Below are 110412 nucleotides of genomic sequence, written 5' to 3' on the forward strand. Positions count from 1 at the left end.
TCCAGGGCGGCGGAGCGGTGGGCGAGGTGGTCGGGGTCGAGGGGGTCGACGCGGGTACCGAGACGGGTCACGGCGCGGGCTCCTCCGGGGACGGGACGAGGTCGGTCGGGATGTCGAGGTGGCGGGAGCGGAGCCACTCGCCGAGGGCCTTGGCCTGCGGGTCGAAGCGGTGGCCGGACGCGGCGCCGGCGCCGAGGAGGCCCTCGATGGTGAAGTTGAGGGCGCGCAGGGCGGGGAGGGGGTGGCGGGTGACGCGGAGCGGCCCGGTCTCGGGGAGGAGCGACTTGAGGCGGGTCACGGTGAGGGTGGCCGCCAGCCAGGCGTACGCGGCGTCGGTCTCCACCCAGACGCCGAGGTTGGCGTCCCCGCCCTTGTCGCCGCTGCGGGCGCCGGCGATCAGGCCGAGGGGGGCGCGGGTGTGGCTCCCCGCGGGGCCGCTGCCTGTGGGGTTGCTGCCTGCGGGGTTGCTGCCGTCCGGGCCGTTCCCCGCCGGGCCGTTCCCGGCCGCACCGTTCCCTGCCGGGCCGTTCCCGGCCGCGCCGTTCCCTGCCGGGCCGTTCCCTGCGGGGCTCTCCCCCACCCCGCCCCTTCCCGAAACCGGGGCCCCGGCACCGGACCCCGGCCCGGCCGGACCGGGCAACGAGGCTCCGCCCACGGCTTCGCCCGAGCTCCCGGGGCTCCGCCCCGGACCCCGCTCCTCAAACGCCGGAGGGGCTGAAGACGGCCCCGGACCCGGGGACGCCGCGGGAGCTGAGATGGGCCCCGGACCCGCGGACGCCGGAGGGGCTGAGAATGGCCCCGGGGCGGGGAGTTCGACTCGGGTGCCGGTGGGGAGGACGGCTGTCGGGGTGAGGGAGGTGGCCGGGACGGTGTCCGCGGTGAACGTGCCGTACGGGCTCGCCGGGGTCGGCGGCGACGTGACGTGGAAGCCCGGATAGCTCGCCAGGGCCAGCTCGATCGCCGTGGAGGTGAGCGCCCTCCCCACCCGGTCCGGGGACGGGTCCCGCACCACCAGCCGCAGCAGCGCCGACGCCGCCTCCTGCGTGTCCGCGTCCGGATGGTCCGTACGGGCCAGCGTCCACGACACGGACTCCACGCCCGCCAGGACGTCCGCCAGCTGCGCCCGGACCAGCTCGGCCTTGGCCTCGACGTCCAGGCCGGTCAGGACGAACACCACCTCGTTGCGCCAGCCGCCGATGCGGGTGACACCGACCTTGAGGGTGGACGGTGGCGGCTCGCCCGCGACCGGGCCCACACGGACCCGGTCCGGGCCCTCCTGCGTCAGGCGGACCGTGTCCAGGCGGGCGGTGACGTCCGGGCCCAGGTACCGGACCCCCTGCGTCTCGTACAGGAGCTGGGCGGTGACCGTGCCGGGCGTGACCAGCCCGCCCGTACCCGGGTGTTTGGTGATCACCGACGAGCCGTCCGCGGCGATCTCCGCGAGCGGGAACCCGGGCCGGCGGACGTCCACGCCCGGCCGGGCGAAGAACGCGTAGTTGCCGCCCGTCGCCTGGGTGCCGCACTCCAGCACGTGACCCGCCACCACCGCCCCGGCCAGCCGGTCCCAGTCGTCCGGGGCCCAGTCGAACCACCAGGCCGCCGGTCCGGTCACCAGGGCCGCGTCCGTGACCCGGCCGGTCACCACCACGTCCGCCCCGGCCCGCAGACAGGCGGTGATGCCCGCCCCGCCCAGGTAGGCGTTGGCGGTCAGCGCCCCGTCCCGGTACGGCATTAGGTCGTCGCCCTCGACGTGGGCGACCTTCAGCGGCACCCCGGCGCGCTCCACCGCCGCGCGTACGGCGTCGGCCAGCCCGGCCGGGTTGAGCCCGCCCGCGTTGGTCACCAGCCGGACCCGTTTCTCGTGCAGCAGACCGAGGCAGTCGTCGAGTTGCCGGAGGAACGTCTTGGCGTAACCGAGGCCGGGGTCCTTCAGCCGGTCACGGCCGAGGACGAGCATGGTCAGCTCGGCGAGGTAGTCGCCGGTGAGCACGTCCAGCGGGCCACCGGTCAGCATCTCGCGCATCGCCGAGAGCCGGTCGCCGTAGAACCCGGACGCGTTGCCGATGCGCAGCGGCCGCCGCTCCGCCGCCGTCACCGCCGCTCCCCCGGTCCACGGCCGGCGCCCGCCGGCCCGGCGAACGCCTGGGCGATGTCCAGCCAGCGGTCCGCGTCCGCGCCCTCGGCGGTGACCGCGAGGTCACAGCGGTGCGCCCGCTGGGTCACCAGCAGACAGAAGTCCAGCGCGGGCCCGGTGACCCGCTGTCCGGCCTCCGGCGGCCCGTACGCCCAGACCTCCGGCCCGTCGGGCGCCGTCAGCTCCACCCGGAACTCCTCCGCCGGCACGGGGAGCCCGCGGACCGCGAAGGCGTAGTCGCGGGCGCGTACGCCGATCCTGGCGACGTGCCGCAGCCGTGCCGTCGGGGCACGGCGCACGCCGAGCGCGTCGGCGACGTCCTGACCGTGCGCCCAGGTCTCCATCAGGCGGGCGCTCGCCATCGACGCGGTCTTCATCGGCGGCCCGTACCAGGGGAAGCGGACGTCCGGCGCGGCGGTGGCGAGCGCGGCGTCCAGCGCGGTGCGCCCCTTCCGCCAGCGGGCCAGGAGCTCGGCGGGCGGATCGGCGGCGCCCTGCTCGGCGCCCTCGTCGACGAAGCGGTCGGGGGCCGCGAGGGCCGCCCCGACCAGGGTGCCGAAGGCGGCGGCATCGGTGAGGGAGAGCAGGGCGGAGTGGTCGGTCCAGGCGAGGTGGGCGATCTGGTGGGCGATGGTCCAGCCGGGTGCCGGGGTGGGCAGGGCCCACTGCCCCTCGGTCAACTCGGCTACCAGCAGGTCGAGTTCGCGGCCCTCCTCGCGGAGATCGGACCGGACGGCGACGGACGGGTCGAGCACGTGCGCTCCCCTCGGCGATGGCGTGGGGGCAGCGTGGCAGCGGGAACCGAAACAATCAAGCACGCTTGCATGATTTGTTGGGGCGGGCGTACGGCAGTTGGCCGGAAAGCGGTGTACGGGCCGTCAGGCGTCCATCGGTGGTGCCTGGTCCACCGGCCCGGGCTCGAAGCCCGCCAGCATCCGTTCGAGGGCGGCCTGGTCCGGGCCGACGAACGGGCTGGTCCCGGGCGCCCGCGACAGGGTGTCCAGCAGCCTGCCGGTCATGCCGGTGGCGGGCGGCAGGTGGGTGCAGAGCACGGTCTCCGGGTCCATGGCCCGCAGCGGTTCGAGGCCGGCCCGGTACTTGTCCGGATCCACCATGTGCACCCAGGGGCTGTCCACCGTGGCCCACAGCAGCTGGGCCGCCTCCAGCTCGGGGCCGGCGACCGGGCCCACGTCGGGCGCGGTCGCCAGTTCGGCCGTCGGCATGGGCCCGCCGAAGCAGTCGGAGCTGAAGCAGGTGCGGGTGCGGTCGTCGTAGAAGCCGACGGTGGCGGGGTTGTCGAACAGCGGCGGGCGGAACGCGTGCAGCCGCCGGTCGCCCACGTCCAGGCTCTGGCCGGGGTTGAGGAAGTACACGCGGTCCATGGGCAGCGGCCGCTCGGTGGACATGATCCCGGCGCCCATGAAGGTGGTGACCACCCGCGCGCCGGGCGCCGCGTCGATCAGGTCGAACAGCCCGCCGGTGTGGTCCCGGTCGGGGTGCGTCAGCCAGATCCAGCGCACGTCGGCGGGGTCGACGACGTCGCCGAGCGCGTCGAGGAAGTTCCGGTCCGGGAGGCTGAGCCCGGTGTCGACCACCACCGGCTCCCGGGCGCGCAGGACGAACGCGTTGACCGGGATGAAACCGATGCCCGGCACCTCCAGGCAGTCCGCCAGTACGTCGGTGTCCGTTCCGACCTTGTGCGTGCCCATGGTCATCACCTCTCCACCTGCCATGCTCCGCCGCCCGGGTTGCGCGCGCACCCGGGCGGCGGTAGCGGAGGGCGCGTCACCGGCGGCGGGTGAAGTCCATCGTCCAGTTGACCAGCCAGGTCTCCCCGCCGTCGGTGGAGAACGCCTGCTCCCAGCGCACCGAGTCGGCGGTGACGTCCGAGTACACGAACCGCACCCGCACCGGCTCGCCGTCGTGGGTGTCCTCGCCGTGGAACACCCCGCGGCCGTCCTCGAACCGCCCGGTCACCGGCGGGAACAGCACGCCGGCCCGGCGGCTCGCCCAGTACAGGGACCACTGCCGCCGCTCCCGGTCGTAGAGGCGCAGGGTCAGCCCGGCGGAGCCCTTGGTCGGGAACTCGATCTCGTCGAAGCAGGCCACTCCGTCGAGGTGGCGGGTGGCGGTCGATACGGCCGGGAACTCCTCCCAGTCGCTCTCCGCGTCCAGGAAGTCGGTGCGCCAGCGGTTCGCCACGTCCCAGGTGCCGGCGAGGAAGTCGAAGTCGTTCACATCGTTCATGGACGGCACGCTAGGAGCCCTCCACTGACACCATGTGTCAGCGGAACACGGCACAGAGAGCACGGGAGCGGGGTGGCGGGCGTGAAGGCCGGCAGGCTGGTGTCGATGCTGCTCCTGTTGCAGACCCGGGGGCGGATGACCGCCGCCGAGCTGGCCACGGAGCTGGAGGTGTCCGTCCGCACGGTGTACCGGGACGCGGAGGCCCTCGGCGCGGCCGGCGTACCGCTCTACGCCGACCCCGGCCACCACGGCGGCTACCGGCTGCTGGGCGGCTACCGGACCCGGCTCACCGGCCTGAGCAGCGGCGAGGCCGAGGCCCTGTTCCTCTCCGGTGTCCCCGGACCCGCCGCCGAACTGGGCCTCGGCCCCGCCCTGGCCGCCGCGCAGCTGAAACTGCGGGCGGCCCTCCCGCCGGAACTGCGGGCACAGGCCGACCGGATGCGGACACGGTTCCACCTGGACGCACCCGGCTGGTACGCGGACGAGACCGAGGTGCCGTTCCTGCCGCGCGTCGCGGACGCGGTCTGGCGGAGCCGGGTGGTCGAGATCCGCTACCGGCGCTGGCGGGAACCCCGCGAGGTCGACCGCCGGCTCCGGCCGTACGGCCTGGTCCTCAAGGCCGGCCGGTGGTACCTCGTCGCCGCGCCGGACACCCCCGCGGAAGACCGGCCGCCCCGCACCTACCGGGCCGACCAGATCCTCGGCCTCACCGAGACCGGCACCGCCTTCGAACTCCCCGCCGGCTTCGACCTCGCCGCCCACTGGCAGGCCGCCCAGCGCTCCTTCCACGACCGCCTGCACCGGGGCACCGCCCTGGTACGCCTCTCCCCGCGCGGCGCCGGGCTGCTCACCGGCGCCCAGGCCCGGGCGCTCGCCGACACCGGGGAGCCCGACCCGGACGGCCCGGACGGCTGGCTCCGCGCCACGCTGCCGGTCGAGGCGCCCGAGCAGGCCGTCGCGCAGTTCCTCGGGCTGGGAGCGGACGCGGAGGTGCTGGGCCCGCCCGAGCTGCGGCTGCGGATCGCCGGGGCGGCCCGCGCCGTGGCGGAGCGGTACGCCGCGCCGGTGGAGCCGCAGGGGCCGGTCGGGACGCCGGCCGTGCCGCCGAGGGGGCCGGCCGTGCCGCCGAGGACGCCGGCCGTGCCGCCCGGGTCGCCCGTCAGGCCGCCCGGGCCGCCCGTCAGACCGCCGGTTCCGGAAGGGGCCGCGCCGTCGACCTGACCGCGCCCATGCTGGCCGCGATCACCAGGGCGATCGCCAGGGCGTCGGTCGCGGAGAGCGCCTGGTTCAGGACCAGGAAGCCCGCGGCCGCCGCGATGGCCGGCTCCAGGCTCATCAGGATCGCGAAGGTGGGCGCGGGCAGCCGCCGCAGGGCCAGCAGCTCCAGGGTGTAAGGCAGCACCGAGGACAGCACGGCCACCCCCACGCCCAGCGCCAGCGTGCCGGGCACCAGCAGCGCCGGGCCGGCGTCGGCGACACCGATCGGCAGCGAGAGCACCGCCGCCACCGTCATCGCCAGCGCCAGGCCGTCGGCCTGCGGGAAACGGCGGCCCGTACGGGCGCTGAACACGATGTACGCCGCCCACATGGCACCCGCACCGAGGGCGAACGCGGCGCCCGCCGGGTCGAGGGCGCCGAAGCCGAAGCCGCCGTCGCCGTCGCCGCCGTGACCGGACAGCAGGACCACCCCGCCCAGCGCGAGGACCGCCCACAGGAGGTTGACCAGCCGCCGGGAGACCACCACCGACAGCGCCAGCGGCCCGAGCACCTCCAGGGTGACGGCCGGGCCGAGCGGGATGCGCTCCACCGCCTGGTAGAAGAGCCCGTTCATCGCACCCATGGCCACGCCGAAGGCGAACACGGTGACCCAGTCGGAGCGGGAGTAGCCGCGCACCTTCGGCCGGCAGATCAGCAGCAGCACGAGCGCGGCGGCGGCCAGCCGCAGCGCGACCACCCCCGCAGCCCCCGCCCGCGGCATCAGCATCACCGCGAGCGCCGCACCGAACTGCACCGAGACACCGGCCGCCAGCACCAGCCCGACCGGTCCGAGCCGCGAGGGCCCGCGGCCGCGCCCGCGCAGGACGGCGGCGCCGCCGGCGGGAGCGGGGCCGGGGGCGGCGGTCTCGGAGGCGGGTGCGGTGGAAGCCGGGACGGAATGCGACATTCCACCAGGGTAAGCCCGCCGTAAGGACCATGGCGCAGTGTTTTGCCTTACGTCCGTGGTCCGGCGGGCTCGCCGTCGCCGATCGCCTCCGCCAGGACCTCGGCGAGGTGCCGGGCACGGTGGCCGGGCAGCAGCTGGGCGATCTGGGTCCGGCAGGAGAACCCGTCGGCCAGCACCGCCGCCCCCGGGGGTGCCGCCCGCAGGGCGGGCAGCAGCTGCTCCTCGGCGCAGGCGGTGGACACCTCGTGGTGCCCCGGCTCGAAACCGAAGTTGCCGGCCAGGCCGCAGCACCCGCCGGACAGCGCGCCGACCAGACCGGCCCGCTCGCGCAGCCGCCGGTCCGCCGCGTCACCGAGCACGGCGTGCTGGTGGCAGTGGGTCTGCCCGGCCACGGGCCGGTCCAGGCGGGGCGGCCGCCAGTCCGGTGCGAGCTCCTCCAGCGCCTCCGCGAACGTCCGTACGGAGGCGGCCAGCCGGGCCGCCCGCGGGTCCCCGGGGAGCAGGGCCGGCAGGTCCCCGCGGAGCGCGGCCGCACAGCTGGGCTCCAGCACGACGACGGGGTCCCGTACCTCGCCCAGGGCGTCCAGCGTCCGGCGCAGCACCCGGCGGGCCCGGTCCGGCCGGCCGGTGGACACGTACGTCAGCCCGCAGCACACCCGCCCCGCCGGCGCCGACACCCCGATCCCGGCCGCCTCGAACACCCGCACGGCGGCACGCCCGGCCTCCGGCGCCAGGTACTCGGTGAAGGTGTCCGGCCACAGCGTGACCCGGGCACGCCACGCCCCGTCCCCGGACGCCGGCTCGGACGCCTCCCCGCCCCCGGACGCCGGCCCCCGCCGGAGCCGCCACCAGCGGGTGAACGGCGTCCCCGCCAGCGGCGGCAGCGGACGGGACGGCGTGAGGCCCGCCAGCGCGCCGATGCCCCGGACCCGCGCCAGCAGGTTCAGCGGCCGGGCCAGGCGCAGCACCGCCGCGGCGCGCAGCAGCGACGGCAGCCCGCCCAGCGTGTAGTGGGACAGCGGCCGGAGCCGGCCGGCCCAGTGGCGGTGCAGGAACTCCGACTTGTACGCGGCCATGTCCACACCCACCGGGCAGTCGCTCAGACAGCCCTTGCAGCCCAGGCAGAGGTCCAGCGCCTCCCGGACCTCCACCGAACGCCACCCGTCCCGCACCGGCCCGCCGGGCGCCCCCGGCCCGCCCGGCCCGCCCAGCAGCATCTCGTGCAGCAGCCGGGCCCGGCCCCGGGTCGAGTGCCGCTCCTCCCCCGTGACCCGGTACGAGGGACACATCACCCCCGCGCCCGCCGCCACCGGCGCACGGCACTTGGCGACGCCCACGCAGCGCGCCACCTCCCGCGCCAGCGGGAGTTCCGGAAGCCCGGCGAAGCGGAGGTTCTCGTCCAGCCGGGCCGGACGGACCAGGATCCCCGGGTTCATGCCGCCCGCCGGGTCCCACACGTCCTTGTACGCGGCGAAGAGCTCCACCACCTCCGGCCCGTACATCCGCGGCAGGAGCTCGGCACGGGCCTGCCCGTCGCCGTGCTCCCCCGACAGCGAGCCGCCGTGCGCGACGACCAGGTCCGCGAGGTCCGAGGAGAACTCCCGGTAGCGGGCCACGCCTTCCCCGCTCACCAGGTCGAAGTCCAGCCGCACGTGCACGCACCCCTCGCCGAAGTGCCCGTACGGCACCCCGCGCAGCCCGTAACGGGCCGCCAGGGCACGGAACTCCCGCAGGTACGCCCCCAGCCGTGCCGGCGGCACCGCGCAGTCCTCCCAGCCGGGCCAGGCCTCCCCACCCGCCCCGCCCGCCCCGCCCGCCCCGCCCGCCGGACGCGTCGCCGTCCCCGCCGCGTCCTCCCGGATCCGCCACAGCGCCCGCTGCCCCGCCCGGTCCGCGACCACCACGGTGTCCAGCGCGTCCGCCGCCCGGGCCAGCGCCAGCGCCGCCACCGCGTCCGGCATCTCCACGAACAGCCAGGCCCCGCCCCTCGGCAGGCCCACCGGTGCGGCACCGCCCAGCAGGTCGGCCGCCATCCCCTCGACGGTGAGCGGCCCGTACCGCAGCAGGCCGGCCGCCGCGTCCGCCGCCGCACCCTCGTCGGGATAGCCGAGGACCGCCAGGGCCGGCTCGGGCGGCGCCTCCACCAGCCGGACCACCGCCTCGGTGACCACCCCGAGGGTGCCCTCGCTCCCGCAGAAGGCACGCGCCGCCCCCACCCCGTTCTCCGGCAGCAGCGCGTCCAGCGCGTACCCGGAGATCCGCCGGCCGAAGTCCCGCGGCATGCCCGTGCGCAGCAGCGCCAGGTTCCGGGTCACCAGCGGCTCCAGCCCCGCCGGGGTGCCCGCCCAGCCCCTGCCGATCCGCCGCACCCCGCCGTCCCGGTCCCCGTACGCCAGGACGGACAGCTCCAGCACGTTGTCGGCCGTGGTGCCCCAGGCCACCGAGTGCGGCCCGCACGCGTTGTTGCCGATCATCCCGCCGAGGGTGCAGCGGGACCGGGTGGACGGGTCCGGCCCGAACGTCAGCCCGTGCGGCGCGGCCGCGGCCCGCAGCCGGTCCAGGACCAGCCCCGGCTGGACCACGGCCGTCCGCGCACCCGGGTCGAGGGAGAGCAGGCCGGCCATGTGCCGGGTGAGATCGATCACCACGCCGACGCCCGTCGCCTGACCGCCGATCGACGTCCCGCCGCCGCGCGGCACCACCGGAACCCCCTGCGCGGCGCAGACCGACAGCACCGCCGCCACGTCCTCGGCGTCCCTCGGCGCCACCACCCCGAGCGGTACCCGCCGGTAGTTCGACGCGTCCATCGTGGTCAGCGCCCGGGCCGACACGCCGAAGTCCACCTCGCCGCGCACCGCCGCCCGCAACGCCCGCTCGACCGGCCGACCGGCCCGCTCCAGATCCGTCACGCGTCCATCGTTGCCCGCGCGCCACCGTCTCATCGGGTGGACGCGCTCCCTGCGCCCGCCCGGCGAACCGATACGCTCCGCTCGTGGCTGAGATCCAGATTCCCGCTGACATCAAGCCCGCCGACGGACGCTTCGGCGCGGGCCCCTCCAAGGTGCGGACGGAAGCGCTGGACGCGCTGGCCGCCACCGGAACCTCCCTGCTCGGTACCTCCCACCGCCAAGCCCCGGTCAAGAACCTGGTCGGCTCCATGCGGCAGGGCATCCGGGACCTCTTCTCCCTCCCCGAGGGCTACGAGGTGATCCTGGGCAACGGCGGCTCCACCGCCTTCTGGGACATCGCGACGCACGGGCTGATCGAGAACAAGTCCCAGCACCTCACCTTCGGCGAGTTCTCCTCCAAGTTCGCCAAGGCGGCCAAGCTGGCGCCGTGGCTGGCCGAGCCGACCGTCGTCTCCTCCGACCCGGGCACCCACCCCGAGCCGGTCGCCGAGGCGGGCGTGGACGTGTACGCGTTCACCCACAACGAGACCTCCACCGGTGTCGCCGCCCCGCTGAAGCGGGTCGCGGGCGCCGACGAGGGCGCCCTCGTCCTGGTGGACGCCACCTCCGGGGCCGGCGGCCTCCCCGTCGACATCACCGAGACCGACGTCTACTACTTCGCCCCGCAGAAGTCCTTCGCCTCGGACGGCGGCCTGTGGCTGGCCGCGTTCTCCCCGGCCGCCCTGGAGCGCGCCGCGCGCGTCCACGCCTCCGGCCGGCACGTCCCCGAGTTCTTCTCGCTGCCGACGGCCATCGACAACTCGCTGAAGAACCAGACGTACAACACCCCGGCGCTCTCCACCCTGTTCCTGCTGGACCAGCAGCTGAAGTGGATCAACGGCCAGGGCGGCCTGGACTGGGCGACCTCCCGTACGGCGGCCTCCGCGGCCAACCTGTACGGCTGGGCCGAGGCGTCCAAGTACGCAGAGCCGTTCGTCACCGACCCGGCGAAGCGTTCCGCGGTCATCGGCACCATCGACTTCTCCGACGACATCGACGCGGCGGCCGTCGCCAAGGTGCTGCGCGCCAACGGCATCGTGGACACCGAGCCCTACCGCAAGCTCGGCCGCAACCAGCTGCGCATCGCGATGTTCCCGGCCATCGACCCGGCCGACGTGCAGGCCCTCACCGCCTGCATCGACCACGTCATCGAGAAGCTCTGACGCTCTGACGCGCTGACGAGGGGCCCGGCCCCGCGCGGCGAAGCCCCCGGTGACCCGACGGTCGCCGGGGGCTTCGCCGTGTCCGCCGGGACTCCGGCGCGGTGGACTTCACACCCCCAACGGCAAGGCTCACCGGCCGCTCCCCCGCGAACCCTCCGCGCCCGCGCACGATAACTTCGGGGTCCGACACACAACAGGAGGCGGCGACGTGAGCGTGCGAGTGACGGCGGCCCACAGTGGTCTGGACCCCTTCGGAACGGCCCGCCTGCGACGCGGCGTCCTCGACGCCTGGGGCGCCGGCCCGGCCCGGTTCCGCGAGGACGCCAACGCCGAGGAGGACCTGGCGCTCGGCGGATACCGGGACCGGCTCGTCGTCGAACTCGCGCAGAACGCCGCCGACGCCGCCGCCCGCGCCGGCGTAGCCGGCCGGCTCCGGCTCACCCTGCACGACGGCGACGGCGACGACCGGCACGGCGCCCTGGCCGTAGCCAACACCGGCGCCCCCCTGGACGCGGCCGGCGTGGAGTCGCTGAGCACGCTGCGGGCCTCCGCCAAACGCGAGTCGGCCGGGGAGAGCGTCGGCCGGTTCGGCGTCGGCTTCGCCGCCGTACTGGCCGTCTCGGACGAGCCCGCCGTCATCGGCCGGCACGGCGGCGTCCGCTGGTCGCTGGCCGAAGCCCGCGAACTCGCCGCCGAGTCCGCCCGGCACAGCCCCGGCCTCGGCGACGAACTCCGCCGCCGCGACGGGCACGTACCGCTGCTGCGACTGCCACTGCCCGCCGAGGGCGCCGCACCCGAGGGCTACGACACGGTCGTCGTCCTGCCGCTGCGGGACGCCGCCGCCCGCGACCTGACCGAACGGCTGCTGGCCGGCATCGACGACGCGCTCCTGCTGACCCTGCCCGGCCTGGACGAGGTCGTCGTGGAGACCGCCGACGGCGTACGCACCCTGACCCGGCGCACCGACGGCCCGTTCACCGTCGTCGACGACAGCGCCGGCGAGGTCCTGCACTGGCGCACCGTCCGCCACAGCGGCACCATCGAACCCGCCCTGCTCGCCGACCGGCCGGTCGAGGAACGGCTCCGGCCGACGTGGACGGTCACCTGGGCCGTACCGGTCGACGCCCAGGGCGCACCCGTCCGCCCCGACACCGCGGCCGTGGTGCACGCCCCCACCCCCACCGACGAACCCCTCGGCCTCCCCGCCCTGCTCATCGCGACGCTGCCGCTGGACACCGCCCGCCGCCACCCCGCCCCCGGCCCCCTCACCGACTTCCTCGTGGAGCGGGCCGCCGACGCGTACGCCGAACTCCTCGGCGACTGGCAGCCGGTGACCACCGCCCTGATCGACCTGGTGCCCGGCCCGCTCGGCAAGGGCGAACTCGACGGCGCGCTCCGCGCGGCGATCCTGCGGCGCCTCCCCCGGACCGCGTTCCTGGCCCCGGCCGCCCCCTCCGAGGAGCTGACCGCGCTCCGCCCGTTCGAGGCCGAGGTCGTCGAGGGCGCGGGAGCCGACACCGTACGGGTGCTCGCCGAGGTACTGCCGACCCTGCTGCCGGCCGGACTGGAGCGCCGCCCCGAGCTGCGCGCCCTGGGGGTGGGCCGGCTCCCGCTCGGCGACGCCATCGAGCGGATCGCGGGCGCGGAGCGGCCGCCGGCGTGGTGGCACCGCCTGTACGACACGCTGGCCGGGGTGGACCCGGACCGGCTGAGCGGGCTGCCCGTACCGCTCGCCGCCCCGGAGGGGGGCGAGTTCACCGGGCCGCGCACGGCGATCGGGCCCCGGCACGTCCTGCTGCCCGGCCCGGACACCCCGGCCGCCCTGACCCGGATCGGGCTGAAGATCGCCCACCCGGAGGCGGCGCACCCTCTGCTGGAGAAGCTCGGGGCGATCCCGGCGAACCCGCGGGCCGTGCTGACAACCCCGCAGGTGCGGGCGGCGGTGGCCGCCTCGCTGGACGCCGGGGACATCTGGGACGAGGACGCCCTGGACCCGGACGAGCTCGCGGAGATCGTGCTCGGCCTGGTGCGCGACGCCGCCCTGGACCCCGGCGACGAGCCGTGGCTGGGCGCGCTGGCACTGCCCGACGAGGACGGCGAGCCCACCCCGGCCGGTGAACTGCTGCTGCCGGGTTCACCGTTCGCCTCCGTCATCCGCGAGGGTGAACTTCCCTACGTGGACCGCGAGCTGGCCGACCGCTGGGGCGAGCAGCCGCTGACCGCGGTGGGCGTGCTCGCCGGCTTCCAGCTGGTCCGGGCCACCGACGTGGTACTCGACCCGGACGAACTGGAGCCGCGCGAGGGCGACTTCGCCGAGCCGGACGACGCCGGGCTGCTGGACGCGGTCGACGTGTGGTGCGAGGACGTACTGGACCAGCTGCCCGACACGCCGGTGCCGCCGGTGGCGACCGAACTGGTGGCCGTACGGGACCTGGACCTGGTGGACGACGACCACTGGCCGCAGGCACTGGCCCTGCTGGCCCGGCCGCCGCTGCGGGACGCGCTGACCCAGCCGGTGCGGGTGCTGCTGCCGGACGGCACCACCCGGACGGTCCGCCCGTACACCGCGTGGTGGCTGCGCGACCACCCGGTGCTCGACGGCCGCCGCCCGGCCGGCCTGCGCGCGGCCGGCGGCGACCCGCTCCTGGAGGGCCTCTACACCTCGGCCGACGCCACCGGCTTCGAGGACGAGCAGGTGCTGCGGGCCCTGGGCGTACGCACCTCCGTGGCGGCCCTGCTGGACGAGCCGGGCGGCGCCGCCGAACTGCTGGGCCGGCTGGCCGACCCGGACCGGCGGGTGACCGGCCGCCAGCTGCACGCCCTGTACGGGGCGCTGTCGGAGCTGGACCCGGAGCAGGTCACGCTCCCGGACGAGCTGCGGGCGGTGGTGGACGGCGAGGTCGTGGTCGTCGACGCCGCCGAGGCGGTGGTGGCCGACGCCCCGGACCTGCTGCCGCTGACGGCGGGCCTGCCGCTGTTGCCCGTGGCCCCGTCCCGCGCCGCCGACCTGGCCGACCTGCTGCAGGTGCGGCGGCTGTCGGAGACGGTGCCGGCGGAGGTCACCACCCCGGGCGAGGAGCACGAGGTCCCGGAGTCGGTGCACGTCCTGCTGGGCCCGGCGACCCCGGCCACGTACCTGGAGCACGAGGAGCTGGTGGCGGGCGGCGTCGAGCTGGACTGGCGCCTCACCGGCGACGGGGTGCTGCACGCGGCGACCCTGGAGGGGGTCGCCGCGGGTCTGGCCTGGGCGGCCGGCCAGTGGCCCCGCCGCTTCGAGGTGGCGGCGCTGCTGGAGGACCCGTCGCGCACGGCGGAGCTCGCACGGGACCGGTGGTTCGACTGACGGGAAGCTAGAACGCCTTCTCCCAGTCGATCGCGGCCATGCTCCGGAAGGCGGGGACGGCGGCCGGCTCGGCGGCCGGGGCCTGCCCGTTGTGGGAGCCGACGGTGACGTCGCGGCCGGCGTTGAAGACGTCGTCCTGGGCGATCTGCACGACCGTGCTGCCGACGACGAAGACGTACGTCGGGCCGTCGTCGGCGGCGGCGGGCGCGGCACTGCCGAGCACTCCGAGGGCGGCGGCGGCTGCGAGGGTGAGGGCGGTTCGCTTCATGGTGGTACCTCCCGGCTGGGGGCTGGCTGTCGGCACCTGTGGAAGGTAGGAGCCCGGCCTCCGCACCCCGCGCCCCGACACGCGTCCGGACGGGTACCACCCGGATGCCCGCCCCGCCGGCCTACCCCGGGAAGCGGCGGTCGACCCAGCGGAAGGTGAACTCGATCAGGGCTGCGGCGGCCGCGGCGATGGCGACGGCCGTCCACGGCATGGTCGTGCCGACCAGCTTGAGCTGGAAGAAGTCCTGGAGCCAGGGGATGACGAGGACCAGCAGGAAGCCCAGGCCCATCGCCCCGACCAGGGCGACCCGCCACCACGTGTAGGGGCGCGCGATGATCGCCAGGACCCACATCGAGGTGAGGAACAGCGTGAGGGTGGCGGCGCTGGTCTCGGCCTCCAGCGCGCCGGGGCCGCTGTAGTGGGACCGGGCCACCAGGTAGGTGACGAAGGTGGCGACGGCGGCGACGGCGCCGCCGGGGACGGCGTACCGCATCACCCGTTTGACGAAGTGCGGCTTGGCGCGCTCCTTGTTCGGCGCGAGGGCCAGGAAGAACGCCGGGACGCCGATGGTGAGGGTGGACAGCAGGGTCAGGTGGCGGGGCAGGAAGGGGTACTCCACCTGCGAGCAGACCACCAGGATGGCCAGCAGGACGGAGTAGACCGTCTTGGTGAGGAACAGGGTCGCGACGCGCGTGATGTTGCCGATGACCCGACGACCCTCGGCCACCACCGACGGCAGGGTCGCGAAGGAGTTGTCGAGCAGGACGATCTGGGCGACGGCGCGGGTGGCCTCGGAGCCCGAGCCCATGGAGACGCCGATGTCGGCGTCCTTGAGGGCGAGGACGTCGTTGACACCGTCGCCGGTCATGGCGACGGTGTGCCCGCGGGACTGGAGGGCGCCGACCATGTCCCGCTTCTGCTGGGGGGTGACCCGGCCGAAGACGGCGTTCTTGTCCAGTTCCTCGGCCATGGCGTCCTGCTCGGTGGGCAGGCGGCGGGCGTCGACGGTGTTCTCGGCGCCGGGCAGGCCCAGCTTCCCGGCGACCGCGGAGACGGACACCGCGTTGTCGCCGGAGATGACCTTCGCCTGGACGTCCTGCTCGTCGAAGTAGCGCAGGGTGTCGGCGGCGTCGGGTCGCAGCCGCTGCTCCAGCACCACCAGGGCCGTGGGCCGGACGCCGGCGGTGACGTGTTCGTCGTCGAGTTCCCGGGCCGTGCGGACGAGCAGCAGGACGCGCAGGCCCTGCTCGTTGAGGTGGTCGATCTCCTCCAGGGTGGGGTCGCCGGGGGGCAGCAGCACGTCGGGGGCGCCGAGCAGCCAGGTGCTGTTCTCGCCGTCGCCCTCGCTGAAGCTGGCGCCGCTGTACTTGCGGGCGGAGGAGAACGGGAGAGACTCGGTGCAGCGCCAGTCCTCGCTGTCGGGGTAGGCGTCGATGACGGCCTGGAGGCTGGCGTTGGGGCGGGGGTCGGACTCGCCGAGGGCGCCGAGGACCTTCTTCACGTGTTCGGGGTCGGCGCCGCCGAGGGTGCGCAGCTCGGTGACGTCCATTCCGCCCTCGGTGAGGGTGCCGGTCTTGTCGAGGCAGACGACGTCGACCCGGGCGAGGCCCTCGATGGCGGGGAGTTCCTGGACCAGGCACTGCTTGCGGCCGAGCCGGATGACGCCGATGGCGAAGGCCACGGAGGTGAGGAGGACCAGGCCCTCGGGGATCATCGGGACGATGCCGCCGACGGTGCGGGCGATGGAGTCCTTGAGGTTGCTGTCCTTGACGATCAGCTGGCTGACGATCAGGCCGATGGACGTCGGGACCATCATCCAGGTGACGTACTTGAGGATGGTGGAGATGCCGGAGCGCAGCTCGGAGTGGACCAGGGTGAAGCGGGAGGCCTCTTCGGCGAGCTGGGCGGCGTAGGCCTCGCGGCCCACCTTGGTGGCGGTGAAGGCGCCCGTGCCGGCGACCACGAAGGAGCCGGACATCACGTGGTCGCCCGGCTTCTTCAGGACCGGGTCGGCCTCGCCGGTGAGCAGGGACTCGTCGATCTCCAGGCCGTCGGCCTCGCCGACGACGCCGTCGACGACGACCTTGTCCCCGGGGCCGAGTTCGACGACGTCGTCGAGGACGATCTCGGAGGTGGAGATCCCGGCGGCGCGGCCGTCGCGGCGGACGCTGGGTCTGGCCTCGCCGATGACGGCCAGGCTGTCGAGGGTCTTCTTCGCCCGGAGTTCCTGGATGATGCCGATACCGGTGTTCGCGATGATCACGAAGCCGAAGAGGCTGTCCTGGATCGGCGCGACGACGAGCATGATCACCCAGAGCACGCCGATGATGGCGTTGAACCGGGTGAAGACGTTGCCGCGGACGATGTCGGCGGTGGAGCGGGAGGACCGGACGGGCACGTCGTTGACGGCTCCGCGGGCGACGCGTTCGGCGACCTCCGCGGTGGTGAGTCCGCCGGGCTTGAACACGGGGTCGGGCAGCGGCACCGGGTGCACCGGATCGAGCTCGGCCCCCGCGTCGATGGCGGCGCCGGCGGGGTCGCCCCGCTCCGGACCGTCGTGTTCGATTCCTGCCCGCTGCGTCATGCTTCCGACGTTAAGGGCCCGCCGAACGCTTCACCCGCCGAGCGGCCGGAAGATCCGACTTCAGGATGAGCGGAATCATTCGCTGGTCGGGGCGGTCCCCCCGGCGCCGCCGTCGGCGGCGGTGCGGGCCGCGGCGTGCCGCTTGAGGGCGGCGTCGCGGGCGCGCACGTACCAGATGCCGATCAGGCCGAGTCCGCCGCCGGCCGCGCAGGTCCACACCCACCACAGCAGGTCGCGGTCGGCGAACCAGCCGTAGAAGGGGAGCTGGAGCAGGAACATCGCGAACCAGAGGACGGTGCCACCGGTGACGGTCGCCACCACCGGCCCCTCCAGGGGCTCGGGTGCCTCGCGGGTCGGCGCCTTCAGGAATCCAGCCATGCCAGCAGTCTAGGTGCGGTTCGCAGACGTCTACGCGCGGAGATGGACGTCACTTCGTTCATGTGTTCATACTGAAACGGTTTGCTTCTGTCGGGATTCGCTCGTGCGAACCTCCCAAACGAACCACTTTGAGGACCGAATGAGCACCTCGGCCCCCGTCGCCACGGCGACCTCCCCCGAGCCCTCCCCGGGAACCGGCACCCTGGACCGCTACTTCAAGATCTCCGAGCGCGGCTCCACGCTCGCCCGCGAGATCCGCGGCGGCTTCGCGACCTTCTTCGCGATGGCCTACATCATCGTGCTGAACCCGATCATCCTCGGCAGCGCGAAGGACATGTACGGCCACCAGCTCGACGGGGGCCAGCTGGTCACCGCCACCGTGCTGACCGCGGCCTTCACCACCCTCCTCATGGGTGTCATCGGCAACGTCCCGATCGCCCTGGCCGCCGGCCTCGGCGTGAACACGGTCGTCGCCCTCCAGCTGGCGCCGCGGATGAGCTGGCCCGACGCGATGGGCATGGTCGTCCTGGCCGGCTTCGTCGTCATGCTGCTGGTGGCCACCGGCCTGCGGGAGCGGGTCATGAACGCCGTCCCGCTGGGCCTGCGCAAGGGCATCGCCATCGGCATCGGCCTGTTCATCATGCTGATCGGCCTGGTCGACTCCGGCTTCGTCTCCCGCATCCCGGACGCCGCGCACACCACCGTCCCGCTCCAGCTCGGCGGCAACGGCCACCTGCACGGCTGGCCGGTCCTGGTCTTCGTCCTGGGCACGCTGCTCACCCTGGCGCTGCTGATCCGCAAGACCCCCGGCGCGATCCTGATCTCGATCGTGGTCATGACGGTCGTCGCGGTGGCCGTGCAGCTGGTGGCGGACCTGCCGGGTCAGGCCTGGGGCCTGACCGTCCCGGAGTGGCCGGGCAACCCGGTGGCCATGCCCGACTTCGGGCTGGTCGGCGAGGTCAGCCTGTTCGGCGGCTTCGGCAAGGTCGGCCTGCTCACCGGCCTGCTGTTCGTCTTCACCGTGCTGCTGTCCTGCTTCTTCGACGCGATGGGGACGATCCTCGGCGTCGGCGACGAGGCCAAGCTGATCGACAAGGACGGCAACTTCCCCGGCATCAACAAGGTCCTGCTGGTGGACGGCCTGGCCGTCGCCTCCGGCGGCGCCACCTCGTCGTCGGCGACCACCTGCTTCGTGGAGTCCACGGCCGGCGTCGGCGAGGGCGCCCGCACCGGTCTGGCCAACGTGGTGACCGGCGGCCTCTTCGCCGTGGCGCTCTTCCTCACCCCGCTGGCCACCATGGTCCCGTCCCAGGCCGCCACGCCGGCGCTGGTCGCGGTCGGCTTCCTGATCCTGGCGGGATCGGTGAAGGACATCGACTGGAGCGACTTCACCATCGCCGTCCCGGCCTTCCTGGCGATGCTGATGATGCCCTTCACCTACTCGATCACCAACGGCATCGGCATCGGCTTCATCAGCTTCTGCGTCCTGCGCCTGGCGACCGGACGCGGCCGCGAGGTCCCGGCGGCCATGTACGCGGTCTCGGCGGTCTTCGTCTTCTACTACGCGATGCCCGCGCTGGGGCTCACGTGAGGCCGTAGAACTTCTCCGTCTCGTCGACGGCCGCCTTGAAGCGCTCGTCGAAGTCATCGCGAACGAGCGTCCGGACCACGTAGTCCTGGACGCTCATTCCGCGTTTGGCGGCATGAGTCCGGAGGCGGTCGAGGAGCTCCCCGTCTATGCGCATGCTCAGCACATGTGTCCCCATGCCGAAAGGGTCGGGGCAGCGGGTGCCGACGTGAGTCGCTTTCCGCAAGCAGCTCACTCGTACGAGTGACGAAACCCGCCCGCGGGCGGAGCGCGGCCCGAGGTGACGAAAAGCATTGGTCTTTAGCGAGAGTAATGAGTTAAGCTAAGGACATGCTTGACCTTTCCCATGGCGACGACGCCGGCGCCGTGAACGACCTCCGCTCGGCCATCATGCGGCTGGGCCGGCGCCTGAAACACCAGCGCGTCGACGAATCGCTGAGCCCGACGGAGATGTCCGTCCTCGGCACCCTCGCCCGCTGCGGCCAGGCCACCCCCGGTGAGCTGGCCCGCCGCGAGCACGTCCAGCCGCCGTCGATGACCCGCATCGTCGCCCTGCTGGAGGCCAAGGGACTGGTCAGGCTGCAGCCGCACCCGGACGACCGCCGCCAGAAGGTGGTCACCCAGACCGAGGAAGCCGAGGCGATGCTCGAGGAGAGCCGCCGCAAACGCAACGCCTTCCTGGCCGGACTCGCGGCCGAGCTGACCGAGGAGGAATGGGCCAAGCTGCGCGAAGCGGCACCCGTCCTCGAGAAGCTCGCGCACCTGTAGGACGCACGACGCGAGGAGGCGAAAGCCCTTGAGTACGGGAAACGGAGCAGACTCCGCACCCGGCCACACATCCACCCCTGCAACCCCCGGCACCGCCGCCGGGAGATCCATGTTCGCCTCGTTGAGGATCCGGAACTACCGGCTCTTCGCGACCGGCCAGGTGGTCTCCAACACCGGCACCTGGATGCAGCGCATCGCCCAGGACTGGCTGGTGCTGTCCCTGACGGGCTCCGCGTCCGCCGTGGGCATCACCATCGCCCTGCAGTTCCTCCCCATGCTGCTGTTCGGCCTCTACGGCGGCGTCCTCGCGGACCGGCTGCCCAAGCGGCCCCTGCTGGTGGCCACCCAGAGCGCGATGGGCCTCACCGGCGTCGCGCTGGCCGTGCTCACCCTCACCGGCCACGTCGAGGTCTGGCACGTCTACCTGACCGCCCTCCTGCTCGGCCTGGTCACGGTCGTCGACAACCCCGCCCGCCAGTCCTTCGTCTCCGAGATGGTCGGACCGGCCCAGCTGGCCAACGCCGTCAGCCTGAACTCGGCGAACTTCCAGTCCGCGCGCCTGGTCGGCCCGGCCGTGGCCGGTGTGCTGATCACCGCCGTCGGCTCGGGCTGGGCCTTCCTGCTGAACGGGCTGTCCTTCGCCGCCCCCGTCGCCGGCCTGCTCCTGATGCGCACCTCCGAGCTGCACCGGACCGCCGTACAGCCCCGCTCCAAGGGCCAGCTGCGCGAAGGCCTGAGGTACGTCTCCCGGCACCCGGAGCTGGTCTGGCCGATCGTGCTGGTCGGCTTCATCGGCACCTTCGGGTTCAACTTCCCGATCTGGCTGACCGCCTTCGCCGACGACGTCTTCCACGGCGACGCCGGCACGTACGGCCTGTTCAACACCCTCATCGCGGCCGGATCCCTGGCCGGCGCCCTGCTCGCCGCACGCCGCGGCCGGCACCGGCTCCGGCTCCTCGTCGCGGCGGCCGCACTGTTCGGCGTACTGGAGCTCGCCACCGCCTTCGCCCCCGGCTTCTGGCTGTTCGCCGCGCTGCTGGTGCCGATCGGAATGTTCGGCCTCACCGTCAACGTGGTCGCGAACTCCAGCGTCCAGATGGCCACCGACCCCGAGATGCGGGGCCGCGTCATGGCCCTCTACATGATGGTGTTCACCGGCGGCACCCCCGTCGGCGCGCCCCTGGTGGGCTGGGTCACCGACCACTTCGGCGCACGCGTCGGCATGGCCTCCGGCGGACTGGTCTCCCTGGCCGCCGCCCTCGCCATCGGCCTCGTGCTGTCCCGCGTCGGCAACCTCAAGGTCCGCGTCTCCCGGCACGGCGTCGCCTTCGTCCCCGCCACCGGAAGGCGCGAACTGGTCCGGGTGGCATAGAGCACTCCCGCGGAGCGGGTCCTACGCTCGGGCCATGAGACTCTTCGCCGCAGTCCTGCCGCCCGAGCAGGCCATCGACGAACTCCGCACCGCGGTCCGGGCGTTGCCGCACGACAGCCGGCTGCGCTGGACCGCGGAGGCGGGATGGCACTTCACCCTCGCGTTCATGGGCGAAGTCGAGGAACACCTCCTGCCCGAGCTGTACGCACGGATGGAACGCGCCGCCGCCCGCACCGAGCCCTTCCGGCTCCGCCTGCACGGCTCCGGCCACTTCGGCAACCGCGCCCTGTGGACCGGCGCCGCAGGCTCCCTCGACACCCTGCGCCTGCTCGCCGAACGGGCCGACGCCGCCGCCCGCCGGGCCGGCGTGCCGATGGAACAACACCGCCGCTACACCCCCCACCTCACCGTCGCCCGCAGCGCCCACGGCGACGTCGACCTGCGTCCCCTCGTCGACGCCCTCGCCCCGTTCGAGGGCGCCCCCTGGCAGGTCGGCGAACTCCACCTGGTCCGCAGCAACCTCCCGGCCGGCGGCGTCCCCGGCGAGCGGCCCCGCTACGAGGTCCAGGGCTCCTGGCCGCTGACCGGCTGAAGGGTGACCCAGGTCATTCGTTACGCTCGATACGTGGATCCGAAGACCAGAAACCGTGTGATGGCCGGTGTGCTCGTGCTGATGTTCGTCGTCGTGGCAGCGGCCTCCGCGCTGAAGTGACCCGCCGCCCGGCGACGCCCGGGCACACCGCACGGCCCCTCGTCCCGTCCTGCAGCCCCGCTCAGGCGCCCTTCTAGATCGCGGAACAACGATCGACTCGTGTAACGGCCACACCAGCCGCGCACTCCGTACCCGTACTTCCGTGATCCGACCCGGCCCCCCGCCCGAACGGGGCGTCGGGCCAGGCTGAACCCGAGGACCGTCCCATGAAGCTGAACCTCCGCACCCGGCCGGCGATCGCCGCCTTAGGCGCCGCACTCGCCCTCACCGCCCTGACGGGCACCCCGGCCACCGCCGCGCCGGCCACCGCCACCGGCGTCCCCAGCGGCTGCGGCTCCTTCTCCACCCAGGTCGCCATGACCGCCGGCACCCCCGCCGACCAGCGGATCTCCGGCCTGCTGTGCGAACCCAGGGCTCCCCGCGGAGGAACGGTCCAGCTCCTGCTGCACGGCGGCACCTACGACCACACGTACTGGACGATGCGCGGCGACTCCGGCAAGCCGTCCTACGTCGAGGCCGCCGTCAAGGCGGGCAACGCCGTGCTGGCCGTCGACCGGCTGGGCACCGGCCGGAGCAGCGCCCCGCACAGCTCCACGTACGCCACCGACACCAACGAGGTCGTCACCCACCAGATCGTCAAGCTGCTGCGCGACCGCGGCTACGCCAAGGTGATCCTCGTCGGCAACTCCTTCGGCGCCACCAGCGCCCGCATGACCGCCGTCCAGTACCCCGGGGACGTCGACGGCCTCATCCTCACCGGCGAGGGCGGCTACCCCAACTACGCCACCTTCGGCGCCATGGCCGACCTGTGGACCACGGCCGACCAGCACCCGCTACTCGCCCACCGCGGCCTCGACAGCGGATACACCGCGCTCAGGACCGGCTCCAAGGCCCCCTGGTTCTACGACCCGCGCACCACCGACCCCAAGGTGACCGAGTACGACGAGGCGACCACCGAGCCGGGCGTCTACCCCGCGGACCCCATGCACGGCGACGTCTCGTACAGCAAGCAGATCCGCGTCCCCGTCCTCGTCGTCCTCGGCGAGAACGACAAGCTGCTGTGCGGCGAGGGTGCCAGCGACTGCTCGGACTCCGCGGCCCTGAAGGCCAGCATCGGCCCGCTGTACGCGCCCGAGGCCCGCCTCGAGACCAAGGTCGTCCCCGACACCGGCCACGTCCTCAACCTGCACCGCACCACCGACCAGTGGTACGGCCTCGCCCAGGACTGGGCCCGCAGGCTCTGAAGCCGCCCCGCGCACCCACCGGCACCCGCCCCCGGGCGGGAGCCGCCGGGCGAACGCCTCCGGCCTACCCCGTGCGCTCGACCCACGCGAAGGACGTGCACCACCGGCGGAAGCCCTGGTGCCCCGTCCGGCCCGTGTGGCTCATGCACTCGACGTCCACCGCCGCCCCGTCGTCCGAGGCCGCCGCCTGCCACTCACAGCGCAGGCACTCGGCCTCGAAGGTCACGTCCGTCCCCGGATGCCGGGTGATGCGGTGCTCCACGTACCGCAGGACCGAACGTGTCATCGCAACCTCCGGGCGGGGTGCGGATGGTTGCGGAGCTCCACATTCGCATCGGTCACCGCGGACAGGTCCCCCCGGCGCCGGGCTTCCCACCGCTGTGCGACCAGGGCACGGCAGACGCCGCAGCCGTCCGCCGGTTTCGGCGGCGGATCGGGCAGCGAGAGGTGGACCGGCCCCGACATGGTCGTCTGTGCTCTGCTCACGACGTACGCCCTTCCAGGATCACTTCGCCTCGACACACGTCATCGTTGCCCGCAGAACCGACCGCTCCACAGCCTCATTCACGTGGTGGACTAAAGATCACTACGGCAGGTCGCGGCCCATGCGGTGAGGCGCTCCCGGGCGCGGTCCCCGAAGAGGGCCAGGTCCTCGTAGGCGGCGAACTCCTGAAGGTGGGCGCGCACGTCTCTCGGGTCGCGCAGGATCAGGACGCCCGTGGACACTTCGACCGTCGCCATGCGGTCGTCGTACACGGTGAAGGTGTTCAGCGGGGCAGGAGCCGTCACCGGGCCGAGAGGGATGACGCCCAGGCGCAGGTGGGGCAGGTGCGTCAGCGAGATCAGCCGGTCGATCTGCACGGCCAACACGTCCGGCGGCACCAGCGGCCAGCGCACGGCCTGCTCGGTGAGGACGAACGTGAACCGCTTGGAGCGGTCGTAGAGGGCCTCCTGCCGCTCCAGCTTCCTCGCCACGGCCTTCGAATGGTCACCGGGGAGGTGCGCCAGGCTGGCGCGGATGTACTCGGGGGTCGACAGCAAACCGGTGATCATCGACAGCAGGAAGTACCGAAGCTCGGTGCTGGCCGCCTCCAGGCCGGCGAGCTCGGACTGCTTCTTGTCCAGGCCCCTGCGCCGCAGCGACCGGGCGTCCTGCCAGTCCGTGTTCGCCATGCGCGCCAGGACGGAGACTTCCGCGATGAGGTCGGGGGGTGCGTCGAGCGCGCGCAGGATCTGCTCCACGTCCACCAGCGACGGCCGGACCTTGCCGTTCTCGATCCGGCTGACCTTGGACTGGGACATATTGCAGCGCGCCGCGACCCGGGCTCCGGAGAGCCCGGACCGCTTGCGGAGCTCGCGGAGCTTGTCGGCCAGCTCCCGGCTGGACCGGCCCATCCGCTCGGGCTCGAACGTCACGCGTGTACGTACTCCAGGAACGGGACGGACGCTTCCTCCGCGATCCCGTTCCCGTTGCCGGTGAGTCGTGTCAGTTCTGCACGAGCCATGTGAACCCCCTGGTTCGCGGCCATGGTCAGGGCCAGCCCCAAGACGGTACGGCGGCCTGCGGTCAGCCGTCCATGCACGGACGGGACTATGCGCGTGGTGGCATAAACAGGCGGCTGAGGGGGCCGCTCTTGCCTGGAGCGCACTCGAAGCAGTTGGCTTGGGGCCCATGGAGTACACGCAGCTCGGACGCACCGGACTCAAGGTCAGCCGACTCGTCCTCGGCACGATGAACTTCGGTCCCCAGACGGACGAACCAACCAGCCACGCCATCCTGGACGCCGCCCTCGGCGCGGGAGTCAACTTCGTCGACACCGCCAACGTGTACGGGTGGGGCGAGAACAAGGGCCGCACCGAGGAGATCATCGGCTCCTGGTTCGCGCAGGGAGGCGGGCGGCGTGAGAAGACCGTCCTGGCCACCAAGGTCTACGGGTCCATGTCCCGTTCGTCGGAGACCTGGCCGAACGAGGACCGCCTGTCGGCGCTGAACATCCGCCGCGCCGTCGAGGCCAGCCTCACCCGCCTCCGCACCGACCACATCGACCTCTACCAGTTCCACCACGTCGACCGCCGGACCCCGTTCGAGGAGATCTGGCAGGCGGTCGACGTGCTGATCCAGCAGGGCAAGATCCTCTACGCGGGTTCGTCGAACTTCCCCGGCTACAAGATCGCCCAGGCCAACGAGATCGCCGCCCGGCGCGGCATGGTGGGCCTGGTCAGCGAACAGTGCCTCTACAACCTCGCCGAACGCCGGGCCGAGATGGAGGTCCTCCCCGCCGCGCAGGAGTACGGGCTCGGGGTGATCCCCTGGTCCCCGCTGCACGGCGGCCTGCTCGGCGGGGTCATCAAGAAGGAGGTGGAGGGCGGCCGACGGGCCTCCGGCCGCTCCGCCGACGCCCTCGCGGTGACCTCCGTACGCACCCAGGTGCAGGCGTACGAGGACCTGCTCGACAAGCACGGCCTGGAGCCCGGCGAGGTCGCCCTGGCCTGGCTGCTGACGCGGCCGGGCGTCACCGGCCCGATCGTCGGCCCGCGCACCGCGGAGCAGTTGGAGAGCGCCCTGCGCGCGATGGAGCTGGAACTGAGCGAAGAGGTGCTCGCCGGCCTGGACGAGATCTTCCCCGGCCCCGGACCCTCCCCGGAGGCCTTCGCCTGGTGACCGGGCAGGGGCAGGCACGTGCCGCCGTGGCCACGACAGGCCACGGCGGCACGTCCGGCTGCGGCGAGACCCCCGGACGGCCGCTCAGTCCGCCCGGCGGGTGTACGGGCCGCCGATGCCCCACGCCTGGTGCATGACCGCGGCGAACTCGCCGGCCAGCCGGTGCTCCCCCGACGCGTTGGGGTGCGTGCCGTCGTAGGTGTCGTAGTGGATGTCGTAACCCTCCGGGCGGGCCGCCAGCAGGATCGGGGACGCCGGCGTCGACAGGTCGGCCACCGCCTTCGCGAGCAGCTCGTTGAACCGGTCGACCTCCGCGGCGAAGTCCGGATCCGCCTCCGCCCGGCTGTTCGGGATCACCGGCATGAACACCATGCGCACACCAGGCCGGGCCTCGCGGGCACCGGCGACGAAAGCACGCACGTTGACGGCGGTCTGCTCGGCGTCCGTGTAGAAGCCGAGGTCGATCAGGCCCAGCGAGACCAGCAGGACGTCCGGCTTGTGCGCGGCGACGGTCCGCGCGGCGACCGGCGCCATGTGCTGCCAGCCCTCGCCCCAGCCGGCCAGGTGCCGGCGGGCGTGCGCCGGGAAGCCGGGGTCGGCGTAGTCGTGGGAGACGGGCGCGTCGGCGAAGGTGTCGTACAGCTCGGTACGCGGGCCGACGATCCGGTAGGGGCCGCCGAACGTCGCGTTGAGGTGCTGCCACATGCGGTAACGCCAGGTCCAGTCGCCGGCGCGCCCGATGGTCATGGAATCGCCGACGAACAGGAAACGCATCCCGACATCATCGTGGACGCGCGGTCGGCGGGCCGAGCCCGCCGCGCTGTGATGCCGGACACGCCCGGCGCCCTGGCAGGCTTGGGACATGCGCCGTCTTCCGTCCGTCCTGGCCCTGGCCCTGGCCGCCGCCGGCTCCGCCCTCCTCCCCGGTCCCGCCGCCGTCGCCTCCGGGCTCCCCGGCACGTCCACGTTCGTCATCGAGGACCCCCGGATCACCGAGTCCAGCGGCCTCGCCGCCAGCCGGGCACACCCCGGCGTGTACTGGACGCACAACGACAGCGACGACGGCCCGTACGTGTACGGCGTGGACTCGGCGACCGGCCGGACGGTCGCCCGGGTGACGATGACCGGCGTCGGCCGGCCCCGCGACGTGGAGGCCATCTCCCTCGGCCCCGACGGGCAGTTGTACGTCGGCGACATCGGCGACAACCGGGACGGCACGTGGAAGCACGTGTGGATCTACCGCTTCCCCGAGCCCGAACGGCTCGGCGACGTGACCGTGGAGGCGACCCAGTTCACCGTCCGCTACGCCGACGGCCCACGGGACGCCGAGGCCCTGATGGTCCATCCGAAGACCGGCCGGGTCTACATCGCCAGCAAGCACAAGGAGACGGGCGGGCTGTACGAGGGGCCCGAGCGGCTGTCGGCGGCCGGCCCGAACACGTTCCGGCGGATCGCCGGCGTGCCCTGGGTCACCGACGGCGCGTTCTCCCCGGACGGCACCGCGCTCACGCTGCGCGGCTACCTGTGGGCCCGTACGTTCCCGTGGCGCGACGGCCGGCCCCAGGGCGAGGGGGAGCGGCTGGACGCGCCGTTCCAGGGGCAGGCGGAGTCAGCGGCGTACTCGGCGGACGGGTCGGTGCTGATGTTCGGGGCGGAGGGGCCGCGCAGCGAGGTCCTGGCGCTGCCGGTGAAGCCCGGCGGGACCGCGTCCGCCGCGCCGCCGCGGCCGGGCGCCACGCCCGGCGCGGCCTCGCCGGAACCTGCTCCGCCGTCCGGCGACTTCGCGGTGGGCGCGGTGGCGCTGGCCGCGGCCACCGCCGTCTGGCTGGGCCTCCGCGCGCTCTTCCGCCGCCGCGCCTGACGCCGCCCCCGGGGCCGGGTGGGCAGACGCCCGGCCCCGTCGGGGGCGCGGGGAGCTGCCCGGGCAGTCGCGGCCGGGTTGCGGCCGCTGCGCGGGGCGTTCCGCCGGACCGCTCCTAGCTGTGGCCCAGGTCCGCTTCGGACTGGTCCGCCGGCGCCAGGGACCCCTCGTCCGCCGAAGGCCGCAGCGAGAACTCGTCCGCCCGCATCGAGTCCAGCACCGGCGGCGCCGGCCGCGGCGGCTTCGGCATGACCGCGGCCTCCGAGTGCCCACCGCAGCCGTACGCCAGTGACACCAGGTGCCCGTCCGCCGGCCCGAACTCGTTCGCGCAGACGCCGAACGCCTGTCCGAGCGAACCGCCGATCCGTACCAGGAAGCCGCAGGACACGCACGACGCGGGCGCCGCCTGCGCCATCGCGGTCTTCGCCCCGTACGCCTCGTCCCAGCGGTCCGCCGCCGTGTGCAGCCCGTACCGGGACAGCACCCGGGCCCGCCGCATGCCGAGCTCCTCGGCGACCGCGGTGATCGAGCCGCGCTCCGGCACGCTCACCCGGTCGGTGACGTCCGCGTCCTCCGCCTCGACGAGCTCGGCCATCTCCTCCGACACGACGGAGTTCGGCGGCGGCGCGTCCTCGCCCGAGTAACCGGGCTCGAGCCGCAGGTCCTCCGCGTCGGTGGGCAGCAGGTCGCCCGGCCCCATGTCACCGGGGCGCAGCCGCTCGCTCCACGGCACCCATTCGGGGGCCAGCAGCGCGTCCGGCCCGGGAAGCAGCACCGTTTCGTCGAGGGTGACGAACTTGGCGCGGGAGGCGCGGGCCACCGTCACGGCCCAGCGCCAGCCCCGGTAACCCGGTTCCTTGCACTCGAAGAGGTGCGTGACCACCCGGTCACCCTCGGCCACGACCGAGACGTGCTCGCCGACCACACCGGGCGCGGCGGCCTCCTCGGCGGCCGCCCGGGCGAGGTCCACCGCCTCGGCGCACAGGCGGTCCGGGGTACGGGGGGTACGGCTAGTACGGCTTCGCGTCGTCGCAGCACTCACTGGTCTCGTTCTCTCCTACGCCGTCTCACGAGTGCGCCGTCCGTACTTGCCGCCGTTCACGACGGCCCGTCGGTACTGTCCCCACGCGTGGCACGGGCGGAGCGGACCAGAGGGCCGCGTCGACGTCCGCGCCCGTTGGGTCCCGGGCGCACCTACTGCTATCCATTCTGCGGGATGGCGAGGAGGCGCGCGGCCAGGAGCAACCGCCGGTGGCGCGCTACGCACGCTACCTCGTCCGGCGCCGTGGGCCCACATGCACGTCCGATTCGCGGACATCGCCCGGACCCCCGCGAGACCGGCTCCCCCCGGCCGCCGCACGGGACGCGTCGCGGCGGGCCCGCTGGGGCACTATGGCGAAGTGGCACCCGTACGGTCGTCCGGCGACGGCCCGGGCCGGGCCCGGAGGGCCGGCCGGGCGGTCGGGCGCGCCCTCCACCTCCCGTTCACCGGGACGGCGCGCGGGATCCGGCGGGCCACCCACGCGCAGGGGGCCGGCGAGTCCGGCCTCGCCAAACTGATCGAACTGCACGCCTTCAACGGCGCGGGCGACGTGATGATCACCGTCGCGCTGGCGTCCACGGTGTTCTTCTCCGTACCCACGGACGAGGCACGCGGACGGGTGGCGCTCTACCTGGCCATCACCATGGCCCCCTTCACCCTCCTCGCCCCCGTCATCGGCCCGCTGCTGGACCGGCTGCCGCACGGCCGGCGGGCGGCGATGGCCGGCGCGATGCTGACCCGCGCGGTGCTGGCCCTCACCATGTCGGGCGCGGTGGCCTCCGGGGGCCTGGAGCTCTACCCGGCGGCGCTCGGCGTACTGGTCGCGTCCAAGGCGTACGGGGTGGTGCGCAGCGCGGTGGTACCGCGGCTGCTGCCACCGACGTTCTCCCTGGTCAAGGCGAACTCGAGGGTGACGCTGGCAGGATTGCTGGCGACGGGGGCGGCAGCGCCGGTGGGGGCGCTGCTGCACCTGGTCGGCCCGGCGTGGCCGCTGTACGGCGCGTGCGCGGTGTTCGTGGCCGGCACGTTCGCGGCGTTCCGGCTGCCGCACAAGGTGGACGAGGCCAGGGGCGAGGCCCGGGCCAGGCTGTCCACGCACGAACCGCACTCGCGCCGGCCCGGACTGCGGACCGTCAGCCCGTCGGTGCTGTGCGGGCTGTGCGCGAACGCGGCGATGCGCGGCCTGTCCGGCTTCCTGATCTTCTTCCTGGCGTTCCTGCTGCGCGAGCACCCGCTGTCGGGGCAGAGCGCGGCCGTGTCCCTCGGCATCGTCGGCGTGGCCGCGGGTGTGGGGAACGCGTGCGGAACGGCCGTCGGGGCGTGGCTGCGGGCCCGCGCCCCGGAGGCCATCGTGGCGGCGGTCCTCTCCCTCACCCTCGTCGTGGCGCTGCTCGCCGCGCTGTTGTTCGGCGGGGTGATGGTGGCGCTGCTCGGCGCGTCCGCCGGGTTCACCCAGGCGCTGGCCAAGCTGTCGCTGGACGCGATGATCCAGCGGGACGTCCCGGAGGCCGTGCGGACGTCGGCGTTCGCCCGGTCCGAGACCCTGCTGCAGATGGCGTGGGTGCTCGGCGGCGCGATCGGCATCGCGCTGCCGCTGAACGGGGTGCTCGGCATGGGGGCCGCCGCACTGCTCGTCGGGGCGGGCACGGCGATGGCGTACCGGGGCGTGTTCGTCACCCTCGGGCACCGGCCCCGGACGGCCTGAGACCCGTCCGGGCGGCGGGGACCGCCCGGAGCTGGCGCGGCGGGGCACCCCGTGCGGCGGGGGGCGGGGGCGGACCGATAGCCTTCGGCTCATGACCGCACCGCTTTTCTCGGGTAGGGCCCGCCGCAGCGTCGCGGCCCTCGGGGCCGTGTCCGCCGGCCTCCTCCTCCTGTCCGCCTGCGACAAGCCGACTCCCCTGGCGACCGTCACGGTCGGCACGTCGTCGGTTTCCGCCGAGGCCGTCTGCGAGGACAAGAAGGAGCTGTCCATCGAGAAGGTCTCGGACTGCCTGACCAACCCCAAGGGCGCCAAGACCATCGAGTACGGCCGCGGGGACACCCTGCGTCTCGGCGTCGAGCCGGACGTCGTCGAGGACGGCCGCAAGTGGCAGGCCGTCCTGGACGGTCAGCCGATCACCGACCTGTCCTCCAACACCTACCGCAGCTTCCCGAACGCCGACATCTTCGCCACCGGCGGCCAGGGCGAGGCCCCCGCCTCCAAGGCGCTGAGCATCGTCGAGCTGTCCGCCGAGGGCAAGCCGCTGTCCGTCTGGGCCTTCAAGCTGAAGCTGAAGTAGCGGCCCCCCGGTGCGCGCGCTCATCGTGACGGCGGTGGCGGCGGAGGCAGACTCCGTCGCCACCGGTCTCACGGCCGGTCTCCCTCCCGATCCGGACCCGGCCGACACCGGCGCGCGTGCGCTCCCCGGCGGCTACCCCCTCACCCGCCGCCACATCCCCGGACTGGCCCTCGACGTCCTCGTCGGCGGCGTCGGTCCGGCCGCCGCGGCGGCCGCGACCGCGACCGCCCTCACCCTGGCCCACCCGGCCCCGTACCGGCTCGTCGTGTCCGCCGGGATCGGCGGCGGGTTCCAGCCCGCCGCGCCGGTCGGCTCACTCGTGGTGGGCGACGCCCTCGTCGCCGCCGACCTCGGGGCCGGCACACCTGACGGATTCGTACCCGTCGACGAACTCGGTTTCGGCCGGACGGTCCACCTGCCCCCCGCCGACCTCGCCGCGCGGGCCGCGGAGGCCACCGGCGCGCTGCTCGCACCCGTCCTCACGGTCTCCACCGTCACCGGCACGGCCGCCCGGGCCGCCGAGCTCGCCGCCCGGCACCCGCTCGCCGGGGCCGAGGCCATGGAGGGCTTCGGCGTCGCGGAGGCCGCCGCCGCGCACGGCGTGCCCGTGCTGGAGGTCCGTGCCGTGTCCAACGCCGTCGGCCCGCGCGACCGGGCGGCCTGGCGGATCGGCGACGCGCTCGCCGCGCTGGCCGACGGGTTCCGCGCACTGGGGCCCGTACTCGCGAACTGGGGAGAACATGACCGGTGACGCCCTGCGGATCGCCTACTCGCCCTGCCCGAACGACACCTTCGTCTTCGACGCCTGGGCCCACGGCCGGGTGCCGGGTGCGCCCGCGCTCGACGTGACCTTCGCCGACATCGACATCACCAACGGCATGGCCGAACGCGGCGAGCTCGACGTGCTGAAGGTGTCCTACGCGGTGCTGCCGTGGGTCCTCGACGAGTACGCCCTGCTGCCGTGCGGCGGAGCCCTCGGACGGGGCTGCGGCCCGCTGGTGCTGACCCGGGAGCCGGGACTGGACCTGGCCGGACGGACCGTGGCCGTGCCCAGCGAACGGTCGACGGCGTACCTGCTGTTCCGGCTGTGGGCCGCCGACGTGCTGCCCCGGGGCGTCGGCGAGGTCGTCGTACTGCCGTTCCACGAGATCATGCCGGCCGTGCGCGACGGCCGGGTCGACGCGGGCCTCGTCATCCACGAAGCCCGGTTCACCTACCAGGACTACGGGCTGCACTGCCTGGCCGACATGGGCGAGCACTGGGAGTCCACCACCGGCCTGCCCATCCCGCTCGGCGCGATCATCGCCCGGCGTTCGCTGGGCGCGCCCGCCCTGCGGGCCCTGGCCGACGCGGCCCGCACCTCCGTACGGATGGCCTGGGACGACCCCGAGGCGTCCCGGCCGTACGTACGGGCGCACGCGCAGGAACTCGACCCGAAGGTCGCCGACCAGCACATCGGCCTCTACGTGAACGAGTTCACCGCCGAGCTCGGCGACGACGGGTACGCGGCGGTGCGCGGCCTGCTGACCCGCGCCGCGGCCGAGGGCCTGGTCCCGCCCATCGCCCCGGGCGCGCTGGCCTTCCCGTGACGGCTTCCCGGGGCGGCTTCCCGGGGCGGCTTCCCTGACGCGCGGCTGCGCCCCGCCACCCGACCGGGTGACGGGGCGCAGCCGTGCGACCGTCAGACGTCCAGCTGGTCGGCCACCGCACGCAGCATGCCGGCGATCTTCCCGCCGGAGGCGCGGTCGGGGTAGCGGCCGCGCTCCAGCTGCTGGGTGACGTTCTCCAGGAGGGTGGTCAGGTCCTGGACGATCGAGGCGAGCTCGTCGGGCTTGCGCCGCTGCGCCGCGGCGACCGACGGCGTCGGGTCCAGCACCGTCACGGAAAGCGCCTGGTCACCGCGCTGACCGGCGACCACGCCGAACTCGACGCGCTGGCCGGGCTTGAGTGCATCGACCCCGGCAGGGAGCACCGACGAGTGGACGAAGACGTCGCCGCCGTCGTCCCGGGAGAGAAAGCCGAAGCCCTTCTCGCTGTTGAACCACTTGACCTTGCCGGTAGGCACGTCTGTCCTCTGTCCTTGTACTCGTCGGGTCCGAAACGCCGTCGAACGGCTCCGGATAGCAGTGCAGCGGGTCACCGTGACCCGCCAGCCTCCAGGCTAATGGTCCCGGGGCCGCTGACAAGACGTCCCCCGGTCCTTCCTGGAGACCGCTTCGGCCAGGGAACTACCCTGGTCGGGTGACTGCTACTCCTCCGGCCGACGAAGCGCGGCCCGGCGACGCATTGGTCCGTACCGGCGGGATCGTCTTCATCGCGGGCGCGCTCGCGACGCTCGCCACCATGGCCCCGCTGTTCCTCGGCACCGATCCGTTCCCGTCCTACGCGTGGGCCGTCTGCATGCTGATGGGCGTCGGCTTCGCCATCTCGGCCGCGGGGGTGCTCCGCTCGGCCGCGGCGCAGCGGCGCGAGGCGCGGGCGGCGGTTGGGGCGCTGGGCTCGGCGGGCGGCTCCGCGGGTGGCTCCGCGGGCGGCTCCGCGGGTGGCTCCGCCGAGCAGACGGGTTGAGCCGCGGGGGTTCGGGCCGCGGTGGCTGTGGCCGCGGGGGCTCCGGCCGCCGGACCTGACCCCACCGGGGGCCGTCACCGGGGGCCGCAGCTGCCGGGCCCGCCGCTGCCGGGCCCGCCTCCGGGTGCGGTGCTCCCCGCCGGTGCCGGGCCGGGTCAGACCGGCTGGGCCGCGGCATACTGCGTCAGCCACGCGGGGAGCGCCGTCAGGTCCGGAAGCACCACGTCGGCCCCGGCCGCCCGCAGCTCCGGCTCCGGGCACGGGCCGGTGGGCACCGCAACCGACAGGGCCCCGGCCGTACGGGCCCCGCGGACGTCGCCCACGTGGTCGCCGACGTACACCTGCGCGCCGTGCTCCCGCAGCGCGCCCGCCTTCGCCTCGGCCCACAGCCAGCCGATCACCGCGTCCGGCTCGATGCCCAGGTGGGCCAGGTGCAGCCGGGCGTTCGGCTCGTGCTTCGCCGTGACCACGATGGCGCGGCCGCCCATGGCCCTGACCGCCTCGACGGCCTCGCGGGCCCCTGGCATCGCGGGGGTCGGCTCGATCGCGTACGTCGGGTAGATCTCCCGGTACCGGTCGGCCATCGCCGGGATCTCGGCGGCGGGGAACCAGTACGCGAGCTCCTCCTCCAGCGGCGGGCCCAGCCGGGTCACGGCCTGGTCGGCGTCGATGAACGCCCCCGTCTCGGCCGAGAGCGCCTGGTAGGCGGCCCTGATGCCGGGGCGGGAGTCGATGAGGGTCATGTCGAGGTCGAAGCCGACGGTGAGGGTCATGCGGGCCATTGTGCCGAGGCGGGGCGAACGGCTGGTGGCGCGGGCGTGTCCGGCCGGGCTCGCGGGGCTCCGCCCCGCACCCCGCGCCTCAATCGCCGGCGGGGCTGGGCGGGGCCGGGCGGGGGTGTGGACGGGGCGCGGGGGCACGGGGGCGGGGCCTCCGGGTGAGGGCATCAGGGACTGCATGATTTACGGCGCAGAGCTCGGAACCGGCCCGTGGCTCAGGGGTCGCGCCACAAATCACGCTTTACGTCCCTGACACCCCCACCCTCCACCCCCACCCCCGCACCCCCACGCCGGCACACCTCCGCTCGGCAAGGGGAAACCCCACCCGCGCCCGCACCTCCGCCGGCAGCACTGGAACTCGCCATGCCGGGAGGATGGACCGGAAGGGTGCGGAATGGGCGGGGAAGCCGAGAGACGGCGGGAGGGGGGCGGGGGCGGAGGGGGAGGGTGTCCGGGACGTAAAGCGTGATTTGTGGCGCGACCGCCGGGCTACGGACCGGTTCCGAGTTCGGCGCCGTAAATCATGCAGTCCCGGACACCCTCACCCGGAGCCCCCGACCCCCGCACCACCCGCCCCGCAGACACCCCCGCCACACCCGCGACCCCGCCACACCCGCACCCGCACCCCCGCCCCGCCCCGCTCAGCGGCGGCGGCTGGCGCGCCAGGTCAGGTACAGCGCCGAGGCCAGGGCGGCGCCGCGTACGGTCCACGGCCAGAGCCCGGTGAACGCCGCCCCGGCCTGTCCCTCCGCGAGCGCCTCGCCCCACCGGCCGTCCGCCCGGCCCCACAGCCACACCACCACCCCGGCGAGCACCGTCCCCGGCAGCCCGAAGACGACCACCTTCCGCTCGGTGGGCCCGAGCACCCGCGACCCGTACGCGCACAGCCAGCCCAGCGCCAGCAGCAGCCAGGAGCCGGTCACCACCCCCGCCACCAGCACCGCGGCCGCGAGCAGCAGGAAGGCGTGCGGTCTGGGCCGGGCCGGGGCGGCCGCGGGCTCCGCCGTGGCGGCGGCCTTCCTGCGCCGGCGTTCGCGGAGGTTCCGGGCCAGCGCCCGGGCACGCCCGCCCCGTCGCGCACCGGCCGCCGCGCCGGGGTCGGGGGTGGGGTCCTGCTCCGCGTCGGGGCTCGGCTCCGTTTTCTCCGGCGGGGGCTTCGGGAACTCCAGGCCGCCCGCGAAACCCTCGACCTGCGGCCCCGCCCCGTACGCCGCCGGGTCGACCCGCCACCAGTCGGGCTCGGCGTCGCCACCGGAGAGGCCCAGTTCGTCCAGTCCGGCCAGGTGCGGCGGCGCACCCGCCCGCCGCTGCTCGGGCACCGAGACCGTCGGGGGCGCCGCGGGCGAGGGGGGCGCGGGCGGCGCGTTACCGGTCGGGGGAGTCGCCGCGCCCCGCGCGGCCACCGCGTCGACGACCTCCTCCGGCGTCCCCATCCGCTCCAGGATGCGCCGCACCGCCGCCGGGGTCTCCGGCTCGTACTTGGCGCGCCGCCGGTCGATCTCGTCCCGCAGGCCCGCGACCAGCCGCATCCGGTCGCCGGACGGCACTTGCCGACGCTGCGCCAGATCCCCGACGCGGCTCAGGTATTCGTAGACCAGATGGTCGCTCTCGATCCCCACGGCTCGCAACGGTAGCGCGCGCGGGCCGGAGCAGGCAGGGACGGAGAGCGGACGCAGGGGATACCGTTGGCCGGATGGGGACCGTCCGACGCGACCAGGAGGCGACCGTGCCTGAGGCAAGCAACGGAGGCAGCGCCCCGCGCTCGCTCGCCGAGGCGCTGCGCGCCCGTGACGACGCGGGGCTCGCCGAACTGCTGCGTGCCCGCCCGGACCTCCTCGGGCCGGTCCCGAACGACGTGACGCAGCTGGCGACCCGGGCCGGCACCCGCGCGTCGGTGGTGCGGGCCCTGGACCGGCTGGACCGGTTCGCGCTGCAGACCGCCGAGGCGCTGGCGGTGGCGCCGGACCCGTGTGACCTCCCCACGCTGGAGGTGCTGCTGACGGGCAGCCATCCGGCGCCGGGCGGTATGACCGACGCGATCCGGGCGGCGTTGCCGGCCGCGCTGGGCACCCTGCGCGCGCAGGCGGTCGTGTGGGGCGGTGACGACCGGCTGCGGCTGGTGCGGACGGCGCGGGAGCTGCTGACGCCGGGGCCGTCCCGGCCGTCGCCGACCGGGCTGGGGCCGACCGTGGCCGAGGCGACGGCGGGCATGTCCCCGAACCGCGTGCAGCAGATCGTGGTCACCGCGGGGTTGCCCGCCACGCACGACCCGGTGTCGGCGGTGGCCGCGCTGACCGGGCTGTTCACCGATCCGGAGCGGATGGCGGCGCTGCTGGACGAGGCTCCGGCGGAGGCGCACCAGGTGCTGGACCGGCTGGTCTGGGGTCCGCCGTACGGGGAGGTCACGGCGGACCCGGCGCCGCCGGTGCGGTGGCTGCGCGACCGGGGTCTGCTGCTGCCGGCGTCGGCGCGGACGCTGGTGCTGCCGCGGGAGGTGGCGTTGCACCTGCGGGGTGGGCGGGCGCACCGGGTGCCCGAGCCGGTCGCCCCGCCGGTGCCGGCGGCGCGGGAACACCGTCCACAGCTTGTGGACGCCAACGCCGCCGGGCAGGCGCTGACCGCGCTGGCCACGGTGGAGGAGCTGCTGGCGTCGTGGGAGCACGGAAACGGTCCGGCCGTGCTGCGGGCCGGCGGGCTGTCCGTACGCGACCTGAAGCGGACCGCGGCCGCCCTCGACCTGGCCGAGCCCACCGCCGCGTTCTGGATCGAACTCGCCTACGCGGCCGGGCTGCTGGCCAGCGACGGCGAGGCCGACGAACGGTACGCGCCGACCCCCGCCTACGACGACTGGGTGGAACTCCCCCCGCACCGGCGCTGGTCGGCGCTGGTCACCGCCTGGCTGCCGGCGTCCCGCACCGCCCGGCTGGTCGGTGAACAGGACGCGAAGGGCCGGACCCTGTCCGCACTCGGCCCGGAGCTGGACCGTTCCGCAGCCCCGGAGGTCCGCCGCCGGGTGCTGGAGCTGCTCGCCGCGCTGCCCGAGGGCGGTTCCGCCGACACGGGGGCCCTGTTGGACCGGCTCGCCTGGGAGCGGCCCGTCGGTGCCCGCGGCGCCGGGGACCTGCGGGCCCGGCTGGCCCGGTGGACCCTGGAGGAGGCCGAGCTGCTGGGCGTGACCGGCCGGGGGGCGCTCTCCGGGCCGGGCCGGGCGCTGCTGGCGGGGCAGGACCCGGCGCCGCTGCTGGCTCCGCTGCTGCCGGAGCCGGTCGACCACGTGCTGCTCCAGGCGGACCTGACGGCGGTGGCCCCGGGGCCGCTGGACCGGGAGCTCGCCGAGACGCTGGCGGTGCTGGCGGTGGTGGAGTCGAAGGGCGGGGCGACGGTGTACCGGTTCACGCCGGGCTCGGTGCGGCGCGCCCTGGACTCCGGCCGGTCCGCGGCGGAGCTGCACGCCTTCCTCACCGCGCACAGCCGTACGCCGGTTCCGCAGCCGCTGGCGTACCTGATCGACGACGTGGCCCGCAGGCACGGGCAGTTGCGGGTGGGCGCGGCTTCGTCGTACCTGCGTTGTGACGACGAGGGGCTGCTGGGCGAGATCCTGGCCGACAAGCGCTCGGCGGGGCTGTCGCTGCGCCGGCTGGCGCCGACGGTGCTGGCTTCGCAGGCGGAGCCGACGCTGCTCCTCGACGGGCTGCGGGCGATGGGGTACGCGCCCGCCGCGGAGTCGGCCACCGGCGACGTGCTGGTGGCCCGGCCCGCGGCGCACCGGACTCCGCCGCGCACGCCCCCGGCTCCGGTCCCGGACGGCCCGCCGGTCCCGGACGAGACCTTGCTGGCCGCGGCGGTACGGGCGATCCGCGCGGGCGACGTGGCGGCGACGGCGGTGCGCAAGGAGCCGGCGACGCCGGCTCCGGTGCCGGGTGAACTGCCCCGCACCACGGCGGCGGAGACCCTGGCGACGGTGCAGGCGGCGGCGCTGACCGGGTCGGCGGTGTGGATCGGCTACGTGAACGCGGAGGGCGCGGCGAGCCAGCGGGTCATCGCCCCGGTCCGCGTCGAGGGCGGTTTCGTCACCGGCTACGACCACACCGCCGACGAGGTCCGCACGTACGCCCTGCACCGCATCACGGGCGTCGCGGAACTGGCCGAGGACCAGGTGTAGTTCAGCCGAGGACGTCGCGGACGTTCCGCTGGCGCAGGTCCCGCAGGGAGCGGGCCAGTGTGACGAAGTCACCGTCGTCGTGCAGGACCGTGAGGCCGTGATGCGCGGCCGTCGCGGCGATGAGCAGGTCGACGACGGAGAGCGCCTGATGCCCTCCGGTCCGTGCGAGCTGGTGCTGGGCCGCCTCGATCCACTGGGGTGCCGACTTGGGCACGGTGACGTCCGGATACAGGCTGTCGAACATGTCCGACATGGCGTCGTACTCGCTCCGGTTCCGCGCCGACCTGCGGAACTCCGACCGCTGGGGCCAGCAGGAGCCGACGACCCCGCTGCTGATCGCCTCCGACCAGGCGTTCCGGACTTCCTTGTCCCGCTGGATGCGCCACAAAGCCGACGAGTCGAGGAGGAAGCGCCTCACGTGTCGAGTCCCTTGTCGGCGTCGTTCCGCCGCTTCCAGCCCTCGTAGTCCCAGTCCTGGGCCAGCGCGGCGTAGCGCTCGAGGGCTTCGATCCGCTTGTGCCGCTCCGCCACCTCCCGGATGGCCATGTTCACGGCTTCCTTCTTGGTCCCTATGCCGGTGACCCGCATCAGGACGGCCAGGGCCTCGTCATCCAGGTCGATCGTCGTAAGGGACACAACAGCCTCCGTATATAAAGCGTGGGTCTCTCATCAACAGAGTACGGCCGGGGGCGTAATTCGGGTGCGCGGGCGGGAGTGGATCGCCGACGCTGGGGGCGTGTCCGAGTCGAACGAGCCCGCGGTGCGTGAGATCCGCGCCGCGTACACCGCCGAAACCGTCACCGTCTACCAGGCGTACGCGCCGCACCTGGGCGGGCCGGCCGCCCGGGACGGGCGGTTCCCGCCGGCCTGGAAGCGGGAGCGGATGACCTGGATCAAGCCGTCGTTCCTGTGGATGATGTACCGCTGCGGCTGGGCCACGAAGGCCGGCCAGGAGACGGTGCTCGCCGTCGAGATCACCCGGGAGGGCTTCGACCGCGCCCTGGGTGGGGCCTGCCTGTCGCACTACGCGCGCGGCGTGCACGCCGACCGGGACGCCTGGCGGTCCGCCCTGCGCACGGCCCCGGCCCGGGTCCAGTGGGACCCGGAGCGGGACCTGCGCCTGCGACCGCTGCCGTACCGGTCCCTGCAACTGGGCCTGTCGGGACCTCTGGCCCGCGCCTACGCGGACGAGTGGACCGTCGGCATCCGTGACGTCACGCCGCTGGCCCGGGAGATCCACGCCCTGGTGCTGGCGGGTGACGTGGAGGCGGCCCGGGGCCTGCTCCCGGCCGAGAGCCGCTATCCCTCCGGCCCGCTCCCTCACCTCGGCGCGTAGGCGCACGATCCTCGGGGAACGTCCACGCCGCACGCGTCCGGGCGCCCACCGGCCGGTGGCCGACCACGTCGAGCTCGGTCCGGTCCGCCCGCACCCGGGCCGAGGGGGCGGGCCTGTCGTGAGGTAGGCCCGTTCGGCGAGGGATGCGGCAGACTGGAGGTTTGGCCGTCCGCATTCGGGCGGTCGCGCCGGCCGGAAGGGACGCACGCCAGGTGAACGGTCCGCTCATCGTTCAAAGCGACAAGACGCTGCTGCTCGAAGTCGATCACGAGCTCGCCGAGGCCGCCCGCCGGGCCATCGCTCCGTTCGCCGAGCTGGAGCGGGCGCCCGAGCACATCCACACCTACCGGATCACCCCGCTGGGCCTGTGGAACGCGCGGGCCGCCGGGCATGACGCCGAGCAGGTCGTGGACGCGCTGGTGGAGTACTCGCGGTATCCCGTGCCGCACGCCCTGCTCGTGGACGTCGCCGAGACCATGGCCCGGTACGGGCGGCTCACCCTGTCCAAGCACCCCACGCACGGGCTGGTGCTGACCAGCACCGACCGGCCGGTGCTGGAGGAGATCCTCCGGTCCAAGCGGATCACCCCGCTGGTGGGGGCCCGGATCGACGCCGACACCGTGGTGGTGCACCCCTCCGAGCGGGGGCAGATCAAGCAGAGCCTGCTCAAGCTGGGCTGGCCCGCCGAGGACCTGGCCGGGTACGTGGACGGCGAGGCGCACCCGATCGAGCTGGCCGAGGACGGCTGGCAGCTGCGGCCCTACCAGCGGCAGGCCGTGGACGGTTTCTGGCACGGCGGGTCCGGAGTGGTCGTACTGCCCTGCGGGGCGGGGAAGACGCTGGTCGGCGCGGGCGCCATGGCCGAGGCGAAGGCGACCACGCTGATCCTGGTCACGAACACCGTCTCGGCCCGGCAGTGGAAGCACGAGCTGGTGAAGCGGACCTCGCTGACCGAGGACGAGATCGGCGAGTACAGCGGGACCCGGAAGGAGATCCGGCCCGTGACCATCGCGACGTACCAGGTTCTGACGACGAAGCGGAAGGGCGTCTACCCGCACCTGGAGCTGTTCGACTCGCGGGACTGGGGGCTGATCGTCTACGACGAGGTGCACCTGCTGCCCGCGCCGGTGTTCAAGTTCACCGCGGACCTCCAGGCCCGGCGGCGGCTCGGCCTGACCGCGACCCTGGTGCGCGAGGACGGCCGCGAGTCGGACGTCTTCTCGCTGATCGGGCCGAAGCGGTTCGACGCCCCGTGGAAGGAGATCGAGGCGCAGGGCTACATCGCGCCCGCCGACTGCGTCGAGGTGCGGGTGAACCTGACGGAGAGCGAGCGGCTGGCGTACGCGACCGCCGAGACGGAGGAGAAGTACCGCTTCTGCGCGACGACCGCGACGAAGCGGAAGGTGACGGAGGCGCTGGTCCGCAAGCACCGCGGCGAACAGACCCTGGTCATCGGCCAGTACATCGACCAGCTCGACGAGCTCGGCGAGCACCTCGACGCGCCCGTCATCAAGGGGGAGACCTCCAACGCGCAGCGGGAGAAGCTCTTCGACGCGTTCCGGGAGGGCGAGATCAGCGTGCTGGTCGTGTCCAAGGTCGCGAACTTCTCCATCGACCTGCCCGAGGCGACGGTGGCCATCCAGGTGTCGGGAACGTTCGGGTCCCGCCAGGAGGAGGCCCAGCGTCTGGGCCGGGTGCTGCGCCCGAAGGCGGACGGACACGAGGCCCGCTTCTACTCGGTGGTCGCCCGCGACACGATCGACCAGGACTTCGCCGCGCACCGCCAGCGGTTCCTGGCGGAGCAGGGTTACGCCTACCGGATCATGGACGCCGACGACGTGCTCCGGGAGCACTGACCCAGGCGCGTACGGGAGCGGCCGGGGCCGGCGAGCAGTCGGGGGCCGGCGTCAGCGGCGTATGACGCCGGCGTCCTCGCCGAACTCGCCCAGCAGGACGACGCTGAACGCGGTCGCCGCGAAGACCTTCGCGGCCCGCAGGGCGCCGCCCACGCGGTGCCTGGCGTGGCTGTCGGAGGTGGTGGTGGCGCCGCTCGGGCGACCGACCCGGACCGGGGTGAGGGTTGCGCTGCTCATGTGTCCATGGTCGGTTTCCGGGCGGTGCCGCGCATCGCTCCCGGGAGCGAATCCACGGGCCCGCCGCGTACTACTCGCGGCCGATGGCCGGCCGCCGCTCCTCTGCCGCAGGTCTGACACCCTCCCGTACGTCACCCCTACGGGAGAGCCAGAGCGGCGCCGGAAACCGGTTCGCAACGCGCCGCGCGCCTGACTACAATCTCCGCTCTTGCCGCCTCGCCGCCATCACCGGGGAGTGCCACCGTCCGGTCGGAACCGGGCGGACCCAACTGGTCCAGGTTCGAAGCAGGAGGCAGTTCCGTGCCCGCGCACGTCCCCGACACCACCCCCGCCGCCCCCGGTACCGACGGTCCGCTGGGCCGCGAACGCGCCCACCTCGCCGCCTCCCGCGCCGCCCTGCGCGCGATGCGCGCGGACGTCGAGGCGCTCGACATCCGCGACGTCACCGCGAACTGGGTCAACGCGATCGTCCTCCAGGCGCAGATCGACGACCGCATCAAGGCCCTGGCCGACCTCGCGCACACCCCGCTGTTCTTCGGCCGCCTCGACTACCTGCACGCGCCCGGAGCGGACCTCGCCGAGGGCGGCGAGGGCGAGAGGTTCTACATCGGCCGCAGGCACGTCCACGACGCCGAGGGCGACCCGATGGTGATCGACTGGCGGGCGCCCGTCTCCCAGCCCTTCTACCGCGCGTCCAGGCAGGACCCGCAGGACGTGGCACTGCGCCGCCGCTTCGGCTACACCGGCGGCGAGCTCACCGCGTACGAGGACGAGCACCTCTCCGACCCGGCGGAGACGGCCGGCGTCAGCAAGCTGCTCCAGCAGGAGATCGAGCGGCCCCGCGTCGGCCCGATGCGCGACATCGTCGCCACCATCCAGCCCGAGCAGGACGAGATCGTCCGCTCCGGCCTGGCCGGCTCGGTCTGCGTGCAGGGCGGCCCCGGCACCGGGAAGACCGCCGTCGGCCTGCACCGGGTCGCCTACCTCCTGTACGCCCACCGCGAGCGGCTGGCCCGCACCGGCACCCTGGTCATCGGGCCGAACCGTTCCTTCCTGCACTACATCGAGCAGGTGCTGCCGGCCCTCGGCGAGCTGGAGGTCAAGCAGGCCACCGTGGACGACCTGGTCGCGGGCGGCTTCGAGGTCAGGGCCACGGACTCCGCCGCGGCCGCCGTGGTGAAGGGCGACGCCCGCATGGCGGAGGTGCTGCGCCGGGCGCTCCGCTCCCACGTGTCGGCGCCCGCCGAAGCGCTGATGGTGGTCCGGGGCTCGCGCCGCTGGCGGATCCCCGCGTACGAGCTCCAGGAGATCGTCACCGAGCTGCAGGAACGCGACATCCGCTACGGTGCGGCCCGTGAGGCGCTCCCCCGGCGGATCGCGCACGCCGTCCTGGTGCGGATGGAGCAGGCCGGCGAGGCGCCGGACGACCGGGTGCAGGACGCCGTGGCCCGCAACGCGGCCGTGAAGGCCGCCGTGAAGGAGATCTGGCCGGCCGTGGACCCGGCCAGGCTGGTGCTGCGGCTGCTGTCCGATCCGGAGTTCCTCGCCGAACACGCCGAGGGGATCCTGACCGCGGACGAGCAGAAGCTGCTGCTGTGGCCCAAGCCGTTCCGCAGCGTGCGCTCGGCGAAGTGGTCCGCCGCCGACCTGGTCCTCGTCGACGAGGCCACCGACCTGGTGGAACGCACCCACTCCCTCGGGCACGTCGTCCTCGACGAGGCGCAGGACCTGTCCCCCATGCAGTACCGGGCGGTCGGCCGCCGCTGCACCACCGGCTCGGCCACCGTGCTCGGAGACCTGGCCCAGGGCACCACACCGTGGGCGACCCGCAGCTGGGACGAGGCCCTGGGACACCTGGGCAAGCCCGGGGCGGTGCTGGAGGAGCTCACCGCCGGCTTCCGCGTGCCGCGCGAGGTCATCGCGTACGCGTCGCGGCTGCTCCCGGCGATCTCGCCGGGCCTGGCCCCGGTCTCCTCGGTGCGTGAGACGCCCGGATCTCTGGCCGTGACGGCGGTCGGTGACCCGGGGGAGTTGACGGGGGCGGTGGTCGGGGCCTGCCGCGAGTCGCTCCGCCAGGAGGGGTCGATCGGTCTGATCGCCGCGGACGCGCGGATCCCGGTCCTGGCGGAGGCGCTGCTGGAGGCCGGGCTGCCGTACCTGGCGCCGGGCGAGGAGACCACCGCGGAAGCCCGGCTGACGCTGGTGCCGGCCTCGCTGGCGAAGGGTCTGGAGTACGACTACGTGGTGCTGGACGAGCCGGCCGCCGTGGTCGACGGGGAGGCGGACGAGCGGACCGGTCTGCGGCGGCTTTACGTCTGCCTCACCCGGGCGGTGTCCGGCCTCACGGTCCTCCACGCGGCACCCCTGCCGGCGGCCCTGGCCTGATCGCCCGGCAGGCGCTCGCGCCGCGGGGCCGTGCACGCGGGGCCCTGCCGCGGGGCGGGACGCCCGCCCACACCTCGGGCTTGCTGCGCGACTCCCGCCCCGGCCCCGGCTCCGGCTCCGGCCCCGGCTCCGGCTCCGGGCGCCGCGCCCTCAGCTCCGTACGGTCGCCGGGGTCGCCGGGCGCGACGAGGCGATCACGCGGGACGGCGCGCCCCGGTCCAGACGCATCGCGACGACGGCCAGCGCGATGGCCGTCACCGTCATGGCCCCGCCCGCCCAGGCGGTCGCGGCGAAGCCGTACCCCGCGTCGATGACCGTCCCGCCCAGCCACGGCCCACCGGTGTTGCCCAGGTTGAACGCGGCGGTGGTGGTCGCCCCAGCGAGGGTGGGCGCGGCGCCCGCCACGTTGAACATGCGGGCGTTGAGCGCCGGCGCCGTGAAGAAGGCGGAGACGCCGATCAGGAACGACAGCGCGACGGCCGCCGCGGCGACCGACGCAAGCAGGGCGAGCGCCGCGAGGAACGCGGTGGAGGCGACGATGCCCCAGATCATCACGCCGAACAGGTGCGCGTCGGCGACCCTGCCGCCGATGGTGGTGCCGACCAGCGCACCGATCCCGAACAGTCCGAGCACCCACGGCACCCAGCCGGAGCCCAGCCCGGCCACGTCGGTGAGCAGCGGTGCGAGGTAGCTGAAGGCGCAGAACACGCCGCCGGCCGCCAGCGCGGTGACTCCGATGGACAGCCACACCTGCCGGTCGCGGAAGATGCGCAGCTCACGGCCGAGCGTCGGCCGCTCCTCCGGGAGCGGGATCCGCGGCACCTTGGCCAGGATGCCGGCCAGGGCGACCGCCGAGGCGGCGCCGACGGCCCAGAACGCGGACCGCCAGCCCAGGTGCTCGCCGAGGAAGGCGCCGGCCGGTACGCCGAGGACGTTGGCGATGGACAGCCCGCCGATCATGACGGCCATGGCGCGGGCCCGGGCGTCGACGGGGACCATCGCGATGGCGACGGCCGCGCCGACCGCCCAGAACCCGGCGCAGGCGAGCGCGGCGACCACGCGGGAGGCGAAGAGCAGCTCGTAGGAGGGGGCGAGCGCGCCGGCGACCTGGCCCAGCCCGAACAGGCTGATCAGGGCGATCAGGGTGGTGCGGCGGGGCAGCCGGAGGGTGGCGACGGCGAGCAGGGGCGCGCCGACGACCATGCCGATGGCGAAGGCGGATATCAGCAGGCCGGCCTGCGGGATGGTGACGTCCATGTCCCGGGCGATGGGTGGCAGCAGGCCGGAGAGCATGAACTCGCTCGTGCCGAGCGCGAAGACGGACAGGCCGAGGATGTAGACGGCCACGGGCATACGGGGGCGTTCGGCGTTCGCTGGCATGAACTGGATCAACTCCGGCCGGCCCGACCGCATTCCCCCGGCGCCCGCCCGGACCGCCGCACGCCGCCGCCCGCCGACCGCCGAACACCGCCGCCCCCAGGTCGCCCCCCGGACCGCTCCTCGGCCCGTCCCCGGTCAGTTCTCGATCAGTGTGGCGAGCTCGGCGGCCAGGTTCCGCCGGGCCGGCGCCTCCCAGTGGGCGGTGCCGTACGGGGTGTGGAACAGGCGGGGCAGGTCGAGCAGCTGCCGCAGCACTGCGGCCCGTCCGGTACGGAAGGACTCCTCGGGTACGAAGGAGTACTCGTCGCGGACGGCGGCGACGTAGGCGGCGTACGCGTCGGGGCCGCCGGCGAGCACGGCCAGGTCGGCGTCGCACAGCACCTCGCCGTTGGTGTCCCCGGGCTCGGGGTGGTGGGTGACGGTGAGGCGTACCAGCCGTGCCACTTCCGCGGTGCGTGCGGCGTCGATGCCGAGCTCGGGCAGGGCGCGCTCGGCCATGGCGGCGCTGCGCTCCTCGTTCTCGGAGCGGTCGGGCCGGTAGACGGCGTCGTGGAACCAGGCGGCGAGGCGGACGGCGGCCGGGTCGGCCGCGTGTCCGGCGAGCAGGTCGACGTGCCGGAGGACGGCGTCCAGGTGGGCGGTGGTGTGGTACCGGCGCTGCGGTTCGGCCCAGGCGTCGAGCAGCCGGTCGGCGTAGGGGGCGGGATCGCGGCGGGCGCCGGCTTCGGCGGCGGTCGCGTTCCATGCGTCGGCAAGCCGCTGCCGGCGCTCCGCGGTGTCGGTGTCCATGCGGCCATTGTGCTGTGCGGCTGTGGCGCCCTTGTGGGGGTGACGTGATTGTGCTGGTGAAGCACGCCCGCCGACCCGTACCCTGGATATTGGACTAGACCTATTTTCCGTACCGACTGATTTAACGGATTTCCGAAGGATGGGGTCAGATGAGCAACCGTGCGGTCCTGGAGGTGATCGCCCTCGACGTGGAGGACGCGGTCGCGGCCCAGGACGGTGGAGCCGACCGCCTGGAACTGGTCACCGACATGGCCGCCGACGGGCTCACACCGCCCCGGGAGACCTTCGCGGCGATCCGGGCCGCGGTGGACATCCCGCTGCGCGTGATGCTGCGCGCGTCGGACGGCTTCGCCGCCGGTGACGCGGCCGCCGTGGCCGCGCTGGCCGCCGAAGCCCGCGCCCTGCGCGCGGAGGGCGCGGAGGAGTTCGTACTGGGCTTCCTGAACGCCGACGGGACCTTGGACCTGGCCGCCGTCGAGGCGCTCACCGCCGAACTGGCCGGCTGCCGCTGGACCTTCCACCGGGCCATCGACCGGGCCTGTGACCGCGACCAGCTGCGCAAGGCCCTCGCGGACCTCCCGGGCCTGGACACCTACCTCACGGCGGGCTCCGCCGACGGCGTGGACGCCGGTCTGCCCGTCCTCCTCGCGGAGGCCGCCCGCCGCGGCGAGCCCGGCTACCAGGCCCGCATCATGGTCGGCGGCGGCCTCACCCTGACCCACCTGCCGGCACTCCGCGGGGCCGGCATCGACGCCTTCCACATCGGCGGCGCGGCCCGCCCCGGTGGCTGGGACCGCCCGGTCAGCGCGACCGCGGTCGCGGAGTGGCGCACGGCCCTGTCCTAGCGGCCGCGGGCGGCCGGGTCCCCTACGGCGTGAGCGTGGAGAGGTCCAGTTCGATCTCGAAGGGGACCGGCCGCTTCATGACCTCCCGGAAGATGCCGGCGGGGGCGTACGCGCCGGTCGGCACGTCCAGCTCGTAGACGTGGACGACGGGGGCTCCGGCCTGGTCCTCGATGCACCAGTAGTGCGGGATCCCGGCGTCGGCGTACTTGCGGAGCTTGACGGTGGTGTCACGGTGCGCGGACTCGGGCGAGACGACCTCCACGACGAGCTGCACGTCCTCCGGGGCGAACCAGGTGCGGTCGGGGTCGTAGGCGGTCGTCGTCACGAGGAGGTCGGGCTCGGGACGATTGCGCTTGTCGAGCCTTATGGTCATCTCCCGCCCGACAAGCCAGCCTTCCGGCGCCTGCTGCCTGAGCGCGATGGTGAGCGCGGTGACGACTTCACCGTGCCACCACCTCTGGGGGGACGTCATGAAGACGAGGGCTCCGTCGATCAGCTCGGTGTGCCGAGGGGCTTCCGGGAGGTGGTCCAGGTCCTCCGCGTACCAGCCCTCGGCCCGCGGCGGGCTCATCCACTCGGGCATGGCGGTCATGTCCCCTACCGTAGTGTCCGTCCCGCCGCGCAGATCGGCTCTTCACTCATACGGACGACGGGGACGACGGACGCCGCTTCGGGCGCCGCAGCCCCGCCGCCGTCAGCCGCCTGACCAGCTCCTTGCTGCCGACTTCGACCGCGCCGGCGGCCACCGCGTCCGCGTACCGCTCCGACGGGACGTCGTAGTGGTCCCGGTCGAAGGCGCGCCGCGGACAGCCGATGGACGCCGCGAACTCGTGCAGCTCCTCGTACGAGACGTCGCTGACCAGGTGCGACCACATCCGGCCGTGGCCCGGCCAGGTCGCGGGGTCGATGTAGAGGGTCACTCGGCGAACCCGCCCGAGCCGTGGAACACCGGCGCGAGGCCGCCGACCGACGCCACCTTCACGCCCGCCTTCCCGCACACCCAGTGCGGGTCGGGGCCCAGCTCGGGCTCCACGTCCAGGGCGTGGGGGTCGCCGTGCGAGCACACCGGGCACAGCGGCCAGCGCCCGTACTTCTCCAGCAGGGCGTCCTGGACGTCCTGCGCGACCAGACCGGCGAGGTAGTCGACCCCCTCGGGCCACTGCTCCACCCACCAGCGGCGGTGCACGACCGAGTCCTCGACCAGGGAGACGACGTCGGCCTCGGCGACCTCGCCCGCGACGAGATCGGCGAGTACAAGAGCGCGGGCGGCGTGGAGCGCCTGTTCCAGAGGGGTCGCGTGGTCCATGGGGTCATTGTGGACCCAGGTCCGTCATGTGGCGAAGGTCCCTTTCCCCCGGGGGCTCGTGCCGCCTTGCCCGGGGGGCCCGCCGAAAATACCTTTCGGAGCGTGAGCCGGAGCGCGGAGGAATCCTGCAGTCCTGGCCATGGCCCTGGTCATGGCCCTGGCCCGGCGGGCCGGGGTGTGCCCGCGCCCGCGCAGTCCCGCGCCCTCACCCCCGCCGTCACGGCCGGCATAGCCGTGGGCGACTCGCCGTGACCGGTGCCGTCCCGCCGCGCCCCGGCGACGACGCGGACGGGGTCACCGACCGCCCGCCGCACGGCAACTCGCCCTCGTAGGGCGTACGTTCACCCGCGTCGCCGCACAGCGGCCGCTCGACAGCGCGCCGGGGCGTCCCGTGACCCGCTCAGCACCTCCCTCCCGCACCTCCCGCACCACCAGCCGCCAGGAGCCGCACCCGTGACCGCCGACGCCGAACTCCTCGCCCAGCTCGACACCCTCACCACCGAGGCCTTCCGCCCGGACCTCGCCGAGATCGACCGGATGTCCACCCTCGACATCGCCCGCACCATGAACGCCGAGGACACCGCCGTCCCCGCCGCCGTGGCCGCACGGCTGCCGGAGATCGCCGCCGCCGTCGACGGCATCGCCGCCCGGATGGCCCGCGGCGGCCGGCTCGTCTACGCGGGCGCCGGCACCGCCGGCCGGCTGGGCGTACTCGACGCGAGCGAGTGCCCACCCACCTTCAACACCGCTCCCGCGCAGGTGGTGGGCCTCATCGCGGGCGGACCACCGGCGCTGGTGACCGCCGTCGAGGGGGCCGAGGACTCCGCGGACCTCGCCGCGGCCGACCTCACCGCCCTGGAACTCACCGCCGAGGACAGCGTCGTCGGCATCTCCGCCTCAGGACGCACCCCGTACGCGATCGGCGCCGTCGAGTTCGCCGGGGCCAGGGGCGCGCTGACCGTCGGCCTGTCCTGCAACGCCGGCTCCGCGCTCGCCGCGGCCGCCGACCACGGCATCGAGGTCGTGGTGGGACCCGAACTCCTCACCGGATCCACCCGGTTGAAGGCGGGCACCGCGCAGAAGCTGGTGCTCAACATGCTCTCCACCATCACGATGATCCGGCTGGGCAAGACCTACGGGAACCTGATGGTCGACGTCCGGGCGTCCAACGAGAAACTGCGCGCCCGCTCCCGCCGCATCGTGGCACTGGCCACCGGCGCCCCGGACGAGGAGATCGAGGCCGCGCTCACCGCCACCGGCGGCGAGGTCAAGCACGCCGTCCTCGTGATCCTCGGGGGCGTCGACGCCCCCACCGCCGCCGGGCTCCTCGACACCTGCCACGGCCACCTCCGCGCGGCCCTCGGCCTCGCCCTCACCGAGACCGGCTGAGCCGCCACATGACCACGGACAAGAACCGCGCCACCGCCGCCGCGATCCTCCCGCTGGTCGGCGGGCCGGGCAACATCACCTCGATCGCGCACTGCATGACCCGCCTGCGGATCGGTCTCCGTGACCGCGCCCTGGTCCAGGACGAGGCCCTGAAGGCACTGCCCGCCGTACTGGGCGTGGTCGACGACGACACGTACCAGATCGTGCTCGGGCCGGGCGCCGTCGCCCGGATCACCCCCGAGTTCGAGGCCCTCGTAACGGAGCGGCGCGGCGCGCCGGACGACGCCGCGGACACCGCGCACACCGCGCACACCGCTGACACCACGGGCACCGCGGACCCGGCGAACGCAACGGACGCCGCGGCCGGCCGCCCCGTCACCGCCGCCCGACTCGCCGACCGTGGCGCCGCGTTGAAGGCCGAGCGGAAGCGGCGCAACGCGACCCCCGCCAAGCTGCTGCTGCGCCGCGTCGCGAACGTCTTCGTCCCGTTGATCCCCGCCCTGATCGGCTGCGGCGTCATCGCCGGCCTGGCCGGGTTCATGACGAACATGCGCTGGCTGCCCGACCTGGTACCGGCGCTCGCCGCGACCGCCTCCGGCTTCATGTCGCTGATCGCGGTGTTCGTCGGCTACAACACGGCGAAGGAGTTCGGCGGCACGCCGGTCCTGGGCGGCGCCGTCGCCGCGATCATCGTCTTCCCGGGCGTCACGAAGATCACCGCCTTCGGCATGGCGCTGGCCCCCGGCCAGGGCGGCGTGCTCGGCGCGCTGGCGGCGGCGCTGCTCGCCGTCCACGTGGAGCGGTGGTGCCGCCGGTGGGTCCCCGGGACCCTCGACGTCCTGGTCACCCCGACCCTCACCGTGCTGGTCTCCGGCCTGGTCACCGTCTTCGGGCTGATGTTCGTGGCCGGGGAGGTCTCGAAGGGCATCGGCGCCTTCGCCGACTGGTTGCTCTCCAACGGCGGCGCGGTGGCCGGCCTGGTGCTCGGCGGACTGTTCCTGCCGCTGGTGATGCTGGGCCTGCACCAGGCGCTGATCCCGATCCACACCACCCTGATCGAGCAGTCCGGCTACACCGTGCTGCTGCCCATCCTGGCCATGGCGGGGGCCGGGCAGGTCGGCGCGGCGATCGCCGTCTTCCTGCGGCTGCCCCGCAACGGCTCGATCCGTACGACCGTCAAGTCGGCCCTCCCGGCGGGCTTCCTGGGCGTCGGGGAACCCCTCATCTACGGCGTCTCACTGCCGCTCGGCCGGCCGTTCGTCACCGCCTGCGCGGGCGGCGCGGCCGGCGGCGCCTTCGTCGGACTGTTCAACCAGCTCGGCACCGCCTTCGGCTCCACCGCGATCGGCCCCTCCGGCTGGGCCCTCTTCCCGCTCCTCGACGGCCGGTCCGGGATGGGGACCACGGTCGCCATCTACGCGGGCGGCCTCGTCGTCGGCTATCTGGTGGGCTTCCTGGCGACGTACTTCTTCGGCTTCACCCGGCAGATGCTGACCGACCTCGACACCGACCCCGCCGAACCGGGCGACGGCGACGACGGCCCCGGCCCCTCCCCGGAACCCACGAAACACCCGGCCCTGACGTGACCTGACCTGACCCGCCGGGCTCCTCAGCGCGGGAAGGCTCCGGTGTCCAGCCTCACCGCGAACGGCTCGGGAAGCTCCACCGCGTCACCGAACGGCACCCGGTCAGCGTGCTTGTAGGCGCCGTTCTCGGGTGTGTGCCGCGGGGCCCCCGCCCCGGCCCGTCCGCGCGGGGCGGGAGCCGCTCCGGGGCGCCGGGGCGCCCTTGGCAGGGTGCCCGCGGGCGGTTGGGCGCGGGCAGGGGCGTAGGTCCGGGCGGGCGGGGGCCGAAGGCCCCTGCGTCAGGCGCCGCGCGCGGCCTCGATGAAGGCGCGGATCAGGTCCGGGGACTTCACGCCGCGTTCGGTCTCGACCCCGCTGGAGACGTCGACGCCCCAGGCGCCGGTGGTCGTGACGGCCTCGCGTACGTTGCCGGGGCCGAGCCCGCCGGCCAGGAGCCAGTGGCCCGCGGGGGCCGTGAAGTCGGCCGCGCCCCAGTTCCACGGCTTGCCGGAGCCGGGGTCGGGGGCGTCGATCAGCAGCAGGTCCTCCCCGTACTCCCCGCACCGCCCGACCCGCGTGGCGGTGGCGCGGAGCAGGGTCCGGCCGGGGGCACGGAGGGCGGCGAAGTCCTCCGGCGGCTCGTCGCCGTGCAGCTGGACGCCCCGTACACCGCTCTCGTCGGCGAAGCGGCGCACCTCGTCCAGGGGCTGCTTGCGGAACACGCCGACCGTCAGCACGCCGTCCGGGACGCGCGCGGCGAGCCGGCGGGCGGTGGCGGCGTCGACGGTGCGCGGGCTGCCGGGTGCGAACACGAAGCCGACCGCGTCGGCGCCGGCCGCCACGGCGGCGTCGACGTCCCGCTCGGTCTTCAGCCCGCAGATCTTGATGAACAGGTCGGCCATGCTCCCAGTCAACCAAACCGGAAGGCCCGCGGGCCGCCGCGTCCACAGGGCGGGCGGCGGCCCGGGGCCGTGACCGTTGCGGCGGGTCAGCCCGCGCGCCGGCTGCGGCGGGGCCTGCGGTCGTACGGGAACGCCCGAGGGCGGTATCCCCGGCTGGGGATACCGCCCTCGGTCAGGAACGGCTGATCGGGCCCGGAGGCGTCGATCAGAAGTCCATGTCACCGCCCGGCATGCCGCCCGGAGCGGCCGCGGCCTTCTCCGGCTTGTCGGCGATGACGGCCTCGGTGGTCAGGAACAGCGCGGCGATCGACGCGGCGTTCTGCAGCGCGGAACGGGTGACCTTGGCCGGGTCGATGATGCCCTCGGCGACCAGGTCGACGTACTCGCCGGTCGCGGCGTTCAGGCCGTGGCCCGGGGTCAGGTTGCGCACCTTCTCCACCACGACACCGCCCTCGAGGCCGGCGTTGACGGCGATCTGCTTCAGCGGGGCCTCGAGCGCCAGCTTGACGGCGGCGGCACCGGTGGCCTCGTCGCCCTGGAGCTCCAGCTTCTCGAAGACCTGGGAGGCCTGCAGCAGGGCCACGCCACCACCGGCGACGATGCCCTCCTCGACGGCGGCCTTCGCGTTGCGGACGGCGTCCTCGATGCGGTGCTTGCGCTCCTTGAGCTCCACCTCGGTCGCGGCGCCGGCCTTGATGACGGCCACGCCGCCGGCCAGCTTCGCGAGGCGCTCCTGGAGCTTCTCGCGGTCGTAGTCCGAGTCGGAGTTCTCGATCTCGGCGCGGATCTGGTTGACGCGACCGGCGACCTGGTCGCTGTCACCGGCACCGTCGACGATGGTGGTCTCGTCCTTGGTGATGACGACCTTGCGGGCGCGGCCCAGCAGGTCGAGACCGGCGTTCTCCAGCTTGAGGCCGACCTCCTCGGAGATGACCGTGCCACCGGTGAGGATGGCGATGTCGCCGAGCATCGCCTTGCGGCGGTCGCCGAAGCCCGGGGCCTTGACGGCGACGGACTTGAAGGTGCCGCGGATCTTGTTGACGACCAGGGTCGACAGGGCCTCGCCCTCGACGTCCTCGGCGATGATCAGCAGCGGCTTGCCGGACTGCATGACCTTCTCCAGCAGCGGAAGGAGGTCCTTCACGTTGCTGACCTTGGAGTTGACGATGAGGATGTACGGGTCGTCCAGGGACGCCTCCATACGCTCCATGTCGGTGGCGAAGTACGCCGAGATGTAGCCCTTGTCGAAGCGCATGCCCTCGGTGAGCTCGAGCTCCAGACCGAAGGTCTGGGACTCCTCGACGGTGATGACGCCTTCCTTGCCGACCTTGTCCATGGCCTCGGCGATGAGCTCGCCGATCTGGGTGTCGGCGGCGGAGATGGAGGCCGTGGAAGCGATCTGCTCCTTGGTCTCGACGTCCTTCGCCTGCTCCAGCAGCGCGCCGGAGACGGCCTCGACGGCCTTCTCGATGCCGCGCTTCAGGGCCATCGGGTTGGCGCCGGCGGCGACGTTGCGCAGGCCCTCGCGGACGAGCGCCTGGGCCAGGACGGTGGCGGTGGTCGTACCGTCGCCGGCGACGTCGTCCGTCTTCTTGGCGACTTCCTTGACCAGCTCGGCGCCGATCTTCTCGTACGGGTCCTCCAGCTCGATCTCCTTGGCGATGGACACGCCATCGTTGGTGATCGTGGGGGCGCCCCACTTCTTCTCAAGGACGACGTTGCGGCCCTTGGGGCCAAGGGTGACCTTGACGGCGTCGGCGAGCTGGTTCATGCCGCGCTCGAGACCGCGCCGGGCCTCCTCGTCGAACGCGATGATCTTGGCCATGTGAAGTGGTCCTCCCGGACTGGGGTGGATTGCTTCGGACCGCGCCCGGCGCCCGCGACGGACGGTTCGCGTGCCCGGCGGTTCCTTCCCGCCAGGGCCTGCCAACCTCACCGACTCGGTCCTCGTCGTTATCACTCTCACCCGGAGAGTGCTAACGCCAATGATTAGCACTCGGCACCCGAGAGTGCAAGAAGGTGGCTTCGAAGAAGCCTCGATGAGGGGTGGTGGCCGGGCGACGGGAGGGCGCGAGCGGCTTGGGCGGAGGCACGCGAACCCGCAGGTGAACACACGAGGGGCCCGCGTCCCTGTCCGGGATGCGGGCCCCTCGTACGTACGTGTCGGTGGTCGACGCCCTGGTCAGATCTGCGCGAGCTTGACCATGTCGGCCTGCGGACCCTTCTGGCCCTGCGAGATCTCGAACTCGACCCGCTGACCCTCTTCAAGGGTGCGGTACCCGTCCATCTGGATGGCGCTGTAGTGGACGAACACATCCGCACCACCGTCGACCGCGATGAAGCCGTAGCCCTTCTCCGCGTTGAACCACTTGACGGTGCCCTGAGCCATGCCTAACTCCCCTATTACTGGCCCTTGCGCAGGACCGCACTTCGCGGTCCCGGGTCAGAACTTGCGTCGGAACGCGTCGACCGCGGCTGAATGTATCTGCACCGACGCTGTCTGCAACAGGTCATTCCGGCGAGAAATCTGGACACTCGGATAGGCGGAAATAGCGCGATAATCCGGCATGCTCCAGGGCAAGTTGGACCTGGCAAAACACGCCAAAGCCCCATATCGCACGTGCATATTGGCCCGATGTCGACCATGGAGAGGCCCGCTCATATGCGGCGGGCAAGAACAGCGGAGGGGACTTCCCCAACTCTACCGCGCCCAACCAAGCAGAATTGCCCCCTCCGCTTTTACGGAGGGGGCAATTCAGGGGTTGCGCGCGTCAGCCCGCGGAGGGGTCAGCAGCCACCGGCGACGGCCGGAATGATGGAGACGCCGGCGCCGTCCGGCGTCGCCGTCTGCAGCCCGCCCTCGAAGCGCACGTCGTCGTCGTTGACGTAGACGTTGACGAACCGGCGCAGCTTGCCCTGGTCGTCCAGGACGCGCGCGGCGATCCCCGGGTGGTTCTTCTCCAGGGACTCGATGACCTCGGCCAGGGTCGCGCCCTCGGCGGGAACCTCGGCCTGGCCGCCGGTGTAGGTGCGCAGGATGGTGGGGATGCGGACGTTGACGCTCATGGCGCTACTGCCTTTCCGGTAGTGCGTGGGGAGGGTGGTCAGGCCAGGCCGGCGGCGCGGAACGCGTCCAGGCTGGGGCGGATGACGGCGGTCTGGCCGGTGTCCCCGGCGACCGCGTCGAGGGTCTTCAGGCCGTCACCGGTGTTGAGGATGACGGTGGTCAGGGACGGGTCGAGGACGCCGTTCTCGATGAGCTTCCTCGTCACGCCGACGGTCACGCCGCCCGCGGTCTCGGCGAAGATGCCCTCGGTCTGCGCGAGCAGCTTGATGGCCTCGACGACCTGCTCGTCGTTCACGTCCTCGACGTAGCCGCCGGTGCGGCGGGCGATGTCGAGGACGTACGGGCCGTCCGCCGGGTTGCCGATGGCGAGGGACTTGGCGATGGTGTTCGGCTTCTGCGGGCGGACCACGTCGTGGCCGGCCTTGAAGGCGGTGGACACCGGGGAGCAGCCCTCGGCCTGGGCGCCGAAGATCTTGTACGGCTTGTCCTCGACCAGGCCCAGCCTGATCAGCTCCTGCAGGCCCTTGTCGATCTTCGTGAGCTGGGAGCCGGACGCGATCGGGATGACGATCTGGTCGGGCAGCCGCCAGCCGAGCTGCTCGCAGATCTCGTAGGCCAGGGTCTTGGAGCCCTCGCCGTAGTACGGGCGGAGGTTGACGTTGACGAAGCCCCAGCCCTCGCCCAGCGGGTCGCCGATGAGCTCGGAGCAGAAGCGGTTGACGTCGTCGTAGTTGCCCTCGATGCCGACCAGGTCGCCGCCGTACACCGCGGCCATGACGACCTTGCCCTGCTCCAGGTCGTGCGGGATGAACACGCAGGACCGGAAGCCGGAGCGGGCGGCGGCGGCGCCGACGGCGCCCGCCAGGTTGCCGGTGGAGGAGCAGGAGAGGGTGGTGAAGCCGAAGGCGCGGGCGGCCTCGACGGCGATGGCGACGACGCGGTCCTTGAAGGAGTGCGTCGGGTTTCCGGAGTCGTCCTTCACGTACAGCTTGCCGGTGACGCCCAGCTCCTTGGCCAGGTTCTCGGCGTCCACGAGCTTGGTGAAGCCCGGGTTCAGGTTGGGCTTGCCGGCGACGTCGGCCGGGACGGGCAGCAGCGGGGCGTAGCGCCAGATGTTGTTCGGGCCGGCCTCGATCGCGGCGCGCAGGGCCTCCGGGTCGCCGGCGGGCAGGTCGTACGCCACCTCCAGCGGGCCGAAGCACTCGGCGCAGGCGAAGATGGGGCCGAGGTCGAAGCGGGTTCCGCACTCGCGACAGGAGAGCGCGGCGGCGGGTCCGAGATCGACGGGGGTGGCGACAGTCTGTACAGCCATGACGGCGAGGCCCTTTCTCCTCATCTTCCTCATGACGCGTTTCGTCACGAGACGGATTTGGCACCTTCCCTAGCCGGGGACCTCGCTGCAGATTGCGAACGCGAGAACCGACTGGAGGGTTGCCGGGGCTTCAACGGGCCGTTTCCCTCTGCCCCTCTGGATGAGCGGTATGGCTCCGGGCCGCGCGCTCTATGGCGCACCCGGGCATTTGTCTGCGAGCACCCCCGGCATGCGGGGGTCCTGCGCGTTGTTCAAGACTGTAACCGAAGGGACGGGCGCGTGAGACAGACGTCCGAACCGCGAGATGGATCACAAGACGGACGGAACCGGGGAGTGCCGCAGGTGCTGGAAGAGGTGGAGCGCTGGTTGGCCCGGCGTTCCTGGACCGCCGCCGACAGGCCGCTCGACCTGCTGCTTTCCGCGAAGCGGGCAGCCGGGACGACGGTGAGCGTCGTGCTTCCGGCGCTGGACGAGGAGCCGACCGTCGGGGCGATCGTCGAAACGATCCGGCGTGAACTGATGGACGGCCTTCCGGTTCCCCTGGTCGACGAACTGGTGGTGGTCGACTCGGACTCGAGCGACCGGACCGCCGAGGTCGCCGCCAAGGCCGGTGCGCGGGTGGTCCACCGCGACGAGATCCTGCCGCGCGTCCCGGCCCTTCCCGGCAAGGGCGAGGTGCTGTGGCGTTCGCTGCTGGCGACCAGCGGGGACGTCGTCTGTTTCGTCGACGCCGACCTGCGCGACTTCTCCTCCGTCTTCGTCTCCGGGATCGTCGGCCCGCTGCTGACCGACCCGGACGTGCAGTTCGTCAAGGCCATGTACGACCGTCCGCTCAGCCCGGAGGTGGACGGCGGGGCCGCGGGCGCCGCGCCCGGGCAGGGCGGCCGGGTGACCGAGCTGGTGGCCCGCCCCCTGCTCAACCTGCACTGGCCGCAGCTGGCGGGGTTCGTCCAGCCGCTCGGCGGCGAGTACGCGGTGCGGCGATCGCTACTGGAGCGGCTGCCGTTCCCGGTGGGGTACGGCGTGGAGCTGGGCCTGCTGGTCGACGCCCTGCACACGGTCGGCCTCGACGCGCTGGCCCAGGTCGACGTCGGCGTCCGGCTGCACCGCCACCAGAGCGGCCAGGCCCTGGGCCGGATGGCCGCCGCGATCTACCGGACGGCGCAGGTGCGGCTCTCCCGCGGCCATCTCGTGCGGCCGGTGCTGACGCAGTTCGAACGCGGCCCGGACGGGTTCGTCCCGCGCGACCACGCCGTGGACACGGAGGAGCGGCCGCCGATGCGCGACGTCGCGGAGTACGCGCGCCGGTACGTGGCCTAGCGGCCCGTCGGGCATGCCGGCCGGAGGAACGGGACGTTTGAGCGAGCGCGGGCCGGGCTAGGTTCGCCGCATGGCTTCCCAGGTACTCGTAGCAGCGAACCGCGGCCCCCTCTCGTACACCCTCGCCGCCGACGGCACCCTCGGTGCCCGGCGCGGCGGCGGCGGTCTGGTCTCAGGACTGTCCGCCGCACTCGCCGAGCAGCCGGACGCGCTGTGGATCTGCGCGGCGCTCTCCGAGGGGGACCGGGAGGCGGTGCGCCGCGGGGAGTCCGAGCCGGGCGTGCGGATGCTCGCGGTGGACCCCGCCGTCTACGAGGACGCGTACAACGGCATCGCCAACTCGGTGCTGTGGTTCCTGCACCACGGGCTGTGGAACACCCCGCGGGAGCCGGTCTTCGACGCGGAGTTCCGGCGCCGGTGGGACTCCTACCGCACGTACAACCGGACCTTCGCGGAGGCGCTGGCCGCGGAGGCCGCGGACGGCGCGGCGGTCCTGGTGCAGGACTACCACCTGGCGCTGGTCCCGGGCATGCTGCGGGAGCTCCGTCCGGACCTGCGGATCGCCCACTTCACGCACACCCCGTGGGCCTCCGCGGACGACCTGCGCAGGCTGCCGGGGGACGTCCGCGAGGAGCTGCTGTGGGGCATGCTCGGCGCGGACGAGCTGGGCTTCCACACGTGGGGCTGGGCGAGCGCGTTCGTGGCCGGGGCGCACGTCGACGGCGAGGGGGGCACCGCGCAGGGGCTCTGGCCGAGCGGTGACCCGTGGCGGGGCGTGCGGCACCGGCGGTGGGGCGGCCCCGAGCGCCGGACCCGGGTGGCGGCGTACCCGCTGGGCGTGGACGGGGAGGAGCTGCGCGCGCTGGCGCACCGGCCCGAGGTGGAGGACCGGCTGGCGGCGCTGCGAGCGGAGGTCGGGGACTGCCGGACCATCGTCCGGGTGGACCGGACGGAGCTGTCGAAGAACATCGTCCGCGGGCTGCTGGCGTACCGGGAGCTGCTGACGGCGCACCCGGAGTGGCGGGGGCGGGTCGTGCACCTGGCGTCCGCGTACCCGTCCCGGCAGGACCTGGAGGTCTACCGGGACTACACGGAGGCGGTGTCGGCGCTGGCGGAGCGGATCAACGCGGAGTTCGGCACGGAGGCGTGGACGCCGGTGCTGATCTCGGTGAAGGACGACTTCGCGCGCTCGCTGGCGGCGTACCGGATGGCGGACGTGGCCCTGATCAACCCGCTGCGGGACGGGATGAACCTGGTGGCCAAGGAGATCCCGGTGGTGTCCGAGCAGGGCTGCGCGCTGGTGCTGTCGACGGGGGCGGGGGCGTACGAGGAGCTGCGGGAGGACGCGCTGGGGGTGAACCCGTACGACGTCTCGGAGACGGCGGAGGCGCTGCACCGGGCGCTGGCCATGCCGGCGGGGGAGCGGGCGGACCGCACGAAGCGGCTGGCTGCGGCGGCCACGGCCCTCCCGCCCACCACCTGGCTGACGGCCCAGCTGACCCCCCTCCTCCAGCGCTAGCGCCCGCCCGGCGCCGGGCGGGAATGCCGCGCAGCGGCACTTCCAGGCCGAGCGGTGCTTGAGCGGGCCCAGCCGGAGCTCCGGCCGACCACGCGGGGCGCGGCCCCACACCCCGCGCCTCAAACGCCGACGAGGCTGGATCGCGCGGCAGCACTTGCCCGCCGGGCGGGAATGCCGCGCAGCGGCATCTCCAGCCCGAGCGGCGATTGAGCGGGCCCGACCGGAGCTCCGGCCGGACACATGGGGCTCCGCCCCAGAACCCCGCGCCTCAAACGCCGGCGAGGCTGGGTTTCCCCGCCCGGCGCCGGGCGGGAATGCCGCGCAGCGGCATTTCAAGCCCGAGCGGCGATTGAGCGGGCCAACCGGAGCTCCGGCCGACCACGCGGGGCGCCGCCCCACACCTTCCCCCAGACTCCGTCCGGGGGGACCCCCACGCCTCAAACGCCGGCGGGGCTGGGTTGCCGGCAAGGCTGGGGCTCCGCCCGGACACGCGGCCGGGACTGGCGGCGGCTCGGCCGCGCGGCGCGGGCCGGCTCAGGGGAGGGTGGTGGCCAGGGTGGCGAGGAACGTGGCGACTTCCGCCGGGCCCGAGAGCGTGAGGTCCGCGCGGGCCGAGAGCTCCGGGACCTCCGCCGACCCGCTGCACACCAGCAGCCCCGGCAGGCCCTCGGCCCGCCGCTTCTCGACCGCGGCGTACGCGGCCAGGTCGCCCAGGTCGTCCCCCGCGTACACCACCGCCTCCGCGTCCACCTCCGCCAGGTACTCGGTCAGGGCGACGCCCTTGTCCATGCCCGGCGGCCGGAGTTCCAGGACCGCCCGCCCGGGCTCGACGATCAGCCCGTGCTGCTGCGCCAGGTCAGCCAGCGGCTCGCGGAGGGCGGCGAAGGCCGCTCCGGGGTCCTCGGTGCGGCGGGTGTGGACGGCCAGGGCTCGGCCCTTCTCCTCGATCCAGGTGCCCCGCCACGCCCCGATGGAGTCCAGGAAGCCCGGCAGCTCCGCCCGCACCGCGGCGACACCGGGGTGTTCGGCCGGAGCGTGGACGATGCCGCTGACGGCGTCCCAGCGCTCCGCCCCGTAGTGCCCGAGCACCACGAGGTGGTCCAGGCCGGGCGCGCCGGCGAAGCCGCCGTAGCGGACGGCGACGGAGGCCGGGCGGCCGGTGATCACGGCGACGGAGGCGACCTTCGGGGCGAGCGCGGACAGGGCCGGGAGGGCCCCGGGGTGGGCGCGCGCCAGGTCCGGGTCGGGGACGATCTCGGCGAGGGTGCCGTCGAAGTCGAGGGCGACCACGGATCTGCGCGGCTCGCGCAGCAGGGCCGCAAGCCCCTCGCGTCCGGCGGCGGTGACGGGCGTCGGCAGGTCGTTGTGCGGATGGCTCCCCATACGACGCGACCCTACCGGGGCCCGCCCCGGCCCGCCCAGGTTCCGCGCACAGCCGCCGCCCCGGCGCCCGCCCCGCTACCGCCGTGCGCGGCGGGAGTCGCGGATGCGGCGGAGGCGGTTGACGGTGCCGGGTGCGTGGGCCAGCGCCCGCGGGTCGTCCATCAGGGCGTTGAGCAGCTGGTAGTAGCGGACCGGGGTCATGCCGAGCCGCTCGCGTATCGCGCGTTCCTTGGCGCCGGGCCCGGGCCAGCTGAGGCCTTCGTAGGCGAGGACGGCGGCCTCGCGCTCGGACAGCCCGACCGCGCCCGCGTCCCGCTCCTCGCCGCCGTGCTGCTCGTCGTCCCCGCGTGCCGTGCCGTCCGTCATACCGTCCAACATATGCCGGGCCGCCGACACACCCGTCCGGCCCAAGCCGGCCGGCCCACGCCGCCCGACCGACCCCGCCGCGCCTCAGTCCGCCAGGTCCGCCGTGCGGGCCGTGTCGGCCAGTTCCTTCAGCGTCCTGCCGGGCGCGTCCCCGCCGGGCCGCAGCGCTCCGCCGATCTTCTGCTTGACGTTCTCGCTGACCGTGGCCCATGACTTCTTGTTCACCGGGTACAGCCGCGATCCCGGCAGCGCCGTCAGGAAGGTCCGCAGCCGGGCGGCGTCCTCGCCGCCCGCCCCCTCCATCGCCCGGTAGCCGCTGGTGGTGGCCGGCAGCAGCCCGTAGGCGGTGGTGAACCGGGTGACGTTCTTCGTCTCGTAGAGGTGGTCGAGGAACTTCCCGGACTCGGCGCGGTGGCCGTTCTTGAAGGCCATGACCCAGTCGGCCACGCCCATGGCCGGCTGGTCCCGCCCGTCGGCGGTGGGCAGCGGCACCATGCCGTACTTCACGCCCTTCGCCTCGGCCTGCCGCATCAGCGTGGGGTGGCCGTTGAGCATGCCGACCTCGCCCGCCGCGAACGCGTCGAACGCGGCCTGCCGGTTCAGGTCGGCCGGGTCGACGGGCCCGGTCAGGCCCTGTCCGCGGAGCTTGTCGCGGAGCCATTCGAAGGTCTTGACGTTGGCCGGGGAGTCGAGGGCGTAGCGCTCCTCGCTGTCGGTGTAGCCGCCGCCACCGGCGAGCATCCACATCATGGTCTCGGCCTGCGCCTCCTCCCGCCCGAGCGGCAGCGCGACGGGCGTCCTGACGCCGGCGGCCTTGAGCTTCTTGGCGGCGGCCTCCAGGTCGTCCCAGGTCTTGGGCGCCCACTTGCCGTCCTTGCCCGTGACCCCGGCCTCGGCGAACAGCTTCTCGTTGTAGAAGAGCAGCCGGGTGCTGGCCACGAACGGCAGGCCGTACTGGTCCATGCCGACGCGGCCGGCGTCGGCGAGGGGGGCGAGGAAGTCGGCCTCGGTGCGTACGGAGAGCAGTTCGTCGGCGGTGTGGAGCCGCCCGGCGGCGGCGTGGTCGGCGTAGGCGCCGATCTGCGCGATGTCGGGGGCCTTGCCGGCCTTGACCATCTCGGCGACCTTGGCGTCCACCTCGGACCAGGAGTAGACGCTCACCTCGACCTTGATCCCCGGGTTGGTCTCCTCGAAGTCCTTCGCGAGGTCCTTCCAGTACCCGGCGGAGGAATTCTGCGGATTGTCGCCGTAGTCGGCCGCGACGACCCGCAGGGTCACCTCGTTGTCCCCGGCGAGGCCGAGGGTGCCGCAGCCGCCCAGCGCCGCGGTCAGTGTCGTGGTCAGGCACAGCGCGGCGCCTGTGGCGGCCAGCTTCCGGTAACGGCCCTGCACAGCTCTCCATCCACCCCTTGTTGTCCGTACGATGCCCATAAGGTCTACACCACTTTCACCACCCCGGCCGACCCGGCCCGGGCGGACCGCCCGGAATTTGTATGGCAGCGCAACAATCCCCTCAATGGACTAGACCTTTGCCCGTCCAGCACGCGAGACTGTCAACCGTGAAACCCGTGAAACACGTCATCGCCCTCGATGTGGGCGGCACCGGGATGAAGGCCGCCCTCGTCGCCGCGGACGGCTCCCTGCTCCACGAGGCGCGCCGTGCGACCGGCCGCGACCGGGGCCCCGAGGCCGTCGTCGAGTCGATCCTGGAGTTCGCCGCCGAGCTGCACGCCCTCGGCGCCGAACGGTTCGGCCGGCCCGCCTCGGCCGCCGGCGTCGCCGTCCCCGGCATCGTCGACGCCGACCACGGCATCGCGGTCTACGCGGCGAACCTCGGCTGGCGGGACGTACCGATGCGCGCCCTGCTCGGCGACCGCCTCGGCGGCGTCCCGGTGGCCCTCGGACACGACGTGCGCACGGGCGGCCTCGCCGAGGGCCGCATCGGCGCCGGACGCGGCGCCGACCGCTTCCTGTTCGTCCCGCTCGGCACCGGCATCGCCGGCGCGATCGGCATCGACGGCCGCATCGAGGCAGGCGCGCACGGCTACGCGGGCGAGATCGGCCACATCGTGGTCCGCCCCGGCGGCCCCGCCTGCGGCTGCGGCCAGCACGGCTGCCTGGAGACCCTCGCCTCCGCCTCCGCCGTCTCCCGGGCCTGGGCCGCCGCCTGCGGCGACCCGGACGCCGACGCCGCGGACTGCGCCAGGGCCGTCGAGGCCGGTGACGCCGCGGCCCACGAGGTGTGGCGGACCGCGGTCGGCGCGCTCGCCGACGGCCTGGTCACCGCCCTCACCCTGCTGGACCCGCGCACCCTGATCATCGGTGGCGGGCTGGCGGAGGCGGGGGAAACCTTGTTCGCACCACTACGGACGGCCGTGCGGGAACGCGTGACCTTCCAGCGTCTCCCCCACATCGTTCCGGCTGCCCTCGGGGACACCGCCGGATGCCTGGGCGCAGGGCTGCTCGCCTGGGACCTACTCGCCACGGAGGTACCTGCCTGATGTCCGGAAGCGCTCACAGCACCGTCCTCTCCGGCGCCAGGGTGGTGCTCCCCACCGGGACCGTCGCGGGCGGCCGGGTCATCGTCGAGGGCGACCGCATCGCGGGCAGCGCCCCCGAGGGCGCGGAGCTCGTCGACCTGTCCGGGCACTGGCTGGTCCCCGGCTTCGTCGACATGCACAACCACGGCGGCGGCGGGGCCTCCTTCACGTCCGGCACCCAGGAGGAGGTCCTCAGGGGCGTGGCGACGCACCGCCTGCACGGCACCACCACCCTGGTCGCCTCCACCGTCACCGGCGACCTCGACGGGCTCGCCCGCCGGGCCGGGCTCCTCGCCGAGCTGGTGCAGCAGGGCGAGCTGGCCGGCATCCACTTCGAGGGGCCCTTCATCTCCCCGTGCCGCAAGGGCGCGCACAAGGAGGACCTGCTGCGCGTCCCGGACCCGGCCGAGGTGCGCAAGCTGATCGACGCCGCACACGGCACGGCCCGCATGATGACCCTCGCCACGGAGCTGCCGGGCGGCCTGGACTCGGTGCGCCTGCTCGCCGAGCACGGGGTCATCGCCGCGATCGGGCACACCGACGCCAGTTACGAGCAGACCCGCGAGGCCATCGACGCCGGAGCCACCGTCGCCACCCACCTGTTCAACGCGATGCCGGCCCTGGCCCACCGTGAACCCGGCCCGATCGCCGCGCTGCTGGAGGACGAGCGGGTCACCGTCGAGCTGATCAACGACGGCACCCACCTGCACCCGGCCGCGCTGGAGCTGGCCTTCCACCACGCGGGCGCGGGCCGCGTCGCGCTGATCACGGACGCCATGGACGCGGCCGGTTTCGGTGACGGCACCTACCACCTCGGCCCGCTGGAGGTGGAGGTCCGAGGCGGCGTGGCCCGTCTGGTGGAAGGCGGTTCCATCGCCGGCTCCACCCTCACCCTGGACACCGCCTTCAGGCGGTCGGTGACCGTCGACCGGCTGCCGGTGGAATCGGTGGTCCAGGCGATCTCGGCGAACCCGGCGAAGCTGCTCGGCCTGTACGACCGGGTGGGGTCCCTGGAGCCGGGCAAGTACGCCGATCTTGTCGTCCTGGACGAGGAGTTCGCGCTCAAGGGCGTCATGCGGCGCGGCCGGTGGATCGTCGACCCGCTGAGCTGAACGGATAGCCGGTACGGGCGGTCGGCCCTGGGGTCTGGGCGGACCGCCTTCCGTTTGGCATGATCCCGGCACATGATCCTGACCGTCACGCTGAACACCGCCCTCGACGTCACGTACCGGGTGCCGCGTCTGGTGCCGCACACCTCGCACCGGGTCGCCGAGGTCAGTGAGCGGCCCGGCGGCAAGGGGATCAACGTGGCCCGGGTGCTGGCCGCCCTGGGCCACGAGGTGACGGCCACGGGTTTCGCCGGTACCGGGCCGGCCGGCACCCTGCTCCGGGGGCTGCTCGCGGAGGCGCCCGGCGTCCGGGACGCCCTGCTGGAGTGCGGCGGCGACACCCGCCGCACCCTGGCCGTGGTCGACGCGGCGAGCGGCGACACCACCCAGTTCAACGAGGCCGGACCGCTGATCACCCCCGGTGAGTGGTCGGCGTTCCTGCGCCGCTACGACGGCCTCCTCCGGCAGGCGGACGCGGTCGCCCTGTGCGGCAGCCTGCCGCCCGGCGTCCCGGTCAACGCGTACGCCGTGCTGGTGCGCGGGGCCCGCTCGGCGGGCGTGCCGGTGCTGCTGGACACCGGGGGCGAGGCGCTGCGCCGCGGGGTCGCCGCCCGCCCAGACATGATCAAGCCGAACGCCTCGGAGCTGGCCAGCCTCACCGGTTCCCGCGAGCCGCTCCCGGCCACCCTGGACGCCCGCCGGCGCGGCGCCCACGCGGTGGTGTCCTCCCTCGGCCCGAACGGGCTGCTCGCGGCGACCGCGGACGGCGTGTGGCGGGCGGCCCCGGACCGGCCGCTGTCGGGCAACCCGACCGGCGCGGGCGACTCCGCGGTGGCGGGCCTGCTCTCGGCGCTGGTGGAGGGCCTGGACTGGCCGGAGCGCCTGTCCCGCGCGGCCGCCCTGTCGGCGGCGACCGTACTGGCCCCGGCCGCAGGGGAGTTCGACCCCCGCGCCTACGAACGGCTGCTGGCCGCGGTCCGGGTCGTGCCGGAGTAGGAGCCGCCCGGCCCCGAATCACGGGGCCCGTCCGTGACGGGCCCCCCGCTCCTCGCGCTCAGCCGCGCGCGATCCAGAACTGGTCGATGTTGACGTTGCACTTGTTGCCGGCCTCGCACGACAGCTTGATCGTGTTGGCCCCCTCCTTGAGGGTCACCTGGCCCCAGGTGGTCTGCCAGCCCTTCTCCCAGTCGCCCTTGGGCGAGTTGGCGAAGTTGCGCATGCTCAACGGCGAGCTGTTCGGCTTCCCGTTGATGGTCAACGTGCCGTTGGCCTCTTCACCCGGAATGCCGAACCGGACGTAGAACCGGTAGGTGCCGGCCTGCGGGGCTTCGAGCGACCAGGTGACGGAGGCGCCGACCTGGTTGAAGTTGCCCACGTACTGCCCGCTCGCGGACTTGGCGCCGGGCACCGCGCTCTGCAGCGCCGCGCCGCCCGCGATCGCCATGCCCGGACCTCCCGCGTCGCCCTTGGGCAGCGTGGCCTCCGGGGAGGGGGAGGTGCTGGGCCGGGGTGCGGCGGAGCCGCTCGGCGGCGCCGACTGGGCCTGACCGTTGCCGGTGGCCTGGGTGTTGGCGTCGTTCTTGTCCTTGTCGTCGTCGCCGAAGGCCAGCGCGGCGCCGATGCCGATCGCGACCGCGCCGACCACCGCCACCGCCGCGATCAGCAGGCCACGGCGGGAGGAACCGCCGCCACCGCCGTGCGAGGGGCGGCCCATCGTCTGGGTCTGGTGGGCGTGCGGGGGCGGGGCCTGCGGCGGAACGCCGTACCCGCCGGCCTGGAGGGCCTCCGGGGCGGCGTAGTGCGGCGGCTGCTGGCCCTGCTGCGGGACGGCGCCGCGCTGGCCGCCGTACGTCCGCTCACCGACCGTGCGGACCTGGTTGTACGAGGTCCGCGGCACGCCGGGGGAACCGGGCTGACCACCGACCGTCGGGCCGGGGTAGCCGTATCCGCCACCCGGCGGGGGCGGGGTGGCTCCGGCAGCCTGGCCGTCCGCGTAGAGGTAGCCGAACGGATCCTCGTCCTCGGGCTTGTTCGCGGGCGTGGTCATCGCGGGTCACTCCTTTCGACCCACGGGAGCCTACCCCGAACACGTGCGCCCACGGGTTCCGGATCGGTTCATCCCGCTCGGCGGTGCGCCTTGGAACGGGACCGTTTCTCGATGTACATGCGCTGGTCGGCGGAGCGCAGCACCTCGTCCGCGGACATGCCGCAGCTGGCCCAGCCGATGCCGAAACTCGCGCCGACCCGGACCGCCCGGCCGTCCACCCGGATCGGCGGGACGATCGCGTTGCGCAGCCGGACGGCGAGGTCGGCGGCGTCGGCCGCGCCGAGCCCGTCGGCGAGGACGACGAACTCGTCACCACCCAGCCGGGCGACGGTGTCGCCGTCCCTGACGCCGGTGGTCAGGCGGCGGGCCACCTCGATCAGGACGGCGTCGCCGGTGTGGTGTCCGAAGCGGTCGTTGATGGACTTGAAGCCGTCGAGGTCGCAGAAGAGGACGGCCAGGCCCTTGGTGCCGTCGTCGACGTCGGTGGCGGGCGCCACCGTGTGCACGTGGTGCTCGTACGGGCCGGAGGCGGCGCCGGGCGCCCCGGGGAAGTCGAACGGGTCGGGGAAGCCGTCCGGCTGGAAGCCGTGCTCGCCGGGCTCCGCTGCGTCGCCGTGCCGGGGGACGCCCGGGCCGGCCGCCGGGGTGCGCTGCTCGAAGGCGGCGTCCAGGGCCTCCACGGCGGTGGCCCGCGCGGACTGGGGCCGGCGGCAGAGCCGCGCGCCGAGGCGCGCCCGCAGCTCGGCGCTGTTGGGCAGGCCGGTGAGCGAGTCGTGGCTGGCGCGGTGGGCGAGTTGCAGCTCGTGCCGCTTGCGTTCCTCGATGTCCTCGACGTGGGTGAGCAGGAAGCGGGGCCCGTCGGCGGCGTCGGCGACGACGGAGTTGCGCAGGGAGACCCAGACGTAGGTGCCGTCGCGGCGGCCGAGGCGGAGTTCGGCGCGGCCGCCCTCGGCGGAGGTGCGCAGCAGGGTGCCGATGTCCTCGGGGTGGACCAGGTCGGAGAAGGAGTAGCGGCGCAGCACGGAGGCGGGACGGCCGAGCAGCCGGCACAGGGCGTCGTTGGTGCGCAGCAGCCGGCCGTGCTGGTCGCCGCCCATCTCGGCGATGGCCATGCCGCTGGGCGCGTACTCGAAGGCCTGCCGGAACGACTCCTCGCTGGCCCGCAGGGCCTGTTGTTCGCGTTCCAGCCGGACCAGGGCGCGCTGCATGTTCGCGCGGAGCCGGGCGTTGCTGATCGCAATGGCGGCCTGGAAGGCGTACATCTGGAGTGCTTCGCGTCCCCAGGCGCCGGGGCGGCGGCCGTTGCGCGGTCTGTCCACCGAGATGACCCCGAGCAGTTCGCCGCCGGAGGCGTACATCGGGGCGTACAGGCGGTCCTCGGGGTGCCACTCGTCGGCGAAGCGGGGTTCGGGGCCGTCGGTGTGCCACTGGGGGACGTCGTCCTCCAGCAGGACCCAGCCCTCGGTGTGCGGGATGAAGCGGAGGCCGTCCCAGGACTCGCCCATGGCGAGGCGGCGGTCCCAGGAGGAGCGGGAGCCGACGCGGCCGGTGATGAGGGCCTCGGCGGCGGGGTCTCCGGCGAACGCGGCGACGACGAGGTCACCGTCCGGGCGCACGAGGTTGACGCAGGCGAGTTCGTAGCCGAGGCCCGTGACGATGCCGTCGACGACGGTCTGCAGGGTGTCCGCCAGGCTCCGGGCCGTGTTGAGTTCGGCCACCACCTGGTGGAGCTGCCGCAGGGTCGCAAGGCGGACGTACGGCTCCGACTCGGTCTCCATTGCTCGCTCTCCCCGAGACCTCGACAGCAACTCCAGTTTTGTCATCGGCGTTTCGTTGCGGTGTCCCGCCCACTGAATCACAGTGAGCTGTGCGGCAGGTACACAGGGTCAACAAATCTTGCCCTCTGTGACTCAAGTCACATGATATGGAAATAGCGTTCGTCGAGGCCTGGGAGCGCTCCCTGTCCTTCCCGGCGGCAAACGATACGCCGCGGGTCCTAGGACGGGGGCCCGGCACGGGCTCGGTCCGCCGCCCGATGCGGGCGCGGGAGGGCGAGACTAGCGTTCGGAGCATGCCGAACACGAGACCCTCGACCCTTCATGCTGAAGGCGTGAGCAACGAAGAGTTCCGCGCCGCGATGTCCCGGCTGGCCGCGGGCGTGGTCCTGGTGACGGCCCAGGAGCCGCCGTTCGGCGAGGACGTCGGCATGACCGCCACCGCGTTCATGTCGGTGTCCCTGGACCCGCCCCTGGTCCTGGTCAGCCTGCGCGAGGGGTCCCGGATGGACGACCTGCTGGCCGAACAGCCGCTGTGGGCGGTCTCGGTGCTCGCGGAGGACCAGCGGCAGGTGGCGGCCCGTTTCGCCATGAAGGGCCGGATCAGCGACCGGCTGCTCTTCGCCGACCTGCCGTACGCACGCGGGGAACTGAGCGGGGCTCCGCTGGTCGGCGGTGCGCTGGCCACCCTGGAGTGCCGGACCGAGTCGCGCACCCCCGCCGGGGACCACACGCTGGTGGTGGGCCGGGTGCTCGCGGCCTCCGCCCCGTCGGCGGCGACGGGCCCGCTGACGTACTACCGCGGCGGATACCGGCACCTGTCGCGCTGACGGCGGCGGGCGGCGGGTGCCGCGCGGGCGCCTCGGCGGGAGCCGCCGCCGAGCCGCGGCGGGGCCGGGCGTCCGGCGCGTCCGGCGGGCTACCAGTCGCGCCCGGAGCGGCCGCGCTTGGTCTCCGCACGGGCCTTCTTCTCCCGCAGACGGCGCTCGTTGATGCCGCGGGGGATCTTCGTCGCTCGCCGCGGCTTGGGCGGCGGCGCCGTCGCCTCGGCGAGCAGGGCGGCCATCCGGACCAGCGCCGTCTCCCGGTTGCGGAACTGCGAGCGGTGCTCGGAGGCGCGGACCGTGACCACCCCGTCCACCATGCGGGTGGCCAGCCGCTCCAGGGCCCGCTGCTTCCACACCGCGGGCAGCGCCTCGGTGTCACGCAGGTTGAACAGCAGCTCCACCCGGGAGTCGGAGGTGTTGACGTGCTGCCCGCCGGGCCCGGAGGAACGCGAGAAGCGCCAGACGAGCTCGGCCTCGGGCAGCAGGACCGAACCGCGGATGACATGGGGACCGGACATGCCCTCCATGGTGGCCCCCGCCGGCGGGGCGCGTCACCTTCATTTCGCCCGGCTGGAACCCGCCCGCCCCCTCCATGCGTTATGACAGTCAGCGATAGCGTGACCACACGGCCGCGCTGCGACCGTTCTCACGGTTCGAGGGTTCGAGGAAAGGGACATCCGATGGCGGTAAGCCTGTCCAAGGGCGGCAACGTCTCGCTCACCAAGGAGGCTCCCGGCCTCAGCGCGGTCACGGTCGGTCTCGGCTGGGACGTGCGTACGACGACCGGCACCGACTTCGACCTGGACGCCTCGGCCATCGCGGTCAACGCGACGGGCAAGGTCGTCTCCGACAGCCACTTCGTCTTCTTCAACAACAAGTCCACCCCGGACCAGACGATCGTGCACACCGGTGACAACCGGACCGGCGAGGGCGCCGGCGACGACGAGGCGATCAACGTCAACCTCGCGGGCCTGCCCGCCGACGTCGACAAGATCGTCTTCCCGGTCTCCATCTACGACGCGGACGCCCGCAGCCAGAACTTCGGCCAGGTCCGCAACGCCTACATCCGCGTCCTCAACCAGGCCGGCGGCGCCGAGATCGCCCGCTACGACCTCTCCGAGGACGCCGCCACCGAGACCGCCATGGTCTTCGGCGAGCTGTACCGCAACGGCGCCGAGTGGAAGTTCCGCGCGGTCGGCCAGGGCTACGCCTCCGGCCTGACCGGCATCGCCCAGGACTTCGGCGTCAACGTCTGACGCCGGCCGCCCGGCGCGCCGGGTCCGGAAGTCCCCTCCCGGCCGTCCGGGGAGGGGGCTCCACCCCGGTGCCCAGCCGGCGGTGCGGCCCGGTGGCCGCGGACCCGGCCCGCCGCCCGCGGGGCTGCGGGCCGTCGGCTACCGGGCCGGCTTGCCGTCGCCGTGGAGCCACTCGTCCCACACGCCGGTCAGGTCGCGGCCGGTGCTCTTCTCCGCGTAGGCGGTGAACGCGGCGGTGTCGGCGTTGCCGTGCCGGTGGTCGGACGCCCAACCGCGCAGCAGGGCGAAGAACCGCTCGTCACCCACCTCCTGCCGGATCCGGTGCAGGACCATCGCGCCGCGGTAGTAGACCGGCGCCGCCGAGATCCGCTCCGGGCCGGGCGGATCGGCCGGCGGGAAGGCCCACCAGTCGGAGTCCGCGGCCGCGTCCACGTCCGTGTCGCCCTCCTCGAAGGCCTCGAACCGCTCCTCGGCGGTCGGCCCTCCGTGGTCCTCCGACCACAGCCACTCGGCGTAGGTGGCGAAACCCTCGTTCAGCCACATGTCCTTCCAGGACCGCGGCGACACCGAGTTGCCGAACCACTGGTGCGCCATCTCGTGCAGCACCAGGTCCACGTTGGGCGCGCCCGGGTACACGGGCCGGGTCTGCGTCTCCAGGGCGTAGCCGAGCGTCCCCTGCGCCTCGACGATCGCTCCGGCCGAGTCGAACGGGTAGGGGCCGAACCTTCGCACGCCCCATTCCACGATGTCGGGGAGCCGGCCCAGCGCCTCGGCGCTCGCTTCCGCCTCGCCGGGCACCACGGCGGTGTAGAGCGGGATGCCGGAGGGTGTGCTGCCGGTGGAGACGCGGTACTTGCCGATCGCCAGGGTGGCCAGGTAGCCGGCCATCGGCTCGGTGCCGCGCCAGCGGAAGACGGTCTCGCCGTCGCGTTCCGTGCGGGATTCCAACCGCCCGTTGGAGACGGCCTCGTAACCCTTGGGGACGGTGACGGAGACCTCGTACACCGCCTTGTCGGAGGGGTGGTGGTTGCCGGGGAACCAGGCCATGGAGCCGATCGGCTCGCCGACGGCGACGGCGCCGTCGGCGGTGGGGATCCAGCCCTCCTCGGACCCGTCGGGGTCCGTCACCGTCTTGGGCTTGCCCGAGTAGCGGACGACGGTACGGAAGACCTCGCCCTTCTCCAGGTCGTCGGCCGGGCGGACGGTGAGCTCGTTGCCGGTGCGGTTGAACCGGGCGGGCTCCCCCTCGACGGTCACGTCCTCGACGGTCAGCCCGGCCAGGTCGAGGTTGAAGGAACTGAGCCCCTGTCCGGCCCGGGCGGTGATCACGGCGGTGCCGTCCAGGTGCCCGGTGTCCGGCCGGTAGTCGAGGTCCAGGGCGTAACTCCGGACGTCGTAACCGCCGTTGCCGGCCTTGGGGAAGTACGGGTCGCGCAGCCCGGACGCACCGGGCCGCCCCTGCACCGTGCCGGCCGTGCACGCCGTGGTGAGGGCGAGCAGGGCGGCCGCGGTGGGGGCGGCGAACCGGAGGAACGGGTGTTGATCCACAACCCGATCCTAGGCGTTCCGCTCGGCGGCGGCTCAGCCGTTCAGGGCCTCGACGCCGGCCTTGGCGTACTTCTCGTCCAGGTCGCCGCTCGGGGCGCCCGCGACACCGATGCCGGCGACCGGGGCGCCGTTCACCTGCACCGGGGTGCCGCCGCCGAGGAAGAGGGTGCCGGGGATGTCCTTCAGGTTCGGGGCCTGGGCGAGGCGGCCGACCAGCACGGAGGTCGGGGCGTTCCAGGAGACGGCGGTGAAGGCCTTGCGCTCGGCGGACTCGTAGGACTGCGGGCCGGCGCCGTCGCCGCGCAGGGTGACGATGGTGTTGCCGTTGCGGTCGACGACGGCGACGGTGACGCGCTGGTTCTCCTTCTGCGCGGCGTGCAGGGCGGCCTGGGCGGCTCGGGTCGCGGCGTCCACCGTCAGGTGGGTGGAGGTGGTGAAGTTCTTGGCGGCGGCCTCGTCCTCCTTCTTCGCGACGGCGGCGGTGGGCGCGGCGCTGGCGCTCACGGCGCCGAAGGTTCCGGCGCCGAGGGCGACGGCGAGGGCGGCACCGGTGAGGACACGGGCACGGGTGTTCATACGGACGCTCCTTGGCGAGGGGGCCTGCCGGCCCCGGCTTGGGTGTGGCGGGCCCGTCGGCCCCGGCGGGCCGCTCCCGGCTCCTGCCGCACTCCGATCCTGGCCCCGGGGAGGGCGCCGGCCCGTCGGCGTACCGGCTCGGGCGGGGCCGCGTTCCGGATGACCCGGGGGTCGGCCGATCGGATGATGCGGAGCCCACCGGGACGGGTTTGGCTGGGGTCCGGACCGTCCCCCGAGCCGGGTCCGCCGCCCGTCCGGCGCGTCCCGGAGCCGCCGGTGGCGGGCCGGGCGCGGCAGGATGGACGTACGACCCCGCTGCAGGAGAGGACCGGCGTGACCCCAGCCCAGCCGCTGCACCCGCAGGAGCCGGGCCGGACCCGGGCGACGCCCCCGTCCGCCCGGGTGGTGGGCCGCGCTCCGTCCCAGGGCACCCGGATGCTGGCCGCGGTCATGCACACCGCCTTCTTCCTCCTGCTCGGCGCGTCCGTGGCCCGCTTCCTGCTCCGGCACCCCGGGGAGCCCCGGACGCCCTGGGTGATCGCCCTCAGCGTGGTCCTCGCCCTGCTGTACGTGCTCGGCCCGGCCATCGGCGCGGCCGCCGGCACCCGGCCCACCGTCCGCCGCCTCCTGTGGCTGGGGCTGGTGGTCGCCACATGGGTGGTGCTGGTGCTGCTGGCGCCCAGCTTCGCCTGGTGCGCCGTGCCGCTCTTCTACACGGCCCTGCGCACCCTGCCGCCGCGCGCCGCGATCACGCTGGTGGCCCTGCTCACCGCGCTGGTGGTGATCGCCCAGCTCAAGCTGGCGAGCGGCCCGTTCGACCCGAACCTGCTGCTCGCCCCGCCCGCCGTGGCCGCGCTCGCGACGGCCGTGTTCGTCCACATGGAGCGGCAGGCGGCAGACCAGCGGGCCCTGATCGACGACCTCATCCGCACCCGCCGCGAGCTGGCCGCGACGGAGCGCCGCGAGGGCACCCTCGCGGAGCGGCAGCGGCTGTCCATGGAAATCCATGACACCCTGGCCCAGCACCTGTCCAGCCAGCAGATGCTGCTGCAGGCCGCCGACCGCACCTGGGACGCCGACCCGGGCACCGCCCGGGCGCACGTCCGCACCGCCACCGGCATCGCCGCGCGCGGGCTCGCCGAGGCCCGCCGGCTGGTGCACGACCTGGCGCCGCCGGAGCTCGCGGACGGGGCGGCGCTGCCCGACGCTCTGCGCGCCCTGGACGCCGGCCCGGGCATCACCGTGCGCTTCCACCTCGAGGGCACCCCGGTGCCGCTGCCGGACCGCACCCAGTCCGCGCTGCTGCGGATCGCTCAGGGCGCGCTGGCGAACGTGCGGGAGCACTCCGGGGCCCGTGCCGCCGCGCTGACCCTGAGCTTCCTCGGCGACCAGGTGGTCCTGGACGTCGCCGACGACGGCCGCGGGTTCACCGGGACGCGGGCCGGCGGCGAGGACCGCGGGCACGGCCTGCCCGCCATCCGCGCCCGGGTGCGGCAGCTGGGCGGCACCCTCACCATCGAGTCCGCCCCCGGCGAGGGCACGGTCCTCTCCGCCGCACTGCCCCTGGAGCCCGCGCCATGACGACCACGATCCTGCTGTGCGACGACCACGTGGTGGTCCGCGCCGGCCTGCTCGCCCTGCTCGGCAGCGAGCCGGACATCGAGGTCCTCGGCGAGGCCGGCAGCGGCGAGGAGGCGGTGGCCCTGGCCGCCAAGCTGCGGCCGGACGTGGTGCTGATGGACCTCCAGCTCGGCGAGGGGATCGACGGGGTGGAGGCGACCCGCCGGATCACCGCGCTGCCGGGCCGGCCACCGCACGTGCTGGTCCTCACGACCTACGACACGGACGCGGACATCAACCGGGCGATCGGCGCGGGCGCCACGGGCTACCTGCTGAAGGCGGAACGCCCGGAGGAGCTCTTCGCGGCCATCCACGCGGCGGCCCGGGGCCGCACCACGCTCTCCCCGCCGGTGGCCAGCCGGGTGATGGCGCAGATGCGCGGGTCCCGCCCCACCCTGACGGAACGTGAGCTGGACATCCTCGGTCAGCTCGCGCACGGGCTGGGCAACCGGGAGATCGCCCGCGCGCTGTTCATCAGCGAGGCCACGGTCAAGACGCACCTGGGCCGGATCTACGACAAGCTCGGCGTCGACACCCGGGCGGGTGCGGTGGCCGTCGCGAAGGAGCAGCGCCTGCTGCCGTGAACGCCGGCCGCGCGTGACACCATCGGGTACGTGCTCGACATCGGCTACTCCCTCTCCCGGCGCTTCCCGGACCCCCCGCAGACCGACTACCGGTCGGCGGACGTCCGCACCCTGCGCCACGACCTGTTCTGCGGGGACGTCTACCTCGCGGACACCGAGCAGGACCGGGAGCTGTCCACAGCCTGGGGATGGGTGCCGGTGCTGGACTTCGCGTGGGCGCTGTGCGACATCGTCGAGGAGCTGGACCGCGACCCGCGCGGCAGCCGCTCCGCGGACCGCCGCTACGCCGAGCTCGACTTCACCGAGTCCAGCGACCGCATGCTGTTCGAGCGGCGCTTCGGCTGGGTGGACATCGAGGCGGACTGGATGCCGCCGGAGGAGCCGCCGCTTTCGTTCAGCCATGCGGTGCTGCGGCGGGAGGCGCGGGACTTCCTGCACGACCTGGTCGCGGACCTCACCGACATGCACGAGGGCCTGGCCGACAACCCCACGATCTGGACCCTCCAGTCCCGCTTCCCCCGCGTCCCGACGCGCTAGCTGTATAGACCCGCGGCGCCGCCCGCGGGGAGCCGGGCGGGGGCAGGAAGCCCGGGCGGCGCGCCGTGGAGGCGGGGCGGGGTGGCGCGGCCGCCGTCGGGGTCAGGCGCGGCGCAGCAGGAGGCGTTCCGCCGCGGCCGCCTGCTCCGCGTCGAGTTCCGTCCCGCCGTCCTCCACGTCCCACAGCACGTTCTGCAGCACCCGCCCCAGCGTCCACCCCCGCGCCCGCTCCCGGTCCAGCCCCAGCACCTCCGTCATCAGGTCGAACCGCCACACCACGTCGTCCGCGTCGAACCGGTTGCCCAGGGCCGGCCACAGGTCGAACCCCGGGTCACCGGCCAGCGGCTTCGGGTCGATCGCCAGCCACGGCTCACGGCGCGCCCCCAGCACGTTGTCCACGTGCAGGTCCCAGTGCAGCAGCCGGTCCCCCGGCTCGCCCGCCACCTCCCGCAGCGCCGCCGCGCAGTCCCGCAGCAGCCCCCGCTCCCGTTCGTCCGTCAGCCGTCCCGCCGCCTCCGGTACGCCGGCCAGCATGCCCGCCGCGACGTCCCCGAGCGACCGTACGCCCGCCGGCGCGGGCACCGCCGTCAGCCGGGCCAGCAGCTCCGCGATCACCCGCACCGCGCGCCGCGGTTCGGCCGCGCCGACCGCCGACAGGTGCCGGCCCTCGTCCAGCCGTTCCAGCAGCAGCGTTCCGGTGGGCCCGTCGTGCTCCAGCAGCCGTACCGCGCCCCGGCCGTCCCACGCCCGCAGCGCGGCGGGTTCCCCGGCGCTCTCCTCGTCCACCAGCTGCAGCTTGAGCGCGGCGGGGGTACCGTCCGCCCGGTCCACCGGCAGCACCAGCGCGGTGACGCCGTGCATCGCCGGCCCGGTCCGGCGCAGCTCCCACCGCTGGAGGAACTCCGCCGCCCGCCCCGGCAGCGCCCTGACGAAGGCCCGCCCGGCCTCCCCGTTGAACCGCAGTTGCGTCTCGACCAGCCCGTCCGGAACCTCGATCATGCAACGACGCTAGCCGGTTCCCCCCGCTCCGGAGAGCCCCCCGCACCGGGACCGGGCCCCGACCCCTGGACACCCGTACGAAGCGCGGTGTAGCAACTCCCCCATGACCAGCGAGACGATCAACGGCGGCATCTCCTTCTGGTACGCGACGGACGGCATCCCGTCCCCGCGCGCACCGCTCACCGGCGACGCCACCGCGGACATCGCCATCGTCGGAGGCGGCTACACCGGCCTGTGGACCGCCTACTACCTCAAGCGGGCCGACCCCTCCCTCCGCGTCACCGTCCTGGAGCAGAGGTTCTGCGGCTACGGCGCCTCCGGCCGCAACGGCGGCTGGCTCTACAACGGCATCGCCGGCCGCGACCGCTACGCCGCCCTGCACGGCCGCGAGGCCGCCCAGCGCCTCCAGCGCGCCATGAACGAGACCGTCACCGAGGTCATCGAGACGGCCGCGAAGGAGTCCATGGACGCCGACGTCCACCGCGGCGGAGTCCTCGAAGTCGCCCGGACCCCCGCCCAGCTCACCCGGCTCAAGGCCTTCCACGAGGCCGAGGCCGCCTTCGGCGAGACCGACCGGGTCCTGCTCGGCGCCACCGACACCCGCGCCCGGATCGACATCGCCGGCGCGGTGGGCTCCTCCTGGACCCCGCACGGCGCCCGCATCCACCCCGCCAAGCTGGTCAAGGCCCTCGCGGACACCTGCGAACGGCTCGGCGTCACCATCCACGAGGCCACCCCCGTCACCGGGATCGCCCCCCGGCGGGCCATCACCCCCTACGGCACGGTCCGCGCCCCGTACGTACTGCGCTGCACCGAAGGGTTCACCGCTGCCCTCAAGGGACACCGGCGCACCTGGCTCCCCATGAACTCGTCCATGATCGTGACGGCCCCGCTGCCCCCCGCGACCTGGGAGCGGATCGGCTGGGAGGACCGCGCCACCCTCGGCGACACGGCCCACGCCTACATGTACGCGCAGCGCACCGCCGACGACCGCATCGCCCTCGGCGGCCGTGGCGTCCCGTACCGCTTCGGCTCCCGCACCGACCACGACGGCCGCACCCAGCCCGCCACCATCGCGGCGCTCACCCGCGTCCTCACCGACTTCTTCCCCCAGCTCACCGGCGTCCCCGTCACCCACGCCTGGTCGGGCGTGCTCGGTGTGCCGCGCGACTGGTGCGCCACCGTCGCCCTGGACCGGTCCACCGGCCTCGGCTGGGCCGGCGGCTACGTCGGCTCCGGTGTCGCCACCGCCAACCTGGCCGCCCGCACCCTGCGCGACCTGGTCCGGCTGGACTCCGGCCGGTCCGGCCCCACCGGCCTGACCGCCCTGCCCTGGGTCGGCCACCGGGTACGCCGCTGGGAACCCGAGCCGTTCCGCTGGCTGGGCGTGCACGCCCTGTACGCCGCCTACCGCGAGGCCGACCGCCGGGAGGCCGCCTCCCACACCCCCGGCACCGCGGCCCTGGCCCGTCTCGCGGACCGGGTCTCCGGCCGCCACTGACACGCCGCCGCCGGCCGGAGCACGGGCGGGCCGCTCACGTGCGGGCGAAGCTCTCCAGGTGGCGCCCGGCCCACTCCCGGAACGACCCGGCCGGCCGGCCCAGCACCCGTCCGACGTCGGGCAGCACCCGCGCCGACACGCCGTCACCGCGCCGCCCGGCCATCTCCAGCAGCGCCTGCGCGACCGGCTCCGGGAGCTTGCGCCGCCAGCCGGCCAGGGCCTGCGGGGGCGTCAGTTCCTCCACGCGCAACGGCCGGCCCAGCAGCTCGGCCAGGACCGCCACCTGGTCCCTCGGCGACACCGCCGCCGGACCGGTCAGCCCGTACGCCCGCCCCGCGTGCGCGTCGGGGTCGCGCAGTGCCGCGACCGCGACCGCCGCCGCGTCCGCCGGGTCCACGCAGGCCGTCGGCGCGTCCGCGCCCAGGACCCGTACGACGCCCTCCGCCCGGATCCCGCCCGCCCAGGCCAGGGCGTTCGACATGGGCGAGCGCAGCCGGAGCACCGTCCACGACAGCCCGGACTCCCGCAGCCGCCGTTCGCCGTCCCGGTTCCACCGGGCCACCAGGTCGTCGGCGCCCGGGTCCGTCACGCCCAGCCAGGACAGCCGGACCACGTGCCGCACCCCGGCCGCCCGGGCCGCCTCCAGCAGGTTCTCGTCGTCCTGCGGCCGCAGCGGGTCGTTGGTGACCGCGAACAGCGCCCCGGCCCCCGCGAACGCCGCCCGCAGCGACTCCGGCTCGCGGTAGTCCCCGCGCACGACGTGGCCCGGCAGGCCGAGGGCGGCCGCCTTCCCGGGATCCCGTACGAGCAGCCGTGCCTCCCCGCCGAGCAGCCGGGCCACGTACCGGCCGACCGCGCCGGTCGCCCCGGTCACCACCACCTCCGGGCCGGTCCCGCCCGCCGAGCGGCTCACCGGCAGCCCCGCTCCGGTCCGAACTGCAGGTTCTCGATGGCCTTCGGCGGCGCCAGCGCGGGCAGCACCAGGCGCCACATCTCCTCCATCCGGTCCGGCAGGTCCGCCCGGCCGGTCTCCATGTGGGAGTGCATCTGCGCCCCCGTGCAGGCGTTCACGATCAGCCGCGCCAGCGCCTCCACATTGGCCGATTTACGCAGCTCGCGCCGCTTCACCGCCACGCGGAAGTCCTGCACCAGCACCTCGGTCCACTGCCGGTGCGAGTTCTCCTCCCGGTCGATGAACCAGTCCTGTTCCATCACCAGCCGCGCCCCCGCGAACAGCACCGCGTTGGTGCGCAGCTGGTAGGCCCACGTCAGCGTGAGGTCCACGGCGTGCTGGAGGCCCTCGGACGGGAGGGGCGGGCTGACCGCGTCGGGCTGCGTCCGCACGATCTCCCGGGCCAGCGCCTCCTTGGACGGGAAGTGGAAGTACATCGCCCCGAGCGTCAGTCCCGCGCGCTCCGCGATACGCGTCACGCTGGCCCCGGCGAAACCCTTCTCACCGAAGACCTCCGCGCCCGCCTGGATGAGCGCCGCCCTCGTCCGCAAGGCCCGGTCCTGCTTGACGCTCCGCTGCACCATCCGGCCCCACACTTTCTCTGCTGATTCGACACGATAGAACTACTGGTTGTGTTCCGGGTCCCGACCGGGATCGATGGTGAGGGAAACCACGAGGGGAGCCCCGACGTCATGACCACCCGTCTCAACACGGCCGATGCCAAGCAGTATGTCGGCAAGCGAAGGCTGCGAGAGGCGCTCGTGGTCGGCTGGGAGCCCGTCGACGACAGCACGCAGACCGTCGGTGTCGAGTGGCCGGCACACCACGAGTTCTACACTCCCACCCCCTGGAGCCACAGTCCGCTCCTGGTGGCCGAAAGCCTGCGCCAGGCCCTCACCCTGATATGCCACATGGCGTACGGGGTTCCGACCGACCACCGGATCAGCTGGGAACGCATGCGGCTTGACGTGAATCCGGCCGCTCTGCGCACCACGGGCACCCCGGCCCGGGCCGAACTGCGCGTCACCCACTCCTCCGTGGCCCGCCGCCCGCGCGGGACCGGCCACTTCACCGGGCACGTCGAGGCCACCGTCGACGGGATCCCCGCCGGCTCCGGCCGGCTCTCCTACGTGACCCTGCCCGGCTCCATATACGACCGGCTCCGCGGCCCCCGGGCCGATGCGGCGCGGGCCTTCGCGGCGGCCCCGGCCCCGGCCGAGCCGGTCCCGCCGGCCCGGGTGGACCGTACCGACCCCCGGGACGTCACCGTCTCCCCGACCGACGCCCCGGACGTCTTCGAGCTGCGCGTGGACACCAGCCACCCGGTCCTCTTCGACCACCCGCACGACCACGTCCCCGGCATGGTCCTGCTCGAAGCCGCGGTCCAGGCCGCCCGCGCGAGCGCTCCGGGCCCGCTCGCCATCACCGGCTTCGACACCGCCTTCGAGCGCTACGTCGAGTTCGACGAGCCCTGCCGGCTCACCGTCGCGCCGGCGCCCCGGGGCCTGGAGGTCACGGGCCACCAGTCGTTCCGGCGGGTCTTCACCGCGTTGCTCACCACTGCCTGAACCGGGCCGGAGAAAAACATGGAGAGGCCCCGGAACCCGTCAGGTCCGGGGCCTCTCCCGCGGAGCCCCCTGTCGGGTTCGAACCGACGACCCCCGCTTTACAAGAGCGGTGCTCTGGCCAGCTGAGCTAAGGAGGCGTAGCCGTCCTCACTCTACACAGACGCCGTTTGCCCGAGCCATCGCGTTCCGGCCGCCCTGCGGGCACGCCAGACACGGCCCCCGGCGGCGGAAATCACGCCGGGACGGGTGCTGACAGATCGGGCGGCTGCGGGTAGCGTCGACCGAAGTTCCACTTCGGTGCACTAGACCAACCCACTCCTTTACTCGGATCGTCCGGCACGTTCCTGCCGGTGAAGGGACGCATCACCATGGCTTCCGTCACGTTCGACAAGGCGACCCGCCTCTACCCGGGCGGCGAAAAGCCCGCCGTCGACCAGCTCGACCTGGAGATCCAGGACGGCGAGTTCCTCGTCCTCGTCGGCCCCTCCGGCTGCGGCAAGTCCACCTCGCTGCGCATGCTCGCCGGTCTGGAGGACGTCAACGGCGGCGCCATCCGGATCGGCGACCGCGACGTCACCCACCTGCCGCCCAAGGACCGGGACATCGCGATGGTGTTCCAGAACTACGCGCTGTACCCCCACATGACCGTCGCCGACAACATGGGCTTCGCCCTGAAGATCGCCGGTGTGGACAAGGCCACCATCCGCCAGAAGGTGGAGGAGGCCGCGAAGATGCTGGACCTCACCCAGTACCTGGACCGCAAGCCGAAGGCCCTCTCCGGCGGCCAGCGCCAGCGCGTGGCCATGGGCCGCGCCATCGTCCGCAAGCCGCAGGTCTTCCTCATGGACGAGCCGCTGTCCAACCTCGACGCCAAGCTCCGCGTGTCCACCCGCACCCAGATCGCCGCGCTCCAGCGCGACCTGGCGATCACCACCGTCTACGTCACCCACGACCAGGTCGAGGCCATGACGATGGGCGACCGGGTCGCCGTCCTCAAGGACGGCCTGCTCCAGCAGGTCGACACCCCGCGCAACATGTACGACCGCCCCGCCAACCTGTTCGTCGCCGGGTTCATCGGCTCCCCCGCCATGAACCTCGTCGAGGTCCCGATCACGGACGGCGGCGTCAAGTTCGGCGACAGCGTGGTCCCCGTCTCCCGCGAGGCCCTGTCGGCCGCCGCCGACGCCGGCGACCGCACCGTGACCGTCGGCATCCGCCCCGAGCACTTCGACATCTCCGAGCAGGGCGGTCTGCCCGTCACCGTCAACGTCGTCGAGGAGCTGGGCGCCGACGGCTACGTCTACGGCAGCGCCCAGGTCGGCGGCGCCTCCCAGGACCTCGTGGTCCGCGTGCACGGCCGGCAGGTCCCGGAGAAGGGCTCCACCCTCCACGTGGTGCCGCGGGCCGGCGAGACCCACGTCTTCTCCACCTCCTCCGGGGAGCGCCTCTCCGACTGACCGGCCTAGTCCCGGTGGCACGCCCCCACGCCGCACCGTCAGCGTGGGGGCATGCTCGGTCCTGCGGCCGTCGCCGCGTCGTACGTCGTGCTCCAGCTGGTCCTCGTGCTGCCCGGCAGCGGCCTCGGCTGGGACGAGACGGTGTACCTCAGCCAGGTCAGCCCGTACGGGCCCGCCGCGTTCTTCAGCGCGCCCCGCGCCCGCGGCGTCAGCTTCCTCGCGGCCCCCGCCGCGCTGCTCAGCCCCGACCCGGCGGACCCGCTGCTGCTGCGGGTCTTCCTCGCCGTGGCCTCCGGGGTCGCCCTGTTCGCCGCGTTCGCCGTCTGGCGGCCGCTGCTGCCGGCCCGCGTGGTGACCCTGGCCGCCGCGCTGTTCACCGGCCTGTGGGTGACGGTGTACTACGGGCCGCAGGTCATGCCCAACCTGTGGGTGGCGTACGGCGCGCTGATCGCGGTGGGGTGCTTCCTGCGCGCCGCGACCACGCCCGGCCGCCCCGCACGGGGAGCGCTCGCCGGCACCGCGGCCGGGGTGTGCCTGGTCGGCCTGATGCGGCCCCCCGACGCGGTGTGGCTGGTGGCGGTGCTGGCCGGCGCGGCCCTGCTGGTGCGGCGCTGGCGGCGACCGGTGCTGCTGCTCGCCCTGGCCGCGGGAGCGGCCGTCGGCGTGGCCGAGTGGGTGGTCGAGGCCCAACTCCGGTACGGGGGGACGGTCGCACGGCTGCGCCGGGCCAGCGAGATCCAGGGCGACCTCGGCTGGCACCCCGCGGTGACCGCCCACCTGCGCGCCCTGGAGGGGCGGACCCTGTGCCGCCCCTGCGACGTGGCGTGGCGGCGGCCGGTGACCGGCCTGTGGTGGCTGCTCGGCACGGCGGCGGTGGCCGCCGGGCTGTGGACCGCCCGGCCCACCGCCGGGCCCACCGCCCGCGGCCTCCGCTCCCCCGCCGCCGCGGACCGCCCGGCCGCGCTGCCGCTGGCCGCGGCCGCCGGTGCCGCGCTGGGCCTGCCGTACCTGCTCCTGGTCGGGTACGCGGCGCCCCGCTTCCTGCTCCCCGCGTACGCCCTGCTCGCGCTGCCCGCCGCGGCCGGTGTGCTGGCGCTGCTGTCCCGGGGCCGGGTGCTCGCCGGAACGGTCCTGGTGGCGCTGGCCGGGCACCTGGCGGTGCAGTACGCCGTCCTCGACGCGGTGTCGGACCGCGGCCGGGCCAACGCGGCGGCCTTCGGGCGGGTGGCCGCGGAGCTGCGCGGCCAGGGCCTGCGACCGCCCTGCGTGGTCAGCGGCTACGAAGCGGTGCGGGTGGCGTTCCGGCTGGGCTGCTCCTCCCGGCAGGTCGGCGGCCACGACGGCAGCATCACCGCGGCCGGGCTGCGGACCACCGCCCGCGACCGGCCGGTGGCACTGCTGCTCCGCGACGGCGGGCCGGTCCCGGAGTACGCGCGGGACTGGCGGCGGCTGCCCCTGACCAGGCTGCCGGGCATCGCGGCGTACGAGGCGCGCCTGGCACCCCTGCCGAGTGCGGGCCGGACGGTTGAAGCACGGGGGGACAGGTCGGCGAACTCCCCGGCGAACCGGGTGGTTTCGAGCGGCGTACGTCAACACGCCTTTCGAAAGGGCCCCTCGAACCGTCCCCCGAGAGGGTGACTAAATGTCGCCAAATCTTCACCGAGCGCTACTCTCGCCCTCGTGACCCACACTGCCCGCCGTATCGGCCGTTCCCTCGCCCTGGTCCTGCCCGTCGTCCTGGTCCTGTCCGGGACGCTCGCGGTCACCATGGTCCCCTGGGCGGACAACTCCCCGTCCCAGATCCTGACCGCCTCCGCCGAGGACGTCTCCGTCCAGGCGAAGCCGCGCACCGCGCAGGACCTGCTGCGCGAGAAGCTGCTGAACGAGCTGCAGCGCGGTCAGACCCCCGACGTGGTCCTCACCAACCTCCAGAAGGAGGTGGACCGCCACCCGTCGCTGGCCGACCACTGCATGGGCATCGCCCGGGCCATCGGCCGCGCCGCGAAGGTCGCCTACGGGCCGACGAAGGCGCACTCCTACTCCCGCCCGGTCTGCGACACCTCGTACGCCGCGGGCGTGGCCTCCGTCGACTAGTCACGGCACCCGGTCGGCCGGCCCCCGAGCCCCGGCCGACCGCACCGCCGGACCAGCCGGACCAGCCGTACCCGCCGGACGACGCGCTGACGCCGGCGCCGCCGGACGCGCCGACGCCGGCGGGTCCGGCCGCATACTTCCGCCATGACGGAACCCCCCGACGCCGCGCACCCCGCAGCCGCGCACCCCACCGCCCCCACCCAGGCCGTCGTCCTGGCCGGCGGACAGGGTTCGCGGCTGCGTCCGTACACGGACGACCGCCCCAAGCCGATGGTCGAGATCCCCGGCACCGGCACGCCGATCATCGGGCACCAGCTGGCCTGGCTGGCCGCCGAGGGGGTCACCGACGCGGTGGTCTCCTGCGGCCACCTCGCCGGCGTGCTCCAGGACTGGCTCCGCACCACCGAACTGCCGCTGCGCGTGCGGACGGTGGTGGAGGAGGAACCCCTCGGCCGCGGCGGCGGACTGAAGTTCGCGGCGGCGCGCCTGCCCCACCCCGACCGGTCCTGGTACGCCACCAACGGCGACGTCTGGACCCGCTTCCCGCTGCGCGAGATGGCCGCCTTCCACACCGAGCGGGCCGCGACGGCCACCCTGGCGCTGGCCCGCCCCCGCATCCCCTGGGGCGTGGTGGAGACCAACGGCTTCGGCCAGGTCCTGGACTTCATCGAGGCCCCGCCCTCGCCCTACCTCGTCAACGCCGGCGTGTACGTGTTCTCCGCCGGATTCGCCTCCCTGCTGCCGGACTCGGGCGACCACGAGCGGACCACGTTCCCGCACCTGGCGCGGGAACGGCGCCTGGCCGGCTACCCGATCCCGCAGGGGGCCTACTGGCGGGCCATCGACACGGCGAAGGACCTCACCGAGGCAGCACGTGAACTCGCCGCGCAGAGGGCCCCCTGAGGCCGTTCCCGGGGCGCGTGGACGAACGAGGAGGGCCCGGCGCGCGGTTCGCGCGCCGGGCCCTCCTGCGGTTCCTGGGGACGGTTCCGGTTCAGCCGCCGATCAGGCCGCCCACCAGACCCGGCCGGCGGGTCGGGGTCTCACTGCCGCCGCTGTCCGTGCTGGACGCGGGCGGCTTCTGCGGGGCGCTCTGCCGGGGGGTCTGGCTGCGCGGGGCGGTCTGGCCCGTGCCCCGGGTGGCGGTCGGCGACTCCGAACCGCTGCCGCTGGTACCGGCGGTGGCCTTGGAGGTGGCCGTACCGGTCCTGGAACGCGGGGACTTGGCGGGGGTCGAAGGCTTGGCGCTGGGGGTGGCCTGCTTGGGCGCCTTCGGGACCGGCCGCTGCTCGGTACGGGCGGCCGGCTCCTTCGGGAGCGGCGAACCGGGCAGGTAGTTGCTGGGCGCCTCGCCCGGACCGGGCACGGTGACCACGGTGCTGGAGCGCACCGCCCCACCGAGCAGCGAACCGATCAGCAGGGTCAGGCCGACGACCACGGTGGCCATCAGCGCGCCGCGGCGCAGCACCCGGCGGCGCAGCCGCCAGACCTCGGAGCGCGGGCCGAGGGTCCGCCACGCCTCGCCGGTGAGGCGGGCGTCGAGGGAGTACACCGGGGCGCCCGCGATGACCAGCGGGCTCCAGGCGGCCAGGTAGATGATGTCCGGGGCGTCGTAGGCCGGGACGGTCTTCCAGCTGACCGTCATCAGCAGGGCGGCGGAGAGCAGCGCGCCCAGGCAGGCGGCGAACCGCTGCCACAGCCCGAAGACGGTCAGGACGCCGACGATGACCTGGAGGAAGGCGACGGTCAGGCCGGCGCCGACCGGGTGCTGGAGGGCGAAGTCCCGCAGCGGTTCCGCCAGCGCCCAGGGGTGCAGGGTGTGCAGCCAGGTCACCATGGAGCCGCGCTCGCCGCCGTCGAAGTAGACGGGGTCGCAGAGCTTGCCCATGCCGGCGTAGATGGAGATGAAGCCGAGGAAGACGCGCAGCGGGAGCAGCACGACGCCCAGGTTCATCCGGCGGTCGGGGTAGTACGAGGCCTGGCCCGGCCGCGGTTCGGCGGGGGTCCGCCTGATCTCCGCGACGGGCTCCGCGTCCCGGCCGTACGGCGGGCGGTGGCCCGGGTCGCGCGGCAGGTCCGGGACGGGGGCCAGCGGCCTGGTGGCGTCGTGGTCGTAGCTGCGCTGGCCCACCACGGTCGGGGTGGGCAGGGTGTCCCCGGCGAGGTCGTGGGCGAGGTCGACCCGGGGGATGACCTGGGTCGCCCCGCCGTCGAACTCGTCGTGGCCGCGGCCGGATTCCCGTACGGCCTGGAGCAGGCCGCCGGTGGCCGCGGCGGCGTCGCCGCCCGGCCCGGCCTTGCCGCTCCACACGACGGGGGCGCGGCGCGGCCGCCGGGTCGCGCCGGCGGCCGCGACGGCACCGCTGAGCGCGGGCACGCGGGCGGGGGCGCCCGGTGCTCCGCCGGGCCTGGGACGCGCGCTCGGGCTCGGTGCGAGCCGCACACGGAAGCTGGCGTGGTTGACGATGACCTGTGCGGGGTCGCACGGCACCTTGACCATGCTCAGCGCGGGCTGGTCGTCGAACCTGGGCGTTCTTGTGTCCACACTCATCTAACCGAGTGATCAATGTTTAGGACACTGCCTTGACAGCACGAAGCTGTCCGAGGCCCGTCAAGGCATCATTTCCGGCCGGGCCGCGCCCCCGCACACTGCGCCGCCCGGCCCAACCCCGCCCTCCGCCGTCCCGGCGATCCTGCGGGGCGGGCCCGGGGGCCCGCCGGGGCCTCAGGCGCGGCGGCGGGCGGCCTCGTACAGGACCACGCCGGCCGCGACACCGGCGTTCAGCGACTCGGCGCCGCCCGGCATCGGGATGCGGACCAGGAAGTCGCAGGTCTCTCCCACCAGGCGGCCCAGGCCCTTGCCCTCGGAGCCGACCACGATGACGACCGGCCCGCCGAGCGCCTCCAGGTCCTGCACCTCGTGCTCGCCCTCGGCAGCGAGACCGACGACGGTGATGCCGGCCTTCTTGTACTCCTGGAGGGCGCGGGTGAGGTTGGTGACGCGGGCGACCGGCGTGCGCGCCGCGGTGCCCGCGGAGGTCTTCCACGCGCCCGCGGTCATGCCGGCCGCGCGCCGCTCGGGGATGACCACGCCGTGGCCGCCGAACGCGGAGACCGACCGGACGATCGCACCGAGGTTGCGCGGGTCGGTGACCCCGTCGAGCGCCACGATCAGCGGGTCCTGGCCCTCGTCGTACGCCTCGGCGGTGAGGTCCTCCGGGTGCGCGTACTCGTACGGCGGGACCTGGAGGACGAGGCCCTGGTGGTTGAGCCCGTTCGTCATCCGGTCGAGCTCGGGCCGCGGGGCCTCCATCAGGTTGATGTTGCCGCGCTCGGCCGCGAGCTGGAGCGCCTCGCGGACGCGCTCGTCGTTGTCGATGAACTGCTGGACGTAGAGCGTGGTGGCGGGCACGCCGTCGCGCAGCGCCTCGAAGACCGGATTGCGGCCGACGACCATCTCGCTGGTGCCCTTGGGGCCGCCGCGGCGCGGCGCGGGGCGGCGCCGCTCGGCGTGCCGGGCCTTGGCGTTGGCGAGGCGGTTCTTGACGTGACCCTTGCGGGCGGACGCGGGGGGCGTGGGGCCCTTGCCCTCCAGGCCCTTGCGACGCTGGCCACCGCTGCCCACCGTCGCGCCCTTCTTGTTGGACGTGCGGCGGTTCCTGCGCTGGCTGTTCCCGGCCATGACTACCTGTCTCTGCTGCTGTGAATACGTACGTACGTAGGACCAGTGTGCCGCCCGCGGACCGCGGGCGGCACATCCTGCTGCTCCCGGAGGGCTCCCTAGCGGGGGCCGAGCGTCCAGCGGGGGCCGGTCGGACCGTCCTCGATGACCAGTCCGGACTGGGTGAGCCGGTCGCGGATGGCGTCGGCGGTGGCCCAGTCCTTGCGGGCGCGGGCGGACTCCCGCTGCTCCAGGACCAGGCGCACCAGGCTGTCCACGGCGTCGTGCAGGTCCTGGCCGCGGTCGGACTCTCCGGCCCAGTGCGGGTCGAGGGGGTCCAGGCCGAGGACGCCGAGCATGGCGCGCACCTCGGCGAGCCGTGCGATCGCCGCGTCCTTGTCGTCGGCGGCCAGGGCGCTGTTGCCCTGCCGGACGGTGGTGTGGACGACGGCGAGCGCCTGCGGGACGCCCAGGTCGTCGTCCATGGCCTCGGCGAAGGCCGGCGGGACCTCGGCGGCGGGTTCGACGGTCTTGCCGGCCATCTCGGTGACCCGCTGGACGAAGCCCTCGATGCGGGAGAACGCGGCGTCCGCCTCGCGGAGGGCCTCCTCGCTGTACTCGATCATCGAACGGTAGTGCGGGGTGCCGAGGTAGTAGCGCAGGACGACGGGGCGCCAGGCCTTCACCATCTCGGAGACCAGCACCGAGTTGCCGAGGGACTTGGACATCTTCTCGCCGGACATGGTGACCCAGGCGTTGTGCACCCAGTAGGAGGCGAAGTCGTCGCCGAAGGCCTTGGCCTGGGCGATCTCGTTCTCGTGGTGCGGAAAGATGAGGTCCAGGCCGCCGCCGTGGATGTCGAAGGCGCTGCCGAGGTACTTGTGCGCCATGGCGGAGCACTCCAGGTGCCAGCCGGGGCGGCCGCGGCCCCACGGCGTCTCCCAGTCGGGCTCGCCGGGCTTGGAGGCCTTCCACATGGCGAAGTCGCGGGAGTCGCGCTTGCCGGTGATGCCTTCCTCGGTGGGCTGCTGGAGGTTGTCGAGCTCCTGGTTGGACAGCTTGAGGTAGTCCGGGTAGGAGCGGACGTCGAAGTAGACGCTGCCGTCGGCCTCGTAGGCGTGGCCGCGCTCGATCAGGCCGCGCATCATCTCGACCATCTCGGTGACGTGGCCGGTGGCGCGGGGCTCGTAGGTGGGCGGCAGGCAACCGAGGGCGGTGTAGCCGTCGTTGAACGCGCGCTCGTTCTCGTAGCCGATGGACCACCAGGGGCGGCCCTGTTCGCCACCCTTGCGGATGATCTTGTCGTCGATGTCCGTGACGTTGCGGACGAACGTGACGTCGTAGCCGCGGTATTCGAACCAGCGGCGCATGATGTCGAAGTTCAGGCCGGAACGGATGTGCCCGATGTGCGGGGCGGCCTGGACGGTGGCGCCGCAGAGGTAGATCGAGACACAGCCCGGCACGAGCGGGGTGAAATCGCGGATCTGCCGGGCGCTGGTGTCGTACAGGCGAATGGTCACGGCATCAAGGGTAGTGCGCCGAAGCCAGTGCCCCGCGACCGCCGGCCGCCGCGGGGCGCTGCGTCACGCGGCCGGCGGCGGGCGTCAGGCGGGACGGACGCGGTGGACCAGGGCGGTGGCGATGGCGGCCAGGCCTTCGGCGCGGCCGGTCAGGCCGAGACCGTCGGTGGTGGTGCCGGAGACGGACACCGGGGCCCCGGCGGCCGCGCTCAGCGCCTTCTGGGCTTCGTCGCGCCGCTTGCCGATCTTCGGGCGTACGCCGATGACCTGCACGGACACGTTGCCGATCTCGAAACCGGCGGCGCGCACGATCCGGGCGGCCTCGGCGAGCAGGGTCACGCCGGAGGCGCCGGACCATTCGGGGCGGGAGGTGCCGAAGTGGGCGCCGAGGTCGCCGACACCGGCCGCGGAGAACAGGGCGTCACAGGCGGCGTGGGCGGCGACGTCCCCGTCGGAGTGCCCGGCCAGCCCGTACTCCTCCCCTTCCCAGAGCAGGCCGGCGCACCACAGTTCGCGGCCCTTCTCGAAGGCGTGCACGTCGGTGCCGATGCCGACCAGCGGAAGCACGGGTCCGGCGGGGGCTTCGGGACTAGTAGGCATCGGTGGCCCTCCTGCGGGCGAGTACGGCCTCGGCGAGGACGAGGTCGAGCGGACGGGTGACCTTGAAGGCCTCTTCGTGGCCGGGGACGACCACGACGGTCACGCCGAGCTTTTCCACCATTCCGGCGTCGTCGGTGGCACCCTCGCCGTTGACGGCGATGGTCTCGTGGGCCCGGACCAGGGTCTTCCGGTCGAAGCCCTGCGGGGTCTGCACGGCGCGCAGCCGGGACCGCTCGGGAGTGCCGAGGACGGCTTCGGGCTCGCCGGGGCGGCCGGCCGGTTCGACCTCCTTGACGGTGTCGGCCAGCGGCAGGGCGGGTACCACGGCGGGCGCGCCGTCGCGGACGGCCTCGACGACGGCGTCGACGGTGTCCACCGGGACCAGCGGGCGGGCGGCGTCGTGGATGAGGACGGCGGTGACGTCCTCCGGCAGGGCGTCCAGGCCGGCCCGGACGGACTCCTGCCGGGTCTCGCCGCCGGGGACGACGAGGAGGTCGGTGCGTTCCGGCAGGGAGACCTCGTCCAGCAGGTTGCGGACCTCGGCGGCCCCGTCGGGCGGGGCGACGACGACCACCAGCGAGACGGCCCGTGACCGGGCCATGGCGCGGACGGCGTGGATCAGCATGGGGATGCCGCCCAGCGCGCGCAGGGCCTTGGGGGCGCCGGGGCCGAGCCGGACACCACGGCCGGCGGCCGGGATCACCGCGGCGGTGCGGTGGGGGCGCGGGGGGCCCGCCGGGCCCTCGTGGCGCGTTTCGTCGTACATCGGGTAGCTCCGCTAGCTCCGGGCAGGGACATGGACGGGCGGCCAGGTTTGTGCCTTCGGCCGACTTGGGTATGGCCTTGGGGGTACCCCCGGCGGTAGGCGGGGGTGTGCCGGGTGCGATGCCCTCGCCCCTTCCGTGACGGACCCGGCGCACCGCGGCCGGCGTGCGCGACGGGGGCTTGTCAGGGCGTACGCGTACGGGTCAGGGAGTACGCGTACGGGCGCGGGTACAGACATGCCGCAGCGCCCGGCAACAGGCCCCCCGCAAAACGGGAGGCGCAGTCAACGGGCACCGCGGCACACTGTGTGGAACGGTCCGTGTTCGCGTCAGGACGCGAGGACCTCGTCGAGGAGGGCCTCGGCCTTGTCCTCGTTGGTGTTCTCCGCGAGCGCGAGCTCGCTCACCAGGATCTGACGCGCCTTGGCGAGCATGCGCTTCTCGCCCGCGGACAGACCGCGCTCGCGCTCACGACGCCAGAGGTCGCGCACCACTTCGGCGACCTTGATGACGTCGCCAGAAGCGAGCTTCTCCAGGTTCGCCTTGTAGCGACGGGACCAGTTCGTGGGCTCCTCGGCGTACGGTGCACGCAGCACCTCGAAGACCCGGTCCAGACCGTCCTGGCCGACTACATCGCGAACGCCGACGAACTCCGCATTGTCCGCAGGCACACGAACCGTCAGGTCGCCCTGGGCGACCTTGAGCACCAAGTAGGTCTTGTCCACGCCTTTGATCTGGCGAGTTTCGATGGCCTCGATCAGCGCGGCCCCGTGATGGGGATAGACCACGGTGTCGCCAACCTTGAACGTCATGTGACAGGTACCCCTTCCGTGGCTATCCAGGGTAACACGAGAACGGACCGTTATGAATGGCGTTTTCGCAGGTCAGGGCCTATCTCGGGGCTTGACAACAGCGGCGGCGACATGCTCCGGGGGTGTCGCGGAAGGGGGTATTCGCAGGTGGGGGGCCCTGTCGGGGCGCACAGAAACGACCACGTTACACCTGGCGGGCGAGCCGGAGGCTGTGATGTACGTCCCGTTTTGCCTGGTTCCGAGCAGCCAAACGGAAGTACTCCGTTCGACTGGCGGACACCCGCACGGACGGGTTCCGAGCCAATCCCGAATTGATCACCGGTGAATCGGTGAATTCGATCACGGACGATATACCCGGGCGGGGCGGACGGGGCGCGGAATAACAAGATCGCCGGAGCCCGGGGGGTGCGCGGCGGCGGCCCGGAGGGTCGGGTGCGGGGGCAGGGCGGCGGCTCGGTAACCTAAGCGCGCTGACACACCCTTAGGGCGGCTTTACCTCGGCCGTCCGACCGCCCTCGTCCGTACGTCCAAGGAGTTGCCGCCGCCGTGAGCCGCAGCCTTCGACGCGGCGCCCTCGCCGCCGCCGCCATCGTCCTCTCCATCGGATCCCTCGCCGCATGCGGCGCCGGTAACGACGCGCAGTCCCTCGGGATCAAGCCGGACACCGCGATGGCCACCAAGGGTGACATCGAGATCCAGAACGCTCTGGTCATCACCCAGGCAGACAAGAAGGCCAAGGGGCCGGCCGTCGTATCGGCGACCGTCTTCAACAACGGCGGCAAGGCCCAGACCCTGGACGGCATCACGCTGCCGGGTGGCGGCGGCACCGTCGCGCTGAAGCCCGCCACCGGCTCCGGGAAGATCACCGTCCCGGCCGGCGGCTCGGTGGTCATCGGCGGCGAGGGCAACGCGTCCGCCGTGATCGAGGGCGGCAGCGGGTCCCTGGAGGACGGCGACGGGCAGGAGGTCGTCTTCCAGCTGTCGCAGACCGGGGACGTCTCCCTGGAGGCCTTCGTCGTGCCGGCCACCGGCTACTACGAGGCGTACGGCCCGACCGTCGCCCCGGCCGCCCCCGGCGCCAAGCCCGGCGCGTCCGGCTCTCCGGCCGCCACGCCGTCGGGCAGCCCCGCCGCCACCCCGGCCGCGGGCACCTCGGGCTCCCCGGCCGCCACGCCGTCCGGCTCGGCCGCGGTCACCCCGTCCGGCTCGGCCTCTCACGCCGCCGGTCACTGACCCCACCCGAGAGGGCCCCGCCCGTACCCCGGGCGGGGCCCTCTCGCACGTCACCACCCGGCCCGCAGCCCCGTCCGAACACGGGGGCTCGGCCGCGGGAATGGTTACGGCTCGAACTTGTAGCCGAGGCCGCGGACCGTGACCAGGTACCGCGGCGCCCCCGGATCCGGCTCGATCTTCGCCCGCAGCCGCTTCACGTGGACGTCGAGCGTCTTCGTGTCGCCCACGTAGTCCGCCCCCCACACCCGGTCGATCAGCTGCATCCGGGTCAGCACCCGCCCCGCGTTGCGGAGCAGCATCTCCAGCAGGTCGAACTCCTTCAGCGGCAGGTCGACCTTCGCGCCGGCCACCGTCACCACGTGCCGGTCGACGTCCATGCGGACCGGTCCGGCCTCCAGCGCGGCCGGCGTGACCTCCTCCGGCTCGCCGCGGCGGCGCAGCACCGCGCGGATGCGGGCGACCAGCTCCCGCGAGGAGAAGGGCTTGGTGACGTAGTCGTCCGCTCCTATTTCCAGCCCGACGACCTTGTCGATCTCGCTGTCCTTGGCGGTCACCATGATCACTGGCACGTTGGAGCGGCCGCGCAGCTGCCGGCAGACCTCGGTGCCGGGCAGGCCCGGCAGCATCAGGTCGAGCAGGACGAGGTCGGCGCCGTTGCGCTCGAACTCGTCCAGGCCGTCGGGCCCGGTCGCGGCGATCGCGACCTCGAAGCCCTCCTTGCGGAGCATGTAGGACAGGGCGTCGCTGAAGGATTCCTCATCCTCGACGACGAGCACTCGGGTCACGGAAGGACCTCCGGGGCAGGGGTGGTGGCTGTTTGTCTGTCGGGCGCGGCGGTCCGGGTGGTGGCGGCCTCCGGAAGCCTGAGGGTGAAGGTGGAGCCCTGGCCCTCGGAGCTCCACACCGTGACCTCCCCGCCGTGGGAGGCGGCCACGTGCTTGACGATCGCGAGGCCGAGGCCGGTGCCGCCGGTCGCGCGCGAGCGCGCCGGGTCCACGCGGTAGAAGCGCTCGAAGATGCGCTCGCGGTCCTTCTCCGGGATGCCGATGCCCTGGTCGGTGACGGCGATCTCGATGAAATCGCCCCGGGGGGCGGCCACCCGGCGGGCGGCTATGCCCACCCGGGTGCGGGCCGGACTGTAGTTGACGGCGTTCTCGACCAGGTTGCCCAGGGCGGCCGCGAGCTGGCCGCGGTTGCCCCAGACGCGCAGGTCGGCGGTGCCGCCGGCGGCCATGGTGATCTGCTTGCTGGAAGCGGTGTGTCGGCAGCGGTCGACGGCCTCGGCGACGAGCGTGTCCACGCGCACGGGCTCGGCGTCCTCCAGCGGGTCGTCGTTCTGGACCCGGGACAGGTCGATGAGCTCCTGGACCAGGTTGGTCAGCCGGGTGGCCTCGATCTGCATCCGGCCGGCGAAGCGCATGACCGCCTCGGGGTCGTCGGAGGCGTCCATGACGGCCTCCGAGAGCAGGGAGAGCGCTCCCACGGGCGTCTTCAGCTCGTGCGAGACGTTGGCGACGAAGTCCCGGCGCACCGCCTCGATCCGCCGGGCCTCGGTCAGGTCCTCCACCAGGAGCAGGACGAGCCGCGAGCCGAGCGGGGCGACGCGTGCGGACACCGCGAGGGCCTCGCCTCGGCCGGTGCCGCGCCGGGGCAGGTCCAGCTCGACCTGGCGTATCTCCCCGTCCCGGCGGGTGTCGCGGGCCATGTGGAGCATCGGTTCGACGGCCAGCTTGCCGCCGCGGACCAGCCCCAGGGCGTACGCCGCCGAGCTGGCCTTGACGACCGCGTCGGCCTCGTCGAGGACGACCGCCGAGGAGCGGAGTACCGAGAGGACGGTGTCCACGCCCGGCGGCAGCACCGCGTTGATGTCCGGCCTCATGGAGCTCCGGGTGGGGCGGGCCTGGTCGCGCTCGCTCCAGCGGAACGCCAGCATGGCGATCACGCCGGTGCACAACCCGGCGATCGCAGCCGCTGCGGCGACCGCCGCGTTCACGTCCATGCATCCAGGTTAAGCAGGCACGACGACAGTTCCACAGCCGTTCGGGTGGCACCTCGAACAGTCGTCGCCCAGAGTTCACCGTGGCGACGGGGTTGATTCACTTGTGGTGTCGGAGCCCGACGCGTACGCCCCGGACCGTGAGAGCGTGGGCGCCGGACCCAAACGATCCCCCCGGCTCCCCGGCAGACGTGAGAGAGGGAACACCCATGCGGGACGCTTACCACGAGGAACTGGACTCGATCGGGGAAGGCCTCGTCGAGATGGCCCGGCTCGTCGGTTCCGCCATCGGGCGGGCGACCACCGCCATGCTCGACGCCGACCTGAAGCTCGCCGAGAGCGTCATCGCGGCCGACCAGAAGGTCGACGACCTGCAGCACGACCTGGAGGCCCGGGCGATCGCCCTGCTGGCCCGCCAGCAGCCGGTCGCCACCGACCTGCGCATCGTCGTCACCTCGCTGCGGATGAGCGCCGACCTGGAGCGCTCCGGCGACCTGGCCCAGCACGTGGCGAAGCTCGCCCGGCTGCGGTTCCCCGACACCGCGGTGCCGCGGGACCTGCACGCGACCATCCTGGAGATGGGCCAGCTGGCACAGCGCCTGATGGCCAAGGCCGCCGAGGTGATCATCACCAAGGACGTCGACCTCGCCCTCCAGCTGGAGACGGACGACGACGAGATGGACCAGCTGCACCGCACCCTCTTCCAGCACCTGATGGACGACCGCTGGAAGCACGGCATCGAGACGGCCGTGGACGTGACCCTGCTGGGCCGCTACTACGAGCGGTTCGCCGACCACGCGGTCTCGGTGGCCAAGCGCGTGGTCTACCTGGTGACCGGCGAGCACGCCGACGAGCTCCAGCCGCCGACCGTGGTCGAGGGCGTCTGACCCGGGCGCTCTGCCCCAGTGCGCCGTTGACGCGCCGCCCCGGCCGGGCATGAATGAGGCGAACGCACCACCGCCCGCGAGGAGGAACCATGCCCGATTCCCCCGTGCCCATCACCCCGGAGCAGGAGCAGTCACCGCCGAAGGAGCCGCTGCGGCTCCCGCTGCTCGCGGCCTGCGGCTGCGGCTCGGGCTGCGGCTGCGGCTGCCAGTCCGGCGCGCCTTGCCAGTGCGGCTGACCGCCGCCCGCGCGCGAGGGGCCCCGGCCGTCACGGCCGGGGCCCCTTCGTCAGTACGGTTCCACCACCGGCGGCGGCGACCAGTGCGGCGGCAGCGACTGCCCCTCGCCGCGGAAGCAGCGTGCCGGGAACCTGCGGTGCCACCAGGCTCCGTCCCGCTCGCCGAGGCCGGCTCCGTCCACGGCCATCGGCAGCGTCGCGGCGAAGAACCGGTCGTCCCAGCGGTCCAGTACCGGCTGCCGCAGGACCCGCTCCCGTTCGCCGAGCCGCGGCCAGGCGGCGTGCAGCCAGTCCCGGCAGGCCAGCTCGTTGGCGTACTCCCACACCCAGGCCAGGTCGAAGCCGGCCTCTATGTCGACGACCACCAGCCGCCACCGGGCCAGCGCCTCGTCCGGGCTGCCGAAGCCGCGGCCGGCGGCCGCGGCGGCCGGCTGCTCACCCATCGAGGTCGAGCACGCCGACCGTCTGACCGCCGCTGGTCTCGCCGGTGAGGCGGAAGCCCAGCTTCAGGTAGAACTCCCTGGGACCGTCCTCGCCCGGCTCCCACGTGGTGTACAGCCGGTCGCCGCCCCGCCGCCGGATCTCCTCCGCCACCTGCGCGACCGCGTACCGTCCGTACCCGCGGCCCTGCGCGTCGGCCGCGATGTTCAGCCGCCACAGCCCGCTGCGCCGGTCCTCGGGGTCCTTCGCCGGGTTCCACTGGATGTCGAGGAAGGCCATCAGGAACCCGACGACCCGCTCCCCGTCGACGATCAGCCGCGGCCAGGCGGTGTCCCCCCAGGCGTAGGCCTCGGCCAACGAGTGGGCGACGGGCTCGACGTTCCCCTCCTGCTCGGGACGTATCCGAAGCCCGATCCCGGCTTCGACGTTGGCGGGAACGATCTTCTCCAGGCGCAAGGTCATCCGCGCACGGTAACAACGCGAGGGCCCCCTGCCCACGGAATATCCGCAGGCGGGGGGCCCTCGGCGGGCTTCGTTACTTCTTGCCCTGGTTCTTCACGGCCTCGATGGCGGCGGCCGCGGCCTCCGGGTCGAGGTAGGTGCCGCCCGGGTTGAGCGGCTTGAACTCGGCGTCCAGCTCGTAGGAGAGCGGGATGCCGGTCGGGATGTTCAGGCCCGCGATGTCGGCGTCGGAGATGCCGTCCAGGTGCTTGACCAGGGCGCGCAGGGAGTTGCCGTGGGCGGCGACCAGGACCGTGCGGCCGGCCAGCAGGTCCGGGACGATGCCGTCGTACCAGTACGGGAGCATGCGCTGGACGACGTCCTTGAGGCACTCCGTCTTCGGGCGCAGCTCCGGCGGGATCGTCGCGTAGCGCGCGTCCCCGGACTGGGAGAACTCGGTGCCGTCCTCGAGGGCCGGCGGCGGGGTGTCGTACGAGCGGCGCCACAGCATGAACTGCTCCTCGCCGAACTCGGCGAGGGTCTGGGCCTTGTCCTTGCCCTGGAGCGCACCGTAGTGGCGCTCGTTCAGGCGCCAGGAGCGGTGGACCGGGATCCAGTGGCGGTCGGCGGCCTCGAGCGCGAGCTGGGCGGTGCGGATCGCGCGCTTCTGGAGGGAGGTGTGCACGACGTCGGGGAGCAGGCCGGCGTCCTTGAGCAGCTCACCGCCGCGGACCGCCTCCTTCTCGCCCTTCTCGTTGAGGTTGACGTCCACCCAGCCGGTGAACAGGTTCTTCGCGTTCCACTCGCTCTCGCCGTGGCGGAGCAGGATCAGCTTGTACGGTGCGTCGGCCATGCGTACGAGCCTAATGGACGCGGAAGGGCACGCGTGCGCTGCCGCGGGCCCCGCCGATTGACGCGGGGCGTCAATCCAGTGGCGTCCGGAACCCCCCTGGCCGTAACGTCCGGCCCAGTGCCGCACCACTTACACACCGCCGGGGGGAATCCGTATGTCCGTTGCCGCGATGAGACGAGCCGTGCACGAGAGCGTGTCGGGTCTGCCGGGGGCGTTCTGGTGGCTCTGGACGAGCACGCTGGTGAACCGGCTCGGGGCTTTCGTCGCCACCTTCATGGCCTTGTACCTGACCCTGGACCGGGGCTACTCGGCCTCGTTCGCGGGACTGGTGGCCGCCCTGCACGGGCTCGGCGGAGTGGTCTCCTCCCTGGGGGCCGGGGTGATGACCGACCGGCTGGGGCGCCGGCCCACGATGCTGGCGGCCAACGTCTCGACGGCGCTGTCGGTGGCGCTGCTGGGCTTCATGGAGCATCCGGCGGCGATCGCCGCGGTGGCCATGCTGGTCGGCATGACCTCGAACGCCTCCCGGCCGGCGGTGCAGGCGATGATGGCGGACATCGTCCGGCCGGAGGACCGGGTCCGGGCGTTCGCCCTGAACTACTGGGCCATCAACCTCGGCTTCGCGGTGAGCGCGGTCGCCGCCGGCTTCGTCGCGGAGTTCAGCTACCTGGCGGGCTTCCTGGGCGAGGCGGCGCTGACGCTGGTCTGCGCGGTGCTGGTCTTCGTCAAGCTGCCGGAGTCCCGGCCGGAGCGGGTGCCGGGGACGGCGGGCGGCGCGGAGCCGGAGGTCGGGCTCGGGACGGTGCTGCGGGACCGGCGGTTCATGAGCGTCGTCGGCCTGTCCTTCCTCATCTCCCTCATCTTCACCCAGGGGTCGGTGGGGCTTCCGGTGGCGATGGGCGCGGCGGGCTTCTCGCCCGGGGACTACGGGCTGGTCATCGCGGTCAACGGGGTGCTGATCGTGGTGCTGCAGATTCCGGTCACCCGTTTCATCGAGCACCGCGATCCGCAGCGGCTGCTGGTGGTGTCGGCGCTGCTGGCCGGGTACGGGTTCGCGATGACGGCCTTCGCGGGGTCGATCGGGGCCTACGCGCTGACGGTGTGCGTGTGGACGCTGGCGGAGATCGTGAACTCGCCGACGCAGATGAGCCTGGTCGTGCGGCTGTCCCCGGTGCACGGGAGGGGCCGCTACCAGGGCATGTACACGATGTCCTGGGCGGTGGCCGCGCTGGTCGCTCCGCTGATGGCGGGGTACGTGATCGACGAGTACGGGGCGGGGTGGCTCTGGGGAGCGACGGGGGTGCTGGGCACGGTGGCCGCGCTCGGCTACTGGCTGCTGATGCGGGGCCTCCCGGCGGAGCCCGCCCAGGCCGCCGCCGCCCAGCCGCTGCCCGCCCCCAGCCCGGATCCGACCCCGGCGGCGTGACCCCGCGCCGGACTGCCGGACAAGCCTCCGCCCAGGCCACGGGGCTCCGCCCCGCGTGCCCGGCGGGGGTGCCGCTCGGTCCGCTCGAACGCCGTTCGGGGTCGGAGGCGAGGCCGGGCCCGGGTCAGGGGGTGGGGTGGGTGAGGTGGCGGAAGGCGGAGAGGTTGGCCGTGGATTCCCCGCGGGACGTGCGCCACGCGTACTCGCGGCGGATCGCACTGGCGAACCCCAGCTCCAGCAGCGTGTTGAACGCGCCGTCGCACGCCTCCAGGATCGTGCCCAGGAGCCGGTCCAGCTCCTCCGGGGTGATCACCGACAGCGGCAGCCGGCCCGCCAGGTAGACGTCGCCGAGGCCGTCCACCGCGTAGGCGAGGCCGCCGTACAGCTTGAGGTTGCGTTCCAGCAGCCACCGGTGGACGGCGGCGTCGTTCTCGTCGGGGTGGCGGATGACGAACGCGTTCACGGACAGCGAGTGGCGTCCGACCAGCAGCGAGCAGGTCGTCGACAGCTTGCGCGTGCCGGGCAGCTTGACCACGTACGAGCCGGGTTCGGGGGACTCCCACTCCAGCTCGGCGCCGGTCAGGGTGGACTCGATGATCGCCGCGTGATCAGCCATGGTGGGAGCGTACGCGACGGCGGTGATCATGCATGGCCGCGGTGTACACGTCCGCCGTGCCGCTGGCGGCGGTGTCCCAGCCGAAGGAGCGGGCGTGCCGGGCCGCCTCCCGGCCCATCCGCTCGGTCAGCCCCGGGTCGTCCACGAAGCGCCTCAGCCGGTCGGCGTAGTCCGCCGGGTCGTGCCCGGGCACCAGCAGGCCGGTGGTGCCGTCGGCGACGGCGACCGGCAGGCCGCCGACCGCGGCGGCGAGCACCGGCGTGCCGGTGGCCTGCGCCTCGACGGCGACCAGCCCGAAGGATTCGCTGTACGAGGGCATGACCAGCACCGACGCCGCCCGGAACCAGTCGACCAGGCGGTCCTGGGCGACCGGCGGGTGGAAGTGGACCAGGTCGGCGATGCCCAGCGCGGAGGCCAGCTTCTGCAGGCCTTCCGGCTTGGCCAGGCCGCTTCCGCTGGGGCCGCCGACGACCGGCACGAACAGCCTGGGGCGCAGCGACGGGTCCCGGTCGACCAGCCGGGCGACCGCGCGCAGCAGCACGTCGGGGGCCTTGAGCGGCTGGATCCGGCCGGCGAAGAGGGGGATCAGCGCGTCCTGGGGCAGGCCCAGGCGGGCGCGGGCGGCGGCCCGGCCGTCGCCGACGGTGAAGCGGTCGAGGTTGACGCCGGGGTGGACGACGGCGACCTTGCCGGGGTCGGCCTCGTAGTGGCGGACCAGCTCGTCGGCCTCCTCCGAGGTGTTCGCGATCAGCCGGTCGGCGGCGGTGACGATCTGCGTCTCGCCGATCACGCGGGCGGCGGGCTCGGGAGTGTCGCCCTCGGCCAGGGAGGCGTTCTTGACCTTGGCCATGGTGTGCATGGCGTGGACGAGCGGGACGCGCCAGCGCTCGGCGGCGAGCCAGCCGACGTGGCCGGAGAGCCAGTAGTGGGAGTGGACCAGGTCGTAGTAGCCGGGTCGGTGGCCGGCCCAGGCCTGCATCACGCCGTGGGTGAAGGCGCACAGCTGCGCGGGCAGCTCTTCCTTGGCCAGGCCCTCGTACGGTCCGGCGTCGACGTGGCGGACGAGTACGCCGGGGGCCAGCTCGACGGAGGGCGGGAGGCCGCCGGCGGTGGCCCGCGTGAAGATCTCGACCTCGATGCCGATCGCGGCGAGCCGCCTGGCGAGCTCCACGATGTACACGTTCATCCCGCCGGCGTCGCCGGTGCCCGGCTGGTGCAGCGGCGAGGTGTGCACGCTGAGCATGGCCACCCGGCGCGGCTTGCGGTGCTGGCCGAACTCCGGGAGGCGGAGGCGGGGCGGGTCGTGGCGGGTGAGGCGGCCGGCCGCACGCCTTCCTCCGAGCCGGGATACGTACTGGCTCAAGGGAGCAGTCCTCTCGGTCGGTGGTCGCCGGTCGCTGGTCGCCGGCAGGCAGGTCGGCGCCGGGCGCGGGGTGCGCCCGTCAAGGGTGCAACCACGGCGGGCCTGCCCGGCATTCCAGTCCGGGCGGATCGGCCCTCGGTTTGCCGGATTTTTATCCGGCCCGTTCCTTCCGCTTACTCTCGGCCCATGGCCTCCCGCACCCCTCCCCCGAGCCGTCCCGTGGGCACGGTGACCCGCGGGACGACCAATCCGAACCGGCTGCGCCGGATGGACCGGTGGATCGCGGCCGTGCACGGGCCGGCGCTGCGCCGGGCCGACGCCCCGGTGGCGGTCGACCTGGGCTACGGGGCCGCGCCGTGGACGGCGGTGGAGCTGCTGGCCCGGCTGCGGACGGCCGCGCCCCGGGTGCGGGTCGTCGGCATCGAGATCGAGCCGGCCCGGGTGGCGGGTGCCAGGCCGTACGAGCGGGAGGGGCTGAGCTTCCGGCACGGCGGGTTCGAGGTCCCGCTGGACGGCGGCGAGCGGCCGGCCCTGATCCGGGCGGCGAACGTGCTGCGGCAGTACGACGAGGAGCAGGTCGCCGAGGTGTGGGGGCGGCTGTGCGGGCGGCTCGCCCCGGGCGGGCTGCTGGTCGAGGGCACCTGTGACGAGATCGGGCGGCGGCACGTGTGGGTGGCGCTGGGGCCGGAGGGGGCGCGCACGGTCACCTTCGCGACCCGGCTGGGCTCCCTGGAGCGGCCCTCGGACCTCGCGGAGCGGCTGCCGAAGGCGTTGATCCACCGGAACGTCCCGGGTGAGCCGGTGCACGCGTTCCTGCGGGACTTCGACCGGGCGTGGGCGGCGGCCGCGCCCTACGCCTCGTACGGGGCCCGGCAGCGGTGGATCCGCACGGCGCGGGCGCTGGCGGCGGACTGGCCGCTGACGGACGGGCCGGTGCGCTGGCGGCAGGGCGAACTGACCGTGCGCTGGGACGCGTTGCGCCCAGCGGGGTGAATCCGGCCGGTCGGGGAACCGGCGTCGGTCCGGTCCCGTTGAGTCGTCGGGGGGCCGGAGGGGACGGAGTGCATGATCGGACGGGTGCCCGCAAGGGTGTCGGTTTTCCCGGAGTCGTGGCACCATCCCGAAGGCGGCAACAAGTTACTGATGAATAGTCAGATCTGACCTGAAGGCGGATCTCGGTGTCTGGGGGGACGATGAACCGACGGCGACGCGGCTCGGTGGCGCTCACTCTGCTGTGCGCGACGGCCATCCTCACCGCTCCGGTGCTCTCCGGCACGGCCTTCGCCGTTCCCGCCCCGGTGCCGGGCGCCAAGTCCCTGGAGCAGGTCCGCAAGGAGATCGAGGAGCTCCACCGGCAGGCGGGCGCCGCAACCGACGCCTACAACCAGGCGGAGACCGAGACCAAGCGGCAGTCCGACCAGATCGTCTCCCTCGCCAAACAGATCGCGGCCGGCCAGGACCGGATCACCGTCCTGAAGAACCGGGTGGGTGCGGCGGCCCGCGCCCAGTACCGCTCGGGCGGCCTGCCGCCGGGCGCCCGGCTGGTGATGAGCAGCGACCCGGCCCAGTTCCTCGACGGCGCCGACCGGTTGCGCCAGGGCGAGAAGGCCACCGCCGACGTGCTCACCGAACTGAACCGCACCCAGGCCGACTTGCAGCAGTACGCAAAGGACGCCACCGCCCACTGGCAGGGCCTGGAGGCCAACCGGCTCAAGCAGGAGGCGGCGAAGAAGAAGATCGAGGAGAAGATCAAGGCCGCCGAGGAGCTGGAGAGCAAGCTGGAGGCCGAGGAGAAGGCCCGGCTCCTCCAGCTGGAGCGGGAGGCCCAGTACCGCGCGCAGAAGGACTGGCTGAACAGCGGCGGGATGAAGGACGTGAAGGGCGCGGCCACCGAGGCCGGCAAGCTCGCCGTCCGGTACGCCACGGCCCAGATCGGCAAGCCGTACGTGTGGGGCGCCGAGGGACCCGACTCCTTCGACTGCTCCGGGCTGACCTCGCAGGCCTGGCTGGCGGCCGGCCGGCACATCCCGCGCACCTCGCAGGAGCAGCTTCGGCTGCTGCCGAAGGTCCCGCTCAAGGACATGCGGCCCGGGGATCTGATCATCTACTACGACGACGCCAGCCACGTGGCGATGTACGTCGGGGACGGCGCGATGGTGCACGCCCCGCGCTCCGGCCGGGACGTGACGATCGCGGGGGCCGGGTCCATGCCGATCAAGGCCGTCGTCCGCCCGGACGCGTAGCCGAAAGGCCCCGTTCCGGTATCCCGACTGCCGAGATTCCGCACCCCCGCGGCGTGATGTACGTCATCCCGCCACCTGCGACTTCGCGCGCGTTAGGGGCATATGCCCGGGGCGTGGCCGGCAGTGGCATTCCATCGGCCCGTGTCCTCCCGCTAGGGTCGGGGCGCAGTGAGCGCACCCTCGGGGGGAGGGAAGGAACCGAGACGATGACCGCCGTACCCGTACCGCGGCAGAGGGACATCCCGGCCGCGGAGAGCGGTCAGCCCGGGATTCCCCAGCAGCCCCTGACGCTGCTGGTGATCCAGGACGACCCGGCCGGCGGCCTCACCGTCCCGGAGATCCTGGACACGGACGGCCAGCGCATCCGCATCCGCACCGCGCGGAACCTCACCGAGGCGGCCCGGCTGCTGACCCAGGACGTGCACTGCATCCTGCTCGACCTGAGCCTGCCCGGTGCCGGGCTCGGCTCCGGCCCGGCCCGGGTCACGGCCACCGCGGTGGAGACGGCCGGCGACGAGCTGGCCACCCTGCGGCAGGTGCTGCGCATCGCCCCGCGCCACGCGGTGCTGGTGCTGACCGCCGAGGCCGACGCCGAGCGGGCGGCCGAGGCGGTGCGCGTCGGCGCCCAGGACTTCCTCTTCCGCGACGAGCTGGACGGGCGGCTGCTGAGCCGCGCCATCCGCTACGCGGTGGAGCGCAAGCGGGCCGACATCGCCCAGTACAAGCTTGCAGAATCGAAACTGCGCGCCCAGGAGAACGCCCGCCTGGAACGCGGCCTGCTGCCCACGCCGCTGCTGGAGGGCTCCGACATCCGGTTCGCCGCCCGCTACCGGCCCGGCCGCAGCCGGGCCCTGCTGGGCGGGGACTTCTACGACGCGGTCCGCACCCCGGACGGCACGGTGCACGCGATGATCGGCGACGTCTGCGGCCACGGCCCGGACGAGGCGGCCCTCGGCGTGGAGCTGCGGATCGCCTGGCGGGCGCTGACCCTGGCCGGCCTCTCCGGCGACGACCTGCTGGCCACCCTCCAGCAGGTGCTGGAGGTGGAACGGCCCTGCGACGAGATCTTCGCGACCCTGTGCACGGTGGACATCTCCCCCGACGGCCGCCGGGCCGGGCTCTGCCTGGCCGGACACCCGGCCCCGCTGGTCGCCCGTACCGAGGGGCCCGCGCGGCTCCTGCCGTACGAGGACAGCGGTCCGGCACTCGGGCTGCTGCCGCGCGCCCGCTGGCCCCGCCGCCAGGTGGAGCTGGGCAGCTCCTGGGGCCTGATGCTCTACACGGACGGGCTGATCGAGGGCCGGATCGGCACCGGGCGCGAGCGGCTGGGCCAGGACGGCATGGTGGAGATGATCAACCGGCACCTGGACCGCGGACTGGCCGGCGAGGGCCTGCTGGAGGCGGCCGTCACCGAGGCCCGCAGCCTGAACGGCGGCGAGCTCACCGACGACGTGGCCCTGGTCCTGCTGGCCCGCGGCTGACGCGACCGGCCCCGCCGGGGGCCGGGGCCCGGGCCCCGGCACGGACCGGGCGCAGCCGGGCCAGGGCGCAGCCGGGCCAGGACGCAGCCAGGCCGGGCGGCTAGCGGTTGCCGTTGTACGGGCCGTAGGGCCCGTCGCTGCTGCTGCCCCGCCGGCCGCCGCCGGAGACCCGCTGCAGCGCGGGCCGCACGTCGACCATGAACACGATGGTCGCGATCAGTCCGGCCACCTGCAGGAACAGCCAGCCCAGGAAGCAGCCGACGACCGCGATGCCCAGGATGACCAGCCAGAACGTCTTGGTCTGCTTGTCCGCGGCGCGGTAGGCGTCCTCGCGGGCCACCAGGGCCATCACGAAGGCGACGACCGCGAAGACCAGCAGCGCCAGCCCGATCAGCCACTGGACGGAAAACAGCCCCTGCATCAACGTGCCCTGCGTCCACATGTCCCGCTACCGCCTTGCCTGCCGCTTCCGACGAAGTCCCGCTCTCCCACGCTACCTACAAGAACGGGCCGGACACCCCCAAGGTGCCCGGCCCGCGCCGTCGTCTACCTACTCGGCCGCGGCCTCCGCCGGCTCCGCGGCCGCCTCCTTCTTCGCGGTCCGCTTGCGCGCCGCCGGCTTCGGCTCCTCGGCCGGCTCGGGCTCGACCACCGAGGCGACCTCGACGATCTCGTCGGCGACCTCGCCGCGCCAGGTGCGCACGGCCTGCTCGCCGTGCTCGGCGACCCGGTCGTAGGTCTCCTTGGCGCGCACCGCGTACTCGGCGGCCACGCCGACCCCGCGCAGCGCGAGGTCCTGGGCGGTCTCGCCGATCTTCTTCGCGTCGATCTTCTTCGGGTCGAAGCCCTTGGGGTCGATGGATCCGATCACCCCGGCCACCTTGGCGGCCACCGCCTCCAGGTCCTCCCGGGCCCGCTCCTGCACGGCCTTGGGGTCGGTGTTGCGCACGGCCTCGAGGAGGGCCGGCACCTTCTTGGCCTGCTGCACGGCGAGGTCGGCCGTGCCGGCCGCGAAGTAGAGCGGAGTCGGGTCGGTCAGGGTCTTCTTCAGGTCATCGACGACGGCCATCTTCCGGTCCTCCCGGATCGCGGTTCTGTTCGGTCTGCTGGAACTGCTCTGACTACTCGGGCTGCTCGGACTACTGGGGCTGCTCGGACTGCTCGGTCCGCCCGGACCGCTGGTCCTCCTGCGGCGGGCGGGGCTCCTCGGTGAGCGCGTTCTCCTTGCGGAACGACTCGTAGATCTGGAGCAGCACCTGCTTCTGCCGCTCGTTTATCGAGGGATCGGCCAGGATGGCGGCACGCGTCTCCACCTCGTCCCGGTCCCGCTCGTCCAGGATCCCCGCCTGCACGTACAGCGTCTCCGCGGAGATCCGCAGCGCCTTGGCCAGCTGCTGGAGGATGTCCGCGCTCGGCTTGCGCAGCCCGCGCTCGATCTGGCTCAGGTAGGGGTTCGACACCCCTGCGGCGTCGGCCAGCTGACGCAGCGACAGCTGGGCCTGGCGGCGCTGTTCGCGCAGGTACTCGCCGAGGTTCCCGACGTTCAGGGATGCCATGCCCCGATCCTCCCGCAAGCCGCTAACTTTTGCAAGCAGCTGCTTGCAGCAGCACGCACCCGCCGTCCGTGTCAGTCCACGGCCCGCGTGCCGACCACCACCGTCGCCCCCCATTCCTCCGAGGACACCGCGCGCACCGCCAGACCGGCCGCCGTCATCGCCGAGGCCGTCGACGGGGACTGCCGGCCGCTCGTCTCGATCAGCAGGTGCCCGCCCGGCGCCAGCCAGTCCGGCGCCCCGGCCGCCAGCCGCCGCTGCACGTCCAGCCCGTCCGGTCCCCCGTCCAGCGCCGTCCGCGGCTCGTACTCCCTGGCCTCCGCGGGCAGCAGCCCCAGCGAACCGGTCGGCACGTACGGGGCGTTGGCGACCAGCAGCGACACCCGGCCGCGCAGCCCGGCCGGGAGCGCCCCGTACAGGTCGCCCTCGTGGACCCGGCCGCCGTACGGAGCCACGTTGACCCGGGCGTACTCCAGCGCCACCGGGTCGATGTCGGCCGCGTGCAGCTCCGCCCCCGGCACGGCGGCGGCCACGGCCGCACCCAGCGCGCCCACCCCGCAGCACAGGTCGAGCACCACCGCGCCCGGCCGGGCCACGGCCACCGCCTCGGACACCAGGAACTCGGTGCGGCGGCGCGGCACGAACGCGCCCTCGCCCACCGCCATGCGCAGGCCGCAGAACTCGGCCCACCCCACCACGTGCTCCAGCGGACGCCCGGCGGCCCGCAGCCGCACGAGCTCCTCCAGGTCCGCGCCCTCCGCCGCCCGCGTCCGCAGCAGCCCGGCCTCTTCCTCCGCGAAGACGCAGCCGGCGGCCCGCAGCCGCTCGACCACCCAGTCCGTCACTCGTGTCTCCATCATTCAGAACATATCCGGGCACCACGGGCGCCGGCCGGTCCGGAACACCGCGTCGGCCAGCTCCACCGCCCCCGCGCGGTGCTCGGTGATCCGCCCCAGCGCCGCCATCCGCGCCGCCGACGCGTCACCCAGGTACAGGGCGCCCAGCACGTCCACGCCCAGCGTCAGGTCCGCCGGCGCGCCGGTCCGCTCGCAGCCGCCGGTCCCGGCGTCCAGCCGGTAGCGGCCGCCGGCCGGGCCCGACCCGTCCTCGACCTCCAGCACGAGCGTGCCCGGCACCGCGTACGTCCGGGCCTCCAGCGCCCGTACGACGTCCAGCAGCCGCACCCACAGGAAGTCGGCGGAGGTGAGCATCCGGGCCGAGCGCGGGTCGGGGAGCAGGTCCGGCAGGACGTCGTCCGGCGGCCGATAGCCGGTGCGGACCCGGACCACCCAGTCCACCGAGCACAGGAAGTACCAGAGCTCCCGTTCCGCCTGAGGGGTGAGGGCGATCAGGTCCTTCACGCTGAGGGTGTTCGACGGGACCTTCGCGTCCGTCCACTGGTCGTCCGCCCGGTACACCGCCAGGCCCTCCACCTCGCCGGACGCCGACCGGTACACGGCGTGGAAGGACGGCCGGTAGGGGCGGTCGGAGGTCTCCTCCAGCCCGGTGGCGAGGTTCCACCACCGCTGGTCCCGGCCGACCGCGCCCGGCGTGACCGCCCGGAACCGTTCGTGCAGCGCCGGGCCGACCCGGCGGACCTCCGCCACGTCCACCAGGTCGATGCGGCCGCCGCCGGCCGGGGACGGCCGCCGCGGGTCGAGACCGGTGCGCGGTACGTCGACCTCCCACTCCGCGGCGTGGGTGGCCGGGCCGAAGCCGAAGCGGCCGTAGATGGGGTACTCGGCGGCGATCAGGGTGCACAGCACGTCGCCACGGGCCTGCGAGGCCGCGAGTTCGGCGGCCATCATCCGGCTCAGCAGGCCGCGGCGCCGGTGGGTGGGCAGCACGGCCACCGCGGAGACCGCGCTGGCCGGGACCTCGGCACCGCCGGGCACGGTCAGCCGCTGCGCGAAGGAACGGAAGGCGGCCACGCAGCGGCCGGTGTGCGGGTCGAAGGCGCCCTGGGTGCGGGAGAGGTCGAAGTACTTGGCGCGCTGGACGGCGTCCGCCTCCGTCACCTGGAGGGGGACCAGGAAACCGGCCTGCTTGGCGCCCCACCACTCGGCGACTTCCGGCTCGGTGACCGGGCGGATCTCGATGCTTCGGTCGAGGCTCATGACCGTCACGCTAGACGCCGGTCCGCGCCCCTTCCTCCCATTTTCGGCCCGCCCGGGCGGAAGCCCGGCGTCCGCTAGCCGAGCAGGTCGTCCACCTGCGCCTCGCCCTCCCGGTACCGGCGGGTGATCTCGGCGCTGCAGTCGTCGGCGGTGCGCTGGAGCTGCTGCCGGCGCCGGGACACCTGCTGTTCGTAGCGGACCAGCCGGCCCATCGCGTCGTGCAGCTCGGCGTCGGTGCGGGCGTCCAGGTCCGACAGCTCCACGTCGGACAGCATCTCGGCCGCCAGCAGCCGGAACTCCTCGTTGTGCGGGGTGCCGAGGGTGACGTGCCGGGCGGAGGCGCTGCGGCTGGAAGGCGCGTCGGCGAGGATCTCGGAGAGCCGGTCCACCACCACCACCGGCGCCTCGGGGTCGGCGCGCCGGGCCAGCTCGGCCCGCAGGATGTCGATGCGGCCCTGGAGCAGCCGGCGCACGTAGCTGAGGTCGGCCTCGTCGCGCTGCGCGTCGCGGCGCAGGGTGCGCAGTTCCGCGAGGCCCAGCTCGTGCAGGGTGGGCGGCCGTACGTCCTGCCCGCGCTGCGCGGGCGGCCGCACCGCCGGCACGGGGCCCGCGGATGCAGAGGTACCAGAAGTATTCATACGAACGTGTCCGTCCCCTCGACCGGTGCTCGGCGCACCGCCTCCGTGCATCGTGCCACTGACGGCGGGGGCGGTGCAGTCTCCGGCCACCCGATCGGCCCCGGACGGGTGCACGCCTGGTACACAGGTGGTATGCGAGCAGTGGTGCAGAGGGTGGACGGCGCGAGCGTCGTGGTCGCCGGTGAGACCGTGGGCGAGATCGTCGGCGAGGGGCTGTGCGTCCTGGTGGGGGTCACCCACGAGGACACCCCCGAGAAGGCCGGGCAGCTGGCGCGCAAGCTGTGGTCGCTGCGGATCCTCGACGGCGAGAAGTCGTGCAGCGACAACGGGGCGCCGCTGCTGGTGGTCTCGCAGTTCACGCTGTACGGGGACGCCCGCAAGGGCCGCCGGCCCACCTGGAACGCGGCCGCGCCCGGCCCGGTCGCGGAGCCGCTGGTCGACGAGGTGGTGGCGCGGCTGCGGGAGCTCGGCGCGACCGTGGAGACGGGCCGGTTCGGTGCGGACATGCGGGTCTCGCTCACGAACCAGGGCCCGTTCACGGTGCTCCTGGAGATCTGACCGCCGGCCCGCGCTACGGCTGGACGACGACCTCCTGCGCGGCGGCCGTGGTGCCGGCCAGCAGCGCGGCGTCCACCGGCACGTTCCGCTTGACCAACGCGAGGGCGATCGGGCCGAGCTCGTGGTGGCGGGCCGCGCTGGTGACGAAGCCCAGCTGCCGGCCCTCGGGCCCGTCGGAGGCCAGCCGTACGGGGGCGCCGTGCGGGGGCAGCAGCACCTCGGAGCCGTCGAGGTGCAGGAAGACCAGCCGGCGCGGCGGCTTGCCCAGGTTGTGGACCCGGGCCACCGTCTCCTGCCCCCGGTAGCAGCCCTTCTGCAGGTGCACGGCGGTGCCGATCAGGCCCAGTTCGTGCGGGATGGTCCGGTGGTCGGTCTCCAGGCCGAGGCGGGGCCGGTGCGCCTCCACCCGCAGCGCCTCGTACGCCAGCAGGCCCGCGGCCGGCCCGTACTCGGCGGCGAAGCCGGTCAGCCGCTCGCGCGGCAGGAACACGTCACGCCCGTACGGGGTCTCCCGTACGACGAGCTCCTGAGGCAGCTCCGCGATGGACCCGGCGGGCAGGTGCACCACCGCGAACTCGCCGGTCCGGTCGGCGACCTCCACCCGGTAGAAGAACTTCATCGACTCCAGGTAGGCGATCAGCGCCTCCTGGGTTCCCGGCTCGACGTGCGCCCACACGGTCTCCCCGTCGTCCACGAGGTACAACGCGTGCTCGATGTGGCCGTTGGCGGACAGGATCAGCGCCTCGGTGGCCCGCCC

General features: G+C 73.8%; 107 protein-coding genes, 1 tRNA gene, 1 pseudogene and 1 riboswitch (2 of these 110 running past the window's edge). Of the genes and pseudogenes, 46 read left to right on the forward strand and 63 right to left on the reverse strand.

The window, feature by feature from the left end:
* The 5 genes from ACFY61_RS24405 to ACFY61_RS24425 all read right to left on the reverse strand — a co-directional run.
* A protein-coding gene (locus tag ACFY61_RS24405; protein ID WP_389475043.1) for an acyl-CoA carboxylase subunit beta crosses the window boundary here: on the reverse strand, positions 1-71 show its beginning. 1528 nt of this gene lie to the left of the window's left edge; only the first 71 of its 1599 coding nucleotides appear in the window; its start codon is at positions 69-71; the stop codon falls past the left edge of the window.
* Positions 68-2023 (reverse strand): acyclic terpene utilization AtuA family protein, encoded by a 1956-nt coding sequence (locus ACFY61_RS24410; protein WP_389475320.1) that lies wholly within the window; start codon positions 2021-2023, stop codon positions 68-70. The genes ACFY61_RS24405 and ACFY61_RS24410 overlap by 4 nt, the downstream gene beginning before the upstream one ends.
* A 68-nt stretch (positions 2024-2091) precedes the next feature.
* On the reverse strand, positions 2092-2889 hold the full coding sequence (locus ACFY61_RS24415; protein WP_389475045.1) for a TIGR03084 family metal-binding protein: 798 nt from the start codon (positions 2887-2889) through the stop codon (positions 2092-2094).
* 123 nt (positions 2890-3012) lie between these two features.
* Positions 3013-3843 carry an MBL fold metallo-hydrolase gene (locus tag ACFY61_RS24420; protein ID WP_389475047.1) on the reverse strand — a complete coding sequence of 277 codons (831 nt, stop codon included), beginning with the start codon at positions 3841-3843 and terminating at the stop codon, positions 3013-3015.
* Positions 3844-3919: 76 nt separating this feature from the next.
* Positions 3920-4381 carry a hypothetical protein gene (locus ACFY61_RS24425; protein ID WP_389475049.1) on the reverse strand — a complete coding sequence of 154 codons (462 nt, stop codon included), beginning with the start codon at positions 4379-4381 and terminating at the stop codon, positions 3920-3922.
* 81 nt (positions 4382-4462) lie between these two features.
* Between ACFY61_RS24425 and ACFY61_RS24430 the strand changes: the two genes are divergently transcribed.
* Positions 4463-5602 (forward strand): helix-turn-helix transcriptional regulator, encoded by a 1140-nt coding sequence (locus ACFY61_RS24430; protein ID WP_389475051.1) that lies wholly within the window; start codon positions 4463-4465, stop codon positions 5600-5602.
* On the opposite strand, the gene ACFY61_RS24435 is transcribed toward ACFY61_RS24430, so the two are convergent.
* Positions 5562-6545: a DMT family transporter gene (locus ACFY61_RS24435; RefSeq protein ID WP_389475053.1), complete on the reverse strand. Its 984-nt coding sequence runs from the start codon at positions 6543-6545 to the stop codon at positions 5562-5564. The genes ACFY61_RS24430 and ACFY61_RS24435 overlap by 41 nt on opposite strands.
* A 47-nt stretch (positions 6546-6592) precedes the next feature.
* Entirely contained in the window at positions 6593-9487 is a 2895-nt protein-coding gene (locus ACFY61_RS24440; protein WP_389475055.1) for an FAD-binding and (Fe-S)-binding domain-containing protein, read from the reverse strand.
* Between the two features lie 50 nt (positions 9488-9537).
* Between ACFY61_RS24440 and serC the strand changes: the two genes are divergently transcribed.
* The gene (gene serC / locus ACFY61_RS24445) at positions 9538-10656 is read left to right on the forward strand and encodes a phosphoserine transaminase (RefSeq protein WP_389475056.1); all 1119 of its coding nucleotides are present in this window, start codon (positions 9538-9540) and stop codon (positions 10654-10656) included.
* A 208-nt stretch (positions 10657-10864) separates the two neighbouring features.
* Positions 10865-13999, forward strand: a complete 3135-nt coding sequence (locus tag ACFY61_RS24450) for a sacsin N-terminal ATP-binding-like domain-containing protein (RefSeq protein WP_389475058.1) — start codon at positions 10865-10867, stop codon at positions 13997-13999.
* Between the two features lie 7 nt (positions 14000-14006).
* Here ACFY61_RS24450 and ACFY61_RS24455 read toward each other — a convergent pair whose 3' ends face one another.
* From ACFY61_RS24455 to ACFY61_RS24465, 3 genes are all read right to left on the reverse strand, one after another.
* Complete coding sequence (locus ACFY61_RS24455) at positions 14007-14267, reverse strand: hypothetical protein (protein ID WP_389475060.1); 261 nt, start codon at positions 14265-14267, stop codon at positions 14007-14009.
* Between the two features lie 121 nt (positions 14268-14388).
* Complete coding sequence (locus ACFY61_RS24460) at positions 14389-16851, reverse strand: HAD-IC family P-type ATPase (RefSeq protein ID WP_389475062.1); 2463 nt, start codon at positions 16849-16851, stop codon at positions 14389-14391.
* Positions 16852-16926: 75 nt separating this feature from the next.
* Complete coding sequence (locus ACFY61_RS24465; RefSeq protein ID WP_389475064.1) at positions 16927-17229, reverse strand: DUF2530 domain-containing protein; 303 nt, start codon at positions 17227-17229, stop codon at positions 16927-16929.
* Between the two features lie 139 nt (positions 17230-17368).
* Between ACFY61_RS24465 and ACFY61_RS24470 the strand changes: the two genes are divergently transcribed.
* Positions 17369-18820 (forward strand): NCS2 family permease, encoded by a 1452-nt coding sequence (locus ACFY61_RS24470; RefSeq protein WP_389475066.1) that lies wholly within the window; start codon positions 17369-17371, stop codon positions 18818-18820.
* On the opposite strand, the gene ACFY61_RS24475 is transcribed toward ACFY61_RS24470, so the two are convergent.
* Positions 18813-18995 carry a ribbon-helix-helix protein, CopG family gene (locus tag ACFY61_RS24475; protein ID WP_389475068.1) on the reverse strand — a complete coding sequence of 61 codons (183 nt, stop codon included), beginning with the start codon at positions 18993-18995 and terminating at the stop codon, positions 18813-18815. The genes ACFY61_RS24470 and ACFY61_RS24475 overlap by 8 nt on opposite strands.
* A 152-nt stretch (positions 18996-19147) precedes the next feature.
* On the opposite strand from ACFY61_RS24475, the gene ACFY61_RS24480 reads away from it, so the two are divergent.
* The 4 genes from ACFY61_RS24480 to ACFY61_RS24495 all read left to right on the forward strand — a co-directional run bounded on the left by ACFY61_RS24480 (position 19148) and on the right by ACFY61_RS24495 (position 22913).
* Positions 19148-19585 (forward strand): MarR family winged helix-turn-helix transcriptional regulator, encoded by a 438-nt coding sequence (locus tag ACFY61_RS24480; protein ID WP_389475070.1) that lies wholly within the window; start codon positions 19148-19150, stop codon positions 19583-19585.
* A gap of 28 nt (positions 19586-19613) precedes the next feature.
* Complete coding sequence (locus ACFY61_RS24485) at positions 19614-20957, forward strand: MFS transporter (protein WP_389475072.1); 1344 nt, start codon at positions 19614-19616, stop codon at positions 20955-20957.
* A gap of 34 nt (positions 20958-20991) precedes the next feature.
* Positions 20992-21549 (forward strand): RNA 2',3'-cyclic phosphodiesterase, encoded by a 558-nt coding sequence (thpR, locus tag ACFY61_RS24490; protein WP_389475074.1) that lies wholly within the window; start codon positions 20992-20994, stop codon positions 21547-21549.
* A 326-nt stretch (positions 21550-21875) separates the two neighbouring features.
* Positions 21876-22913 carry an alpha/beta hydrolase gene (locus tag ACFY61_RS24495; protein ID WP_389475076.1) on the forward strand — a complete coding sequence of 346 codons (1038 nt, stop codon included), beginning with the start codon at positions 21876-21878 and terminating at the stop codon, positions 22911-22913.
* A gap of 64 nt (positions 22914-22977) precedes the next feature.
* On the opposite strand, the gene ACFY61_RS24500 is transcribed toward ACFY61_RS24495, so the two are convergent.
* Both ACFY61_RS24500 and ACFY61_RS24505 read right to left on the reverse strand, forming a co-directional pair.
* The gene (locus ACFY61_RS24500; RefSeq protein ID WP_389475078.1) at positions 22978-23199 is read right to left on the reverse strand and encodes a hypothetical protein; all 222 of its coding nucleotides are present in this window, start codon (positions 23197-23199) and stop codon (positions 22978-22980) included.
* 290 nt (positions 23200-23489) lie between these two features.
* The gene (locus ACFY61_RS24505) at positions 23490-24329 is read right to left on the reverse strand and encodes a helix-turn-helix domain-containing protein (protein WP_389475080.1); all 840 of its coding nucleotides are present in this window, start codon (positions 24327-24329) and stop codon (positions 23490-23492) included.
* 256 nt (positions 24330-24585) lie between these two features.
* On the opposite strand from ACFY61_RS24505, the gene ACFY61_RS24510 reads away from it, so the two are divergent.
* Entirely contained in the window at positions 24586-25575 is a 990-nt protein-coding gene (locus ACFY61_RS24510) for an aldo/keto reductase (protein ID WP_389475082.1), read from the forward strand.
* A gap of 84 nt (positions 25576-25659) precedes the next feature.
* On the opposite strand, the gene ACFY61_RS24515 is transcribed toward ACFY61_RS24510, so the two are convergent.
* Positions 25660-26349, reverse strand: coding sequence for a GDSL-type esterase/lipase family protein (locus tag ACFY61_RS24515; protein ID WP_389475084.1), 690 nt, complete (start codon positions 26347-26349; stop codon positions 25660-25662).
* 88 nt (positions 26350-26437) lie between these two features.
* Between ACFY61_RS24515 and ACFY61_RS24520 the strand changes: the two genes are divergently transcribed.
* On the forward strand, positions 26438-27436 hold the full coding sequence (locus tag ACFY61_RS24520; protein WP_389475086.1) for a WD40 repeat domain-containing protein: 999 nt from the start codon (positions 26438-26440) through the stop codon (positions 27434-27436).
* A gap of 115 nt (positions 27437-27551) precedes the next feature.
* Here ACFY61_RS24520 and ACFY61_RS24525 read toward each other — a convergent pair whose 3' ends face one another.
* A complete protein-coding gene (locus tag ACFY61_RS24525) occupies positions 27552-28478 on the reverse strand; it encodes a DUF3027 domain-containing protein (RefSeq protein ID WP_389475088.1) in 927 nt (308 codons plus the stop codon).
* Positions 28479-28818: 340 nt separating this feature from the next.
* On the opposite strand from ACFY61_RS24525, the gene ACFY61_RS24530 reads away from it, so the two are divergent.
* The 4 genes from ACFY61_RS24530 (at position 28819) to ACFY61_RS24545 (ending at position 32349) form a co-directional block, all read left to right on the forward strand.
* Positions 28819-30183 carry an MFS transporter gene (locus ACFY61_RS24530; protein WP_389475322.1) on the forward strand — a complete coding sequence of 455 codons (1365 nt, stop codon included), beginning with the start codon at positions 28819-28821 and terminating at the stop codon, positions 30181-30183.
* A 91-nt stretch (positions 30184-30274) separates the two neighbouring features.
* On the forward strand, positions 30275-30760 hold the full coding sequence (locus ACFY61_RS24535) for a DUF2771 domain-containing protein (RefSeq protein ID WP_389475090.1): 486 nt from the start codon (positions 30275-30277) through the stop codon (positions 30758-30760).
* A 10-nt stretch (positions 30761-30770) separates the two neighbouring features.
* Positions 30771-31511, forward strand: a complete 741-nt coding sequence (locus ACFY61_RS24540) for a futalosine hydrolase (protein ID WP_389475092.1) — start codon at positions 30771-30773, stop codon at positions 31509-31511.
* Entirely contained in the window at positions 31501-32349 is an 849-nt protein-coding gene (locus tag ACFY61_RS24545) for a 1,4-dihydroxy-6-naphthoate synthase (RefSeq protein ID WP_389475094.1), read from the forward strand. Before ACFY61_RS24540 ends, ACFY61_RS24545 begins: the two co-directional genes overlap by 11 nt.
* 92 nt (positions 32350-32441) lie before the next feature.
* Here the strand turns inward: ACFY61_RS24545 and ACFY61_RS24550 are convergent, their stop codons facing one another.
* Positions 32442-32825: a cold-shock protein gene (locus ACFY61_RS24550; protein ID WP_389475096.1), complete on the reverse strand. Its 384-nt coding sequence runs from the start codon at positions 32823-32825 to the stop codon at positions 32442-32444.
* Positions 32826-33001: 176 nt separating this feature from the next.
* Between ACFY61_RS24550 and ACFY61_RS24555 the strand changes: the two genes are divergently transcribed.
* On the forward strand, positions 33002-33328 hold the full coding sequence (locus tag ACFY61_RS24555; RefSeq protein WP_389475097.1) for a hypothetical protein: 327 nt from the start codon (positions 33002-33004) through the stop codon (positions 33326-33328).
* A 155-nt stretch (positions 33329-33483) separates the two neighbouring features.
* On the opposite strand, the gene ACFY61_RS24560 is transcribed toward ACFY61_RS24555, so the two are convergent.
* Both ACFY61_RS24560 and ACFY61_RS24565 read right to left on the reverse strand, forming a co-directional pair.
* Positions 33484-34110: an HAD family hydrolase gene (locus ACFY61_RS24560; RefSeq protein WP_389475099.1), complete on the reverse strand. Its 627-nt coding sequence runs from the start codon at positions 34108-34110 to the stop codon at positions 33484-33486.
* 638 nt (positions 34111-34748) lie between these two features.
* Positions 34749-35726, reverse strand: coding sequence for an HAAS signaling domain-containing protein (locus ACFY61_RS24565; protein WP_389475101.1), 978 nt, complete (start codon positions 35724-35726; stop codon positions 34749-34751).
* Between the two features lie 74 nt (positions 35727-35800).
* Here ACFY61_RS24565 and ACFY61_RS24570 point away from each other — a divergent pair, with 74 nt between their 5' ends.
* On the forward strand, positions 35801-38269 hold the full coding sequence (locus tag ACFY61_RS24570; RefSeq protein ID WP_389475103.1) for a helicase-associated domain-containing protein: 2469 nt from the start codon (positions 35801-35803) through the stop codon (positions 38267-38269).
* A 1-nt stretch (position 38270) separates the two neighbouring features.
* Here ACFY61_RS24570 and ACFY61_RS24575 read toward each other — a convergent pair whose 3' ends face one another.
* Together ACFY61_RS24575 and ACFY61_RS24580 are read right to left on the reverse strand one after the other, a co-directional pair.
* Positions 38271-38687, reverse strand: a complete 417-nt coding sequence (locus tag ACFY61_RS24575) for a PIN domain-containing protein (RefSeq protein ID WP_389475105.1) — start codon at positions 38685-38687, stop codon at positions 38271-38273.
* A complete protein-coding gene (locus tag ACFY61_RS24580; RefSeq protein WP_389475107.1) occupies positions 38684-38905 on the reverse strand; it encodes a type II toxin-antitoxin system VapB family antitoxin in 222 nt (73 codons plus the stop codon). The genes ACFY61_RS24575 and ACFY61_RS24580 overlap by 4 nt, the downstream gene beginning before the upstream one ends.
* Before the next feature lie 100 nt (positions 38906-39005).
* On the opposite strand from ACFY61_RS24580, the gene ACFY61_RS24585 reads away from it, so the two are divergent.
* Together ACFY61_RS24585 and ACFY61_RS24590 are read left to right on the forward strand one after the other, a co-directional pair.
* Positions 39006-39605: a DUF4291 domain-containing protein gene (locus tag ACFY61_RS24585; protein ID WP_389475109.1), complete on the forward strand. Its 600-nt coding sequence runs from the start codon at positions 39006-39008 to the stop codon at positions 39603-39605.
* A 212-nt stretch (positions 39606-39817) separates the two neighbouring features.
* Positions 39818-41461: a DNA repair helicase XPB gene (locus ACFY61_RS24590; RefSeq protein ID WP_389475111.1), complete on the forward strand. Its 1644-nt coding sequence runs from the start codon at positions 39818-39820 to the stop codon at positions 41459-41461.
* A 51-nt stretch (positions 41462-41512) separates the two neighbouring features.
* On the opposite strand, the gene ACFY61_RS24595 is transcribed toward ACFY61_RS24590, so the two are convergent.
* Entirely contained in the window at positions 41513-41698 is a 186-nt protein-coding gene (locus ACFY61_RS24595; protein WP_389475113.1) for a hypothetical protein, read from the reverse strand.
* A gap of 300 nt (positions 41699-41998) precedes the next feature.
* Here ACFY61_RS24595 and ACFY61_RS24600 point away from each other — a divergent pair, with 300 nt between their 5' ends.
* Positions 41999-44083 carry a HelD family protein gene (locus ACFY61_RS24600; RefSeq protein WP_389475115.1) on the forward strand — a complete coding sequence of 695 codons (2085 nt, stop codon included), beginning with the start codon at positions 41999-42001 and terminating at the stop codon, positions 44081-44083.
* Positions 44084-44233: 150 nt separating this feature from the next.
* On the opposite strand, the gene ACFY61_RS24605 is transcribed toward ACFY61_RS24600, so the two are convergent.
* Both ACFY61_RS24605 and ACFY61_RS24610 read right to left on the reverse strand, forming a co-directional pair.
* Positions 44234-45436 carry a Cmx/CmrA family chloramphenicol efflux MFS transporter gene (locus tag ACFY61_RS24605; protein WP_389475324.1) on the reverse strand — a complete coding sequence of 401 codons (1203 nt, stop codon included), beginning with the start codon at positions 45434-45436 and terminating at the stop codon, positions 44234-44236.
* Between the two features lie 162 nt (positions 45437-45598).
* On the reverse strand, positions 45599-46252 hold the full coding sequence (locus tag ACFY61_RS24610; RefSeq protein ID WP_389475117.1) for a hypothetical protein: 654 nt from the start codon (positions 46250-46252) through the stop codon (positions 45599-45601).
* A gap of 149 nt (positions 46253-46401) precedes the next feature.
* Here ACFY61_RS24610 and ACFY61_RS24615 point away from each other — a divergent pair, with 149 nt between their 5' ends.
* A complete protein-coding gene (locus tag ACFY61_RS24615; RefSeq protein ID WP_389475119.1) occupies positions 46402-47097 on the forward strand; it encodes a copper homeostasis protein CutC in 696 nt (231 codons plus the stop codon).
* A gap of 22 nt (positions 47098-47119) precedes the next feature.
* On the opposite strand, the gene ACFY61_RS24620 is transcribed toward ACFY61_RS24615, so the two are convergent.
* From ACFY61_RS24620 to ACFY61_RS24630, 3 genes are read right to left on the reverse strand one after another with little or no spacing between them, the layout of a single operon-like run.
* Positions 47120-47689, reverse strand: coding sequence for a Uma2 family endonuclease (locus ACFY61_RS24620; RefSeq protein ID WP_389475121.1), 570 nt, complete (start codon positions 47687-47689; stop codon positions 47120-47122).
* A 46-nt stretch (positions 47690-47735) separates the two neighbouring features.
* Positions 47736-48017, reverse strand: coding sequence for a DUF4031 domain-containing protein (locus ACFY61_RS24625; RefSeq protein WP_389475123.1), 282 nt, complete (start codon positions 48015-48017; stop codon positions 47736-47738).
* The gene (locus tag ACFY61_RS24630; protein WP_389475125.1) at positions 48014-48403 is read right to left on the reverse strand and encodes a hypothetical protein; all 390 of its coding nucleotides are present in this window, start codon (positions 48401-48403) and stop codon (positions 48014-48016) included. The genes ACFY61_RS24625 and ACFY61_RS24630 overlap by 4 nt, the downstream gene beginning before the upstream one ends.
* 453 nt (positions 48404-48856) lie before the next feature.
* On the opposite strand from ACFY61_RS24630, the gene murQ reads away from it, so the two are divergent.
* Together murQ and ACFY61_RS24640 are read left to right on the forward strand one after the other, a co-directional pair.
* Positions 48857-49792: an N-acetylmuramic acid 6-phosphate etherase gene (gene murQ, locus ACFY61_RS24635; RefSeq protein ID WP_389475127.1), complete on the forward strand. Its 936-nt coding sequence runs from the start codon at positions 48857-48859 to the stop codon at positions 49790-49792.
* Positions 49793-49800: 8 nt separating this feature from the next.
* The gene (locus tag ACFY61_RS24640) at positions 49801-51378 is read left to right on the forward strand and encodes a PTS transporter subunit EIIC (protein WP_389475129.1); all 1578 of its coding nucleotides are present in this window, start codon (positions 49801-49803) and stop codon (positions 51376-51378) included.
* Positions 51379-51656: 278 nt separating this feature from the next.
* On the opposite strand, the gene ACFY61_RS24645 is transcribed toward ACFY61_RS24640, so the two are convergent.
* The 5 genes from ACFY61_RS24645 to thrC form a co-directional block, all read right to left on the reverse strand.
* Positions 51657-52259, reverse strand: a complete 603-nt coding sequence (locus tag ACFY61_RS24645; RefSeq protein ID WP_389475131.1) for a phosphoribosylanthranilate isomerase — start codon at positions 52257-52259, stop codon at positions 51657-51659.
* Positions 52260-52464: 205 nt separating this feature from the next.
* Positions 52465-54084, reverse strand: a complete 1620-nt coding sequence (gene groL, locus ACFY61_RS24650; RefSeq protein ID WP_389475133.1) for a chaperonin GroEL — start codon at positions 54082-54084, stop codon at positions 52465-52467.
* A 357-nt stretch (positions 54085-54441) separates the two neighbouring features.
* A complete protein-coding gene (locus tag ACFY61_RS24655; RefSeq protein ID WP_389475135.1) occupies positions 54442-54648 on the reverse strand; it encodes a cold-shock protein in 207 nt (68 codons plus the stop codon).
* Between the two features lie 398 nt (positions 54649-55046).
* Positions 55047-55325 (reverse strand): MoaD/ThiS family protein, encoded by a 279-nt coding sequence (locus ACFY61_RS24660; protein WP_150208487.1) that lies wholly within the window; start codon positions 55323-55325, stop codon positions 55047-55049.
* A gap of 38 nt (positions 55326-55363) precedes the next feature.
* Entirely contained in the window at positions 55364-56638 is a 1275-nt protein-coding gene (gene thrC / locus ACFY61_RS24665; protein WP_389475137.1) for a threonine synthase, read from the reverse strand.
* A 17-nt stretch (positions 56639-56655) separates the two neighbouring features.
* A riboswitch (SAM riboswitch) is annotated at positions 56656-56805 on the reverse strand.
* Positions 56806-56980: 175 nt separating this feature from the next.
* On the opposite strand from thrC, the gene ACFY61_RS24670 reads away from it, so the two are divergent.
* Both ACFY61_RS24670 and ACFY61_RS24675 read left to right on the forward strand, forming a co-directional pair.
* On the forward strand, positions 56981-57958 hold the full coding sequence (locus tag ACFY61_RS24670) for a glucosyl-3-phosphoglycerate synthase (RefSeq protein ID WP_389475326.1): 978 nt from the start codon (positions 56981-56983) through the stop codon (positions 57956-57958).
* A gap of 70 nt (positions 57959-58028) precedes the next feature.
* Positions 58029-59477: a trehalose-6-phosphate synthase gene (locus tag ACFY61_RS24675; RefSeq protein ID WP_389475139.1), complete on the forward strand. Its 1449-nt coding sequence runs from the start codon at positions 58029-58031 to the stop codon at positions 59475-59477.
* A gap of 534 nt (positions 59478-60011) precedes the next feature.
* Here ACFY61_RS24675 and otsB read toward each other — a convergent pair.
* The 3 genes from otsB to ACFY61_RS24690 form a co-directional block, all read right to left on the reverse strand.
* Positions 60012-60860, reverse strand: a complete 849-nt coding sequence (otsB, locus tag ACFY61_RS24680; protein ID WP_389475141.1) for a trehalose-phosphatase — start codon at positions 60858-60860, stop codon at positions 60012-60014.
* A 75-nt stretch (positions 60861-60935) separates the two neighbouring features.
* The gene (locus ACFY61_RS24685; RefSeq protein ID WP_389475143.1) at positions 60936-61226 is read right to left on the reverse strand and encodes a DUF3263 domain-containing protein; all 291 of its coding nucleotides are present in this window, start codon (positions 61224-61226) and stop codon (positions 60936-60938) included.
* Positions 61227-61310: 84 nt separating this feature from the next.
* The gene (locus ACFY61_RS24690; RefSeq protein WP_389475145.1) at positions 61311-62618 is read right to left on the reverse strand and encodes an extracellular solute-binding protein; all 1308 of its coding nucleotides are present in this window, start codon (positions 62616-62618) and stop codon (positions 61311-61313) included.
* A 176-nt stretch (positions 62619-62794) separates the two neighbouring features.
* Here ACFY61_RS24690 and ACFY61_RS24695 point away from each other — a divergent pair, with 176 nt between their 5' ends.
* The 3 genes from ACFY61_RS24695 to ACFY61_RS24705 all read left to right on the forward strand — a co-directional run bounded on the left by ACFY61_RS24695 (position 62795) and on the right by ACFY61_RS24705 (position 65871).
* Complete coding sequence (locus ACFY61_RS24695) at positions 62795-63727, forward strand: ROK family protein (RefSeq protein ID WP_389475328.1); 933 nt, start codon at positions 62795-62797, stop codon at positions 63725-63727.
* The gene (nagA, locus tag ACFY61_RS24700; protein ID WP_389475147.1) at positions 63727-64878 is read left to right on the forward strand and encodes an N-acetylglucosamine-6-phosphate deacetylase; all 1152 of its coding nucleotides are present in this window, start codon (positions 63727-63729) and stop codon (positions 64876-64878) included. Before ACFY61_RS24695 ends, nagA begins: the two co-directional genes overlap by 1 nt.
* A gap of 72 nt (positions 64879-64950) precedes the next feature.
* Complete coding sequence (locus ACFY61_RS24705) at positions 64951-65871, forward strand: 1-phosphofructokinase family hexose kinase (RefSeq protein ID WP_389475148.1); 921 nt, start codon at positions 64951-64953, stop codon at positions 65869-65871.
* 58 nt (positions 65872-65929) lie between these two features.
* On the opposite strand, the gene ACFY61_RS24710 is transcribed toward ACFY61_RS24705, so the two are convergent.
* Both ACFY61_RS24710 and cdgB read right to left on the reverse strand, forming a co-directional pair.
* Positions 65930-66922: a CBM35 domain-containing protein gene (locus tag ACFY61_RS24710; RefSeq protein WP_389475150.1), complete on the reverse strand. Its 993-nt coding sequence runs from the start codon at positions 66920-66922 to the stop codon at positions 65930-65932.
* A gap of 68 nt (positions 66923-66990) precedes the next feature.
* Positions 66991-68700: a diguanylate cyclase CdgB gene (cdgB, locus tag ACFY61_RS24715; RefSeq protein WP_389475152.1), complete on the reverse strand. Its 1710-nt coding sequence runs from the start codon at positions 68698-68700 to the stop codon at positions 66991-66993.
* Between the two features lie 293 nt (positions 68701-68993).
* Here cdgB and ACFY61_RS24720 point away from each other — a divergent pair, with 293 nt between their 5' ends.
* Entirely contained in the window at positions 68994-69527 is a 534-nt protein-coding gene (locus tag ACFY61_RS24720) for a flavin reductase family protein (RefSeq protein ID WP_389475154.1), read from the forward strand.
* Between the two features lie 89 nt (positions 69528-69616).
* Here ACFY61_RS24720 and arfB read toward each other — a convergent pair whose 3' ends face one another.
* Positions 69617-70042, reverse strand: coding sequence for an alternative ribosome rescue aminoacyl-tRNA hydrolase ArfB (arfB, locus tag ACFY61_RS24725; protein WP_389475156.1), 426 nt, complete (start codon positions 70040-70042; stop codon positions 69617-69619).
* 162 nt (positions 70043-70204) lie between these two features.
* On the opposite strand from arfB, the gene ACFY61_RS24730 reads away from it, so the two are divergent.
* Positions 70205-70780, forward strand: coding sequence for a TerD family protein (locus tag ACFY61_RS24730; protein WP_389475158.1), 576 nt, complete (start codon positions 70205-70207; stop codon positions 70778-70780).
* 138 nt (positions 70781-70918) lie between these two features.
* Here the strand turns inward: ACFY61_RS24730 and ACFY61_RS24735 are convergent, their stop codons facing one another.
* Both ACFY61_RS24735 and ACFY61_RS24740 read right to left on the reverse strand, forming a co-directional pair.
* Positions 70919-72328, reverse strand: coding sequence for a M1 family metallopeptidase (locus ACFY61_RS24735; protein ID WP_389475160.1), 1410 nt, complete (start codon positions 72326-72328; stop codon positions 70919-70921).
* A 33-nt stretch (positions 72329-72361) separates the two neighbouring features.
* The gene (locus tag ACFY61_RS24740) at positions 72362-72904 is read right to left on the reverse strand and encodes a heme-binding protein (RefSeq protein ID WP_389475162.1); all 543 of its coding nucleotides are present in this window, start codon (positions 72902-72904) and stop codon (positions 72362-72364) included.
* A gap of 435 nt (positions 72905-73339) precedes the next feature.
* Here ACFY61_RS24740 and ACFY61_RS24745 point away from each other — a divergent pair, with 435 nt between their 5' ends.
* The 3 genes from ACFY61_RS24745 to ACFY61_RS24755 are packed head-to-tail and all read left to right on the forward strand — an operon-like array spanning position 73340 to position 75645.
* On the forward strand, positions 73340-74485 hold the full coding sequence (locus tag ACFY61_RS24745; RefSeq protein ID WP_389475330.1) for a sensor histidine kinase: 1146 nt from the start codon (positions 73340-73342) through the stop codon (positions 74483-74485).
* Positions 74482-75108, forward strand: a complete 627-nt coding sequence (locus tag ACFY61_RS24750; protein WP_389475164.1) for a response regulator — start codon at positions 74482-74484, stop codon at positions 75106-75108. The genes ACFY61_RS24745 and ACFY61_RS24750 overlap by 4 nt, the downstream gene beginning before the upstream one ends.
* A gap of 30 nt (positions 75109-75138) precedes the next feature.
* Entirely contained in the window at positions 75139-75645 is a 507-nt protein-coding gene (locus ACFY61_RS24755) for a hypothetical protein (protein ID WP_389475165.1), read from the forward strand.
* Positions 75646-75747: 102 nt separating this feature from the next.
* On the opposite strand, the gene ACFY61_RS24760 is transcribed toward ACFY61_RS24755, so the two are convergent.
* Positions 75748-76644, reverse strand: a complete 897-nt coding sequence (locus tag ACFY61_RS24760) for an aminoglycoside phosphotransferase family protein (protein ID WP_389475167.1) — start codon at positions 76642-76644, stop codon at positions 75748-75750.
* Between the two features lie 103 nt (positions 76645-76747).
* On the opposite strand from ACFY61_RS24760, the gene ACFY61_RS24765 reads away from it, so the two are divergent.
* Positions 76748-78145 (forward strand): NAD(P)/FAD-dependent oxidoreductase, encoded by a 1398-nt coding sequence (locus ACFY61_RS24765; protein ID WP_389475169.1) that lies wholly within the window; start codon positions 76748-76750, stop codon positions 78143-78145.
* Between the two features lie 34 nt (positions 78146-78179).
* Here the strand turns inward: ACFY61_RS24765 and ACFY61_RS24770 are convergent, their stop codons facing one another.
* Positions 78180-79058: an NAD(P)H-binding protein gene (locus ACFY61_RS24770; RefSeq protein WP_389475171.1), complete on the reverse strand. Its 879-nt coding sequence runs from the start codon at positions 79056-79058 to the stop codon at positions 78180-78182.
* Positions 79055-79681: a ScbR family autoregulator-binding transcription factor gene (locus ACFY61_RS24775; RefSeq protein ID WP_389475173.1), complete on the reverse strand. Its 627-nt coding sequence runs from the start codon at positions 79679-79681 to the stop codon at positions 79055-79057. Before ACFY61_RS24775 ends, ACFY61_RS24770 begins: the two co-directional genes overlap by 4 nt.
* A gap of 108 nt (positions 79682-79789) precedes the next feature.
* On the opposite strand from ACFY61_RS24775, the gene ACFY61_RS24780 reads away from it, so the two are divergent.
* Positions 79790-80665: a ScbA/BarX family gamma-butyrolactone biosynthesis protein gene (locus ACFY61_RS24780; RefSeq protein WP_389475175.1), complete on the forward strand. Its 876-nt coding sequence runs from the start codon at positions 79790-79792 to the stop codon at positions 80663-80665.
* A 63-nt stretch (positions 80666-80728) separates the two neighbouring features.
* Here the strand turns inward: ACFY61_RS24780 and ACFY61_RS24785 are convergent.
* Positions 80729-80802: transfer RNA gene (locus ACFY61_RS24785), tRNA-Thr, on the reverse strand.
* Between the two features lie 231 nt (positions 80803-81033).
* On the opposite strand from ACFY61_RS24785, the gene ACFY61_RS24790 reads away from it, so the two are divergent.
* The 4 genes from ACFY61_RS24790 (at position 81034) to ACFY61_RS24805 (ending at position 85119) form a co-directional block, all read left to right on the forward strand.
* Positions 81034-82122 (forward strand): ABC transporter ATP-binding protein, encoded by a 1089-nt coding sequence (locus tag ACFY61_RS24790; protein ID WP_389475177.1) that lies wholly within the window; start codon positions 81034-81036, stop codon positions 82120-82122.
* A 51-nt stretch (positions 82123-82173) separates the two neighbouring features.
* Positions 82174-83760, forward strand: coding sequence for a hypothetical protein (locus ACFY61_RS24795; protein WP_389475179.1), 1587 nt, complete (start codon positions 82174-82176; stop codon positions 83758-83760).
* A 42-nt stretch (positions 83761-83802) separates the two neighbouring features.
* Positions 83803-84216 carry a hypothetical protein gene (locus ACFY61_RS24800; protein ID WP_389475181.1) on the forward strand — a complete coding sequence of 138 codons (414 nt, stop codon included), beginning with the start codon at positions 83803-83805 and terminating at the stop codon, positions 84214-84216.
* A gap of 144 nt (positions 84217-84360) precedes the next feature.
* A complete protein-coding gene (locus ACFY61_RS24805; protein ID WP_389475183.1) occupies positions 84361-85119 on the forward strand; it encodes an NDP-sugar synthase in 759 nt (252 codons plus the stop codon).
* A 91-nt stretch (positions 85120-85210) separates the two neighbouring features.
* On the opposite strand, the gene ACFY61_RS24810 is transcribed toward ACFY61_RS24805, so the two are convergent.
* From ACFY61_RS24810 to ACFY61_RS24835, 6 genes are all read right to left on the reverse strand, one after another.
* Positions 85211-86767 carry a DoxX family membrane protein gene (locus tag ACFY61_RS24810; RefSeq protein ID WP_389475185.1) on the reverse strand — a complete coding sequence of 519 codons (1557 nt, stop codon included), beginning with the start codon at positions 86765-86767 and terminating at the stop codon, positions 85211-85213.
* A gap of 174 nt (positions 86768-86941) precedes the next feature.
* The gene (gene rlmB / locus ACFY61_RS24815; protein ID WP_389475187.1) at positions 86942-87898 is read right to left on the reverse strand and encodes a 23S rRNA (guanosine(2251)-2'-O)-methyltransferase RlmB; all 957 of its coding nucleotides are present in this window, start codon (positions 87896-87898) and stop codon (positions 86942-86944) included.
* Positions 87899-87996: 98 nt separating this feature from the next.
* Entirely contained in the window at positions 87997-89397 is a 1401-nt protein-coding gene (gene cysS, locus ACFY61_RS24820; RefSeq protein WP_389475189.1) for a cysteine--tRNA ligase, read from the reverse strand.
* 84 nt (positions 89398-89481) lie between these two features.
* The gene (gene ispF / locus ACFY61_RS24825) at positions 89482-89997 is read right to left on the reverse strand and encodes a 2-C-methyl-D-erythritol 2,4-cyclodiphosphate synthase (protein WP_389475191.1); all 516 of its coding nucleotides are present in this window, start codon (positions 89995-89997) and stop codon (positions 89482-89484) included.
* Positions 89987-90763 (reverse strand): 2-C-methyl-D-erythritol 4-phosphate cytidylyltransferase, encoded by a 777-nt coding sequence (gene ispD, locus ACFY61_RS24830; protein ID WP_389475193.1) that lies wholly within the window; start codon positions 90761-90763, stop codon positions 89987-89989. The genes ispF and ispD overlap by 11 nt, the downstream gene beginning before the upstream one ends.
* A 327-nt stretch (positions 90764-91090) precedes the next feature.
* Positions 91091-91573, reverse strand: coding sequence for a CarD family transcriptional regulator (locus tag ACFY61_RS24835; protein WP_003953493.1), 483 nt, complete (start codon positions 91571-91573; stop codon positions 91091-91093).
* A gap of 546 nt (positions 91574-92119) precedes the next feature.
* Here ACFY61_RS24835 and ACFY61_RS24840 point away from each other — a divergent pair.
* Positions 92120-92806: a DUF461 domain-containing protein gene (locus ACFY61_RS24840; protein ID WP_389475195.1), complete on the forward strand. Its 687-nt coding sequence runs from the start codon at positions 92120-92122 to the stop codon at positions 92804-92806.
* A gap of 104 nt (positions 92807-92910) precedes the next feature.
* Here ACFY61_RS24840 and ACFY61_RS24845 read toward each other — a convergent pair whose 3' ends face one another.
* Together ACFY61_RS24845 and ACFY61_RS24850 are read right to left on the reverse strand one after the other, a co-directional pair.
* Entirely contained in the window at positions 92911-93591 is a 681-nt protein-coding gene (locus tag ACFY61_RS24845) for a response regulator transcription factor (RefSeq protein WP_007265514.1), read from the reverse strand.
* A complete protein-coding gene (locus ACFY61_RS24850; protein WP_389475197.1) occupies positions 93588-94805 on the reverse strand; it encodes a sensor histidine kinase in 1218 nt (405 codons plus the stop codon). Before ACFY61_RS24850 ends, ACFY61_RS24845 begins: the two co-directional genes overlap by 4 nt.
* A gap of 206 nt (positions 94806-95011) precedes the next feature.
* Here ACFY61_RS24850 and phoU point away from each other — a divergent pair, with 206 nt between their 5' ends.
* Positions 95012-95689: a phosphate signaling complex protein PhoU gene (phoU, locus tag ACFY61_RS24855; protein WP_150208522.1), complete on the forward strand. Its 678-nt coding sequence runs from the start codon at positions 95012-95014 to the stop codon at positions 95687-95689.
* An 89-nt stretch (positions 95690-95778) separates the two neighbouring features.
* Complete coding sequence (locus tag ACFY61_RS24860; protein WP_389475199.1) at positions 95779-95925, forward strand: hypothetical protein; 147 nt, start codon at positions 95779-95781, stop codon at positions 95923-95925.
* Positions 95926-95975: 50 nt separating this feature from the next.
* On the opposite strand, the gene ACFY61_RS24865 is transcribed toward ACFY61_RS24860, so the two are convergent.
* From ACFY61_RS24865 to ACFY61_RS24875, 3 genes are all read right to left on the reverse strand, one after another.
* Positions 95976-96368 (reverse strand): hypothetical protein, encoded by a 393-nt coding sequence (locus tag ACFY61_RS24865; RefSeq protein ID WP_389475201.1) that lies wholly within the window; start codon positions 96366-96368, stop codon positions 95976-95978.
* A complete protein-coding gene (locus tag ACFY61_RS24870; RefSeq protein WP_389475203.1) occupies positions 96361-96828 on the reverse strand; it encodes a GNAT family N-acetyltransferase in 468 nt (155 codons plus the stop codon). Before ACFY61_RS24870 ends, ACFY61_RS24865 begins: the two co-directional genes overlap by 8 nt.
* A gap of 73 nt (positions 96829-96901) precedes the next feature.
* Entirely contained in the window at positions 96902-97660 is a 759-nt protein-coding gene (locus tag ACFY61_RS24875) for a phosphoglyceromutase (protein WP_389475205.1), read from the reverse strand.
* Between the two features lie 154 nt (positions 97661-97814).
* On the opposite strand from ACFY61_RS24875, the gene ACFY61_RS24880 reads away from it, so the two are divergent.
* Complete coding sequence (locus ACFY61_RS24880) at positions 97815-99086, forward strand: MDR family MFS transporter (protein ID WP_389475206.1); 1272 nt, start codon at positions 97815-97817, stop codon at positions 99084-99086.
* 124 nt (positions 99087-99210) lie between these two features.
* Here ACFY61_RS24880 and ACFY61_RS24885 read toward each other — a convergent pair whose 3' ends face one another.
* Positions 99211-99702 carry a YbjN domain-containing protein gene (locus ACFY61_RS24885; RefSeq protein WP_389475208.1) on the reverse strand — a complete coding sequence of 164 codons (492 nt, stop codon included), beginning with the start codon at positions 99700-99702 and terminating at the stop codon, positions 99211-99213.
* The gene (gene mshA, locus ACFY61_RS24890) at positions 99695-101065 is read right to left on the reverse strand and encodes a D-inositol-3-phosphate glycosyltransferase (protein WP_389475210.1); all 1371 of its coding nucleotides are present in this window, start codon (positions 101063-101065) and stop codon (positions 99695-99697) included. The genes ACFY61_RS24885 and mshA overlap by 8 nt, the downstream gene beginning before the upstream one ends.
* A gap of 186 nt (positions 101066-101251) precedes the next feature.
* Between mshA and ACFY61_RS24895 the strand changes: the two genes are divergently transcribed.
* The 3 genes from ACFY61_RS24895 (at position 101252) to ACFY61_RS24905 (ending at position 104789) form a co-directional block, all read left to right on the forward strand.
* Positions 101252-102058, forward strand: a complete 807-nt coding sequence (locus ACFY61_RS24895) for a class I SAM-dependent methyltransferase (protein WP_389475212.1) — start codon at positions 101252-101254, stop codon at positions 102056-102058.
* Between the two features lie 200 nt (positions 102059-102258).
* Positions 102259-103308: an NlpC/P60 family protein gene (locus tag ACFY61_RS24900; protein WP_389475214.1), complete on the forward strand. Its 1050-nt coding sequence runs from the start codon at positions 102259-102261 to the stop codon at positions 103306-103308.
* 206 nt (positions 103309-103514) lie between these two features.
* Positions 103515-104789, forward strand: coding sequence for a PP2C family protein-serine/threonine phosphatase (locus ACFY61_RS24905; protein ID WP_389475216.1), 1275 nt, complete (start codon positions 103515-103517; stop codon positions 104787-104789).
* Positions 104790-104889: 100 nt separating this feature from the next.
* Here the strand turns inward: ACFY61_RS24905 and ACFY61_RS24910 are convergent, their stop codons facing one another.
* The 6 genes and pseudogenes from ACFY61_RS24910 to ACFY61_RS24935 form a co-directional block, all read right to left on the reverse strand.
* Positions 104890-105210 (reverse strand): DUF2516 family protein, encoded by a 321-nt coding sequence (locus tag ACFY61_RS24910; RefSeq protein WP_389475218.1) that lies wholly within the window; start codon positions 105208-105210, stop codon positions 104890-104892.
* Positions 105211-105348: 138 nt separating this feature from the next.
* Positions 105349-105858, reverse strand: a pseudogene (locus ACFY61_RS24915) (hypothetical protein); the annotation flags it as partial.
* A gap of 70 nt (positions 105859-105928) precedes the next feature.
* On the reverse strand, positions 105929-106345 hold the full coding sequence (locus tag ACFY61_RS24920; RefSeq protein WP_389475220.1) for a helix-turn-helix domain-containing protein: 417 nt from the start codon (positions 106343-106345) through the stop codon (positions 105929-105931).
* Positions 106346-106416: 71 nt separating this feature from the next.
* Positions 106417-107199: a putative protein N(5)-glutamine methyltransferase gene (locus tag ACFY61_RS24925; RefSeq protein ID WP_389475222.1), complete on the reverse strand. Its 783-nt coding sequence runs from the start codon at positions 107197-107199 to the stop codon at positions 106417-106419.
* A 3-nt stretch (positions 107200-107202) separates the two neighbouring features.
* Positions 107203-108459: a GNAT family N-acetyltransferase gene (locus ACFY61_RS24930; RefSeq protein ID WP_389475224.1), complete on the reverse strand. Its 1257-nt coding sequence runs from the start codon at positions 108457-108459 to the stop codon at positions 107203-107205.
* Between the two features lie 74 nt (positions 108460-108533).
* Positions 108534-109097: a hypothetical protein gene (locus ACFY61_RS24935; RefSeq protein ID WP_389475225.1), complete on the reverse strand. Its 564-nt coding sequence runs from the start codon at positions 109095-109097 to the stop codon at positions 108534-108536.
* Positions 109098-109229: 132 nt separating this feature from the next.
* On the opposite strand from ACFY61_RS24935, the gene dtd reads away from it, so the two are divergent.
* Positions 109230-109655, forward strand: a complete 426-nt coding sequence (gene dtd, locus ACFY61_RS24940) for a D-aminoacyl-tRNA deacylase (RefSeq protein ID WP_389475227.1) — start codon at positions 109230-109232, stop codon at positions 109653-109655.
* Positions 109656-109668: 13 nt separating this feature from the next.
* Here dtd and ACFY61_RS24945 read toward each other — a convergent pair whose 3' ends face one another.
* Positions 109669-110412 carry the 3' portion of a YgfZ/GcvT domain-containing protein gene (locus ACFY61_RS24945; protein ID WP_389475229.1) on the reverse strand. It continues 222 nt past the right edge of the window, so the window shows 744 of its 966 coding nt (coding positions 223-966); its start codon lies off the right edge, out of view — the gene reads right to left on this strand; its stop codon occupies positions 109669-109671.

Source organism: Streptomyces sp. NPDC012888, from assembly GCF_042900645.1.
Lineage (GTDB): Bacteria > Actinomycetota > Actinomycetes > Streptomycetales > Streptomycetaceae > Streptomyces.

Bases quoted from the DNA above. Each gene is read 5' to 3' on its own strand.
- ACFY61_RS24875 (WP_389475205.1), bottom strand. From the start codon at position 97,660: ATGGCCGACGCACCGTACAAGCTGATCCTGCTCCGCCACGGCGAGAGC.
- ACFY61_RS24740 (WP_389475162.1), bottom strand. From the start codon at position 72,904: ATGAACACCCGTGCCCGTGTCCTCACCGGTGCCGCCCTCGCCGTCGCC.
- ACFY61_RS24420 (WP_389475047.1), bottom strand. From the start codon at position 3,843: ATGGGCACGCACAAGGTCGGAACGGACACCGACGTACTGGCGGACTGC.
- ACFY61_RS24850 (WP_389475197.1), bottom strand. From the start codon at position 94,805: ATGGACGTGAACGCGGCGGTCGCCGCAGCGGCTGCGATCGCCGGGTTG.
- arfB (WP_389475156.1), bottom strand. From the start codon at position 70,042: ATGTCCGGTCCCCATGTCATCCGCGGTTCGGTCCTGCTGCCCGAGGCC.
- ACFY61_RS24795 (WP_389475179.1), top strand. From the start codon at position 82,174: ATGCTCGGTCCTGCGGCCGTCGCCGCGTCGTACGTCGTGCTCCAGCTG.
- ACFY61_RS24595 (WP_389475113.1), bottom strand. From the start codon at position 41,698: ATGAGCAGCGCAACCCTCACCCCGGTCCGGGTCGGTCGCCCGAGCGGC.
- ACFY61_RS24545 (WP_389475094.1), top strand. From the start codon at position 31,501: ATGACCGGTGACGCCCTGCGGATCGCCTACTCGCCCTGCCCGAACGAC.
- ACFY61_RS24660 (WP_150208487.1), bottom strand. From the start codon at position 55,325: ATGAGCGTCAACGTCCGCATCCCCACCATCCTGCGCACCTACACCGGC.
- ispF (WP_389475191.1), bottom strand. From the start codon at position 89,997: ATGCCTACTAGTCCCGAAGCCCCCGCCGGACCCGTGCTTCCGCTGGTC.
- ACFY61_RS24475 (WP_389475068.1), bottom strand. From the start codon at position 18,995: ATGGGGACACATGTGCTGAGCATGCGCATAGACGGGGAGCTCCTCGAC.
- ACFY61_RS24570 (WP_389475103.1), top strand. From the start codon at position 35,801: ATGGGGACCGTCCGACGCGACCAGGAGGCGACCGTGCCTGAGGCAAGC.
- ACFY61_RS24750 (WP_389475164.1), top strand. From the start codon at position 74,482: ATGACGACCACGATCCTGCTGTGCGACGACCACGTGGTGGTCCGCGCC.
- ACFY61_RS24515 (WP_389475084.1), bottom strand. From the start codon at position 26,349: ATGCGTTTCCTGTTCGTCGGCGATTCCATGACCATCGGGCGCGCCGGC.
- ACFY61_RS24775 (WP_389475173.1), bottom strand. From the start codon at position 79,681: ATGGTGCAGCGGAGCGTCAAGCAGGACCGGGCCTTGCGGACGAGGGCG.
- otsB (WP_389475141.1), bottom strand. From the start codon at position 60,860: ATGGGGAGCCATCCGCACAACGACCTGCCGACGCCCGTCACCGCCGCC.
- ACFY61_RS24780 (WP_389475175.1), top strand. From the start codon at position 79,790: ATGACCACCCGTCTCAACACGGCCGATGCCAAGCAGTATGTCGGCAAG.
- ACFY61_RS24535 (WP_389475090.1), top strand. From the start codon at position 30,275: ATGACCGCACCGCTTTTCTCGGGTAGGGCCCGCCGCAGCGTCGCGGCC.
- ACFY61_RS24500 (WP_389475078.1), bottom strand. From the start codon at position 23,199: ATGACACGTTCGGTCCTGCGGTACGTGGAGCACCGCATCACCCGGCAT.
- ACFY61_RS24685 (WP_389475143.1), bottom strand. From the start codon at position 61,226: ATGACGGACGGCACGGCACGCGGGGACGACGAGCAGCACGGCGGCGAG.
- groL (WP_389475133.1), bottom strand. From the start codon at position 54,084: ATGGCCAAGATCATCGCGTTCGACGAGGAGGCCCGGCGCGGTCTCGAG.
- ACFY61_RS24885 (WP_389475208.1), bottom strand. From the start codon at position 99,702: ATGGCTGATCACGCGGCGATCATCGAGTCCACCCTGACCGGCGCCGAG.
- ACFY61_RS24480 (WP_389475070.1), top strand. From the start codon at position 19,148: ATGCTTGACCTTTCCCATGGCGACGACGCCGGCGCCGTGAACGACCTC.
- phoU (WP_150208522.1), top strand. From the start codon at position 95,012: ATGCGGGACGCTTACCACGAGGAACTGGACTCGATCGGGGAAGGCCTC.
- ACFY61_RS24455 (WP_389475060.1), bottom strand. From the start codon at position 14,267: ATGAAGCGAACCGCCCTCACCCTCGCAGCCGCCGCCGCCCTCGGAGTG.
- ACFY61_RS24760 (WP_389475167.1), bottom strand. From the start codon at position 76,644: ATGATCGAGGTTCCGGACGGGCTGGTCGAGACGCAACTGCGGTTCAAC.
- ACFY61_RS24870 (WP_389475203.1), bottom strand. From the start codon at position 96,828: ATGACCTTGCGCCTGGAGAAGATCGTTCCCGCCAACGTCGAAGCCGGG.
- ACFY61_RS24920 (WP_389475220.1), bottom strand. From the start codon at position 106,345: ATGGCATCCCTGAACGTCGGGAACCTCGGCGAGTACCTGCGCGAACAG.
- ACFY61_RS24630 (WP_389475125.1), bottom strand. From the start codon at position 48,403: ATGGACCACGCGACCCCTCTGGAACAGGCGCTCCACGCCGCCCGCGCT.
- ACFY61_RS24610 (WP_389475117.1), bottom strand. From the start codon at position 46,252: ATGGACACCGACACCGCGGAGCGCCGGCAGCGGCTTGCCGACGCATGG.
- thpR (WP_389475074.1), top strand. From the start codon at position 20,992: ATGAGACTCTTCGCCGCAGTCCTGCCGCCCGAGCAGGCCATCGACGAA.
- ACFY61_RS24470 (WP_389475066.1), top strand. From the start codon at position 17,369: ATGAGCACCTCGGCCCCCGTCGCCACGGCGACCTCCCCCGAGCCCTCC.
- ACFY61_RS24930 (WP_389475224.1), bottom strand. From the start codon at position 108,459: ATGAGCCTCGACCGAAGCATCGAGATCCGCCCGGTCACCGAGCCGGAA.
- ACFY61_RS24495 (WP_389475076.1), top strand. From the start codon at position 21,876: ATGAAGCTGAACCTCCGCACCCGGCCGGCGATCGCCGCCTTAGGCGCC.
- ACFY61_RS24765 (WP_389475169.1), top strand. From the start codon at position 76,748: ATGACCAGCGAGACGATCAACGGCGGCATCTCCTTCTGGTACGCGACG.
- ACFY61_RS24910 (WP_389475218.1), bottom strand. From the start codon at position 105,210: ATGCAGGGGCTGTTTTCCGTCCAGTGGCTGATCGGGCTGGCGCTGCTG.
- ACFY61_RS24605 (WP_389475324.1), bottom strand. From the start codon at position 45,436: ATGCCCGTGGCCGTCTACATCCTCGGCCTGTCCGTCTTCGCGCTCGGC.
- ACFY61_RS24465 (WP_389475064.1), bottom strand. From the start codon at position 17,229: ATGGCTGGATTCCTGAAGGCGCCGACCCGCGAGGCACCCGAGCCCCTG.
- ACFY61_RS24720 (WP_389475154.1), top strand. From the start codon at position 68,994: ATGCCGAACACGAGACCCTCGACCCTTCATGCTGAAGGCGTGAGCAAC.
- ACFY61_RS24865 (WP_389475201.1), bottom strand. From the start codon at position 96,368: ATGGGTGAGCAGCCGGCCGCCGCGGCCGCCGGCCGCGGCTTCGGCAGC.
- ACFY61_RS24710 (WP_389475150.1), bottom strand. From the start codon at position 66,922: ATGACCACGCCCGCGAACAAGCCCGAGGACGAGGATCCGTTCGGCTAC.
- cdgB (WP_389475152.1), bottom strand. From the start codon at position 68,700: ATGGAGACCGAGTCGGAGCCGTACGTCCGCCTTGCGACCCTGCGGCAG.
- dtd (WP_389475227.1), top strand. From the start codon at position 109,230: ATGCGAGCAGTGGTGCAGAGGGTGGACGGCGCGAGCGTCGTGGTCGCC.
- ACFY61_RS24790 (WP_389475177.1), top strand. From the start codon at position 81,034: ATGGCTTCCGTCACGTTCGACAAGGCGACCCGCCTCTACCCGGGCGGC.
- ACFY61_RS24615 (WP_389475119.1), top strand. From the start codon at position 46,402: ATGAGCAACCGTGCGGTCCTGGAGGTGATCGCCCTCGACGTGGAGGAC.
- ACFY61_RS24410 (WP_389475320.1), bottom strand. From the start codon at position 2,023: ATGCGCGAGATGCTGACCGGTGGCCCGCTGGACGTGCTCACCGGCGAC.
- ACFY61_RS24925 (WP_389475222.1), bottom strand. From the start codon at position 107,199: ATGGAGACACGAGTGACGGACTGGGTGGTCGAGCGGCTGCGGGCCGCC.
- ACFY61_RS24645 (WP_389475131.1), bottom strand. From the start codon at position 52,259: ATGGCCGACCTGTTCATCAAGATCTGCGGGCTGAAGACCGAGCGGGAC.
- ACFY61_RS24620 (WP_389475121.1), bottom strand. From the start codon at position 47,689: ATGACCGCCATGCCCGAGTGGATGAGCCCGCCGCGGGCCGAGGGCTGG.
- rlmB (WP_389475187.1), bottom strand. From the start codon at position 87,898: ATGGCCGGGAACAGCCAGCGCAGGAACCGCCGCACGTCCAACAAGAAG.
- ACFY61_RS24835 (WP_003953493.1), bottom strand. From the start codon at position 91,573: ATGACGTTCAAGGTTGGCGACACCGTGGTCTATCCCCATCACGGGGCC.
- ACFY61_RS24900 (WP_389475214.1), top strand. From the start codon at position 102,259: ATGAACCGACGGCGACGCGGCTCGGTGGCGCTCACTCTGCTGTGCGCG.
- ACFY61_RS24510 (WP_389475082.1), top strand. From the start codon at position 24,586: ATGGAGTACACGCAGCTCGGACGCACCGGACTCAAGGTCAGCCGACTC.
- ACFY61_RS24935 (WP_389475225.1), bottom strand. From the start codon at position 109,097: ATGAATACTTCTGGTACCTCTGCATCCGCGGGCCCCGTGCCGGCGGTG.
- ACFY61_RS24705 (WP_389475148.1), top strand. From the start codon at position 64,951: ATGATCCTGACCGTCACGCTGAACACCGCCCTCGACGTCACGTACCGG.
- ACFY61_RS24560 (WP_389475099.1), bottom strand. From the start codon at position 34,110: ATGGCCCGCATGACCCTCACCGTCGGCTTCGACCTCGACATGACCCTC.
- nagA (WP_389475147.1), top strand. From the start codon at position 63,727: ATGTCCGGAAGCGCTCACAGCACCGTCCTCTCCGGCGCCAGGGTGGTG.
- ispD (WP_389475193.1), bottom strand. From the start codon at position 90,763: ATGTACGACGAAACGCGCCACGAGGGCCCGGCGGGCCCCCCGCGCCCC.
- ACFY61_RS24730 (WP_389475158.1), top strand. From the start codon at position 70,205: ATGGCGGTAAGCCTGTCCAAGGGCGGCAACGTCTCGCTCACCAAGGAG.
- ACFY61_RS24745 (WP_389475330.1), top strand. From the start codon at position 73,340: ATGCTGGCCGCGGTCATGCACACCGCCTTCTTCCTCCTGCTCGGCGCG.
- ACFY61_RS24520 (WP_389475086.1), top strand. From the start codon at position 26,438: ATGCGCCGTCTTCCGTCCGTCCTGGCCCTGGCCCTGGCCGCCGCCGGC.
- thrC (WP_389475137.1), bottom strand. From the start codon at position 56,638: ATGGCTGTACAGACTGTCGCCACCCCCGTCGATCTCGGACCCGCCGCC.
- ACFY61_RS24895 (WP_389475212.1), top strand. From the start codon at position 101,252: ATGGCCTCCCGCACCCCTCCCCCGAGCCGTCCCGTGGGCACGGTGACC.
- ACFY61_RS24805 (WP_389475183.1), top strand. From the start codon at position 84,361: ATGACGGAACCCCCCGACGCCGCGCACCCCGCAGCCGCGCACCCCACC.
- ACFY61_RS24425 (WP_389475049.1), bottom strand. From the start codon at position 4,381: ATGAACGATGTGAACGACTTCGACTTCCTCGCCGGCACCTGGGACGTG.
- ACFY61_RS24880 (WP_389475206.1), top strand. From the start codon at position 97,815: ATGTCCGTTGCCGCGATGAGACGAGCCGTGCACGAGAGCGTGTCGGGT.
- ACFY61_RS24860 (WP_389475199.1), top strand. From the start codon at position 95,779: ATGCCCGATTCCCCCGTGCCCATCACCCCGGAGCAGGAGCAGTCACCG.
- ACFY61_RS24655 (WP_389475135.1), bottom strand. From the start codon at position 54,648: ATGGCTCAGGGCACCGTCAAGTGGTTCAACGCGGAGAAGGGCTACGGC.
- ACFY61_RS24440 (WP_389475055.1), bottom strand. From the start codon at position 9,487: ATGAGACGGTGGCGCGCGGGCAACGATGGACGCGTGACGGATCTGGAG.
- ACFY61_RS24905 (WP_389475216.1), top strand. From the start codon at position 103,515: ATGACCGCCGTACCCGTACCGCGGCAGAGGGACATCCCGGCCGCGGAG.
- ACFY61_RS24810 (WP_389475185.1), bottom strand. From the start codon at position 86,767: ATGAGTGTGGACACAAGAACGCCCAGGTTCGACGACCAGCCCGCGCTG.
- ACFY61_RS24640 (WP_389475129.1), top strand. From the start codon at position 49,801: ATGACCACGGACAAGAACCGCGCCACCGCCGCCGCGATCCTCCCGCTG.
- ACFY61_RS24460 (WP_389475062.1), bottom strand. From the start codon at position 16,851: ATGACGCAGCGGGCAGGAATCGAACACGACGGTCCGGAGCGGGGCGAC.
- ACFY61_RS24435 (WP_389475053.1), bottom strand. From the start codon at position 6,545: ATGTCGCATTCCGTCCCGGCTTCCACCGCACCCGCCTCCGAGACCGCC.
- ACFY61_RS24675 (WP_389475139.1), top strand. From the start codon at position 58,029: ATGGCTTCCCAGGTACTCGTAGCAGCGAACCGCGGCCCCCTCTCGTAC.